This is a genomic window from Paenibacillus sp. GSMTC-2017 (assembly GCF_016019935.1).
In the GTDB taxonomy this organism is placed as follows: domain Bacteria; phylum Bacillota; class Bacilli; order Paenibacillales; family Paenibacillaceae; genus Pristimantibacillus.
Window position 1 is genome coordinate 1 of record NZ_JAECMT010000005.1, and the last position, 115,343, is coordinate 115,343.

At 40.4% G+C, this 115,343-nt stretch carries 118 protein-coding genes, 1 tRNA gene and 1 pseudogene (1 of these 120 running past the window's edge); 87 read left to right on the forward strand and 33 right to left on the reverse strand.

Annotated features, from left to right (window positions below):
• The 4 genes from I6N90_RS24885 to I6N90_RS18890 form a co-directional block, all read left to right on the forward strand.
• Window positions 1–2,056 (forward strand): polymorphic toxin-type HINT domain-containing protein (locus tag I6N90_RS24885; protein ID WP_232243157.1); only part of this gene is annotated, 2,056 nt, incomplete at its 5' end.
• A 19-nt stretch (window positions 2,057–2,075) separates the two neighbouring features.
• Window positions 2,076–2,567, forward strand: coding sequence for a pentapeptide repeat-containing protein (locus I6N90_RS18880; RefSeq protein WP_197937224.1), 492 nt, complete (start codon window positions 2,076–2,078; stop codon window positions 2,565–2,567).
• 105 nt (window positions 2,568–2,672) lie between these two features.
• Window positions 2,673–3,032: a hypothetical protein gene (locus tag I6N90_RS18885; protein WP_197937225.1), complete on the forward strand. Its 360-nt coding sequence runs from the start codon at window positions 2,673–2,675 to the stop codon at window positions 3,030–3,032.
• Between the two features lie 119 nt (window positions 3,033–3,151).
• Complete coding sequence (locus tag I6N90_RS18890) at window positions 3,152–4,027, forward strand: phage/plasmid replication protein (RefSeq protein ID WP_197937226.1); 876 nt, start codon at window positions 3,152–3,154, stop codon at window positions 4,025–4,027.
• A 263-nt stretch (window positions 4,028–4,290) separates the two neighbouring features.
• Here I6N90_RS18890 and I6N90_RS25480 read toward each other — a convergent pair whose 3' ends face one another.
• Complete coding sequence (locus I6N90_RS25480; protein WP_197937227.1) at window positions 4,291–4,404, reverse strand: helix-turn-helix domain-containing protein; 114 nt, start codon at window positions 4,402–4,404, stop codon at window positions 4,291–4,293.
• 129 nt (window positions 4,405–4,533) lie between these two features.
• Between I6N90_RS25480 and I6N90_RS18900 the strand changes: the two genes are divergently transcribed.
• The 10 genes from I6N90_RS18900 (at window position 4,534) to I6N90_RS18945 (ending at window position 12,182) form a co-directional block, all read left to right on the forward strand.
• Complete coding sequence (locus tag I6N90_RS18900; protein WP_197937228.1) at window positions 4,534–4,854, forward strand: hypothetical protein; 321 nt, start codon at window positions 4,534–4,536, stop codon at window positions 4,852–4,854.
• Between the two features lie 139 nt (window positions 4,855–4,993).
• A complete protein-coding gene (locus I6N90_RS18905; RefSeq protein ID WP_232243158.1) occupies window positions 4,994–5,362 on the forward strand; it encodes a hypothetical protein in 369 nt (122 codons plus the stop codon).
• 163 nt (window positions 5,363–5,525) lie between these two features.
• Window positions 5,526–5,891, forward strand: a complete 366-nt coding sequence (locus I6N90_RS18910; protein WP_232243159.1) for a hypothetical protein — start codon at window positions 5,526–5,528, stop codon at window positions 5,889–5,891.
• Between the two features lie 38 nt (window positions 5,892–5,929).
• The gene (locus I6N90_RS18915; protein ID WP_232243160.1) at window positions 5,930–6,298 is read left to right on the forward strand and encodes a hypothetical protein; all 369 of its coding nucleotides are present in this window, start codon (window positions 5,930–5,932) and stop codon (window positions 6,296–6,298) included.
• Between the two features lie 289 nt (window positions 6,299–6,587).
• Window positions 6,588–7,148 (forward strand): hypothetical protein, encoded by a 561-nt coding sequence (locus I6N90_RS18920; protein ID WP_197937232.1) that lies wholly within the window; start codon window positions 6,588–6,590, stop codon window positions 7,146–7,148.
• 381 nt (window positions 7,149–7,529) lie between these two features.
• Window positions 7,530–8,345, forward strand: a complete 816-nt coding sequence (locus tag I6N90_RS18925; RefSeq protein WP_332262476.1) for an ABC transporter permease — start codon at window positions 7,530–7,532, stop codon at window positions 8,343–8,345.
• Complete coding sequence (locus I6N90_RS18930; RefSeq protein ID WP_197937234.1) at window positions 8,342–9,124, forward strand: ABC transporter permease; 783 nt, start codon at window positions 8,342–8,344, stop codon at window positions 9,122–9,124. The genes I6N90_RS18925 and I6N90_RS18930 overlap by 4 nt, the downstream gene beginning before the upstream one ends.
• A gap of 14 nt (window positions 9,125–9,138) precedes the next feature.
• Window positions 9,139–10,131 (forward strand): ABC transporter ATP-binding protein, encoded by a 993-nt coding sequence (locus tag I6N90_RS18935; protein ID WP_197937235.1) that lies wholly within the window; start codon window positions 9,139–9,141, stop codon window positions 10,129–10,131.
• Window positions 10,132–10,156: 25 nt separating this feature from the next.
• A complete protein-coding gene (locus tag I6N90_RS18940; RefSeq protein ID WP_197937236.1) occupies window positions 10,157–11,065 on the forward strand; it encodes a sugar phosphate isomerase/epimerase in 909 nt (302 codons plus the stop codon).
• Window positions 11,066–11,198: 133 nt separating this feature from the next.
• A complete protein-coding gene (locus tag I6N90_RS18945; protein ID WP_197937237.1) occupies window positions 11,199–12,182 on the forward strand; it encodes a quinone oxidoreductase family protein in 984 nt (327 codons plus the stop codon).
• Window positions 12,183–12,226: 44 nt separating this feature from the next.
• On the opposite strand, the gene I6N90_RS18950 is transcribed toward I6N90_RS18945, so the two are convergent.
• Window positions 12,227–13,918, reverse strand: coding sequence for a methyl-accepting chemotaxis protein (locus I6N90_RS18950; RefSeq protein ID WP_197937238.1), 1,692 nt, complete (start codon window positions 13,916–13,918; stop codon window positions 12,227–12,229).
• 226 nt (window positions 13,919–14,144) lie between these two features.
• Between I6N90_RS18950 and I6N90_RS18955 the strand changes: the two genes are divergently transcribed.
• The 9 genes from I6N90_RS18955 to I6N90_RS25140 all read left to right on the forward strand — a co-directional run bounded on the left by I6N90_RS18955 (window position 14,145) and on the right by I6N90_RS25140 (window position 21,564).
• Entirely contained in the window at window positions 14,145–14,885 is a 741-nt protein-coding gene (locus I6N90_RS18955; protein WP_232243161.1) for a response regulator transcription factor, read from the forward strand.
• The gene (locus I6N90_RS18960; RefSeq protein WP_197937239.1) at window positions 14,875–15,954 is read left to right on the forward strand and encodes a sensor histidine kinase; all 1,080 of its coding nucleotides are present in this window, start codon (window positions 14,875–14,877) and stop codon (window positions 15,952–15,954) included. The genes I6N90_RS18955 and I6N90_RS18960 overlap by 11 nt, the downstream gene beginning before the upstream one ends.
• An 87-nt stretch (window positions 15,955–16,041) precedes the next feature.
• Complete coding sequence (locus tag I6N90_RS18965) at window positions 16,042–16,917, forward strand: ABC transporter ATP-binding protein (protein ID WP_197937240.1); 876 nt, start codon at window positions 16,042–16,044, stop codon at window positions 16,915–16,917.
• A 1-nt stretch (window position 16,918) separates the two neighbouring features.
• On the forward strand, window positions 16,919–18,505 hold the full coding sequence (locus I6N90_RS18970; RefSeq protein WP_197937241.1) for an ABC transporter permease: 1,587 nt from the start codon (window positions 16,919–16,921) through the stop codon (window positions 18,503–18,505).
• 527 nt (window positions 18,506–19,032) lie between these two features.
• Window positions 19,033–20,094, forward strand: coding sequence for a glycosyltransferase family 2 protein (locus tag I6N90_RS18975; RefSeq protein ID WP_232243162.1), 1,062 nt, complete (start codon window positions 19,033–19,035; stop codon window positions 20,092–20,094).
• A gap of 30 nt (window positions 20,095–20,124) precedes the next feature.
• Window positions 20,125–20,571 (forward strand): GNAT family N-acetyltransferase, encoded by a 447-nt coding sequence (locus I6N90_RS18980; protein ID WP_197937242.1) that lies wholly within the window; start codon window positions 20,125–20,127, stop codon window positions 20,569–20,571.
• 171 nt (window positions 20,572–20,742) lie between these two features.
• The gene (locus I6N90_RS18985) at window positions 20,743–20,928 is read left to right on the forward strand and encodes a DUF3934 family protein (protein WP_197937243.1); all 186 of its coding nucleotides are present in this window, start codon (window positions 20,743–20,745) and stop codon (window positions 20,926–20,928) included.
• A 39-nt stretch (window positions 20,929–20,967) separates the two neighbouring features.
• Window positions 20,968–21,273 carry a hypothetical protein gene (locus tag I6N90_RS18990; protein WP_442950973.1) on the forward strand — a complete coding sequence of 102 codons (306 nt, stop codon included), beginning with the start codon at window positions 20,968–20,970 and terminating at the stop codon, window positions 21,271–21,273.
• A 156-nt stretch (window positions 21,274–21,429) separates the two neighbouring features.
• The gene (locus tag I6N90_RS25140; protein ID WP_269669532.1) at window positions 21,430–21,564 is read left to right on the forward strand and encodes a hypothetical protein; all 135 of its coding nucleotides are present in this window, start codon (window positions 21,430–21,432) and stop codon (window positions 21,562–21,564) included.
• A gap of 85 nt (window positions 21,565–21,649) precedes the next feature.
• Here I6N90_RS25140 and I6N90_RS18995 read toward each other — a convergent pair whose 3' ends face one another.
• Window positions 21,650–22,183, reverse strand: coding sequence for a hypothetical protein (locus I6N90_RS18995; protein WP_197937244.1), 534 nt, complete (start codon window positions 22,181–22,183; stop codon window positions 21,650–21,652).
• A gap of 208 nt (window positions 22,184–22,391) precedes the next feature.
• Here I6N90_RS18995 and I6N90_RS19000 point away from each other — a divergent pair, with 208 nt between their 5' ends.
• The 5 genes from I6N90_RS19000 (at window position 22,392) to I6N90_RS19020 (ending at window position 26,732) form a co-directional block, all read left to right on the forward strand.
• A complete protein-coding gene (locus tag I6N90_RS19000) occupies window positions 22,392–23,006 on the forward strand; it encodes a DUF2087 domain-containing protein (RefSeq protein ID WP_197937245.1) in 615 nt (204 codons plus the stop codon).
• A complete protein-coding gene (locus tag I6N90_RS19005) occupies window positions 23,000–23,401 on the forward strand; it encodes a secondary thiamine-phosphate synthase enzyme YjbQ (protein ID WP_197937563.1) in 402 nt (133 codons plus the stop codon). The genes I6N90_RS19000 and I6N90_RS19005 overlap by 7 nt, the downstream gene beginning before the upstream one ends.
• 26 nt (window positions 23,402–23,427) lie before the next feature.
• Complete coding sequence (locus I6N90_RS19010; RefSeq protein ID WP_197937246.1) at window positions 23,428–24,111, forward strand: response regulator transcription factor; 684 nt, start codon at window positions 23,428–23,430, stop codon at window positions 24,109–24,111.
• Window positions 24,108–25,892 carry a sensor histidine kinase gene (locus I6N90_RS19015; protein ID WP_197937247.1) on the forward strand — a complete coding sequence of 595 codons (1,785 nt, stop codon included), beginning with the start codon at window positions 24,108–24,110 and terminating at the stop codon, window positions 25,890–25,892. The genes I6N90_RS19010 and I6N90_RS19015 overlap by 4 nt, the downstream gene beginning before the upstream one ends.
• Window positions 25,893–26,054: 162 nt before the next feature.
• Window positions 26,055–26,732 (forward strand): N-acetylmuramoyl-L-alanine amidase family protein, encoded by a 678-nt coding sequence (locus I6N90_RS19020; RefSeq protein ID WP_232243164.1) that lies wholly within the window; start codon window positions 26,055–26,057, stop codon window positions 26,730–26,732.
• 180 nt (window positions 26,733–26,912) lie between these two features.
• Here I6N90_RS19020 and I6N90_RS19025 read toward each other — a convergent pair whose 3' ends face one another.
• The 4 genes from I6N90_RS19025 to I6N90_RS19040 form a co-directional block, all read right to left on the reverse strand.
• Complete coding sequence (locus tag I6N90_RS19025; RefSeq protein ID WP_197937248.1) at window positions 26,913–27,356, reverse strand: hypothetical protein; 444 nt, start codon at window positions 27,354–27,356, stop codon at window positions 26,913–26,915.
• A 56-nt stretch (window positions 27,357–27,412) separates the two neighbouring features.
• A complete protein-coding gene (locus I6N90_RS19030) occupies window positions 27,413–28,582 on the reverse strand; it encodes a hypothetical protein (RefSeq protein WP_197937249.1) in 1,170 nt (389 codons plus the stop codon).
• 1,024 nt (window positions 28,583–29,606) lie between these two features.
• Window positions 29,607–29,683 (reverse strand) — tRNA-Asp (locus I6N90_RS19035).
• Between the two features lie 130 nt (window positions 29,684–29,813).
• Complete coding sequence (locus I6N90_RS19040; protein ID WP_197937250.1) at window positions 29,814–30,131, reverse strand: YnfA family protein; 318 nt, start codon at window positions 30,129–30,131, stop codon at window positions 29,814–29,816.
• Window positions 30,132–30,269: 138 nt separating this feature from the next.
• Here I6N90_RS19040 and I6N90_RS19045 point away from each other — a divergent pair, with 138 nt between their 5' ends.
• From I6N90_RS19045 to I6N90_RS19090, 10 genes are all read left to right on the forward strand, one after another.
• Complete coding sequence (locus I6N90_RS19045; RefSeq protein WP_197937251.1) at window positions 30,270–30,827, forward strand: hypothetical protein; 558 nt, start codon at window positions 30,270–30,272, stop codon at window positions 30,825–30,827.
• 97 nt (window positions 30,828–30,924) lie between these two features.
• On the forward strand, window positions 30,925–31,293 hold the full coding sequence (locus I6N90_RS19050; RefSeq protein WP_197937252.1) for a c-type cytochrome: 369 nt from the start codon (window positions 30,925–30,927) through the stop codon (window positions 31,291–31,293).
• Window positions 31,294–31,516: 223 nt separating this feature from the next.
• Window positions 31,517–33,391 (forward strand): IucA/IucC family protein, encoded by a 1,875-nt coding sequence (locus I6N90_RS19055; RefSeq protein ID WP_197937253.1) that lies wholly within the window; start codon window positions 31,517–31,519, stop codon window positions 33,389–33,391.
• A 39-nt stretch (window positions 33,392–33,430) separates the two neighbouring features.
• A complete protein-coding gene (locus tag I6N90_RS19060; RefSeq protein ID WP_197937254.1) occupies window positions 33,431–35,221 on the forward strand; it encodes an IucA/IucC family protein in 1,791 nt (596 codons plus the stop codon).
• Window positions 35,214–36,467, forward strand: a complete 1,254-nt coding sequence (locus I6N90_RS19065) for an AMP-binding protein (RefSeq protein ID WP_197937255.1) — start codon at window positions 35,214–35,216, stop codon at window positions 36,465–36,467. Before I6N90_RS19060 ends, I6N90_RS19065 begins: the two co-directional genes overlap by 8 nt.
• A gap of 2 nt (window positions 36,468–36,469) precedes the next feature.
• Window positions 36,470–36,796, forward strand: coding sequence for a petrobactin biosynthesis protein AsbD (gene asbD, locus I6N90_RS19070; RefSeq protein WP_197937256.1), 327 nt, complete (start codon window positions 36,470–36,472; stop codon window positions 36,794–36,796).
• A gap of 6 nt (window positions 36,797–36,802) precedes the next feature.
• Window positions 36,803–37,822, forward strand: coding sequence for a DUF6005 family protein (locus I6N90_RS19075; protein ID WP_442950974.1), 1,020 nt, complete (start codon window positions 36,803–36,805; stop codon window positions 37,820–37,822).
• Complete coding sequence (locus I6N90_RS19080; RefSeq protein WP_197937257.1) at window positions 37,819–38,661, forward strand: sugar phosphate isomerase/epimerase family protein; 843 nt, start codon at window positions 37,819–37,821, stop codon at window positions 38,659–38,661. Before I6N90_RS19075 ends, I6N90_RS19080 begins: the two co-directional genes overlap by 4 nt.
• A 365-nt stretch (window positions 38,662–39,026) precedes the next feature.
• Window positions 39,027–40,889, forward strand: coding sequence for an assimilatory sulfite reductase (NADPH) flavoprotein subunit (locus tag I6N90_RS19085; protein WP_197937566.1), 1,863 nt, complete (start codon window positions 39,027–39,029; stop codon window positions 40,887–40,889).
• 50 nt (window positions 40,890–40,939) lie between these two features.
• On the forward strand, window positions 40,940–42,751 hold the full coding sequence (locus I6N90_RS19090; protein WP_197937258.1) for an NADPH-dependent assimilatory sulfite reductase hemoprotein subunit: 1,812 nt from the start codon (window positions 40,940–40,942) through the stop codon (window positions 42,749–42,751).
• Window positions 42,752–43,221: 470 nt separating this feature from the next.
• Here the strand turns inward: I6N90_RS19090 and I6N90_RS19095 are convergent, their stop codons facing one another.
• Window positions 43,222–43,863: a GGDEF domain-containing protein gene (locus I6N90_RS19095; protein WP_197937259.1), complete on the reverse strand. Its 642-nt coding sequence runs from the start codon at window positions 43,861–43,863 to the stop codon at window positions 43,222–43,224.
• A gap of 465 nt (window positions 43,864–44,328) precedes the next feature.
• Here I6N90_RS19095 and I6N90_RS19100 point away from each other — a divergent pair, with 465 nt between their 5' ends.
• From I6N90_RS19100 to I6N90_RS19125, 6 genes are all read left to right on the forward strand, one after another.
• Window positions 44,329–45,018, forward strand: a complete 690-nt coding sequence (locus tag I6N90_RS19100) for a thioredoxin domain-containing protein (RefSeq protein WP_197937260.1) — start codon at window positions 44,329–44,331, stop codon at window positions 45,016–45,018.
• Window positions 45,019–45,034: 16 nt separating this feature from the next.
• The gene (locus I6N90_RS19105; RefSeq protein ID WP_197937261.1) at window positions 45,035–45,442 is read left to right on the forward strand and encodes a disulfide oxidoreductase; all 408 of its coding nucleotides are present in this window, start codon (window positions 45,035–45,037) and stop codon (window positions 45,440–45,442) included.
• 13 nt (window positions 45,443–45,455) lie between these two features.
• The gene (locus I6N90_RS19110; RefSeq protein WP_197937262.1) at window positions 45,456–46,160 is read left to right on the forward strand and encodes a response regulator transcription factor; all 705 of its coding nucleotides are present in this window, start codon (window positions 45,456–45,458) and stop codon (window positions 46,158–46,160) included.
• A gap of 73 nt (window positions 46,161–46,233) precedes the next feature.
• Window positions 46,234–47,157: a sensor histidine kinase gene (locus I6N90_RS19115; protein WP_232243165.1), complete on the forward strand. Its 924-nt coding sequence runs from the start codon at window positions 46,234–46,236 to the stop codon at window positions 47,155–47,157.
• 84 nt (window positions 47,158–47,241) lie between these two features.
• Window positions 47,242–48,174 (forward strand): ABC transporter ATP-binding protein, encoded by a 933-nt coding sequence (locus I6N90_RS19120; protein WP_197937567.1) that lies wholly within the window; start codon window positions 47,242–47,244, stop codon window positions 48,172–48,174.
• Window positions 48,158–48,853 carry an ABC transporter permease gene (locus I6N90_RS19125; RefSeq protein WP_197937264.1) on the forward strand — a complete coding sequence of 232 codons (696 nt, stop codon included), beginning with the start codon at window positions 48,158–48,160 and terminating at the stop codon, window positions 48,851–48,853. Before I6N90_RS19120 ends, I6N90_RS19125 begins: the two co-directional genes overlap by 17 nt.
• Before the next feature lie 77 nt (window positions 48,854–48,930).
• Here the strand turns inward: I6N90_RS19125 and I6N90_RS19130 are convergent, their stop codons facing one another.
• From I6N90_RS19130 to I6N90_RS19145, 4 genes are all read right to left on the reverse strand, one after another.
• The gene (locus I6N90_RS19130) at window positions 48,931–50,877 is read right to left on the reverse strand and encodes an ABC transporter permease (RefSeq protein ID WP_197937265.1); all 1,947 of its coding nucleotides are present in this window, start codon (window positions 50,875–50,877) and stop codon (window positions 48,931–48,933) included.
• Complete coding sequence (locus I6N90_RS19135; protein WP_197937266.1) at window positions 50,867–51,628, reverse strand: ABC transporter ATP-binding protein; 762 nt, start codon at window positions 51,626–51,628, stop codon at window positions 50,867–50,869. Before I6N90_RS19135 ends, I6N90_RS19130 begins: the two co-directional genes overlap by 11 nt.
• Window positions 51,629–51,728: 100 nt before the next feature.
• Window positions 51,729–52,733: a sensor histidine kinase gene (locus I6N90_RS19140; protein WP_197937267.1), complete on the reverse strand. Its 1,005-nt coding sequence runs from the start codon at window positions 52,731–52,733 to the stop codon at window positions 51,729–51,731.
• The gene (locus I6N90_RS19145) at window positions 52,726–53,421 is read right to left on the reverse strand and encodes a response regulator transcription factor (RefSeq protein WP_197937568.1); all 696 of its coding nucleotides are present in this window, start codon (window positions 53,419–53,421) and stop codon (window positions 52,726–52,728) included. Before I6N90_RS19145 ends, I6N90_RS19140 begins: the two co-directional genes overlap by 8 nt.
• Before the next feature lie 146 nt (window positions 53,422–53,567).
• Between I6N90_RS19145 and I6N90_RS19150 the strand changes: the two genes are divergently transcribed.
• From I6N90_RS19150 to I6N90_RS19165, 4 genes are all read left to right on the forward strand, one after another.
• Complete coding sequence (locus I6N90_RS19150) at window positions 53,568–54,347, forward strand: DNA-3-methyladenine glycosylase family protein (protein WP_332262477.1); 780 nt, start codon at window positions 53,568–53,570, stop codon at window positions 54,345–54,347.
• Window positions 54,348–54,398: 51 nt separating this feature from the next.
• Entirely contained in the window at window positions 54,399–55,124 is a 726-nt protein-coding gene (locus I6N90_RS19155; RefSeq protein WP_197937268.1) for a ThuA domain-containing protein, read from the forward strand.
• Window positions 55,125–55,329: 205 nt separating this feature from the next.
• Window positions 55,330–56,196 carry a VOC family protein gene (locus I6N90_RS19160; protein ID WP_197937269.1) on the forward strand — a complete coding sequence of 289 codons (867 nt, stop codon included), beginning with the start codon at window positions 55,330–55,332 and terminating at the stop codon, window positions 56,194–56,196.
• A gap of 140 nt (window positions 56,197–56,336) precedes the next feature.
• Window positions 56,337–56,951, forward strand: a complete 615-nt coding sequence (locus I6N90_RS19165; protein ID WP_197937270.1) for a nitroreductase family protein — start codon at window positions 56,337–56,339, stop codon at window positions 56,949–56,951.
• Between the two features lie 98 nt (window positions 56,952–57,049).
• On the opposite strand, the gene I6N90_RS19170 is transcribed toward I6N90_RS19165, so the two are convergent.
• Window positions 57,050–58,072 (reverse strand): S66 family peptidase, encoded by a 1,023-nt coding sequence (locus tag I6N90_RS19170; protein ID WP_197937271.1) that lies wholly within the window; start codon window positions 58,070–58,072, stop codon window positions 57,050–57,052.
• Between the two features lie 146 nt (window positions 58,073–58,218).
• On the opposite strand from I6N90_RS19170, the gene I6N90_RS19175 reads away from it, so the two are divergent.
• The gene (locus tag I6N90_RS19175) at window positions 58,219–58,845 is read left to right on the forward strand and encodes a hypothetical protein (protein ID WP_197937272.1); all 627 of its coding nucleotides are present in this window, start codon (window positions 58,219–58,221) and stop codon (window positions 58,843–58,845) included.
• Here the strand turns inward: I6N90_RS19175 and I6N90_RS19180 are convergent.
• Complete coding sequence (locus I6N90_RS19180; protein ID WP_197937273.1) at window positions 58,797–59,462, reverse strand: SIMPL domain-containing protein; 666 nt, start codon at window positions 59,460–59,462, stop codon at window positions 58,797–58,799. The two genes, I6N90_RS19175 and I6N90_RS19180, sit on opposite strands and share 49 nt — an antisense overlap.
• A 237-nt stretch (window positions 59,463–59,699) precedes the next feature.
• On the opposite strand from I6N90_RS19180, the gene I6N90_RS19185 reads away from it, so the two are divergent.
• Window positions 59,700–60,626 (forward strand): hypothetical protein, encoded by a 927-nt coding sequence (locus I6N90_RS19185; protein WP_232243166.1) that lies wholly within the window; start codon window positions 59,700–59,702, stop codon window positions 60,624–60,626.
• A gap of 110 nt (window positions 60,627–60,736) precedes the next feature.
• Window positions 60,737–61,999: a chromate transporter gene (locus I6N90_RS19190; protein WP_197937274.1), complete on the forward strand. Its 1,263-nt coding sequence runs from the start codon at window positions 60,737–60,739 to the stop codon at window positions 61,997–61,999.
• Window positions 62,000–62,089: 90 nt separating this feature from the next.
• Here I6N90_RS19190 and I6N90_RS19195 read toward each other — a convergent pair whose 3' ends face one another.
• Complete coding sequence (locus I6N90_RS19195; RefSeq protein WP_197937275.1) at window positions 62,090–63,382, reverse strand: arsenic transporter; 1,293 nt, start codon at window positions 63,380–63,382, stop codon at window positions 62,090–62,092.
• A 139-nt stretch (window positions 63,383–63,521) separates the two neighbouring features.
• On the opposite strand from I6N90_RS19195, the gene I6N90_RS19200 reads away from it, so the two are divergent.
• From I6N90_RS19200 to I6N90_RS19210, 3 genes are all read left to right on the forward strand, one after another.
• Window positions 63,522–63,695: a hypothetical protein gene (locus tag I6N90_RS19200; protein ID WP_197937276.1), complete on the forward strand. Its 174-nt coding sequence runs from the start codon at window positions 63,522–63,524 to the stop codon at window positions 63,693–63,695.
• Window positions 63,696–63,888: 193 nt separating this feature from the next.
• Complete coding sequence (locus I6N90_RS19205; RefSeq protein ID WP_197937277.1) at window positions 63,889–64,287, forward strand: VOC family protein; 399 nt, start codon at window positions 63,889–63,891, stop codon at window positions 64,285–64,287.
• 107 nt (window positions 64,288–64,394) lie between these two features.
• The gene (locus I6N90_RS19210; RefSeq protein WP_197937278.1) at window positions 64,395–65,201 is read left to right on the forward strand and encodes an aminoglycoside N(3)-acetyltransferase; all 807 of its coding nucleotides are present in this window, start codon (window positions 64,395–64,397) and stop codon (window positions 65,199–65,201) included.
• Window positions 65,202–65,294: 93 nt separating this feature from the next.
• On the opposite strand, the gene I6N90_RS19215 is transcribed toward I6N90_RS19210, so the two are convergent.
• Together I6N90_RS19215 and I6N90_RS19220 are read right to left on the reverse strand one after the other, a co-directional pair.
• The gene (locus I6N90_RS19215; RefSeq protein ID WP_197937279.1) at window positions 65,295–65,699 is read right to left on the reverse strand and encodes a bactofilin family protein; all 405 of its coding nucleotides are present in this window, start codon (window positions 65,697–65,699) and stop codon (window positions 65,295–65,297) included.
• Window positions 65,700–65,701: 2 nt separating this feature from the next.
• On the reverse strand, window positions 65,702–66,679 hold the full coding sequence (locus I6N90_RS19220) for a M23 family metallopeptidase (protein ID WP_197937280.1): 978 nt from the start codon (window positions 66,677–66,679) through the stop codon (window positions 65,702–65,704).
• Between the two features lie 233 nt (window positions 66,680–66,912).
• Between I6N90_RS19220 and hisJ the strand changes: the two genes are divergently transcribed.
• From hisJ to I6N90_RS19235, 3 genes are all read left to right on the forward strand, one after another.
• Window positions 66,913–67,740, forward strand: a complete 828-nt coding sequence (hisJ, locus tag I6N90_RS19225) for a histidinol-phosphatase HisJ (RefSeq protein WP_197937281.1) — start codon at window positions 66,913–66,915, stop codon at window positions 67,738–67,740.
• Between the two features lie 49 nt (window positions 67,741–67,789).
• Window positions 67,790–68,290, forward strand: coding sequence for a GNAT family N-acetyltransferase (locus I6N90_RS25305; RefSeq protein WP_332262478.1), 501 nt, complete (start codon window positions 67,790–67,792; stop codon window positions 68,288–68,290).
• Between the two features lie 582 nt (window positions 68,291–68,872).
• Window positions 68,873–69,988, forward strand: coding sequence for a slipin family protein (locus I6N90_RS19235; protein ID WP_197937572.1), 1,116 nt, complete (start codon window positions 68,873–68,875; stop codon window positions 69,986–69,988).
• A gap of 60 nt (window positions 69,989–70,048) precedes the next feature.
• Here the strand turns inward: I6N90_RS19235 and I6N90_RS24890 are convergent.
• The 3 genes and pseudogenes from I6N90_RS24890 to I6N90_RS19245 all read right to left on the reverse strand — a co-directional run.
• Window positions 70,049–70,138, reverse strand: a pseudogene (locus I6N90_RS24890) (GNAT family N-acetyltransferase); the annotation flags it as partial.
• A 16-nt stretch (window positions 70,139–70,154) separates the two neighbouring features.
• Window positions 70,155–70,568 (reverse strand): DUF2500 domain-containing protein, encoded by a 414-nt coding sequence (locus tag I6N90_RS19240; protein ID WP_232243168.1) that lies wholly within the window; start codon window positions 70,566–70,568, stop codon window positions 70,155–70,157.
• 82 nt (window positions 70,569–70,650) lie between these two features.
• Window positions 70,651–72,486 (reverse strand): ABC transporter substrate-binding protein, encoded by a 1,836-nt coding sequence (locus I6N90_RS19245; RefSeq protein ID WP_197937282.1) that lies wholly within the window; start codon window positions 72,484–72,486, stop codon window positions 70,651–70,653.
• A 92-nt stretch (window positions 72,487–72,578) separates the two neighbouring features.
• Here I6N90_RS19245 and I6N90_RS19250 point away from each other — a divergent pair, with 92 nt between their 5' ends.
• The 3 genes from I6N90_RS19250 (at window position 72,579) to I6N90_RS19260 (ending at window position 75,694) form a co-directional block, all read left to right on the forward strand.
• Entirely contained in the window at window positions 72,579–74,096 is a 1,518-nt protein-coding gene (locus I6N90_RS19250) for a DUF4153 domain-containing protein (protein ID WP_197937283.1), read from the forward strand.
• 27 nt (window positions 74,097–74,123) lie between these two features.
• On the forward strand, window positions 74,124–74,984 hold the full coding sequence (locus I6N90_RS19255; protein WP_232243169.1) for a metallophosphoesterase: 861 nt from the start codon (window positions 74,124–74,126) through the stop codon (window positions 74,982–74,984).
• A gap of 311 nt (window positions 74,985–75,295) precedes the next feature.
• Window positions 75,296–75,694, forward strand: coding sequence for a hypothetical protein (locus I6N90_RS19260; RefSeq protein ID WP_197937285.1), 399 nt, complete (start codon window positions 75,296–75,298; stop codon window positions 75,692–75,694).
• On the opposite strand, the gene I6N90_RS19265 is transcribed toward I6N90_RS19260, so the two are convergent.
• On the reverse strand, window positions 75,645–76,700 hold the full coding sequence (locus I6N90_RS19265; protein ID WP_197937286.1) for a ParB/RepB/Spo0J family partition protein: 1,056 nt from the start codon (window positions 76,698–76,700) through the stop codon (window positions 75,645–75,647). The genes I6N90_RS19260 and I6N90_RS19265 overlap by 50 nt on opposite strands.
• 190 nt (window positions 76,701–76,890) lie before the next feature.
• Here I6N90_RS19265 and I6N90_RS19270 point away from each other — a divergent pair, with 190 nt between their 5' ends.
• Window positions 76,891–79,602, forward strand: a complete 2,712-nt coding sequence (locus I6N90_RS19270; protein WP_197937287.1) for a hypothetical protein — start codon at window positions 76,891–76,893, stop codon at window positions 79,600–79,602.
• On the opposite strand, the gene I6N90_RS19275 is transcribed toward I6N90_RS19270, so the two are convergent.
• Window positions 79,592–79,744, reverse strand: a complete 153-nt coding sequence (locus I6N90_RS19275; protein WP_232243170.1) for a hypothetical protein — start codon at window positions 79,742–79,744, stop codon at window positions 79,592–79,594. The two genes, I6N90_RS19270 and I6N90_RS19275, sit on opposite strands and share 11 nt — an antisense overlap.
• Window positions 79,745–79,830: 86 nt before the next feature.
• Here I6N90_RS19275 and I6N90_RS19280 point away from each other — a divergent pair, with 86 nt between their 5' ends.
• The 6 genes from I6N90_RS19280 (at window position 79,831) to I6N90_RS19305 (ending at window position 83,362) form a co-directional block, all read left to right on the forward strand.
• The gene (locus tag I6N90_RS19280; RefSeq protein WP_197937289.1) at window positions 79,831–79,992 is read left to right on the forward strand and encodes a DUF1328 domain-containing protein; all 162 of its coding nucleotides are present in this window, start codon (window positions 79,831–79,833) and stop codon (window positions 79,990–79,992) included.
• A 92-nt stretch (window positions 79,993–80,084) separates the two neighbouring features.
• Window positions 80,085–80,513 (forward strand): general stress protein, encoded by a 429-nt coding sequence (locus I6N90_RS19285; RefSeq protein ID WP_197937290.1) that lies wholly within the window; start codon window positions 80,085–80,087, stop codon window positions 80,511–80,513.
• A 74-nt stretch (window positions 80,514–80,587) separates the two neighbouring features.
• The gene (locus I6N90_RS19290; protein WP_197937291.1) at window positions 80,588–81,727 is read left to right on the forward strand and encodes a SpoIIE family protein phosphatase; all 1,140 of its coding nucleotides are present in this window, start codon (window positions 80,588–80,590) and stop codon (window positions 81,725–81,727) included.
• Between the two features lie 122 nt (window positions 81,728–81,849).
• The gene (locus I6N90_RS19295; protein ID WP_197937292.1) at window positions 81,850–82,524 is read left to right on the forward strand and encodes a hypothetical protein; all 675 of its coding nucleotides are present in this window, start codon (window positions 81,850–81,852) and stop codon (window positions 82,522–82,524) included.
• Between the two features lie 74 nt (window positions 82,525–82,598).
• On the forward strand, window positions 82,599–82,925 hold the full coding sequence (locus tag I6N90_RS19300) for an STAS domain-containing protein (protein ID WP_197937293.1): 327 nt from the start codon (window positions 82,599–82,601) through the stop codon (window positions 82,923–82,925).
• Complete coding sequence (locus tag I6N90_RS19305) at window positions 82,922–83,362, forward strand: ATP-binding protein (RefSeq protein ID WP_197937294.1); 441 nt, start codon at window positions 82,922–82,924, stop codon at window positions 83,360–83,362. The genes I6N90_RS19300 and I6N90_RS19305 overlap by 4 nt, the downstream gene beginning before the upstream one ends.
• A 228-nt stretch (window positions 83,363–83,590) precedes the next feature.
• On the opposite strand, the gene I6N90_RS19310 is transcribed toward I6N90_RS19305, so the two are convergent.
• On the reverse strand, window positions 83,591–84,637 hold the full coding sequence (locus tag I6N90_RS19310) for an amidase domain-containing protein (protein ID WP_197937295.1): 1,047 nt from the start codon (window positions 84,635–84,637) through the stop codon (window positions 83,591–83,593).
• Window positions 84,638–84,936: 299 nt separating this feature from the next.
• Here I6N90_RS19310 and I6N90_RS19315 point away from each other — a divergent pair, with 299 nt between their 5' ends.
• Window positions 84,937–85,320, forward strand: coding sequence for a hypothetical protein (locus I6N90_RS19315; protein WP_197937296.1), 384 nt, complete (start codon window positions 84,937–84,939; stop codon window positions 85,318–85,320).
• Window positions 85,321–85,724: 404 nt separating this feature from the next.
• Here the strand turns inward: I6N90_RS19315 and I6N90_RS19320 are convergent, their stop codons facing one another.
• Together I6N90_RS19320 and I6N90_RS19325 are read right to left on the reverse strand one after the other, a co-directional pair.
• Window positions 85,725–86,564, reverse strand: a complete 840-nt coding sequence (locus tag I6N90_RS19320) for a CheR family methyltransferase (protein ID WP_197937574.1) — start codon at window positions 86,562–86,564, stop codon at window positions 85,725–85,727.
• A 44-nt stretch (window positions 86,565–86,608) separates the two neighbouring features.
• Window positions 86,609–89,386 (reverse strand): ATP-binding protein, encoded by a 2,778-nt coding sequence (locus tag I6N90_RS19325; RefSeq protein WP_197937297.1) that lies wholly within the window; start codon window positions 89,384–89,386, stop codon window positions 86,609–86,611.
• A 159-nt stretch (window positions 89,387–89,545) separates the two neighbouring features.
• On the opposite strand from I6N90_RS19325, the gene I6N90_RS19330 reads away from it, so the two are divergent.
• Genes I6N90_RS19330 through I6N90_RS19340 form a run of 3 tightly spaced genes read left to right on the forward strand, consistent with a single transcriptional unit; the run spans window position 89,546 to window position 91,242 of the window.
• Complete coding sequence (locus I6N90_RS19330) at window positions 89,546–89,986, forward strand: DUF948 domain-containing protein (RefSeq protein ID WP_197937298.1); 441 nt, start codon at window positions 89,546–89,548, stop codon at window positions 89,984–89,986.
• 36 nt (window positions 89,987–90,022) lie between these two features.
• A complete protein-coding gene (locus I6N90_RS19335; RefSeq protein ID WP_197937299.1) occupies window positions 90,023–90,469 on the forward strand; it encodes an ATP-binding protein in 447 nt (148 codons plus the stop codon).
• Window positions 90,466–91,242 (forward strand): sigma-70 family RNA polymerase sigma factor, encoded by a 777-nt coding sequence (locus I6N90_RS19340; protein ID WP_197937300.1) that lies wholly within the window; start codon window positions 90,466–90,468, stop codon window positions 91,240–91,242. Before I6N90_RS19335 ends, I6N90_RS19340 begins: the two co-directional genes overlap by 4 nt.
• Before the next feature lie 108 nt (window positions 91,243–91,350).
• On the opposite strand, the gene I6N90_RS19345 is transcribed toward I6N90_RS19340, so the two are convergent.
• A complete protein-coding gene (locus I6N90_RS19345) occupies window positions 91,351–91,701 on the reverse strand; it encodes a YtxH domain-containing protein (protein ID WP_197937301.1) in 351 nt (116 codons plus the stop codon).
• A 100-nt stretch (window positions 91,702–91,801) separates the two neighbouring features.
• On the opposite strand from I6N90_RS19345, the gene I6N90_RS19350 reads away from it, so the two are divergent.
• Window positions 91,802–93,805: an FAD-dependent oxidoreductase gene (locus I6N90_RS19350; RefSeq protein WP_232243171.1), complete on the forward strand. Its 2,004-nt coding sequence runs from the start codon at window positions 91,802–91,804 to the stop codon at window positions 93,803–93,805.
• Between the two features lie 99 nt (window positions 93,806–93,904).
• Here the strand turns inward: I6N90_RS19350 and I6N90_RS19355 are convergent, their stop codons facing one another.
• Window positions 93,905–95,908: a serine hydrolase gene (locus I6N90_RS19355; protein ID WP_197937302.1), complete on the reverse strand. Its 2,004-nt coding sequence runs from the start codon at window positions 95,906–95,908 to the stop codon at window positions 93,905–93,907.
• 260 nt (window positions 95,909–96,168) lie between these two features.
• On the opposite strand from I6N90_RS19355, the gene I6N90_RS19360 reads away from it, so the two are divergent.
• Window positions 96,169–96,765, forward strand: coding sequence for a sensor domain-containing protein (locus I6N90_RS19360; RefSeq protein WP_197937303.1), 597 nt, complete (start codon window positions 96,169–96,171; stop codon window positions 96,763–96,765).
• Window positions 96,766–96,840: 75 nt separating this feature from the next.
• Complete coding sequence (locus tag I6N90_RS19365; protein ID WP_197937304.1) at window positions 96,841–98,661, forward strand: helix-turn-helix transcriptional regulator; 1,821 nt, start codon at window positions 96,841–96,843, stop codon at window positions 98,659–98,661.
• 88 nt (window positions 98,662–98,749) lie between these two features.
• On the opposite strand, the gene I6N90_RS19370 is transcribed toward I6N90_RS19365, so the two are convergent.
• Window positions 98,750–99,640, reverse strand: a complete 891-nt coding sequence (locus I6N90_RS19370; protein ID WP_197937305.1) for a DUF4358 domain-containing protein — start codon at window positions 99,638–99,640, stop codon at window positions 98,750–98,752.
• A gap of 301 nt (window positions 99,641–99,941) precedes the next feature.
• A complete protein-coding gene (gene thiD / locus I6N90_RS19375) occupies window positions 99,942–100,763 on the reverse strand; it encodes a bifunctional hydroxymethylpyrimidine kinase/phosphomethylpyrimidine kinase (protein ID WP_197937306.1) in 822 nt (273 codons plus the stop codon).
• A 189-nt stretch (window positions 100,764–100,952) separates the two neighbouring features.
• Between thiD and I6N90_RS19380 the strand changes: the two genes are divergently transcribed.
• Together I6N90_RS19380 and I6N90_RS19385 are read left to right on the forward strand one after the other, a co-directional pair.
• On the forward strand, window positions 100,953–101,462 hold the full coding sequence (locus I6N90_RS19380; protein WP_197937307.1) for a CYTH domain-containing protein: 510 nt from the start codon (window positions 100,953–100,955) through the stop codon (window positions 101,460–101,462).
• Window positions 101,463–101,509: 47 nt separating this feature from the next.
• Window positions 101,510–102,283, forward strand: a complete 774-nt coding sequence (locus tag I6N90_RS19385) for an AAA family ATPase (RefSeq protein WP_197937308.1) — start codon at window positions 101,510–101,512, stop codon at window positions 102,281–102,283.
• A 41-nt stretch (window positions 102,284–102,324) separates the two neighbouring features.
• Here the strand turns inward: I6N90_RS19385 and I6N90_RS19390 are convergent, their stop codons facing one another.
• Complete coding sequence (locus I6N90_RS19390; RefSeq protein WP_197937309.1) at window positions 102,325–103,710, reverse strand: hypothetical protein; 1,386 nt, start codon at window positions 103,708–103,710, stop codon at window positions 102,325–102,327.
• A gap of 93 nt (window positions 103,711–103,803) precedes the next feature.
• On the opposite strand from I6N90_RS19390, the gene I6N90_RS19395 reads away from it, so the two are divergent.
• Entirely contained in the window at window positions 103,804–104,796 is a 993-nt protein-coding gene (locus tag I6N90_RS19395; RefSeq protein WP_197937310.1) for a Gfo/Idh/MocA family protein, read from the forward strand.
• Window positions 104,797–104,905: 109 nt separating this feature from the next.
• A complete protein-coding gene (locus tag I6N90_RS19400) occupies window positions 104,906–105,598 on the forward strand; it encodes a DUF4085 family protein (RefSeq protein WP_197937311.1) in 693 nt (230 codons plus the stop codon).
• Here I6N90_RS19400 and I6N90_RS19405 read toward each other — a convergent pair.
• Window positions 105,579–106,553, reverse strand: a complete 975-nt coding sequence (locus tag I6N90_RS19405; RefSeq protein ID WP_197937312.1) for an aldo/keto reductase — start codon at window positions 106,551–106,553, stop codon at window positions 105,579–105,581. The genes I6N90_RS19400 and I6N90_RS19405 overlap by 20 nt on opposite strands.
• A 196-nt stretch (window positions 106,554–106,749) precedes the next feature.
• Here I6N90_RS19405 and I6N90_RS19410 point away from each other — a divergent pair, with 196 nt between their 5' ends.
• The 8 genes from I6N90_RS19410 (at window position 106,750) to I6N90_RS19445 (ending at window position 113,593) form a co-directional block, all read left to right on the forward strand.
• Window positions 106,750–107,739 carry a lipoate--protein ligase gene (locus I6N90_RS19410; protein WP_197937313.1) on the forward strand — a complete coding sequence of 330 codons (990 nt, stop codon included), beginning with the start codon at window positions 106,750–106,752 and terminating at the stop codon, window positions 107,737–107,739.
• Between the two features lie 193 nt (window positions 107,740–107,932).
• Window positions 107,933–109,108, forward strand: coding sequence for an MFS transporter (locus I6N90_RS19415; RefSeq protein ID WP_197937314.1), 1,176 nt, complete (start codon window positions 107,933–107,935; stop codon window positions 109,106–109,108).
• A 254-nt stretch (window positions 109,109–109,362) separates the two neighbouring features.
• A complete protein-coding gene (locus I6N90_RS19420) occupies window positions 109,363–110,226 on the forward strand; it encodes a DUF4871 domain-containing protein (protein ID WP_197937315.1) in 864 nt (287 codons plus the stop codon).
• Window positions 110,227–110,411: 185 nt separating this feature from the next.
• Entirely contained in the window at window positions 110,412–110,624 is a 213-nt protein-coding gene (locus tag I6N90_RS19425; protein ID WP_197937316.1) for a hypothetical protein, read from the forward strand.
• A 28-nt stretch (window positions 110,625–110,652) separates the two neighbouring features.
• Complete coding sequence (locus I6N90_RS19430) at window positions 110,653–111,285, forward strand: hypothetical protein (RefSeq protein WP_197937317.1); 633 nt, start codon at window positions 110,653–110,655, stop codon at window positions 111,283–111,285.
• Window positions 111,282–112,475 carry a glutathionylspermidine synthase family protein gene (locus I6N90_RS19435; RefSeq protein WP_197937318.1) on the forward strand — a complete coding sequence of 398 codons (1,194 nt, stop codon included), beginning with the start codon at window positions 111,282–111,284 and terminating at the stop codon, window positions 112,473–112,475. The genes I6N90_RS19430 and I6N90_RS19435 overlap by 4 nt, the downstream gene beginning before the upstream one ends.
• The gene (locus I6N90_RS19440) at window positions 112,476–113,204 is read left to right on the forward strand and encodes a signal peptide protein (RefSeq protein WP_442950975.1); all 729 of its coding nucleotides are present in this window, start codon (window positions 112,476–112,478) and stop codon (window positions 113,202–113,204) included.
• Window positions 113,201–113,593 (forward strand): DUF350 domain-containing protein, encoded by a 393-nt coding sequence (locus tag I6N90_RS19445; protein WP_197937319.1) that lies wholly within the window; start codon window positions 113,201–113,203, stop codon window positions 113,591–113,593. Before I6N90_RS19440 ends, I6N90_RS19445 begins: the two co-directional genes overlap by 4 nt.
• A gap of 52 nt (window positions 113,594–113,645) precedes the next feature.
• Here the strand turns inward: I6N90_RS19445 and I6N90_RS19450 are convergent, their stop codons facing one another.
• The gene (locus I6N90_RS19450; RefSeq protein WP_197937320.1) at window positions 113,646–114,161 is read right to left on the reverse strand and encodes a DUF4178 domain-containing protein; all 516 of its coding nucleotides are present in this window, start codon (window positions 114,159–114,161) and stop codon (window positions 113,646–113,648) included.
• 6 nt (window positions 114,162–114,167) lie between these two features.
• On the reverse strand, window positions 114,168–114,839 hold the full coding sequence (locus tag I6N90_RS19455; protein ID WP_197937321.1) for a PspA/IM30 family protein: 672 nt from the start codon (window positions 114,837–114,839) through the stop codon (window positions 114,168–114,170).
• Between the two features lie 85 nt (window positions 114,840–114,924).
• Between I6N90_RS19455 and I6N90_RS19460 the strand changes: the two genes are divergently transcribed.
• Window positions 114,925–115,343: the start of a potassium channel protein gene (locus I6N90_RS19460; protein ID WP_197937322.1), read on the forward strand. The gene runs 598 nt beyond the window's last position; the window shows 419 of its 1,017 coding nt (coding positions 1–419); it begins with the start codon at window positions 114,925–114,927; its stop codon lies off the right edge, out of view.

Sequence of the window (115,343 nt, forward strand, 5' to 3'; positions counted from 1 at the left end):
ACTTKCATCACAAGCCAATGTAAAAGTAACAGGCAGCTATGACACAATGAATCGCTTGAAAACACTAGGTGTGTCAAGTGGCAGCGCGGGTGCAAAAACGGTTAGTTACAACTATTTGAGAAACGGTCAATTAGCAACTCAGGGTTATGGAGAATCCTTTACGTCCGATCGTCAGTATTCGGATGTGCGGATGACACAACTTAAATACACAAAAAACAATGCTGCAATGAATACGTTCCAATACAGCTATGACAATACGCACAACATTACAAGTCGAAATGAAAACAACTATGTAACGATCTTTACGTATACGCCGCTGAATCAACTGAAGACGTCCAGTGAGTTCGACGAGAAATTTACGTACGACGAGCGTTACAACCGCAAAACCTTAGACAGCACAAGAGAATTGCCGATGCAAGAAACGTTGTATGAATACGACAAGAAGAATCAATTAACGAAAGTATCAGGTACTCACAATTCAGTAACCTATTCGTACACGGGTGAAGGATTATTGTATGAACGAACGGAAAACCAGGTAAAGAGCCGTTACTATTATGATGCAAATCGACTGCTAATTGGTGAAGCTAATGTGACAGTAGAAGGCCTGTCACAGATGAAGTATGTGTACATTCACGACCTTAACGGGAAGTTGATAGGCAGACATGACGTCGTTGCCAATAAGATGCAATATTACCAGCTAAACGGACATGGCGACGTAGTAGCATTAGTCGATGAACAAGGTCAGAAGCTGAACGAATATCGCTATGACATTTGGGGATTGCCGCTTGAAGAGAGAGAAACGGTACCCAACATCCTCAAGTATTCGGGCGAATACTGGGACAAGACAACGAAGCTTCAATATTTGAGGGCAAGATGGTATGACCCGAGTATGGCGCGGTTTATTAATGAGGATACGTATGAAGGGGAGATCACGAATCCGTTTAGTTTGAATTTGTATACGTATGTTGTAAATAATCCTCTTATATATAGTGACCCGACTGGAAATATGCATATTGACATTGGCGGTGGGAAATCAAGAGAGCCGATTACAATTGAAAGCGGATGGATGGGATCATTAAATGAATATGCTATCTCTGAATTAGCAGGTATTCAGAGTGCGTTGAATGATGCGAATTTCCTTAGAATAAACTATCCCAAAGCCTACGCTAAGCAGAAATATAAGATAGAATACTATGAACAACTCAGGTCGGAAGTACTTAATAATGTCTGTAGTTATGCAAATTGCAGTGAAGGTGCTAGTTGGCTTTCTGATAATAATGGTCTGCCAAGTTTTCAGCAAACTGAAAATGGGGAGAAAAAGAATTATACAATAACAGCAATTGGAATCGTTTCATGTAATTGCTTTACAGCAGGAACAATAGTACTAACTGAAGATGGCGAGAAAGCTATTGAAGACATCACAGTCGGAGATAAAGTTCTAGCAAAAGATGATCAAACCGGCGATGTAGCGTATAAAGAGGTTAGAGGATTATTCCAAAAACAGGCAGACCAGATCTATTACATTACCGTTGAAAAAGAAATCATAGAGGTCACTGAAGAGCATCCATTCTGGATTGACGGAGCAGGCTGGACTAAAGTTCGAGACATGAAGATCGGTGACTTACTTGTTACAAGTGATGGAACTAAAAAAGCAGTTGAACAAATTAGAAAAGCCACTGTAACAAGTACGGTTTATAACTTTGAGGTTCAAGATTATAATTCCTATTTTGTAACTAACCTGGGTATATGGGTGCATAATTGTACTGTAACGGAATCAATGATTCGAGGAGCACTTGCAAATGCTGATTTAAAATCCCAACAAAAAGCAGTGTCACTTCCTATGATTCAAAGGTATGTTAATATGGCGTTAAGTGGTCAAAAAGCACCGCCTATTCATGTTGACGATGGGGTATTGGTTGATGGCTATCATCGATATATTGCTGGATTGATTATTGGTCAAATACCTGCATATAGACCTTACTCTGGTGCTCGTCCTGATCTAGCAGTTCCTTGGAATAGTTTGAAAATTGATCCAGAGGATTGGGATAATAAATGAACCGAAATGAGGTAGACAATTGATAAAAATAATTAGTTATGCAGAAAAGGATCCTATTTGTTTAGATCTTGAAACTTTGGATTATGCAAATTTAGATGGATACAATTTTCATAGGGCAGTTCTAAATAATTTCTCACTTGTTGGTACAAGTTTGATAAATGCAAATTTAAGAAACGCAGAGCTGCAAAGCGCTGATCTTAGTTCGTCTAAGCTGGACGAATCTTCAATTGTTATGGGCTTACTAACTAATGCTGTGTTACTCAATGCTAGTTTGGTTAATGCTAATTGTAAATATGCTGACTTTAGTTTGGCTAATTTAAGTAATGCAGATTTAACAGGTGCAAATGTAGAAAATGCTATTTTTAAAGGAGCTATATTATCGGGGGCCAATATGAATTGTAAGAGTTTAGATAATGCTGATTTAAATGGCGCATTGTATGATAATTCTACTATTTGGCCTCATTTATTTGATCCAGATTTGAGTGGGGCGATCCTAAGACGTAAGTCGTGATTTGTTTAAAATATAGGTAATAAGAATGCCACATGCGAGTGTAACAACTCCATGTGGTTTTTTTATGAAAAAAATGTAAATAAGTATTGACGTGTTAATACGTCGATGATTTATTGTTTTCAAGACGTACTGGCACGTCATATTGGGAGGCGTTTTAATGATCGGATTAGAGTACATTGTAAAATTGTACAACGGAAATTTGAAGAATTAGATCGTAGCAATAGAGCTTTTGAAATAATCGAAAGGACTACAAATGTACTTAATGAGGAGGTTCCTTCACGATTAGATGCTGAGAAGCAAAAGCAATGGGAGAGAAAGCACGATAATCGTGTTGAAGCATTGCGATCCATGATGTATTTCATGGGCATTACAGGGTTTTCTCTATGGGACGAAGAGGAAGAAAGCACTCATAACGAATTGTTTAAGCTTCTGAAAAAACATGATTTGCTGTGGATGAAAAAGTAAAACAAAATAAAAATAATTAAAGGGAGGTGGTTACGATGTAAGTACTTTATCGATTCTTATAACATAGCTAATTTGATCCAGAATATTAATCCATCTAAAAAATAGAAAGAAGGAAATGAATGTTTGATACGGTTGTGTTAAAAGCAAGACCGATTCACCTTGATTCAGAAGTATTGTTAAGCATGAAAAACTGTAAGTCAGTTACATTTTTAAATAAGGAAACGGGTGTACTTCAAACGAGATATGAAATATATGATGAGAAGTTGTCCTATATCAAGTATCTTGATGGCAGTCAGACGTTGTCTATTCAAGTCTCTATTCCAAAGCTGTTGTATGGGAACAACGTAACTCTTACTACTGAGCATGACATTCCTAGCTTTTTCGAGAGTGTTCAGCAACGTATCCATCAACTCTTTTCGATTGTCATTCCCCATTCGGAATGGTCGATAAGCAGAGCAGATATATGTTGGAACTTTCAAGTAGGTAAAAATGTGGGTGAATATGTACGAATGCTAAGTAAGCAAAAGTTAGCTTTTAAGAATACAAGAAGCTACAACCAAGATCAAACAGTTGAGTTTTCCAATAAGAGTAGCAGAATTATCTTCTATGACAAGCAACAACAGGTACAAAAAGAGAAAGCATCTCCTGAGCTTGTTGAGCAGTCCAAGGGAGTCCTACGACTTGAAATAAAGCCAAGTAATAACGATATAAAGAAGTTTTCACCGACTAAAAATGCTGTTGAATTGCTCGATAAAGCATTCTTTGATTATATGATGGCTAAAGTGCTAAATGAAATTGAATATCCATCAACAGTAAGCATAATGGACTTATCTTGGCTAACGCTTCTCGGTTTCCAAGTGATGAACAGCATGTTCGAAGAATCTGTACTAAGACAGATATATACATCGTCAACCTATGCCAATCGAAAGAACTTGGTAAAAAAAATGACAATTCCCAAAGGGAACTGCCTAGAACCACTAGCTATAAACCAGTAGATACATATCCTCATAGACGGACACGTTATTTTGCCGATAACGATAAATAGTCCAGTATATTGGATAAAGTAAAAATAACGTAGTCCTTATTCTACTTCAAAATAAAGAAAAAGCAATCCTTAATGCCGAGAAACAGATGTAAAGACGATAGCTACGTATCGGGGGGTGGTTTACATCAATAGCTTGTTACAAGCTATTGGAAATGGGCATAGCACATCTAGCCTCCGAGACAAGCTGAAATTAGAAGGCGATACGATAGATTATTATTCTTCTTCAACTATGAGTTCATGTAGTTTAACGTTAAGCGTTTCGCAGATTTGTTCGAGAGTGCGTATATAAATTCTGTCCACTTGATTCGAACTTATCTCCAGAGCCATATATCACAGGAGCTACACCTGCAAAACGTGGATATACTCGTGAATTACAAGAGACTGTGGGTCGCCAGGGGTCGATGGTATTTGTGTAAAGCGCTCTTTGTTTTTCTCTTAGACCACCATTTCGACTGGGTGATCAAATCGAAATGTAATACCGTTCTATATCGAAAGATCACTTCGTCTGGAAGACGTGATCGATATTCAGCACGTCAACTGGTTAAAGAAGCGCATACCTCTCCCGTATCTCAGCCAGATTCGGCGCTGGCGGCCATTGGTTTACAGGACATTTATATGAAACTTCCCTATCCTGCTACAGAGAGGAATGGGCAAGCGACAACAGAATATCGACTAGTTCCGATTGCTGCCGTAGTCGCTACTCGATTGAAAGAGGATGAAGAATCTAATGATCTTGTTAAGAATAATGGTAGTATATTTCATATTCCAGAAAAATGAAAGCGAACTTTTCTCTTACCATAAAAGTAACATAATAGAAATTTCCCCCTTTTACTTTCCGAACAACTGACCCTATACTCTTGTGGACAGATATTTCCATACACACGTTCCTAATCTTCTATGTAAGAAAGGAGGTGTAATGATGAAAAAATCGATGATTTCCGTTGGTCTCATAATCGCTGTTGTTCTAAGCTTTTCAACTTCGGTGTTTGCCGCATATAACTTTTCCAGTCAAAGTTATTATATTTCCAGCGGATCAATTGAGTTCGGTCATGGAGTTATAGCTAATACTGGAACGTACAGAGATGATCTAAAAATTGATCTGTATCGCGGAACGACACTCGTTGCGACTAAAACGATAACGCTTAGTCCGGGAGAATGGCTCTATCCAGGAAGTACTACTACTCCCTTAATTACTCTAGCAACAAATCAACCTGCGGGCCAATACAGATATGTACTTTCTGCTTCGGGAAGTTGGAATGTTAAGGCTTATGCTGAGAATTGGTAATATACACACCTAACAGAGATCCCTACGATTATATTCAGAGTAAGAAAGAGTCTTACTATTGTTTTAGCAACTAGTCAATCAGTAAGCTATTACAGATTGACTAGCTGGGAGCATCAGGAATCCGTTAAGTATTTGTTCAAATTTTTAACAAGATAGAGGTGTAATGATGAAAAAATCGATGATTTCAATTACCTTAATTATCGCTATCGTTCTAAGTTTTTCGACTTCAGTGTTTGCGGCTTTCAGCCATACTAGCGGAAATTATAATCTAGCAGGCGGTACGATCAAGTTCGGACAAGGAATCATATCGAACGGCAGTAACTATTCAGATACGCTTACGATTAAGCTGTATCGTGGAAATACGTTAGTCAGTATTAATACAATAAGTCTCAATGCTAAACAATGGATATATGCTGGAGTAGGAACAACTCCAAATATTGTTCTAGCAACTAATCAACCAGCAGGCGTTTACAGATATGAACTGTCAGCATACGGAAGCTGGCAAGTATTAGCTCAAATTCACAATTAGAATACCGCAACGTATATTTCAATTAAAAGGGAGATGTTATGATGAAAAAATCAATGATTTCAATCACGTTAATTATCGCTATTGTTCTAAGCTTTTCAACTTCAGTATTTGCCGCATTTAGCTATACTAGCCCATATCAAACTCTTTCAGCTGGAACAATCAAGTTTGGTAATGGTGTTATAGTTAACACTGGAAAGTATAGAGATGATCTAAAGATTGATCTGTATCGGGGAACGACATATATTACGACTAAAACAATAACGCTTAATCCAGGACAATCGTACTATCCTGATACTCCTAGCTCGCCTGCTCCGTTTATTCTAGCAACAGGTCAACCAGCTGGCCAATACAGATTTGTATTATCTGCTTCGGGTAGCTTTCATGTAATGTCTTCACTTTACAATTAGAAGACTTACAGTTGTAACGTAACAAAAAAAGAGTGCTGCGATAACACGCAGCACTCTTTTTTGCTTCATGATTATTAACTTTTGTCAGTATATTCTTCTGTTACATCTATTGGATTCACAGCTAATCTTGTGCACCATATTATCAGAAATGCTTATATATCTAATTTATAATCTAGGTTATTTTGCACAAATACGATATTAGTGTCGTTCGTTAATGTATCATCGTCACCATCACTTAAGGTTTCCTCGACAAACGTGCCATCGGATAGATCTAATCATTCGACAAAATGTGGTTCAACGGGCTGAAAACAAGTTGAATGAAATTTTGAAAAGTGAAGCTATGCGAGTAATAGACTTCTATGGTGGAAATGAACAAGGTAGTGAACTTGACGTTGATTTTATTTCTTTTTGGAATGGTAATTCGTCAATTAGTATTCAGTATACAGGATCAAGTTATGTAAAAGATGGCGCTTATCCTAATCATATTTTGGTTACAACAATTCTTGATATAAACAATGGCAAGAAGTTATTGTTGAAGGATATAGTGAAAATAGATGATGAATTTATTGATTTGTTAAGAGGGGCAAAGTATGTTCCATATGATTCTGATTTAAATGTTGAGTCGGAAGCAAGGGAGGAACTAAGTAACTATTCTAATGCTGATTTGATTTCTTACTTAAATAAATCTGACGAAGTAAGTGATAGGAATGAGTTAGGCATATTCACTTATCTTACACAAGAATCACTCGTTATAAGTCTTAATGTACCTCATGCACGTGGTGATCATGTGGAATTTGAGATCAAATATAGTGACCTTAAAAATCATATCATATTAAGACTACTGAAGTAACGTATACGGTCATTTATACTCCAGCAAAATAATAATTGATCCCCCTCGACCATTTCAGTAGGGTGGGGATTATTCATACTCGAATTTCAAAAGAAAGTAGTTCAAAGAGGATGGTTATACTCGTCGATATCCATTCAGCTTTTCTGAGCCTGCACATGCTAAGATATTAAGCTAGAAGTTAATTTTAATATAAATGTTTCTCTAAACATTCAAATTGTATTGCTACAGGATTGAAAATAATAGATTCATATTGAACAACATCTATTAAATTGATACATCACTCATATTTTTTATAATAATCCATGGAAAATCATGCATCTTATAGACGATATTATTACATTGATATAAAATATGACCAAAAAGGGTCATGGGGTGCAGAGGGTGGAGTTAAGCAGAATAGTTGGTTCCGTTCATGCAATAGGCTTTGCGACCTACAAGGAATGGCTTGCTTATCGCTCTCATATGGCGGTTTCATTGCTTGTAGGACCAGTTTACTTTTTGACGCAATATTTTATTTGGCAGTCGGTATACGAAGGAACGGGTCAGATTAACGGATTTACATTAGAACAAATGTTAGCGTATTTTGGAGTTGCGACGGTCATTAACTATTTTATTTACGACTCAGCAGACTGGAATTTGCAAATGCTTGTACGTTCAGGAAAATATGTGACGTTTGCACTACGGCCAATGCCACATTATTTGTATGCCTTTTCTCAAAAAGTGGGCCATCGCACGTTAGGGCTCATCATCGAATTTATCCCCATCTTTTTAATCTTTATGTTCGCCTTCGGAATTAAGCTTGTCCCAGCTCAGCCAATGTGGGCTGTCATTTCCATTTTATTAAGCTTTCTAATGAACTTTATCGTTAATTATTGTGTTGGACTGACTGCTTTTTGGCTCGTTCGTGCTGATGGTGTGAGACGAGTCTTTTTGTTACTTAAGGATATAAGCGCAGGTGTATTTATTCCACTTACCTTTTTTCCGGAGTGGACACAGAAGCTGTTGTTTTTCTTGCCGTTTCAATTCATTACCTATGTCCCAACACGTGTATTTATCGGGGAATATGAACTGGCGGGTTATTCGATGTCCATTCCGACTATTGTTGCATACCAAGCAGGGGCGACGTTACTTATGGCAATATTGATGTTATTACTTTATCGTCTAGCGATGAAGCGCTTTACGGGGGTGGGCGTATGAAAGATGTTCTGCTTTGTGTTGGTGCTGTTATGCGAACGAAGATTGCTGAACAAACAGCGTATCGCAGCCACTTTTTCCTAAGCTTATTTCTAATGATTGCTGGTGATTTGCTCGTTCCGATGCTTACGCTACTGGTATATAGTTCTGGTGTGTCATTCCCGGGTTGGTCACTCCATGAAGCGCTTCTTATTCAAGGGATATTTGGACTTGCCAAAGGGATAGCGTTCCCTCTTTTCTTCGGTATGATTGGAAGCACGTTAAGTTTAGTTCGGGAGGGAACTTTCGATCTATTGCTTCTTAAACCAAGGCCAACTCTATTTATGACGATATTGCATGGGCTAGACCCAGAAGATTTCGGTAGGTTGTTTAGCGGAGGCATATTGTTTGGTTATGCCTTGTCGGGACTGGAATCACCTACAGTGGGTGGCTGGCTACAATTTGCAGGACTATTTATGGCTTCCTTAGCAGTATTATGTGCTTTCTCGTTATTTATGTCGGGTATCCTCTTCAAATGGGTAGGAGGAAGCCGAGTTTACGATATGTTCGATTCGATAACCAGCTTCGGATTATATCCAGGAACAATCTATGCGAAATCATTTCAGCAATTAACAACCTATGTCATTCCTGTTGCACTCATCGCATTTATTCCTGCTAAAGCTTTATTGGGACGTGCAGGCTGGGAAACGTTATGGGCAGCTATAGTTGGGATATTGTTTTTGGCTGTTGGTATCGCATTTTGGCAACGGATGCTTAGAAGCTACACGAGTGCAGGCGGATAAAGGGAGGCGAAAGTATGATAGAGATCAAAAATTTAACGAAAACATATATGACTCACGAACGTGGACATACACTGAAAGAAACGATGATTAACCTTATCAAACGCCCTATGAAGCAAGTTGATGCAGTGAAAAATATATCTCTTACTGTAGAAAAAGGAGAAATGATTGCGTTTCTCGGTCCGAACGGGGCGGGGAAGTCGACTACTTTGAAAATGTTATCTGGGGTGCTGCATCCAACTTCTGGTGAGATTAAAGCGCTTGGATTAACGCCATGGAAGCAAAGAAGCGAATATGTGCGCAAGATCGGTGCTGTATTCGGCCAAAAGTCACAGCTTCTATGGGATATTCCTCCTGCAGATTCCTTCTACATGAATAAAGCTATTTACGGAGTGCCAGAGGGGGACTACAAACGGACGCTTGATCACCTCACAACAGTACTTGATGTAAAAGAAATCATGCGTAAACCAACGAGGCAGTTGTCACTTGGCGAACGTATGAAGTGCGAATTTATTATGGCAATGCTGCATGGACCAGAGTTAGTATTCCTTGATGAGCCTACGATTGGCCTCGATGTTATCGCTAAAGAGACAATTCGGGATTTCATAAAAGAGATGAATAGCCAAGGGGTCACTTTTATATTAACAACTCATGATCTAGACGATGTAGAGATGTTAGCGGAGCGAGTTATCGTGATCAATCATGGAGAGATTGTGTTCGATAATACGCTGGGTGAGCTTAGAGGAAGATTAGGCGGTAAGAAGGCAGTTAGACTTACAACAGATACGCCGTTCCCCGATAAGTTCATAGCAGGCGTACAATTGCTTAATAGAATCAATGAATGTGAAGTAGAGCTAGAAATTGATATCGATATTTTACCGATAAAAGGGTTCATCCGCCAGTTTAATGAAACATACGGCATACTCGATATGTCAATTGAGGCGTTGCCGATTGATGCTGTTATGAAGGGACTATATGCTGAGACGAAAAAAGTGATCGCGTTAGTATAAATTCAGCATGGTGGGAGCTGTGTAGATGAATCGATTTATGATAGGCCAATGGGGCTCTTTCGACTATAAAAAATATGAAAGAGACTTCATGCCAGAATTCTACGGTATTGAAGCTTGTTTGTTCGGTGATGAGAGTGATACTGCTCACCTAGTAAAGGAAGCTACAGAGGTTGGTTTCCTGATCGGTGTTCACTTTCCACTTCGAGCTGGAATATCGCCTTTAAGGGACGCTCCTTTTTTATCCAATGATGATGCAGTTCGTGAACATGCTTATGACTTAGTTCAGCAAGAATTGGAATATGTAGCGGCTATTAAACCTGCCTATGTGTTATTTCATTATCCTAAGCTAGTCATTCTTGATAATCGTGTAGATTGGAAGCCGTGGCGATTTGCGGATAGCAGTGAATACGAGTTTGAAAATGACTATGCATTAGAAGAGCTCAAGATGAGGAGTAAGCAATTGCTTACTTGGCTGTCTGGAAAAGCTCGGGAGTATCAATTCACAGCTGTCCTCGAGTTCGATGCACTTAACAGATACGTATATGAAGATGACTTTTTGGATCAATTATTAGAAGAACATAAGGAAATTAAGTTGTGTTTAGATACGGCACGACTACATTTGCAGGACTGGATTGATCCTAACTTTGATTCTGTAGCTATTGTGAAAAGATTTGCTAAATATGCAGAAATCATTCATTTGTCTAATGTTCAAATATCTGCTGACAATGTCATTCTGAAAAGCAGATATCCTGTATTGCCAAGTCAGAGTACAAGCGATGGATGGGCACCGACAGAACAATATTTGTCTACGATTAGACACGAAAATGATCGTGTAAAAGTGATGTTCGAGCATAATTCGACATTAGTTACAGATGAAGAATTGCTGGATTGCTACAAATGGGTGAACCAAATACTTTCAGAAAACAACGATTAGGAAACACGTAGGAAACAATCATAATAAATAGGGATATTCGTTTCGGAATATCTCTTTTTCTTATCTAGAATATGATATATAATAAATTTATTATGAAACACTGTTTCACTAAATGAAACTAGGGAGTGTTTTTATGAAGGCAATTATCGTTGAGGAATTTGGTACAGCGGATAATATGAAAGTTGCAGAAGTTGAGGTGCCGAGCATACAATCACACCAACTATTAATTCGAGTGAAAACGACGAGTGTTAACTTTGCTGATATTAAAGCACGATACGGTAATAAGGGACGAGGGAAGCTCCCATTTATTCCTGGACTTGAAGCAGCCGGAATTGTTGAGGCGGTCGGAGATAACGTTCAGTCCATCTCAGTTGGGGAGCGAGTGATCGCTTTTCCTCATCATGGTTCCTACGCTGAATACGTAGTGGCTGACGAGAATTTAACTTTTGTCATCCCTGATTCTATCGATTTTGATACTGCGGGTGCGAGTGGAATTGTATCGTTTTTGTCCTATAAGCTTCTTGTCGAAGTCGCTCAAATACAATCGAACGAAACGGTCGTTATTCATTCCGCAGCAGGAGGCGTTGGGACTACAGCTATCCAAATTGCGAAGGCGTTAGGTGTCAAAAAAGTAATTGGAACAGTAGGGAGTTCCAGGAAAATCCCAACCGCAGTAAGCGCTGGAGCGGACCATGTCATAAACTACGACGAAGAAACTATCGTCCAGATCGTGAATGAACTAACGGATGGCAAAGGTGCCGACGTTATCTTAGATTCACTTGGAGGAGAGATGACAGAAGAAAGTGTGAAGTATCTTGCAAAATTTGGACGTTTAGTTGTATTTGGTAATTCGAGCGGGCAATATGGACAAGTACATACGCAAGAGTTGCACGCAAGTTGCCGCTCAGTGCTTGGATTCAGTCTCGGAACGGCGAGGAAGGAACGTCCTGAATTGCTACAGGAAACAGCTAAACAAGTGTTTCGTTTAATCGAAACGGGACAACTTAACATTAACATAAGCAAAAAACTACCACTCAGTGATGCATTACTTGCACATCAACTTATCGAAAGTAGAAGCAGTACGGGCAAAGTTTTGTTGTATGTAGATAATGAATAACATTTAAAGAGGGTAGTATCCTCAGGTGATACTACCCTCCGTTTTTACACTTTGAACTTTTCTAGTGTTTGCTGTAAATGTTCGGCCATCTGAGATAACGTTCTCGCAGATGAAGATATCTCTTCCATAGAGGATAGTTGATTTTCCGTTTCGGCAGAAACTTGCTCTGCACCTGTGCCTGTTGCCTCTGATATACCGGTAATAAACTTCATAGCATGTACGATTTGTTCAGCACCAGCAGCCATCTGCTGGATAGATGAGGACACATCATGAATTTGTCTGTTAACTGAGTTTACTGAACCTTGAATATGTTCAAAGGCAGTACCTGCGGAATAGACGGCCTCAATACCAGACGAAACCTCATATGTTGTTGTCTCCATCGTTTGAACTGCTTGTTTTGTTTCTGCTTGGATAGCGGAAACCTGCTCTGCAATTTGTTCAGCTGATTGTGCTGATTCCGCTGCTAACTTACGAATTTCACTAGCGACAACTGCGAAGCCTTTACCATGCTCCCCTGCACGTGCCGCCTCAATCCCTGCATTCAAGGAGAGGATGTTGGTTTGTTTCGCGATATCTGATATAGCGTTTAATATTTTTCCGATTTGGAAGGATCGTTCATTTAAGTTATTGATTAGCTCGGATAGGCCTAATACGGTTTGGTTAATGGAATTCATCTGTTCAGCAGCTGTTTTGATCGTTTGCCCACCTTCTGATGCACGTACATAAGCTTCATTTGCTGTATTAGAAACGTTTTTCGCGTGACTTGCAATATGCTGCACACCGATAGCCATCTCATTCATCGTCGTAGAAGCTTCATCTAGATGATTGGACTGTTGTTTCACATCAGTCGCTACATGTTGCATTGTTGCAGCAATCTGCTTAGAAGCGGAGGAGGCAAGTTCGCTAGTAGCGGTCAATTGCTGAGCTGACGCGGCTACTTGCTCCGTATTAGAGCTAACTTGATGAATAAGTTGTCGTAGATTTTGCGACATTTGATTAAATGATTGAGCCAAATCGCCAACTTCATCCTTATTTTTAACCGATATTTTTTGGGAAGATAGATCGCCTGCAGCGATTTTTTTGGCTGCTTGTGCAATGGCAACGATAGGTCGAGACATTATTCTTCCAATAAACCAGGAGATAATTAAACTAACGATGATAGCTGCTAATGCCAAAATAATAATAAGATTTTTAATAGACTGCACTTTTTGATTTGTTGCTAGTTTTTCTTTATCCAATAAATTTTGCTGGAAGATGGATAGTTCTTCGGCCTTCTGATCAAAGCGGAATATAATATTTTGACCTCTTGTAGCGGCAAGATCAATAGCTTCTTCTGTTTTGTTGTCTTTCTTTAAATCGATTGAGTTTTTTGATATATGGTAATATTCATTTTCGAATTGGTTGAGTTGTTGAAGTAACATTTGTGCTTCGGGGTGTTTGATCGCTTCGCTGAGGTCAGCACTCAATTTCATGTATTCATTATGGGTATCGTTAAAAGCTTTTAAAGTGTCATCGTCCCCAAAAAGTAAATAGCCACGAATTTCGGATTGTTCCTTTTTAACAATTACGTTCAGCTGCTTTATATTGATCAGCTTATTAGACTTATCTTCTACTAAGTCGAGATAATGACGTTCGACCTCTGTTATTTGCGAGAAAATAATGGCGATTGTAGCGATTAATACGAGTAATACAGCCATAAAACCCGCAAATAATTTCTTGCTAATCGTTAATCTCATAGGGACTCCTTTTATTACTGGGATGAGGGATCATTTCTAATATAGTACATGTGGTTAATGATTACAATAGTGTTTGGAAGTGCTTTCATATTATAACCTCGTAAAGTTCTTGTACTATCGATCTATCAATCAACCGATACAATAAATTATAAATATTCCCATATATCCTATTTGCGAGTACCATATAAATGATCATTGAAATGATTCAAACCTATCAACCGCAAGAATGGAAGTGATTGTTTTGCGAGAAGAAACGATTTTGCTAATAGATGATGAAAAGGGTATTTTGGCGATGTTAGAAGCGTTATTGATGAGGGAAGGATTTCAGCGTATCGCAACAGCGACTACAGCTCATGAAGCTTTGCAGCTTGTGGAACGAACCTCATTTGATCTCATCGTGCTCGACGTTATGCTCCCAGATATGGATGGTTTCCAGCTTTGCTCGGAAATTCGTAAACATACATTAGCTCCTATCATATTTGTAACGGCCCGCTCGGGCGATTTGGATAAATTAATGGGGCTCGGCATCGGTGGAGATGATTACATCACTAAACCTTTTAATCCGCTAGAGGTAGTCGCGAGAATCAATGCGCAGCTGCGTAGGAGAAAGTTTGATCAAATAAAAGTACCTGTAAAAGCACAGTCGTTTGATTACGGTTATTTTGTGCTAAACAAAACAGCTGGACAGCTCATTATAAATGGCGAAGATACTCATTGTACGGCAAAGGAGTTTGAACTACTCTTGTTTCTATGCGAGCATCCTAACCAAGTGTTCACAGCGCTTCAATTGTATGAACAAGTCTGGGGTACTGCACTTATTGGTGATGAGAAAACGGTAGTCATCCATATATCCAGACTTCGAAAGAAAATAGAGAGCGATCCTACGAGTCCAAAGTGGATTGTTAATTTGCGGGGTATTGGGTATAAGTTCGTTCCGCTGAAGAAGGTAACGACCTATGAAAAGTAATGTACGACTTTTTCTTCGCCTCGCCTTACATGTCATACTCAGTCATCTTTTACTTGTTGCTGCGATAATTACAGTTATAGCTACAGCTGAGACGATTGTGCCGGAGCCCGGCGATCATCAAGATTCTATCGGTTTATATGGAATGTTAGTTATCATCTTATCTTTTGTCGTTTTATTCGGTTGGTCAATAGGGTGGCCGATTTTCCATATGATGAGTTGGATTAATCGACTAGCAAACGGCATCTACGACGAACCGGATCAACATAAGAAGCTGTATACGAGGAGAAGGGGGAAATTAAAGCTAAGATATCGTCTATTCAAAGAGCTCATTATTCACTTACAAACGTTATCCGAGCAATTGGAGAAAAGTAAGCAGGAAAGACGCCGACTTGATGAAAGGAAGAGAGAATGGATCGCAGGTGTTTCTCATGATTTGAAGACACCGTTAACTTATATTAAAGGATATTCTACGATGCTTCTTACTTCTAATTATGATTGGGACACGGAAGAAAGGACGAAGTTTCTAACGGAGATCCAAAGTAAGGCGGACCATATGGAAGAGTTGATTGGAGACTTGAATGCATCTTTCCAATTAGAAGAAGGCTCCATTCCATTAAAGCTTACGAAAAGTGATCTCGTCGAATGTGTTAGACGAATTGTCGTTGATGTAGCAAATGATCCGCGCGCCTCCCACCACAATTTAACATTAGAGTCGAATGTAACCTATATTCATATGATGCTCGATACGAAGCTGCTTGGACGAGCACTTCTTAATTTACTCATTAATGCAATCGTTCATAATCCCACTGGAACGACGATTAACGTTTCCATTATAGAAAGCAATGGGCTACAAATCGTTATCTCGGATGATGGATCAGGTATGGATGAGGAAATGATTGATGGGTTGTTCGAAAAGTACTACCGAGGTACATCCACAGATGCAAACTCAGAAGGAACTGGTCTTGGCATGGCAATTGCGAAGCAATTTATTATCGCGCTCGGGGGCGATATTGTCGTTACGAGCCAATTAAATATAGGAACGAAAATAACGGTTTCTTTCCCCGCTTAATGTTAGGCTGAATGTAGTGTTCTGTTTACCTGGATTTTACTTTCATCTTCTACACTGTGCAATGTAGATAGATGAGGAGGTAGAAGAATGCTACTTGAAATTAGTGGAGTTAACAAACGATACAATAAAGCCGCATGGGCTTTAAAGGATATTAGCTTGCAATTAAAGCCAGGTATTATTGGTTTGTTAGGACCAAATGGGGCAGGTAAGTCATCTCTTATGCGTATTCTAGCGACAGTTGCTAAACCAACAACGGGTTCGGTTATATGGAATGGAATAAATATAGGGAAGAAGCCTGATGAGCTGCGCCGAGTATTAGGGTATTTACCACAAGATTTTGGTGTATATCCACATTTAAAGCCTCTTGAGTTTTTGGAGTATGCAGCCGCATTAAAGGGAGTTTCTAGTCGTCAAACTAGAACACGCATGCTTGAACTGCTTGAAATGTTGAACTTACAGGATACGCTCAAGCGTCCAATCGGGAGTTTTTCTGGTGGCATGCGTCAGCGAATAGGGATCGCACAAGCACTATTGAATGATCCTAAGTTGCTCATTGTTGATGAACCTACAGTTGGTCTAGATCCTGAAGAGAGAGTAAGGTTCCGCAGTTTGTTAACGGATTTGTCCGGCGAAAGAATTATTTTGTTCTCTACGCATATCGTTTCGGATATTGAAGCGACGGCAGATCAAATTGCCATTATGTCGAAAGGACAACTTCTAGTAAATTCAGACCCTTCTATGCTCCTAAGAAGTGTTCAAGGGAAGGTTTGGTCTGTCATTATACCGGAACAAGATCTACAAGCTGCACGAAGTAAATGGACAATTAGCGGGACGATACGCCGCGAAGAAGGATTGATGCTTCGTATCGTAGCGAACGAACCGCCGCTTCCTGAGGCACTGCAGATATCCCCTAACCTTGAAGATGCCTATCTCTATGTTAGGCATAATGGGGGCGAACAATGAGATGAACATGATTCGGACCATTTATTTTATTGCACAGGCGGATTTTCTTGAACGAACGAGACAATATTCATTTCTGCTTATGATAGGATTTACGATGTTAGCTGCATACTTTTTTGTTCCTCCTGCTGATGCTGGCTATGTTACTTTGTATCTGGAAGAGGTCAGAGGTATTTATAATTCAGCATGGGTTGGCGGGTCTGTCAGCCTTTCTACAACGATGTTTCTTTCCCTGTTTGGCTTTTATTTGGTCAAAAATAGTATCGATCGTGACAAGCAGAGTAAAGTGGGGGAAATTATCGCATCTACTCCGATTAAGAAGTTGTACTACATAATAGGCAAATGGATCAGCAACTTTGCTGTGCTGACGATCATTGTCATGGCTATTATGGTCATCGCACTTATTATGCAATGGGTTCGTGGTGAAGTTATCGAGGTGGAATTATGGCAGTTGTGGTCACCATTCTTATTTATGACGCTTCCAATGATGAGTGTAATTGCATCTCTTGCATTGTTCTTTGAATCCGTTAAAGTGTTGCAAGGCGGGATTGGGAATGTAATCTATTTCGTCTTTTATATTATCTTTAGCACCAGTAAAGTATTTGATTTGCTCGGAACTGGAATTATTACGTCGGATATGATAGCTGACCTTTCAGCGATTAAGACAAGCTACACTGGTACTTATGGCATCGGAATATTAATTCAAGCGGGGCCTTCAGAAACATTTCTATGGAATGGCGTTGATTGGACGGAAGCGCTCATCAAACAACAGTTAGTTCTTCCGTTAGTTGCTGTTTTATTGTTGCCGGTGGCAGCGCTTCTGTTTCGTGGTTTTAAAGGGGATACAGGTAGGGGAATTAAAACGAATAATAACAATATAGTTGAGGAAACCAAACGGGTAACGTTCTTTCCTCGCATTCGAGCAGTAGAGCTAACTCCAGTGGGAGTAAATGAGTCATTTTGGACTCTTGTACGGGCAGAGTGGTATTTGATGATGAAGGGTGCTTCGCTTATCTGGTATATCATCGCTACTATTCTAAGTGTTCTCTGTCTTACACTTCCCGTTGCTTCGTCTTCACAATGGATGATTTGGCCATTGACCTGGATTTGGCCGATACTGTTATGGTCGAATATGGGCTGTAGAGAAATACGGAATAATACACAGTATATAGTCGCTTCAAGCCCTAGATATGTGGCACGACAATTAACTGCCGTTTGGATAGCTGGAGTATTGCTTTCGTTCGTAACTGGCCTGGGCATGGCTATCCGTTTCATATTAGAAGGTGAAGTCGAGCAACTTATTTATTGGCTAACAGCGGCTGTTTTTATACCGAGCTTGGCACTAGCGTCCGGAGTGTTTACGAGAAGTAATCGTACGTTTGAGGTCGTTTATATGCTTATTTGGTATATGGGTCCCTTTAATAAGATGGACTATCTTGATTTTATGGGTACGACTTCAGCAGAAGGAACAACATGGGTTACGAATACCGGGTTTAATCCTTGGGCGGTAGGTTTCGTTTATTTGATTGTTAGCGCCGGATTGTTAGTTGTTGCATACACATCAAGAAGCCGCTTAGCGCAATCTTCTTAGTAATGAAGGTGGGTCATTTGTTTAATGTTAAAAGATCAGCATACTTGTAGACATTAGTGCTAGCGCACGTTCCGAATTTATAGCTAACGAACCCAATAACTCTTATTTGACTAAATTATACGGTTTAAAACGTTTAACGAACTTCAGAATGCTTAATCTGAGCAAAGTGGCTTTATTTCGGCCCCAAAATGCGCGATAGCGACACTGGAGTTCGTTAAACCAAATTACACGTTATTTTCTACAATATAAGCACAATTCGATTCGTTAGCGGATCAGCATTTTAGTATCATAACAGGAATTAAAGGTCGTCCATACAGCGGACGGCCTTTTTCATTGGAGGGGGTGCAATTTTACACCAAATGACATAATTATTAATTTTTACTTGACACATCTCGGAGTGGATACTAAACTTGCTATACTTTTATTGCCAAAAAATGCAAAAGAAAGAGGGTGAGCGGAACTATAAGTATACGATCCACCAACTATTTTAAAATGCTAATGATGTTAACTAAGAAAGGATGAAATTGATGAGTATAAACCCACTAATAAGTATTATTATGCCTGCCTATAATCGCTCCAGTGTTATAACAAACGCTATTGATTCGATAATGAGACAGACTTATACAAATTGGGAGCTTATTGTTGTAGATGATCGAAGTACAGACAATACAAAAGACGTAATAGAAAAACTTACGATAGTAGATTCTAGAATTAAATATGTAGTTAACAATCGGTCTAAAGGTCCTGGAGGAGCGAGAAACTTCGGTATGCTTTATGCAACAGGCGAGTTTCTTTCTTTCCTTGATTCTGACGATCAATGGTTTGAAGATCATTTGCAACATAGTTTGGATACGATCCAGCGGACAAATGCAGATGTTAGCTTCGCCTTATGGGTGGAGCAACATGGTCCAACTAGGCTGCATAATTTCGATAACGAAGTGGAGCAAGAACTTATCGGGAAGATGAGAAAGTTAAACAGGGTAGACGGAGATGCAATCGTGTTTAAGGAGAGATTGTTTGAGCAATTTCTATCGCATACGAGAAACTTCTTTCAATTGAATACGATGCTGTTCAAGCGGGAGCTCATTCAAAAATACGGCCTTATTAATGAGGAGTTTTATCTCGGAGAAGATACTACGTTTATTATTCGCTTTTTCGACCATTGCACCATTGCATTAATTACTAAACCGCAATCTGTTTACTTTCAATCGCCGGACAGTGTGTACTTCTTCTGTGACCGATGGAAGCTCGACCCTGATTTACTTCACAAAAATAACGTTGTGTTAGATAAATTCGAGGCGTTAGGTTTGAAGTCTGTTCAAGTAAGATTGCATATCATGGATAGAGTCATAGAAGACAAGCAACTAACTAATAAAAAAGCTTGTATCCAAAACATAAAAATAGGTATAGCCAAAAAATACTACACGCTCAGTTACATTAATCGTTATGATAGAGAAAAAGCGATTCGTTATTGCCGACAATCTTTGAAATATAAAGTTAGCATTTTTAATCTGACATTACTTCTTCGGTTGTTTTTGTCCATTAAAAGTGGGAGCGGTTTTTTGAAGAAAGCAGTCGATCTGTGGTAATTGCTTCGCATCAACAGGAGAGATAAACGTATGATCATAACAGTAAATAATAAGAATGCTGAAGTCGCAAGTGACATACTGAACGTACAACTGCCCGCTTATCGCGTGGAAGCAGAAATCATTGGATTCGATGGGATTCCGCCGCTTCGAGACACGGTACAGTCGATTATGGAATGCGACGAACAGTTTGTTGGTTATATGACAGATGAGAAATTAGTCGGCTTTGTCTCGTATCATACACATGATGAAGGTATCGATATTTGCAGACTAGTAGTACATCCTAGCCATTTCCGCAAAGGGATCGCAAAACAATTGCTCGCTCACATGATGAGTGGACCAGCCTTAGACAAGAAGGTTCAAGTAAGTACTGGCACTAAAAACGTGCCTGCTAAAACGTTGTATGAGAGCTTTGGGTTCAAAGAGATTGGAAATATTGAGGTTGCACCAGGCGTATTTATTACGAGGCTTGAACGGTAACCATCTGGTAATACTAATCATAAGGTACAATTGAAGATGCTTTAAACATAGCCCTTCAGGATACAATTTCCTGTAGGGCCATTTAAATTAATTGTCCACCATAGAACTATAGACGGATTTAACGTATAATGTAGGTTGCGGCAATATAAGCACCTGTAACGGAGTGATCAATTGAGTGCATCGAAGAACAAAGGTGGTACGGGTAGAGGTACTGGCAAAAAGGGCTGGAATCGGTGGCAAGCTGCCGAGAATAGGGCTAAAAACTCGCCTAAACCTTATAAAAGTAAAGGTACTAAGCGGAAGGAAGGCACTACTGCCACTTCCAATAAGAATAATGGCAACAAGTCAGACGCATAATCAATTTAAGGGATGTAATCCAAAACTAGGAGTGGTAATTTGAGGAAGAATAAACCGATGTCATTTGAAGATTTACTGAAAGAATTGCAAGAGCAAAAGGCGAATAAAGATGATTCAGCTGAAGCTACACTAGAGCGTGTATTCAATGATTCATTTATGAGTAAAAATTCTGTCTGCAAAAGCTTTCAAGAGTTTCTAGAGAAGGGCAACTTCCAAGCTTGGACACATGAGGATATCAACTTGATCCCTGAGGAGCTTTGGAATCGCCACGTAGCTAGAGAAACAAATTTTGCGGATTGGAAGTCTATGCTTGAGACGGCTAATTCGGAGTTTGCAAAAGTATAGTTATTCGCAAAGAGGGTTGGTCATTTGTCTAAGGACATTTGACCAACCCTTTTTTTAGTGGAATGTATTGCTTGAAATATAAGTTTTATGGTTAATTAAGGAAACGGAATGAGATCTTATACCGTATTTGTATTATCCAATGACGGAGGTGATTACATGATAGGAAAAATTGGAAAAATGCTAGTAAAGATTGTTACATATCCAATTGTATTTTTATGGTCGATGATGTTTGATCCACAAGGAAATACGGCGATGTTAGTACGAGATATAGTTGAAGATAGGAAATATTAGTTAAGAACAGTTGACCTAATAGAAAAATGGTTGAGCAGGAGTTCGTCTCCGCTCAACTATTTTTTTGTTAATAATGATCATTATTTTAGTGGCTATTGGTCAATTCGAAAAACTTACTAGGATGCTCACGAATATATCGGCTAATGATTCCGATCGTTACTGGCAATGCGTCAAGCAGCTTTTCGTAAAATATAGAAATCTCTTCTTTTAAGCGGGGGTCTTCGTTAATATCTTCATAAGAAACGTCGAAATGGTCCAAACTTCGTGGATGATTTCGTCCCTTTAATAAAACGTCCATTTCTTCAACTAATGGAAGTGTATGGCGATCCTCGAAAAATTGCAGCCCACGAAACAATCCAGTCCATCTTTCCGGCTGTGCCATATAGAGAGCACTCCAATAATAACAATCAGCCTCAGACACCTTTACATGCGAATAGTAGGTCCAAAAAATGAACAACGCTTTTTGTCCATCACTCAAGTCAGAATAAACAGTCGTTACAAAATCCTCGTTTTCCACCTGAGCCCTTTTGTAGGCTTGAATGATAGGCTTAAAGCAAGCAGCCCCTAACTCAAAGTCATTCATCTCATCAAATTGTTTCCCTTCAAATGTTGCTAGCAAATAGAATTCCCCCTTCACAAAAAAACATACTAAATTATGTCATTTTTAGCAATAGAAAAGTTGGATTCGACATCGGAAACATTTTTGTTGATCGCTCTACTCCAGTGAGGTTTAACCGATTGACAAGATATGTATTATCCTTTATTATCTAATTTAGTTATAATCTAATTAGATGAATATCAAATTAAATAGAGGTGCTCAATTAATCATGCAATTAGATAAGGTAGTTCAATATCACAAGGCACTCGCTGATCCAACACGAATAAAATTACTAATCCTTCTTGCGGACGGTGAGATGAACGGGCAAGCTTTGGCAGAGAAACTTTCCGTTACGCCAGCAACAATCACACATCATGCAGCGAAGCTTAGAGAGGCCAGTTTAATAAATGAAAGAAGAGACAAAAACACGATTTATTTTACGCTCAACCATTATTTTATTAGCAATAGTGCTAAAGGTACGGAAGCTCTGATCTATAGACATATGTCGGGAGGTATGGAAGGTATGGATGAGGTTCAAACAAAAGAGGATCAAATGAAAGTAAAAGCGTCAGTTGTTCGAAACTTCTTCACGGCTGAGGGTAAACTGAAAAATATGCCGAGCCAATTAAAGAAAAAACTGATGGTACTAGAGCATATCGTTTCACAGCTTGAGAGGGGCCGGAAGTATAGTGAAAAAGAGATTAATACATTCATTAAGGGATACTTTGATGATTTTGCGACTATTAGGCGTGAGTTCATTATGCATCAATTTATGTATCGGGAAAATGAGGTTTACGAATTAAACCCTGAGGAACTATGGACGAGATGGGAGCTGTTATCATGAAGACGTTTAACATATCCACTTCTTATCATGACCAGATGGTTGAAGTAAGCGGTTTGGTTCGGGAAGCAGTCAGAGAGAGCGGTGTGCAAGAAGGGCATGCCATCGTTTATTGTCCGCATACAACTGCTGGCATCGCTATTAATGAAAATGCCGATCCTGATGTCGTTCGAGATGTACTCCGTAGACTAGACGAAGTTTACCCATGGAAGCATAGCCTCGATCGTCATGCAGAAGGGAATACAGCCGCTCATATGAAAGCAATTACAACAGGTACAAGCCAAATGGTACTTATAAGTGGAGGTCGACTTGTGCTTGGTACATGGCAAGGTATATACTTTTGTGAATTCGATGGGCCAAGATCTCGGAAACTTCATGTGAAGGTAATCAAAGGTTAATAAAAAACCAACAATGGGGATATACAATGACCAAAACGATATTAGTTGTTGAAGATGAGCCGATATTGCGTGAGATCATTAAAGATTATTTTGTAAATGAAGGATATATGGTACTCGAGGCGAGTGATGGTAAGGAAGGTTTAACACTTTTTCAAGACAACCAAGTGGATTTGATCGTTCTTGATATTATGCTACCAGAGGTGGATGGCTGGTCTGTATGTAGACGTATTCGGAAAACGTCCGATGTTCCGATTATTATGTTGACGGCAAGAGTAGACGAAGACGATACGTTACTTGGCTTTGAGCTTGGTGCTGATGATTATGTGACAAAGCCTTATAGTCCGCCTGTGTTACTGGCAAGAGCGAAGAGATTACTTGACAGCAGAGCAACAAAAACGACCGAATCATCAGAAGAAACGGTAGCTTATAACGGAATACGTATGCATATCCCTTCTCGAACAATTACTGTAGATGGAGAAAACAGTAACCTGACGTATACCGAATTTGAGATATTGCATTACTTGATGCTTAACAAGGGAATTGTCGTTACAAGAGAACAGCTCATTATGAAAATTTGGGGTTACGAGTATGCTGGTGATGAGCGCACTATTAATACGCATATAAGAAATTTGCGGTGTAAGCTTGGCAACAAATCGAAGATGATCTCGACGGTCGTTCGAACCGGTTATAAAATCGATGCCAGCCTATGAGAGTAAAAATTGTATGGAAATTGTTCGCTTTGACGACGACATTATGTCTTCTGCTGTTAGCAACGATTTACATCGGACAGACTATTTTCTTTAAAGAGTATTACGCGCAGCGTAAGCTAAGTGACATTCAAGCAAACATGCAGTCTTTCAAGACGAATTATTTAAATAGCACTGGAAACGACTCGATTCAGAGGCTAGAGCAAGATTTCTATTTAGAAAATAATGCACGGATTACGACATTAGACAGCAATGGGAGCTTAACAAATGCGCCTGATTTTTATGTTGAAGTGAATGGAAGAAGATTTAAATCTGAAGTTGAGGAAACGAATACTATAATGACCATACCGCTCTATAATTTGTTGAATATAGAAGAAGCGGATGAGAAGAGGTCTCTGCTTGAGATTGGAACTACGATTAGAATATTAGGTCTTAATAAAAATAATGGTAATATCCCAGTAAGAATTGCATCCATTGATCCTTCATTCGAATGGAGCTTTGAAGGTATTGAACAAGTATTTAATGATAAGACAATCAAAACAGGCGTTATGAGCAATTCGATTTCGTTTCATGAAGGAGTTATTACAAAAGTCGAAATCCCTGATACCAACGCAGCTACGGGCTTTATCTACTCCAATGAGCTATTTATGAAGAAGATCAAAGAATTTCAAGTGGGATTAATAGTAGACGAAAAAAATAACCGTATCGATTCATTGCAAACGATTGAATTTACAGAGAATAATGTAAAATATAATCTGCTTATCGATCCAATTAAAAACAAAGATGGCTCAACAGTATATGTATTTGCGATGGCATCGCTTCAGCCTGTTGATGAAGCAGTTCAGATGCTTAAAGAATATTATGGATACCTTGTTTTGTTTGCATTGCTGCTTATTCTGCTAGCATCATTCTATTATTCAAAAAAAATCGCGAAGCCATTATTGCAAATTAATAAAACGACGCAAAAAATTGCCGGCTTAGACTTTTCGGAGCGCATATCGATATCTTCGAAGGATGAGATTGGTGACCTGTCGCAAAATATTAATTTGTTATCGAGCACGCTGCATTCCTACATCGTGCAGTTGCGGCAGGATATCGAAAAGGAGAAGCAGCTTGAGAACACGCGGAAAGAATTTATTTCCGGCGTTTCACATGAACTCAAGACACCTCTGAGCATAATGAAGAGCTGCATTTCGATCTTAAAAGATGAGGTCGCTACCCATAAGAGAGAACATTATTTTGAAGCGATGGAGAAGGAAGTCGACAAGATGGATCTACTCATCGTCGATATGTTGGACCTCGCTAAATTCGAGTCGGGTACGTATAAGATGGTGATGGATGACTTTTATATTGATAAAGTAGTCGAAAACATCTGTGATCAGCTTTATCTGAGCATTGCAGAGAAAGAGCTACACATCCAGCAATCCCTTCTCCCTGTTGAAGTTGTGGCGAATCAACATCGTATTGAACAGGTTATTACTAATTTTATGACGAATGCGATTCGGTACACACCTCAGTATAATGCGATTATCGTCTCCACTGTCGATGAGATAAACAAAATTAGAATAAGTGTAGAAAATAAAGGTGCTCACATCCCAGCGGAACAGCTCGATAAAGTGTGGGATCGTTTTTACCGTGGTGACGCCTCTCGCCATCGTTCCCAAGGGGGAACGGGTATAGGTCTAGCCATTTCGAAAAACATTTTGGAACTGCATGGAGCATCTTATGGAGCGTACAATTCAGAAGACGGTGTTGTATTTTACTTTTACCTAAATAAAAAATGAAACGAATTGTAATGGTAAAGCTGTCCCTAAAGTAGTTTATTCTACTTCAGGGACAGCTTTTTTTAATTCTTTATCTTATCTTCACTTTATCTTCATCTATCACTAGTAGACTAGCAATAGGTCAACGCGATAGATTCTCATAGTGAAAGAGGGACAGTTTCGATGAAGAAGTTATTAGTGTTATTTATGTTTATAATTGCAGGCATTTTATTAATTGCTAGTATTAATCAAATGAATACAACTAATGAAAGAATAGAAACGACAAAGTTACAGTCAGATAAAAAATCAGTAAAGGTGTTAGAGGGGAAAACGATCGTCATTGATCCAGGGCATGGGGGAAAAGATGTTGGGGCTATCGGTCAAAATGGAACACAGGAAAAGGATGTTACATTACAAACCGCTAAAGAAATTCAACGTGAATTAATGAAACAGACAGGAGCAAATGTTTTATTGACGAGGGATGGCGATGATTCAAAGTCGCTTCAAGATCGCATTGATTTTACAGAAGAGAACGATGGGGATCTTTTTATTAGCGTTCATTACGATGCTTTCACAACGAGTGACGTAAATGGGATAACAACCTATTACAATAAAAGTGAAGATCAAATATTGGCTGACATTATTCATAGACGATTGTTTAATCAAGATATAGATGCTAAAGACCGCGGAGTGCAACATGGGGACTACTTCGTTATTCGTGAAACGACAGCACCATCCATCTTAATGGAACTTGGATATATTTCTAACATTGTTGAAGAAGCGCGCATGAACACAGAAGAGTTTCAGCAAAAAACGGCAGTTGCAGTAACAGAAGGTATTATAGAGTATTTCTCCAAATAAAAAAGGAAATCCTTAGCTCATAATGAGTTGTATTATCCCCCATATGAGGTTCACTTTATCTGCATTAGGAGATCTTGTAAATCATATGAACGTATAATGAAAAAGCCATGAGTTAAAATTCACCTTATACTTGTTTCACAAGCGATTACAATTAATCATGGCATGTTGATTATCACAAACTTAAAGGGTACTTGGATGAATGAAAACATAAAAGATATCATCTTTTATGATGATATTTTCTAATCTAATCGAGCAAGTTTCTAACGTAGCTATATCAACAAAACGATTTTCCTTAATTAAAATGATATGGAAATACGTTAATAGTAGCTTAAATACGCTTGCAAGTTGATTATTATCTTCTGTTAGATTTATTTCATCGATAATTACTACTCTTGACAAGCTAGTGTAGTTTATATTGTTTTGTAATGACTCATCGTTTTTATCAATTCTTGAAATACTTGATTCTATTACAAGGGTAATTCCTTCCGATTGTATTGAAATTTGCAAATCATTTTTCTTTTCTAGATGAAAATTAGTATCTAAAAATGTTATATCTAATTTGCGATAGTCTCCATTATAGTTAAATTGATCTTTTAGTACCTTTAAAAAAAAATCAAACTCCAAAATAATCTCTCCTTTAAATCAAGGTTCTCCTATATTAGGAGAACCTTGTGTTTATTCTATCTTCGTGGAACAACCGACTTATTTCCTTTATTATCACCTAACAAGAAACCATTTCGGTTATTTAATGCAAGTTGATATCGTTGTTCCCATCTCAATTGTTCCAAATCTGTACGATTATTAAGTTCCAAGTACTCAGAATTTCTTGAGAAATTAGGGTGAATTTGTATGTCGTATTTATATTTGTATCTGTTAAAGGCTAATTCTTTAGCCCTGAAAATAGTTGGAACAAAATGAGCATGAAATACTTTGCTTGTATTATGATTATAAGCTAAAAATACGGTATACCCGTTAAGATCCAAAGTTTCATCAACGATTGTTGGATCAACTTTACTTCCACCCAAATTGTTTGCTAAATGTCTATTTACTTTCCCGGAAGTGCTTGATGTAATATCGTAGACTACCATAACACTTCCTTTAACATTAAGCGAGGATGTAAATATTGCAAGATTATTTGAACTATTATTGTTGTTTTTAATTCTATTAGAAATTGTTTGTGTTAAAGCTGCTTCCATATGTTTTTGGGCATAGGTAGAAATAGTATTAGGGATACCAGAGAATTCAGACCATTTAGGCATTGTTACTGCTGTGTTATCAGCTGGATAAGTAATGGTGCTTGTAGCTTTCTTCTGATTTAATACATCCGATACGGCAGCAGCCGTAGTAACTGCTAGCGTACCAACCATTGCTAATTCAATGGCAGCAATTGCAGAAGCACTTAGTCCATATACTCCAAGTGCAATAAGCGGCAACACTCTAGGCTGTATTTGAGGAGTTTCTTCAAATACAACATTTTCATCGTAATACTTTTTAATAATTTGTTGGTCTGCTTGCTTTACCTTCTCTGCTAACGCTGTCATAGAAAATGATGGAGAAAACTTACTTACTACTAATTCTCTTTTGCTGTAAATTTTGTCAGAAGAACCGATTGTAGTCGTCCAGTTATATTTATTATTTGTATTTTTTGTTGCAGTTATCTTATAGTATGCATTTTCTTCAGGAAAATTGATAATGAGTTCTTTTTGATTTTCATTATCTATAATGCTTGAAATTTCCATTAGTTTGATTTTCTGATCTTCTTGTACTGTACTTGCACTAGAATAATTCGGGTTACCCATAATACTTATAAAAATGGCTAAGACTAGTAAACAACTAATTAGTTTTTTCATTTTTATTACCCCCGTAATTTATAATTTCACTTAATTTCCTTCATTTATTTTTCATGAATCACCTCATTTGGGTCTGATATCATAATGACTACAATAATATACTTTCTTTAGTATTTTTTGTCTATGTTTTACTTTAGCCATTAAAAGCAATAAAATATACATATTTTATAATATATTTATTAAAAATATTTACAGTAATTTTTAATTGTAATAATATATTTCGCATAAATAAATTAACTATAAAAATCATTAGAATTTTAGCTAATGACAGTTCTCTGTTCGCTCTTACGAAGGGTACCTCTTCTAGAAAGATTTATTACAGATTCGTGATTGTCAGTGCTTGATGAAGAATGCAGAAGTAACAGTAGCTTCTTTAAAATACAAGTTTGTTGATCGATTATAGTGAAATTAAAATATAGTGCATAATTTAATATGTATATAGTATAAGTGTAATAAATGTAATTTTTATTAATATTTGTAAACGATAAACAAAAGCATTTTTTCATTTTTTTCATTTTTTTCATTTTTTCTGTAAACGTTTGATATGGGATTTGTTTTCTATTCGTGAACGTCAGAGATACTCGGTTAATGTTGTGGAGAAGGAGAGGAATTGAAGATTATTACTAATTGGTAGAGCTCTGAACTTACTTATGGAGTAGGATTAGAAAAAAATCGTGTCAATAATACAACGACACTTTTTGTGAAGCGCTATATGATGGAGTTTCAAATTTATTGGAACAAAAGAAAATAGAAGGCAATATCAAGACAGGAACTTCAATTTTATTATCAGCACTAGGGGTCACACTACGGAAGTAGAAGAACAAAGAAATAATGAGCGTCCTTCGTGATGTTACTAATAGCACTATTAGTAATTGTAAGGATGCTCTTCAAGTGGTGAGAAAGGTCAAGGAAGGTGTACGTGCTTATTTCAAAATAAAAAGGTGGGGAAACTGTCAATTAGGAAGTTGAACTTACCACGAAAATGGATATCTGAGGATGAAAAAAGGAGTTGCCAGAGGGAAAATGGCGGAGCTGACGGGATTCGAACCCGCGGTCTCCTGCGTGACAGGCAGGCATGTTGGGCCACTACACCACAGCTCCACTTTATAAGTGCGTCTCTAAGACACAAACGTTATGGTATCACGAATGAGATGTGTTTGACAAGCTTTTTTTATAAATAGATCAACTTAACAGATTATAATAGTGAATTCTAGTATATTATTAGCTTCATTTACTGCCTAGGATATAACATCACACATACGCCAACAACACAAATGGCCGCACCGATCCAATCAAAAGCATCCGGCGTTTTGCGGTCAATTAACCATCCCCATAGCAGCGCCATCACAATGAACGCGCCTCCATAAGCGGCATATACTCTACCAAAGGTAGGAAACGTTTGAAAAGTTGCAATAATGCCATATAGGACAAGTGCTATACCTCCGAGTAATCCTAAGTATGGCGACTTCCCTTCTCTAAGCCACAGCCAGATCAAGTAACCCCCGCCAATTTCGGCGAGCCCGGCTAATATGAACAATAAAATTCCCATCTATCGAGTACTCCTCTACTGCTAAATGTAATTGCAATCGTAAACCATCGTAGCGCAACGGAGATACTTTGTAAATTAACTGAGTTTAGAAACCTTTTTTTGGATAATACCGTCTACAAGTTTGAAGGGAGTGATGAGGTGAGCAAGCCATTTAGAGTGATGGGTATTCTCGCAGTCGTTCTTTTACTAGCAGGGATATGGGTTCAAACAGTAGAGATAAGGAAGTCGAAGGAAATGACGGCGGAGTCGAATAAGGTAGGAATCATTGAAGAAGACTTTGTTTATCGTCTTTACACTGAACATGATGAGTATCGAGAGGGAGATAAAGTCACTCTTATTGCGGAATTAGAGTATATAGGAGATCGAAAGTCTGTAACGATAACGCATGCGACAACTCCATTTTACTATGTGATTAGTGAATCGTCTGGGAATTACGTGTTTTACTACGCGATGGATCAACCCAAACTAAGTACAACCCTACTTAAAGGTGAGCCTTTGCGTCATTCGTATACAAGTCCAGGTGCACTCATAGCTGAGAAAGACGATAAATTTCCAGAGAAGCAAGCAGATGTACCGTTCCCTGCCGGCCAATATGATGTGGATGGCTCAGCCAAATTTACAATAGAAGATACGGATGGCAGTATAGAGGGTTCTTTTGAAATAAAACAAGAGTTGCTGTTTGAGGTTAAGAAGTAGTCATTCACTGATGATAATAGCCCATCTTCTCGAATAGTCAGGTGAAAATAGGGAATTGTATAAACAGATTCCTTTATCACTTGAGGGGGCTTTATTTATGCGCAACATCAAATGGGTTTTGCTATTGGCATTAGTTGCTTTGGTCATTTCATTATCGGCTTGCGGTGGTGGAAAAGGGGCAACGAACAACGAAACAGACAAAAGTAATAACACGAACAATGGAGCGGGAGAAACGGTTAATGCTGCCGAAGCTGAAAAACTGTATAAACAAAGTTGTGTCACTTGCCATGCCGTTGATCTAGGTGGAGGAGTGGGCCCAAATCTTCAGAAAGTTGGAGGGAAATTGTCGCTGGCTGAGATTAGAGCAAAGATTGTAAATGGTGGAAACGGAATGCCTCCATACAAAGAGCAACTGACTGGAGAGCAGATCGACACGCTGGCGAATTGGCTAGCAACAAAGAAATAATTGTTAGCACTGAAATCGTATATGAACGAGTTATTCGCATAAGCTTTCACTCCCTCCATGAGGGTCGTGGAAGCTTTTTTAGTTGTGACATCGATTGCTAAGTAGCGAAATAATCCATATCAGATGAAAATTTAGTCTATGTGTTAATAACTTTCTTAACGCTATACTATTGATACTGATTATCATTATTAACCGCATTAACTTTGAAAGGGTGTGTAGACAGTTGACTGATCCTAGAAGGATCGCAGAGAGGGCTACAGTAACGAGCTTCCTGAATTGTTATCTTCGAGAAACAGGCAGGGGAGAGTGGCGTGACGTAAGTACGCTCAATTCCTTTTTAGTATGCAAAGCAGATGCCATATTAGTACTACATCTGCAAACGCAGAAATTGAAAATATTCGCAGCTGCTGAGTACAAGTCACCTACGGGAAGGCATCAATTTCAGTTGCCTGTCTTTAGTCAAGTTGGTGACAGTATTCCGGTACCTATACATTACACAACATTTCTAGCTTTATTAGTTGAAGAGCTAACGGAAGGGCATGGTGAAGCGAATACGTCTGAGCTTCATATTCGTGTTATTCAAAGTTGTTTATTACTTGAAACGTTTATTCGAATGCGCCAGCATGCGCCAAAAGAGCTGTACGATTTGGATCAAACATTTATTCAATCGGAGCAATCGCTCCTGTTCGGCCATACGTTTCATCCAACGCCGAAGAGCAGGCAAGGTTTCCCCGAATGGAGACAAGAGGCCTATTCTCCCGAATCTAAGGGTAGCTTTCAGCTCCATTATTTCGCGGTAAATCGTAGTCTTGTACAGGAGAAATCAGCATGGAGTGAAACCGCTTCTGATCTAGTTAGAGCGGAGCTACTTCAAGGAATAGACCTAACAAATGACTCAGCCAAAGAAATTGCTAAATATGTGATCAATAAGAGTAGTACACATACGTTGATCCCTGTTCACCCTGTCCAAGCCGAAGGACTTCTGCATGAGTCACAAGTTAAAGCATGGCAACAAGAAGGAAGCATGGTCTATTTGGGTGCAATGGGTAGAGAGTATTCGCCTACCTCCTCGATTCGTAGCGTCTATCATTCTGACGCGAGCTATATGTACAAATTTTCACTACGCGTCAAAATTACTAACTCAATGCGTTTAAATAAGCGAGGAGAGCTAGATACCGCGCTTGAGGCCGCTAGGCTAATGGCTGTTATTGAACCTAAATTAAAAGAAAACTATCCCCATTTCACTATCATTCCAGACGGTGCATATCTGACTGTCGGTGAATCAACTCAAGAGGAGTCCGGCTTTGAGCTGCTCATTCGTCAGAACCCATTTGTCGGCGAAGAGGGTAGACGAGTATTCGTTATGGCTGCTTTTACTCAGGAGTCTATTCATGGAGAAGATGGCTTACTTGCTTCTTTAATAAAGGAGATTGAAGTACAAGAGGATAGAGCCATTAAAGGAATTTGTTTAGATTGGTTCAAGCAGTATTTGTCGCTATCTCTTGAGCCGATGATGTGGTTGTACAGAAATTATGGCATTGCACTAGAAGCACATCTGCAAAATTGTATGGTCAAGCTGGATGAAAGAGGGTATCCCGAACGTTTCTATTATCGAGACAGCCAAGGGTATTATTATGCTCGTTCCATGGCAGATACATTGGAGAATATGTTGCCTGGCATTATAACTAGTGAAAATGTATATGATGATGCCATTGTAGAGGAGCGATTTGGTTATTACTTAATCGTCAATCATATGTTAGGACTTATTCAATCATTTGGTATAGCTGGTTTAATTGATGAGAGAGTGTTGCTGCTAGAGCTGCGCGGAGCACTAGAGTCGATGTTGCCTGAGTCCGAAAGAAGGTGTTCATTCTTTCCTAATTGGCTTACTAGAAATACGTTTCGTTGCAAAGCAAATTTGTTAACAAGACTTTATGATATGGACGAATTGGAATGTGAGCTCGAGCAAGCCATATATGTAGAGATGGAAAATCCGTTGTACGGAGGATTGCCAGCTATGGATGTCGTCCGAAGGGCGAGGTTAGTGACGTCAAGATGGAGAAGGGAGCGGGAAGTAGAACGGTCAGTAAAAGCATAATTAAAGTTAATTAAAGTTAATTAAAGGTGGGAATTAACGTTGAATTCCGCTGAAGCGGTCATTGATGCAAGTATAGTTATACGGAGAAAAGTATTTAGAAAACTAATAGAAGCATTACTGTTCGAAGGACTATTAAAACCGAAAAAAACGATCACCCCAGATGGGGAAAGATATGAGATAGAGGGAGTAAGCGGATCAGGAGTACAGGTCATATACGAATGTATAGCTATTAAGAAGTTTACTTTTGACATTATTAGGTTAACGGAACAACCGCTCATTAGATGTTGTTTATCGAATCGACACGAAGCTGAAAGTGTCTCCCAGTTTATCGAGGAAGCATTAAACAGAGTAGAAGGACTATCGCAAGTGCTGCCTACATTTCTTGAGGAAATAGAGGAAACGATTAAGAAAGATGCGATGTTTTTAAATGTACTAAGAAATAGAAAACAGCTCTTACTGGGTTTATCATTCGCAGAACTTGAAGGGTTATCGTCGGAAGGTCATCCTTACCACCCATGTTATAAGTCTCGAATTGGGTTTAATGAAATGGATAATGTAACATATGGCCCAGAGTTTGAGCCAGAGGTGCGCTTATATTGGATTGCTGCCCATCAATCCGATGTGCAATGGAATGTAAGTGGACATGATAATTGGCAAAGCTTCCTCACTAAGGAGCTTCATCATAATGATTTTAGTAGATTTCAAGAGATCATAACCGGGTTAGGATTGGAGACGGAAAAGTACATATTTATTCCGCTTCATCCTTGGCAATGGGAACATTTAAGCGGAACTGCTAGTGAATATAGCAGGCTCATACCTTTAGGTTACGGTACAGAGACTTATTCACCTCAGCAATCGATAAGAACACTTACGAATCGAAGTGCTAAGGGTAAATCGGATGTCAAACTTGCTCTTAATATTGTGAACACTTCGTCGAGACGAAACTTAACGATTCATTCTGTTGCTGCCGCATCAACGGTGTCTAATTGGTTGCAGTCAATTGTCGATTCGGATGACTATCTAACTAATGATGCAAAGCTCATTTTATTGCATGAATACGCAGGTGTATCCTTGATTCCAGCGGAAGGAAAGGTCAGTGCGATTTGGCGCGAAAATGTTGAAAAGTATGTAGTTGAGGGAGAAGAAGCTGTTCCATTCCATATGCTTTCAGCGCGTGAGAGTAATGGTGCTCCGTTTATTGCTCCGTGGGTGAATACGATGGGTGTAGAAGATTGGTTCCGAACACTTATTAGGAACTGCGTTATTCCAGTCGTTCATCTGCTAGTTGCGCATGGTATCGTACTGGAGTCACATGGTCAGAACATGATAATGATTCATCGCAGCGGAATTCCGGAGCGCGTTGCACTAAGAGATTTTCACGAAGGTGTAGAGTTTTATATACCTTATCTAGCAGCGCCGCAATTGTTGCCTGATTTTTCTGGAATCCATCCTGTTTATGCCAATGGGAATGTGGGAGATCACTTCGAGATGAAGTCGCTGAACTGTTTAAATGAAATGATGATTGATGCGTTATGGTTTATGAATATTGGTTATCTTATTATGTTTATCGATGATCATTTTCCTTGTGATGAAAAGGAACTGTGGAGCATTGTGGTTGAAGAGTTGCAGATGTACGTGGAAAAGTTCCCGCAATTAAAAACACGGTTTGAAGATTTGCAATTGTACAGACCAGAATGTGTGATTGAATCGCTTGCACAAAAGAGGATATATGGCTCGATTATATGTCCTCCTCAGCCAGCACTTAATCCGCTATATAAATGCGTAAGTAGCTTGCAAAACCAATTCAAGGAGAGTTTCTATCATGTTTAAAGTAAACAATAGGGCTATACCTTCTTCTGATTTTCAATCAATGATGGATAGTTATGCGCAATTAGTAGCTTTTCAAACAACGGTTCATCGTTGCTACGCTATTTGCTCTTCTGATGCTGTTTTAGTCATATCACTCGTTCATTTTATTAGACAACGCGGAGATTCAGTGCTTCTCCTCTTCGGAGAAACACCAATCGATACAGCCAAAAGGTTGGCTGAAAAGGCTGGCTGCGTTGGACTATTTTATGGAGTAATAGAACAATATGTCCCGTTGGATGAGGTGGAAACCAAAGATGTAAGGCTACCTTCTCTGTATCAATTCAGCTCTGGTACGACTGGTGAGCCTAAACTAATCGGCAGATCTTGGGATGAACTAGCTCGGGAGACGAAACATTACAATGAACTGCTTAGTCGCTATAGTCTCGGGGAAGCTACTCCAATCATTTTGGCGTCGATTACTCATTCTTATGGGTTAATTACAGGGGTATTTTCGGCTATGGAGAGAGGAATTCGTCCTGTTATTATATCTGGTCAAAATCCGAAGTCTATTTTGCAAAGTATTATTAGAATTCCAAACCATATTATTTATGCGGTCCCGTCTTTGCTTGCGGGGTTAGCTCCACTATTCGAATATTCAGCGATCCAACTGAACGCTGTTATTAGCTCGGGTGCTCCGATGTCGTCCGGCTTATTTGAGGAATATCGTGCAAAAACAAAAAGAATGATTCAACAATATGGCTGTACAGAAGCTGGATGTGTAAGTCTAGCGGTCGATATGGAGAGTTATGATGATTTGGGTGAGACGTTAGGTCATATTAGTGTTCTTGCTGATTCCGACCCTGCAGAACTCCGAATCCAGATCATTGGGGGAGTACAACTTGCAACTGGTGATTTAGGCCATAGAGCAGTAAGTGGTAGATTGCGCTTCCTTGGACGAATCGACGATTTGATAAACGTAGCAGGTCTGAAAGTAATGCCGCTTGAGGTAGAAGAAGTTATTTGCAAATTGGCAGGTGTATCTGAGGCGGTTGTTTATCGCGGGAGTCATCCTCTAGCTGGGGATATCGTAAGAGCGCAAGTCCGAGCAGATGCAAATGCGAGTATTACCGCTGAACAAGTTCGTGAATGGTGTATGAGAGAGCTTCCAACATATAAAGTACCTACGGATGTACAAATTGTAACGAGTATTCAAAAGATGCCATCCGGTAAGATCAGTAGAAAGCTGCTTGAACAGGGAGAAGTGTAAAGATGAGTTGGAGCGAAAATGCTGAACAGAATAGGTATCGAGATGAACTTACGAGCAAGTTGTTCGCTTTGATGAAAGGGAAATTTAAGCTTAAACTTGATCGTTTAAATGATGAAATGAGATTGAATGAGGACTTATGTATTGACTCCATCATGATTGTTCAACTCATCGTATTTATCGAGGTGGAGCTTGGACTTCAAGTTCCTGATGACCAAATTGATCCGCGAACGTTTGCAACGGTTGGCTCATTGCTTGATTTTATGGAGCAGCTCAATAGGCTTCCAGCAGTTTACGAAATTGCAGGCGATCAGAGCGCAGAAGGTCGGTGACGAGGAATGGCTATGAAAGAGGAAGTTAGCATTAAGGTACATTGTATCGTCAGTTGCTTATGTGAAATTGTGAGAGAAAGAAGCACAATCGACTATCGCCCCTTTTATTTTGGCCTATGGGATGCGCCGTTCGATGTGACGGATCGGGGAGAGGTTACTTATTATCAACATGATCTAAACCATAGCCATTATTTCGAGTGGTTTCAGATGTTGTTTGGCCCTAAAGTTCATGAATGGTACGATCAGCGGCTATCAGGTCAAGATAATTTGGATACGCTACTTGAGTTATTGAAACATTGCCCGTCGGATCGGTATGTGATTGCGCAAATTGATATGTCGTATATGCCGGAGCGAGAAAACAAGTTTCATCAGAAGCCATTTCCACATTTTTTGATGCTGGCTGAAACAGATAATGAAGATGAGTGGAATATGATAGATCCCGATTTTAGATGGCGTGGTATTGTTTCTAAGAGTGACACCATCAATGCTTTTCTAAACAATACGTTTGGTGGCGGTTTTTATGCGGATGCACAGTTTTTAGAAGAACCAACACCTGAGATGGTCAGAAACTACTATAAGCACGTGTTTACATGGAAAAATGGACTAACTGAAAAACTTGCGAGTCTGCTCACAGAGATGGTGCATGGGGACAACGGATTAGATATAAGTATGATTGCAGGATCGGTGAAGCAATTGCCTGTGCTTGCTATTCGTAAATATAGCTATGAGCATGCACTCATGTACTTTATAGAAGAGTCAGGAGAAAGTGATGAGACGTTCGAAGCCTATACAGATTTAGTGGAGGAGCTCGTTAAAGGATTCCATAATGTACAGTATCAAGGCATGAAGATGGCTATGACAGGAAACAAGGCGATGCTTTCTTCGATACTCCCAAAACTTGCTGATATGGGACGAATAGAGACGGAGATCAAAAAAGAGCTGCATCGACTGTATGAAATATGGGAGGTGCAGAAGTTCGGTCAGTCTGCTCTATCTCACGAATTAAGCAAGGAGGCAGTCCGATGAACTATTCATTATGTACGATATCATTCCGCCATCAATTAATATCTTTGCTAGAACTTGTTAGGTTTATGAAGGCGAAGCGATTCGACGGTATAGAGATGTGGGGCATACATGCAGAAAACATGTATGAATACGATAGAGCTAGTACGGAAGAACAAATAAGAAGTATGAGAGAAGACGGCATGGTTGTCTCCATGCTTAGTGATTACTTAAGTATCGATTCAGAGGAAACGTTCGCTAGTACGGAGCGAAAGTGCGACAAACTTGTTTCTTTAGCTCAGTGGCTTGGCACGAGACGTATTCGAACATTTGCGGGTAATAAAGCTAGTCAAGTCGTATCTCCTCAATTGCGGATGGAGTATACGGATCGTCTTCGAAAACTATGTGAAAGATGTGCGAGTCATGGAATCCAATTAGTTGTCGAGACACATCCAAACACATTAGCCGACAATTTGGAGTCGACACTTACGTTGTTATCGGATATTGGGCAGGACAAATTGCGATTGAATTTTGATGTGCTTCATGTGTGGGAGTTCGGAGGCGATCTACTTCAGAACCTTCATATTTTAGAACCCTGGATTGAACATTTCCATTTCAAAAATATTGCCTCACCAAGCCAAGTTACTTTGTTTGATCCTAGCAACATTTATGCTGCAGCAGGTAACCGAGAAGGTATGGTTCCGCTTCATAAAGGATTTATAGATTACGAGAAGCTACTGGAACAAATGATGCATATGGACTGCTTTGCTTCTATTGAATGGTTCGGACCAACACCGCTTCATATGCTCAGTGAAGAAATTGAATGGCTTCATAAGCAACGTTATAGTATTGTGCAGGGATAGACTTGAAAGTGATGGACATAGATTGATTGAATTAGAATGATAAAGATATGAAAGATTGATTTAATGATGATAAAATGAAAGATTGATACATGAAAGTGAATGTGAAAGTTACTGTAAAATATCGACATGCAGACCCGCCTATGAGGCGGGTCTCTTTGTGCTTATTGTGCCCTTATTCGCCATTTTTCTACTGTATGAACTAACTATAAGAAAAGCTCAACGTTTCCTTCAATTATTTTTATAGACAGAAAATGACTATTTTATTGACCGTGAAAGGGGGACTATGGTAGTTTTAGAGCAGTATAAAAACCATAGTAATACACTTGGAATTATAATGAGCGAGATTTGATGCGAGGTGGATGTTGTTGCAACTTAAAGTGACGAACAGTCCGTTTACAGAAGAGCAGGCTGAGCTGCTTAATAAGCTCTTGCCAACGTTGACGGAAGCACAAATTCATTGGCTAGGCGGTTATTTAACATTTTATCGTTCGGGGGCTGAACCTGTAGCTGTTGCGCAAGTAGGTGCGCCTAATGTGATTGCAGAAGTATCTCCAGTTGTCGTTAGCGAGCCAGCGGTGCCGCGTGAAGCAACGATTTTGTTCGGATCACAGACGGGCAATTCTCAAAGATTATCAGGTCGTTTAGCTGAAAAGTTGAAAGAGCAAGGTTTTGAGGTTACGCTTTCTGCGATGAACGCATATAAAACAAATGGGCTGAAGAAAACGGCTCATTTATTTATCGTTGCGAGTACGCACGGTGAAGGTGACCCGCCAGATAATGCGATTCCTTTCTATGAGTTCCTTTATAGTAAACGGGCTCCGAAGCTTGATGGTCTGAAGTATTCCGTGCTTGCGCTCGGTGATACGTCTTATGAATTTTTCTGTAAGACAGGCAGAGACTTTGATGATCGGCTTGCAGAGCTTGGCGCAGAGCGTTTAGTTGATCGAGTAGAATGCGATCTGGATTTCGAAGGTCCAGCAACAGAATGGTTCGGGGCAGTAATTGGAGCTCTACAAGCTGCAACTTCACCAGGAACTACTGGAGCAGCGGCTTCTGCCGTGACATCAGTAACATCCACTAGCGTATCAGATGGAGATTCCCAATATACAAGATTGAACCCGTTTCGATCAGAAGTTTTGACTACAATTAACTTGAACGGCAGAGGTGCAGATCGCGAAACACGTCATTTGGAGCTTTCACTTGAAGGTTCAGGTTTAAGCTACGAGCCAGGCGATTGTGTTGGCATCTATCCAGAAAATGATCCTGCATTAGTTGATGCAATCATTGCAGAATTGAACTTTTCGGCGAATGAAGTCGTAGTGCAAGGCAAAGATGGCGATGAAGGAGAACTTCGTTCCGCTTTGCTTCGTCACTTTGAGATTACTGTATTATCACGTCCGCTACTTGAAAAAGCGTTGCCTTTTTCGGAGAACGGGAAGTTAGCTGAGCTACTTTCACCAGAGAAAAAGGATGAAGTAAGAGCTTATACAAATGGAAGAGATCTGCTGGATCTATTACAGGATTTTGCACCATGGAAACTAAGCGCAGTGCAATTGATCTCTATTTTACGCAAGTTGCCGCCACGCTTATATTCTATTGCGAGCAGTAATAGGGCAAATCCGGATGAGGTACATCTGACGATTCGTAAAGTTCAGTATGAGGCGCATGGCCGTAAACGGAATGGTGTATGTTCGGTACAGACATCCGAGCGACTGAGCGAAGGCGATACACTACCAATTTTCATCCAGCAAAATCCGAACTTCAAGCTGCCGGCTGATCCGCAAACACCTATCATTATGGTTGGACCTGGAACAGGTGTTGCTCCTTTCCGTGCTTTTATGGAAGAGCGAGAAGAGCTCGGCTCAGAAGGGAAGACATGGCTGTTCTACGGAGATCGGAATTTCGTGACGGACTTCCTCTATCAGACTGACTGGCAGCGTATGTTGAAGGATGGCGTATTAACGAAGCTTGACGTAGCGTTCTCTCGTGATTCGAAGAAGAAGGTATACGTTCAGGATCGGATGCGTGAAAAAGCGTCTGAGCTTTATAAATGGTTGCAAGAAGGCGCACACGTGTATGTGTGCGGTGATGAGAAGCATATGGCGCATGATGTTCATGCTGCATTGCTTACGATTATCGAGCAGCAAGGTGGATTGGATGCTGAAGGAGCAAAAGCATACCTTGCAGATCTGCAAACGCAGCAACGTTATCAACGTGACGTTTACTAATAGAAGGATCGTATGTACGAGGTTAACGCATTGGAAGGGAGCTTGCAGCAATGACTAATAATCGTAAAGTAGAGCCAATTGGCGGACCGCCGAGTGACGTGGAGCAGTTGAAGATTGAAAGTAATTACCTTCGCGGGTCGCTCGTGGAATCACTGGAGAATCGGATTACAGGCGGTCTTTCTGAGCTTGATAATCGATTGTTGAAATTTCACGGCAGCTACATGCAGGATGATCGCGACGTTCGTAATGAGCGTCAGAAGCAGAAGCTTGAGCCAGCTTTTCAATTCATGCTTCGTGTCGTAACACCAGGTGGTGTAACTACACCAAAGCAATGGCTTGTAATGGATGAGCTTGCACATAAGTACGGTAGTGGAACGCTTCGTTTTACGACGAGACAGGCGTTTCAACTGCATGGTGTTCTAAAGTTTAACTTGAAGGAAACGATCAAAGATATTAACGATTCATTGCTGACAACGCTTGCTGCATGTGGTGACGTTAACCGTAACGTAATGTGTCATCCGAACCCGGAGCAATCCGACGTGCATACCGAAATATTCAAATGGTCGCAAGAGATTACAAGACATCTTGCACCACGTACGCCTGCTTATCATGAAATTTGGCTGGATGGCGAGAAGGTTGTAGATAGCCTCGAACTTGCAAAAGCTGAAGTTAGTGCGGCAACAGCTGAAGCTAGCACTGTGGTTAAGGTTAGTTCGGAAGAAGCTAAGGCAGTAACAGCTGGTGTTGATCCTGTTGAGCCTATTTACGGACCTGTTTACTTGCCGCGTAAGTTCAAGATTGGTATTGCAGTACCTCCGTCCAATGACGTTGATGTGTATTCACAAGATCTTGGCTACATTGCTATTGTTGAAAAAGGTAAGCTGATTGGGTTTAATGTTACTGTTGGCGGCGGTATGGGCATGACGCATGGCGACACGAATACGTACCCGCAGCTTGGCAGAGTCATTGGCTTTATTACGCCAGAGCAAGTTGTTGATATAGCAGAGAAAACAGTGACGATTCAACGGGATTATGGCAATCGTTCTGTTCGTAAATATGCGAGATTCAAATATACGATCGACCGTCATGGTTTAGAGTGGTTTGTAGATGAGTTGCAACTACGTTTAGGTTGGAAGCTTGAGCCTGCACGTCCATTCCAATTCGATAGCAATGGTGATCGTTATGGTTGGAAAAAGGACAAAAATGGCCGTTGGAACGTAACGCTTTATATTCAGAGCGGTCGTATTATCGATCAAGAAGGCAATCAACTCATGACGGGTCTTAGAGAGATTGCTAAGATTCTGACAGGTGATTTCCGTCTAACAGCCAATCAGAACTTGATGATTGCTGGCATTACTAGTGCGAAGAAGCCGAAGATTGAAACACTGCTTAAGCAATATGGTATTTCTGTAGGTGAAGAACATTCTGCAATTCGCCGTAGCTCGTTGTCCTGTGTTGCTTTGCCGACATGTGGACTTGCGATGGCTGAAGCGGAACGTTATATGCCTACATTGATCGATAAGCTAGAGCCTATTATGGAAGAAGTGGGCTTACGCGACGAAGAAATCAATATTCGTATGACGGGTTGCCCGAATGGTTGCGCGCGTCCTGCGCTTGGTGAAATTTCATTTATCGGTAAATCGCCGGGCAAATACAATATGTATATGGGTGCTGGCTTCTCAGGCGACCGCCTAAGCAAGCTGTTCCGTGAAAATGTCGATGAGGCAGAAATATTGGATACGCTGAAGCCAATCATTCATCGTTACGCAGAAGAGCGTGAGCAGAACGAACACTTTGGCGATTTCGTTATCCGTACTGGCTATGTGAAAGCTGTAGCATCGGGCTTAGACTTCCATAACTAACTACAACAATTAAAAAAGCGTAGGGCAGATCATAATCTGCCCTACGCTTTTTTTTGTCGCACTGTCCGTAAGGTAACTAAATAAATAGCTATAATTAAATTTTGTGTACAAGTAACTAGATACGTATTTTAGCTCGCAGAAAGCTAGCTAAGAAACTCCACAAATAGTAATACCTGCGGATATCCATCTTTTTCAGTCACTTCTCGCCGAATCAGAGCAAATACCTGCAATTTTCCATGCTTTTTCTCGAGGAATAGGGTCAAGTTCGATTTTTCGTTACAAAGGATGGATATCTGTAGGCTTTAAGCCCAATCCATCCTGTTGTAAAGAAATTGCTGGATATTTGTAGGCTTTCACTATGATAGTCGGGTGGAGATGTTAAATAATTGACGTGTGCTTAGCACTTTATGAGTTAGAGCTAATTTAGTTTTAGAAGTTTCTTGTGCGATTTAGTTTTTGGTTGGAGCTACCTATTCCTCAATCCGATCATGTTTGTGCAGCAAATCACTTAATGCTTCGCGTAATAGAATAGACTCCTTTTTTTTGCGTTTTTCAGCTAATGTTTTTAGTCTGCGAACCATTGAAGAGGGATAGTAGCAAGACTTCATAATCATCTCCTCATTAGGAGGTAACGAGATTTGGTTCCGGCCATTTTCTTTGGCATTCACGAGCGCTGCGTCTGCACTTCTACGAAGGGCAGCAGCATCTTTTGCATCACGTGGATATTGTGCAACACCTATCGTTGCAGTAATTTCTTGTGATAACATGTCCTGTGCACGGAAGAGATGCTGAGATTCGTAGATGTGAAGTCTTAGTTGCTCCATTTGAAGAAATGCTTGTTCTAAGCTGATTCCAGGGAGAGAGATTGCGAACTCATCTCCAGAGATGCGATAGGCTTGTCCAGGGAACTTTTCTTGCAATATTTGCGCGATATTAACTAGAGCACGATCACCAGCCTCGACACCATAGGTATCGTTAAGCTCCATAAAATGATCGATATCAAGAAGAGCAAGCGCTACAGCTTCATCCTCAGCAATATAGCCCTTTATAGTAGTTTCTAGTTGCTCACGAGTCGGCAAGTTAGTCAAGTTGTCGGTTGTTATCTTCTTCACAATGACATCACCTCAACGTATATAATAAGTTATATATAACTATTAACAACATAATAAAATTAGAAACATTTGTCAATTAAACTTATATGAGTAAAAACATATATAATGATTGATTTGTGTAGTTAGGCGAATGGAGGTTATGAGCGAATAGAGTGCGAAATTGAGCAACCGAGCAAACAAACAAACAAACAAAACTATAAATTAACACTTACATGCTCAAACTAAGGAAACTAACCCGAAAAAAACCTGCCGAAGTGAGCGTCCAAACAGCAGTAGCCCGAAAAAGCCGGGTTAGCGTCCCGCACGCGCCTGAGTAAAGCGCTCCAACCCGAAAAAGTCGGGTTACATTGACACGTTTTCAAAATTGTGCGATTTTTATCCAATTTGATATAGTGAAAGTACAAGCCATATGATACAGTTTGTGTAGTGTAAACGCTTATCAAAAACTCGAGGTGAAGAAACGAAATGTCAACGAAATCGCAAAATAAAAAAGGCAGTTCCCGTTCTTTTGTACTGTATACAGCAATCCTTATTGTCGTTGTTGTAGGGCTGTTTGTTCTTAATCAAGCTTCAAAAAATGAAGATAGCAAAAATGAAACATTAGACAGCGCACCATCTCTAGCAGCTCAACCCGTTCTTGGCGATAAAAATGCAAAAGTTTCTATCGTAGAATTTGGCGACTACAAATGCCCTTCTTGCAAACAATGGGGAGAAACGGTATACCCGCAATTAGTAAAGGACTATATCGATACAGGTAAAGCTACATTCTCCTATATCAACGTTTTGTTCCATGGAGATGAGTCACAGCTTGGCGCATTAGCAGGCGAAACGATGTTGAAGCTTCATCCAGATCAATTCTGGGCGTTTAACAAAAAGTTGTTTGATGCTCAGCCTACTGTAGATCACGATAGTTTGTGGCTAACCGAGGCGAAGGTGCTTGAGACAGCAAAAGCTGTTGTGCCGACGCTTGATGAAGCGGTATTCAAACAAACATTAGCTGCTGAAGAGACACTTAAGCTTGTACAGCTTGATGATATTCTCGTTCGCCAATTCGGCGTTAATGCAACACCAACGATTATGATTAATGATATTAAAATTGCAAATCCATTTGATTATGAAGCGATCAAGGCAGCAATTGATTCAAAATTGAAATAGGGGAGGAAAGGGTAGAATGATCGTTAGACATAATGCTCTATCTATTGCTTGGATAGTAGCTGTTGTTGCAACACTCGGCAGTCTCTATTTCAGTGAAGTTCGTGGCTTTATTCCATGTGAATTGTGCTGGTACCAACGTATTCTCATGTATCCACTTAGTTTGATTCTTGGTATTGCTGCTTTTTATGATGAACATACGATTAAAAAATACGCATTACCTCTATCTATGTTAGGTATGATCGTTTCTTCGCTACATTACATGGAACAAAAAATCCCAGGTTTTGCAGCGATCAAACCGTGTACAAAAGGTGTTCCTTGTACGACGAGTTATATTAATTGGTTCGGATTCGTTACAATTCCGTTCCTAGCTTTGATTGGATTTACTCTAATAACGATATTCCTACTCCTAGCGAAGAGAAGATAAGGAGGGCTGTCGTATGTCTGGCAGCTTGCTATTAATTGAAGATGATCTCTCTATTAGTGAAATGATAGAGAACTATTTGGTCAAGGAAGGTTATAGTGTTACAACTGTTAACGACGGTGGAGACGCCATGCGAGTATTCGCAAATCAATCGTATGATCTAGTTCTGTTAGATCTAATGCTTCCTAATGTAAACGGGCTAGATCTACTGCAAAAGTTCCGCGAACGAAGCCGAGTGCCGATTTTAATTGTATCTGCAAAAGATAACGAGGTTGATAAAGCACTTGGTTTGCGGTTTGGTGCGGATGATTATATCGCAAAGCCGTTTTCATTGCTCGAATTAGCAGCTCGCGTGAGTGCATCTATTCGTAGGGCTACTCAATATGCGGAAGTTAAAATGATAGAAGAACCGGAAGCTCGTCTCCTCACTGTAGGCGAGCTTCTTGTTGATCCGAATAACTTCATGGTAACGAAGCACGGTGAGGAAGTTAAGCTTACTGCTAAAGAGTTTCAAATTCTGAAACTTTTTGTAGAACATCCTACGCGGGTATATACGAAGGCACTCCTTTACCAGCTAGTATGGAATGAGCAATATTATGGTGATGAAAATGTCATTAACGTACATATGAGAAGGCTGCGAGAGAAGATTGAGGATGATCCATCCAATCCGCGCTACATACGAACTTTATGGGGAATCGGCTATAGATTGGGGGAGCAATAGGTTGACCGCTCTATGGATTGCTCTTATTGTTGTGCTACTTGGGCTGTATCTCCTCGAACGTAGGAGAAGACACTTGCGTAGCACTGAACTTATTTATATCAAACAAAAGTTAGATGATATCTCCATACAACCATCATCAAGTTCGGAAAGAGTATTGCTCGTGACGGGACAGTCAGATCTGCGTGAGCTGCTTCGTTCTATTAACGACTTGCTTAGTCGTGCGCAACAATCCACTTCTGACTATGTGGATACAGAAAGAGCGATGCGGAAGATGCTATCTAACGTATCGCATGATTTGAAGACACCACTTACCGTCATATTGGGTTATGCTGAGATACTAAACAATAGCAAAGACTTGTCTCAAGCTGAACGTGAGAGGTTATTAGGTCAAGTTCATAGGAAGACGCTTGAAGTATTAGATTTAATCAATGCTTTTTTTGATCTTGCAAAATTGGAAGCCCAGGACACGGAGCTTCCTTTTTCCGTTATAGATATAGGGGAGATTTCTCGTAATCGTATACTTGCCTACTATGACTTATTAGCTTCGCAAGAGTTCGAAGTTGATGTCGACATATCCGAAGGTCCGCTCTGGGCATATGCGAACGAAGAAGCGGTTACCCGCATCCTTGATAACTTGTTATCGAATGCAGTTCGTTATGGTGCGTCCGGCAAGTATTTGAAACTATCGGCAAAAGAGAAGGACTCCTTCGTTCATATCGAAGTAGCAGATCGAGGCCCCGGCATTGCAGAATCTGATCAAGCGCGTGTATTCGAACGGTTGTATACACTCGAAGATTCACGAAATCGGAATATGCAGGGAAGTGGTCTTGGCCTTACGATTACGAAACGACTAGTGGAGCGGCTAGGTGGGCGAATTCATTTGCACAGTATTCCAGGTGTTTGGACTAGCTTTGCAGTTACGCTTCAGAAAGCAAAGGGAGAACATACACAAATCGAATCAAAAAATGTCTCTCATCGATGTGAAAATGAGAAGTAAGAATTAAGTAAGAAATGAGAAATAAAAAAGTGAGAGGCCCGCGTTATGATGAGTACAGAACGAAATAAGCGGGGAGAGAAAATGATGACAGAAATTATTCGAACGAGACTGCTATCGAAGAACTATGGCTTAACAGAAGTCGTCTCGAATGTAAACATGAAGCTTGGTCGTGGTGAAATTTACGGCTTTTTAGGTCCAAATGGTGCGGGTAAATCAACACTAATGAAGATGCTTTTAAATTTGGTAAAACCATCGGGCGGTGAAATTGAACTATTCGGTGAACGTCTCCTTCCAGGCTCTATTGAGCCGCTTAAACGAATTGGACATATGATCGAAACACCCGTATTTTACGAGAAATTGACTGCCGAACAAAATTTAGACCTGCATTGCGAGTACATGGGACATTACGATCCAAAAGCGATCCGTGAAGCATTAGAGAGAGTGCAGCTAATAGGTATTGAAAAAAAGCCGGTTAAACAATTTTCGTTAGGTATGAGACAAAGATTAGGTATTGCAAGAGCGATATGTACAAAGCCAGAGCTGTTAATTTTGGACGAACCCATTAATGGACTAGATCCGTCCGGCATACAGGAAATGCGCCAATTATTCCGCTCTTTACGTGATGAATATGGGATGACGCTGCTCATCTCCAGCCATCTTATTGCTGAAATTGAACAAGTAGCTGATACGATAGGTGTCATTGATCGCGGTAGATTGATTAAAGAAGTTTCAATGGAGAGCATTCGGAACTCCAAAACGGAATACGTTGAAATTGTGACTTCGAATGTTAAGCTGGCTGCATATGTGTTAGAAGATAAGCTCGGTGCGAAAAACTTTAAGCTGATAGGCGACCGTCTAATACGCATTTATGATACAGCGCTCACGCCGGAGCAATTGTCTAAAGGGCTTATTATAAATGATGTTCCTGTTGAATCTATTAATCGTCGTCATCACTCACTTGAGGAATATTTCTTCGAAATTACACGTGGAGGTGAAAGTCATGCTTCATCTTATTAAGCTTGAGTTCAAAAAGTGGTCTAAGAGAAGTTTCGTGGGAGGGGCTTTTATGGCCCACGGTATTATGGCTGCTTTCCTCCTTTTAATTTACTTTACCGAAGGTGGAATGGTTGAAGAACAAATATTTGTTGATCACTCAGACATGCTAAGTGTAATTGATACTATCGTGCGTGCTACCTTTATTATTTATTCCTCCGCGATCCTTTCAAGACTTATTATTAGCGAGTTTCGTGATAAAACAATGGCATTATTGTTCACTTATCCGATCAGCCGCACGAAGCTAATTTCCGCTAAGCTAACTATGGTTTTCGTTTGGACATTACTTAATGTTATTATTGCAAACGTGCTGTTATCAACAATGTTTATCGTTATTGACTCTCAGCTAAATTATATTCCAGGAGATTTAACGAGCAAGGTTCTTTATGAACATGCCATATTAGCTTTAATGAACGCGGTAGCTGCAGCAGGTATGAGCTTATTGCCTCTTATAGTAGGTATGCGTAAAAAATCTGTACCAGCTACTATTATGTCGTCTATCTTTATTGTTGCTATTGTATGCTCGAACAATGGAGGTTTTACGTTAAGCTCTATTATTGCAATTCCACTTTCGTTGGCAGCAGCTGGTTTGATTTTAACTTATTTATCATTCCGAAAAATTGACTATGTAGATGTCTCATAAATTATTTGCTGGTTAAGTGAAATGCAAAGAGCTTCAATCCAACTGGATTGAAGCTCTTTCTTTGCCGCATAAGACCATTAAAGAGAAGCTTTAATTACCTTTTTGTAATAATAGACTGAAAGTATACCGAAAACAGAATACAATGCCGTGTATAGTACCATAACGATAATCATCGGCGCATACAAATCTGTTCCGAATAAAAACCAGCCTGATTGAACGGCAAAGTAACTATGCAGCAAACCAACGATTAACGGAATTCCGAAATTAAACAACTGCTTCATTCCAATACCTTTTAATAAATCTCCTTGTGTGAAGCCTAACTTCCTGAGAACGGTATAGCTGGACTTCTCTTCTTCACTTTCATCTACTTGTTTAAAATATAAAATACAACCGGATGTAATGAGGAAAGTTAATCCGAGGAAAGCAACGATAAACATAATGCCTCCCATATTAAGCTTCTGATAGTCGCGCATCGCCATTTGAGAATCATAGGCTTTGATAGAGCCAAAGCCTATTTCATTAAATATCGCATTTGCTTTCTCCACATTGGCTTTATCCTTCATACTAATGCCAACATAAATAGCAGATTTTTTTTGGATAGCTGGATTCAAATCTTGCTTCAAAGAATGAAACACCGTGTCGTCTACAATCGCAACGGGCAGACCACCGCTTGTGAAAAACCCTGAAATGGGTGATTTTCGATCTGTCTCTTTATAGGATTGTGGGATAACGATACTATTGCCCTTTAGTTCGATTGGGCCAGCATCTTTTAATGACATAAATTTTTGCAACACGCCACTCGACTTTGTAAGCAATGTTTCATCAGCCGATAAATGTAAATCACTAAATGCTGTTTCACTAATGACAGCCGAGGTTACAATATTCGGATCAAATTTTACTTCCTCTAGTTTTGTTTTCATAACGTTTTTAATGTTGATGTCAGCCTGTATAACTTCAATTGTTTTTTCAGTAAAAGCCAAGTTGTTTTCTGTCAATACCGCTTTGAATTTGTTTGCATCTTGAATGTTTGTAATCGAGAAATCATCGGGGACATAACGTTTCGCTGATGCTTCTGCTGAATAGTAAGAAATATAACTTAACGATAACAAACCAAGAGCTAGCGCCGATACCGTTGTAATAATCGTTAATAATACTGCATTTGACTTCATTCGAAACATGATGGAAGATAGCGACATTACATCGTTAATCGATACATGACCATTCTTTTTCTTCCGAATGAGATTGAATATAAAGCTGACAGACCCTTTATAAAACAAATACGTACCGACAATAACAGATGCCAATATCGCTATCATCGCAATGAATAGTTCATTCATCGATACGAAGTCCCCGCCAAACAGCTTAGTGGAAACATAATAGCCGAAAGCGATTAATGTCATACCTAATACGCCGATGACCATTTCGAAGATGGACATTTTCTTTACTCTTTCTTCTGCTACTGAAGTGACTTTGAATAGGGATAATATCGTTTGTCTTTTAATAAACCTATAATTCATTAGCATGATAAAGAGATAGATAATAGAAAATACAATAAGTGTTTGGAATAAAGCGTTCGTTGAAAAGTGAAGTTCGGCAATACTATCGACACCAATTACTTTTAATAACATCATCATCAGTAATTTGGAAGCGGAAAAACCTGCAAATATGCCGATTGCTAATGATCCGAAATAAAGAATAAAGTTCTCTGCGGTTAAAATACGAAATATTTTGTGTTTGGTCATTCCAATGAGCTGGAATAAGCCAATTTCTTTGCTGCGCCGTTTAATAAAGATGGTATTGGCATAGAGCAGAAAGATTGAAACGATAGCAACGAGTATGACAGAGGCTGCCTTGAAGGAAGCTCCCCCTTTAACAGAACCTTTTGCTTCATCCATTGCAGGGTCAAATTGCAGGGTGACAAAAGCAAAATATAGTGCAGCGCTGAAAATTAAAGCAAATATGTAAAGAGAATAGTTTTTCAGATTTTTTCGTAAGTTGCGGAACATGAGTTCATTAATGCTCATTTTGCACCCCGCTAAGCACGCTCTGTGTTTTCATGATGTCGTTAAAAAACGATTGTCTTTTTTCATTTCCTTTATGAAGCTGTGTGAAGATTTGACCGTCTTTTATAAAAATAACTCTACTGCAAAAGCTTGCTGCAACGGGATCATGCGTGACCATAACAATCGTAGACTTTAGCTTTTGATTAAGATCGCTTAGCTTGTTCAATAAGTCCGAAGCAGATTTAGAATCAAGTGCACCTGTTGGCTCATCGGCGAAAATAATGCTCGGCTCATGGATAAAAGCTCGTGCTGCGGAAGTACGTTGTTTTTGCCCGCCGGATATTTCGTTCGGATATTTATCTCTTAGTTCATAGATGCCGAGGTCGTTTGCAAGCGTTTGGAAGCGAAGCTCTGCTTCCTTCTTTGGCGTCTTTGTAATCGATAAGGGAAGAAGAATATTTTCCTTCACCGTCAATGTGTCGAGCAGGTTATAGTCTTGAAAAACAAATCCCAAATGACTTTTCCGAAATTCAGCCAGTTGCTTTTCTTTCAGTCGGGAAATTTCTTTCCCTTCAATCGTAATGGTTCCGCTGCTAATATGATCGATTGATGATAGGACATTAAGCAAGGTCGTTTTCCCTGAACCTGAAGATCCCATAATACTGACGAATTCGCCCTTTTCAATTGAAATGTCCAACCCTTTTAACACTTCATGTTTGTTGAATTTGTTTCCATACGTTTTGTGAATTTTATTGGCTTCAAGAATGACCATATCGACACGCTCCCTTTTTTCGTTAGCTTCATTATAAAAGGGTTTACTTCGCTTATCCTGCGATTGACCGAACAAAATATAAAAGCATGTGACATTATTGTCACACGCTTGTTATTCGAACAAATTCATTTTTCTGTGGAAAGACGAGTGTAACCGCCGTGCCTACACCGAGCGCTGATTCAACATGGATATTGATGGACAGTGACTCCGCTGCTTTTTTGGCTAAATATAATCCCATTCCCGTAGCTGCGGTATCTCGATGCATCGTAGTAGATGTGAAGCCTTTATCGAATATACGCGGCAAATCTCTAGCGTCTATGCCTCGACCGCAATCCTGTACTTTAAGATTGATCCCACCATCTTGTTCATAACTGGTTATCGTAATATCCGACGATTCACTATATTTCACAGCGTTCGTTAGCAGTTGCCTAATAATAAAAGCAACCCACTTGGCATCACTAATAACAGCAGTTGATTCTAACTGAATATCAAAGCCGAGTCCTTTCTGAATACACCACGATTGCAACGTTTTTATTTCACTAAAAATGACTGCTTCCAAATCTGTTTGCTCAATAAACAAATCATTTTCGATATAGGGGATACGCCTTTGGTGAAGCTGTTGATCAAGTAGAAGATGAATACGCAGCCATTCAAAGGTTAGATTAGCTTTTATCGTCTCATTATCCAGACGATCAATCATTAATCGCATCGCTGTTAAAGGTGTTTTCACTTCATGTATCCATGAAAGCAAATCATCCTTTTCCTGCTCCAGTATCATCCTATTTTGTGAAGAAGTCTGCTTTAATAATTGAACTTGTTCCGTAATATAAGTTTCTATCATTTGTTCAAATGGACGATCTGGCATACTCATTCTCGATACATCAAGGTTGTCAGCGTGTTCTTCTAAACTTTTGTAAAACTTCGTCTCTTTATCGTAGCGAATAACTAAAAAAACAACGAACACGATTATCGATAAAAAGAAAACATACAGCATGGAAGCAAGAGGAATCGCCGAATCTACAAAGGAAACAAAAAGAACGAGCAGCTGAATGAATATAAATAAAAGAATCCAGCTCCGTCTTTCGATGATATATTTTTTAATCATGTTTATTTGACTCTTCCATAGCCATGTAACCTTGTCCTACTTTCGTTTCAATGTATACGCCTAAGTCAAGTTCATCGAGCCTTTTTCGCAGACGGTTCACATTGACTGTAAGTGTATTGTCGCTTATAAAACGTTTGTCATCCCATAGGTTGTTAATGATTTCATCACGGCTTACAATTTTGTTTTTTTTATCAATGAGCAGCTTTAATATATAAATTTCATTTCTCGTAAGCTCAATTGACCCAATGGCATTTGTTACGATGTTTCTCTCATAATCGATTGCAGCTCCACACCACGTTTTTAGCTCGCCTTTGTCCGAATTGTAATTGTATACACGGCGAAGAATAGCTTGTACCTTCGCTATTAATACGTCGAAATGAAAAGGCTTCTGAATAAAATCATCAGCACCAAGCTGCATAGACATAACGATGTCTGTTGGATGATCGCGTGAAGATAGAAACAGGATAGGAATATTGGAATGTGCTCGAATGAGTCTACACCAATGAAACCCGTCGAATTTGGGCAATTGAATATCTATAATGACGAGGTCAGGTTTAACCGTATTGAATTCTTGAATGACGTTTGTAAAGTCGTGAATTCCGTAAACATCGTAGGACCAAAGCGATAAACGATCTTTGATCTCATTAAATAAGGTTGTGTCATCTTCTATTAATAACAACTTAAACAGAACTATTCACCACACATCTTTTACACCTATTGTATAGAAAATTAATCTAGTAATCTAGGGAATAGTTGAGTGCTAATATCAATAATAAAAGAGCAAGATACTGTAGTTGTTTCCAATGAAAAGGGGAACGAATTTACAAAGCGATCTTGATCGGTGAAGCTTCCATTATTATTGAAGTTAGTGATGCAAAAGATGCAGGGCTCCGAATCGAAATTATCGGAGGAGACGTTAAAGCACCATATGGGGACGACATTTATGCGGCTGTAGAAGAGTATGTGAAGGATTGGTTCGATTTACATAGAGACTTGTCACCTTTTTATGAGCTAGCTGGTGGTGACCCATTGCTGAATGAACCGGTTAATCAATTTTATGGATTGCGGGTAATGGGCATTTCTGACCTGTTTGAGGCGATGTGTTGGGGAATTATTGGTCAGCAAATCAATCTCGCATTTGCTTATACGCTCAAGCGAAGATTTGTAGAGACATATGGGCGAGCGGTTGAAGCTAATGGTGAAGTATATTGGTTGTTTCCTAAACCGGAAACTATCGCTGCGCTGACTGTAATAGATTTGGAGCCGCTCCGCATGACTGTAAAGAAAAGCGAATATCTTATTGAAACGGCGAAACATATCGTCTCAGGAAAATTGACCAAGGAGATTTTGTTGCAAGGTGACAGCTTGGAAACGGCAGAGAAACAGCTTGTGAGCATACGCGGAATTGGACCATGGACTGCTCATTATGTCATTATGCGTTGCTTACGTTTTCCAACGGCTTTCCCTATCGACGATGTAGGTTTGCATAATGCAATTAAACATGTCCTTGGAATGGATAGAAAGCCGACGAAGAAGGAATTGCTTGAGCTAAGTTATGGCTGGAGCGGCTGGGAGTCATACGCTACCTTTTATTTGTGGAGATTACTGTATTAACAGACTGCCGTACTAATAAACAATAGTAGTAGGACAAGGAGAGATTAATGGATGGCAACGATAAGAGTAACGGTGTGGAATGAGTATCGACATGAACGACATAATGAACATGTAGCAAGCATCTATCCACAGGGGATACATCATGCAATCGGAAGTTACCTCGGGACGCAGGACCGAATTGAAGTAAGGACGGCGACGCTCGATGAGCCGGAACATGGCCTAACGGATGACGTTTTAAATGGAACAGACGTATTGATTTGGTGGGGACACCTAGCTCATAACGAAGTTCGGGATGATATTGCAGAAAAGGTACGTTCTCGTGTTCTTGATGGTATGGGTCTTATCGTGCTCCATTCTGGTCATGCATCAAAATTGTTCGAGCGGTTGCTTGGTACGAAGACTGGTAATCTAAAGTGGCGGGATAATGGCGAGAAGGAACGTATTTGGGTCATTGAGCATGGACATCCTATAGCAAATGGACTTGGCGATTACTTCGAAATTCCGAAGGAAGAAATGTATGGTGAGCGATTTGAGATACCAGCTCCTGATGAGTTAGTGTTCATCTCATGGTTCGAGGGCGGCGAAGTGTTCCGCAGCGGTTGTTGCTATCGGAGGGGGAAAGGGAAGTTGTTTTACTTCCGGCCAGGTCATGAAACGTTCCCAGTATATCATCAACCAGAGGTGCTTAAAGTAATAAGCAACGCAGTTTATTGGGCGGAACCGACGGTTGGAGCAACAACACGTGGTGGAAGAACGGAGCCGCTAGAAAACATTTGATATCAACAATGGATATACCTTTTGAGTTTCTCTGATAAGGGAGCATCTGGTTTATGACTGGGTGCTTTTTCTTTTGTAAGGAGTATTTGAGAAGAACCATTTAATCGTGCTGTTGATAGTTAAAAAAGAATTGACGTAAGTTTATATTGATTATATACTTAATTACAAATAGTAAGTAACTTCATTAACGTAGAGGTGATCATCGATGAGTAACAAGCTGCATCCGTCAACGAGGCTTGGTGAAGTGAAGCTGAAAGTAAGTAATCTAGATCGTTCTTTAACCTTTTATCAAGAAGTAGTTGGCTTACGTGTATTGAGGCAAGACAATGGGATGGCTGAACTTACAGCCGATGGTGAAACCGTATTATTAGTACTTGAGGAAGTTCCGAACGCATTCATGGTGCCGAAACGATCATCCAGCGGTTTGTATCATTTTGCAATATTAGTGCCGACGAGGAAAGATCTTGGATTGTCGCTAAGAAGATTACTCGACAGTGGCATTCACATCGGGCAAGCTGATCATCTCGTTAGTGAAGCGTTATATATTTCTGATCCTGATGGCAATGGGATTGAAATCTACCGTGATCGACCACGTGCAGACTGGGAATATGATTCACAAGGTTTTGTGAAAATGGCTTCTGACCCTATCGATTGGGATGGCTTGCTGGATGAAGCTAAAGGAAGTGTTTGGCAAGGGTTATCTCCTGGTACTACAATTGGACATGTTCACTTCCATGTTGGTGATCTTCATAAGGCGAAACAGTTTTATTGCGATGTGTTAGGTTTCGACGTTGAAGCCGATCTTATGCGACAGATGGGTGCTCTTTTTGTTGGAGCGGGCAGGTATCATCATCATCTAGGTCTAAATCTATGGGCAGGTGTTGGTGCACCGCCAGTACCTTCTAATGGAACGGGAATTACCTATTTCACCATCGTAGTTCCGAACATGGAGGAGCTGGAGAAGACAGTTCAAGGCGTTACTCAGGCAGGGTATGAAGTCGAACAAAGAACGGATGGATGGTTTGTGAAAGATCCGTCAGACATTTGGGTTAGATTAATAACTGAACAATAATAAAGTAATGATTCATATTAGAGTGAAACGATTGGAATTAGATTGATTAGAGCAAACTGTACAATGAACGTTTTGCCGTCATAGCTCGTTGGTGAAGAGAGATATACGACATATAAATTGATAACTGTGGAGGGAATACTATGGGAAACGTGACTACGAACAAAAACTTTTATGAGGCTGTTGAAGGAAGACGTTCAATTTATGCAATCAGCAATGAGGCAGTAGTATCCGAGGAACGTGTTCAAGAGGTTATTAATCATGCGGTTAAACATACACCATCTGCATTCAATTCACAAAGTGCGCGGGTAGTTGTATTATTTGGAGATCAACATAAGAAATTATGGAATTTAACGTCCGATACACTTAAAGCGATCGTTCCGGCTGAGCATTTCGGTGCTACTGCGGACAAAATGAATGCGTTCGGCGCAGGTTACGGTACGGTTCTTTTCTTTGAAGATCAGGCAGTTGTAGAAGGATTGCAGGAAAAGTTTGCTCTATACGCAGACAACTTCCCAATTTGGTCGTCGCATTCAACGGGCATGTTACAATACGTCATTTGGACATCGCTAGAAGTTGAAGGTTTTGGTGCTACATTACAACACTACAATCCGTTGATTGACGATGCGGTAAGAGCAGAGTGGGAACTACCTGCAAGTTGGAAACTGATCGCACAGATGCCATTTGGCAATGTCGTTGCTCCAGCAGGTGAGAAGCAATTCAGTCCGCTTGATGAGCGTGTAAAATTTATTAAGTAATGAGATAAGTTTGTTTGCGAAAGTTGCAGACATTATTGAAGAAGCCCAGCAAGGACAAACCCGGAAGTTTCATCCCGGGAGTCTAGCGGGGCTTCTTTTTATGGTCGGAAATATTGTGTAACCGTGCCTTTGCCATCCTGAGCTTCAACCTCTGCATACGCTCCATTGATGAACGTCATTTGTGGTGGGAGATGTCCACAATCGATATCGAATACGATCGGAACTTTCAGTTCCTCAGCTAACTCTTGATAAACATCATCAATGGTATAGCCATCAACAGGGTAGTTTGCCGAAGTTCTGGCGAATAGGAGTCCAGAACAGTTGTCGAACCAGCCGGCTAGCTTCATTTGCACCAAAAATCTGCGTAAATCAGTAGTCTTCGCATCGCTATTTTCTAAGTACCAAAGGATAGGCTCATTTTGAATGGTATGTTTTTGGAAAGTTCGCACATCTCCGTATGGAGTTCCGATCAAATGTCCGATTGTATCAATACATCCGCCAAGCAGCCGTCCACTTACTGTTACCTTCTTGTCACTATCAGAGAAGATCTTCCAAGAAGTAGGTTCATTAAAATGGAAAACATAAGGGGAAACACTCTCGAAATTCCACTCTTTCTGATAGTTTTGAGAAGAATGCTGAACAATAGATTGGCCTGATCCTGTAGATAGTACTGGTTTCCACATTGCTGTCGTTTCATCAGAGTATTCGCCGCGCAAATCAAACAGATTGGTACCGTGCGCAGTTGCTACTCCGGTTTTTAGCGTTACGGCGAGGAGCAGCGTACTTAAATCTGAATATCCCAAAATCCACTTTTCTTTAATCGCATCAAAGTCTATATGTTCAAGAACTTCAATGAGAAACTCACCACCCCAAGGAGGAAAAATGAGATTGATGTTATCATCAGCAATCATATTATTCAGCTCAGCCGCCCGTATTAATGCTGGGGCTGACTTCGACTTATGCTGCGTCCAAACGGTTTCTCCGCATACGACGTTGAATCCAGACTGTTCCATGCGATTAATGGCTTGCTTCATCAAATCATGTAGATTGGAGTCAACTCCTGATGATGGTGCGGTTACACCAATCGTGTCGCCCTCTTTTAATAATGGATATCGAATCATTGCGTTTCCCCCTGAACAAGTTATTGTGTATTCAAATAAACGAACAGTACTACTCAATGTTAGTACTATTCGCAAAACCTTTCAATTGATATATTCATATCAACAGAAGCGGTACTGATATCCGCTAATCTCAAGAGGTGAACAGTATGAGAAAGAACCTTACACAAAAGACAACACGAGATCGTTACATCTATGTCCTTCTTTCGGATACAGGAACTTTATTTTCTAAACTTATAAAAGGCTTCACAGCCGCTCCATATAATCATGCCTCTCTCGTATTAGACGCAGATATGAACGAAATATATAGCTTCGGTCGTAAGCAGGCAAATAACCCACTCGACGCTGGATTTGTGAGGGAAGATGTTTATGAAGGAACGTATAGCCATTTTCCAAATACAAGATGCCTGTTGTTGCGTTATGAGGTGACACCAGAGGAACGGAAGGCTTTAAAAGCCGTGATCGGGAGATTTGATTGTAATAAAGAGCACTATTCATATAATTTAGTTGGATTGGTCGGAGTACTGCTAAATCGTGATTTGAAAATAAAAAATTCGTATTTCTGCTCACAATTTGTAGCTGAAGCGTTAAGAGAGGGTGGCATTAATGTATGGGATCGCCCATCCTCTCTTGTCACTCCGAATGATTTTTTGAAAAATAATAAGTTTAAAGCGGTGTATGAAGGTTATTTATACGACTATCCAAAATTGGATGCATCACGTATTCATTACGCGAATAGATACCAAACTCGTACTGAAGCTTTAAATGTTAATTGACCCGGTGCAATAGGTGTAGAAGCGCTATCCATCGCCATTGCCGCCTTGAAATGGACGGGCTCTGCACCTTGTGAAAGCTCCTTTACGTCACAAGGAATAGCTGACAGGGCAACACCTAACGCATCAGCAATAGTTGTTGCTTTCTCGCCTGCATGTCGAACCGCTGCCGTTAATGCCTGCTGCTCCGCGATTGCCGAATGTGAGGATGCGAAGGAAATATTCGTAATCGAATTAGCTCCGCTTTCTACTGCCGCATCTATGACAGCACCTGCTCCTTCGACCCCGTTCAAATGAATCTGGAGCAGGTGTGTAACTTTATACCCTCTGAAAACTTGGCGACCAGAATCATAGTCATATTGTGGTTCTATGTCATAAGTTACTGTTTGTATCTGTTCACGGGGGATGCCAAGACCCGTTAAAGCTTCAATTACTCCTGTAATAATGGCACTGTTTTCACTTTGAATTGCTTTAACATCTTTTCCTTCCTTTACAGCACCAAGCGTAATGAGTGTGCGGTCTGGAGCAACGGAAACCACCCCCTCACCAACAACTTCTATTTTCATATCGCATGTAGATTCGCTATTTGTCCCTTGATTTTTAGCTGCAGAATGTAACATATTTATCATTCTCCCTTCATGTCGATTAACGTTTCTATTCTTAAGTATGGAGGAAAAAGAGATCTCATTCAACTTCATATGATGCCTCCGAAAGATATAGCTTGACCATCACGACCTAAGTCTAGTTAAAGATAGGGCTAGAGAAGAGGTGATATTCCATCCCGAAGACTGTCACGTACAAGCACTGTTTTTTCATACAATTAGTGGTAATTAGTGTGTGAAGGAGTCGTGAATGAGATGGCAAAAGTGACGAATGGAGCAGATATAAAGGGGCAAGAAGCGGAAATAGAAAAAGCGGGAGAAAAAGCTACTTGGTTTAGCGGAGAAAAATGGTTAGTAATAACGGGGGTATTAGGATTTGTTCTGGCACTTGTATGTGGAATCGCTGCGCTTATATATGGAACTGATGTGAAACCAGGCTCGGGACTTCTGAGAGCAGCTTCATTTAATGCAGCGCTCGGTATCTTTTTGGTATCGACGGCAGCTATTATCCCATTTTCCGGAATTGGCCGCAAGGGAAGGACATTTTTTCGATGGTCGTATATCTTATCTGCTCTTTATTCTTACTTCGCAGAAACGGTGCAGCATTGGCGTGGTGTTAACCCTAGATTTGTAGAGGATGGCTCAACGTTTGATATAGTCATTGGAAATTTATTTGGTTTTGTTGCAATGCTGCTTGCCGTTTTTTATTTGGTATTAACGATTCAATTTTTTCGTCAGCGTGCTTATCGAGCATATCCTGAGTTTGTTATTGGAATTAGATACGCGATGATTGCTGTATTGCTTTCTTTTGCAGGCGGGTTCGTGATTGTGGCTAATGGCGGAAGGTTTATTGGACTTGAGGGCAACTTGATATGGATGCATGGTTTAGGTTTTCACGCACTTCAAGTGTTGCCGTTTATCGCTTGGCTGACACTTGGATCCGTGCTGACGAAGAGGATCAAACATTCGTTGATCCACATCTCTGGTATTACCTTCATAGGTGGGTTAGTTGCAATTGGCGGGCAGACGCTACTCGGTCAACCTTTAATCGAATGGTCGCTACTCCCTCTTACAGCAATTGCATGTTTTCTCGTTGTAACCGCAGCCGGTGCACGATTGTTGTATGATAAATTATTTGGTTTCAGTGGTACCTATGCTAAAGATAAGAAGACAAACGCGTAATACCATTTTCATAAAACAGTATATAAGTATGTTCTATTGTCCATTAAATCTATGCGCTATAATGTTTGTAATAGTGATGAGTAGGTTTCGGATAATAGGAGTAGTGACATATGAATAGTGAAGGACAGAGAAAAGGTAAGATCATGCGATTGTTAGAGATCTTATTCGTATCGACCAAACTGGGATTGACCGCATTCGGAGGTCCTGTTGCTCATCTTGGTTACTATCATGAGGAATATGTGAAACGACGCAAGTGGCTTGATGAACGAACGTATGCTGATTTAGTAGCATTATGCCACTTCCTTCCTGGTCCTGCTAGCAGTCAGGTAGGAATGGGGATTGGCATTATGAGGGGAGGCCTGCTTGGAGGTCTCTTTTCCTTTATCGGGTTCACGATGCCATCTGCAATTGCTTTGACATTGTTTGCATTTCTTTCGAAAAGTATGGACTTAGGACAGTCTGGTTGGTTGCATGGACTTAAATTAGTAGCTGTCGCTATAGTTGCACAAGCAATATGGGGAATGGGGCAAAAGCTTGCGCCAGATCGAGCAAGAGTGACGATAGTAGCTCTTGCAGCAACATTTGCATTATTATGGCCAACGACACTAAGTCAAGTTGCTATTATCGTAGCTTCGGGGCTTGGTGGCTTGTGGTTGTATAGGCAGCGGGAGTTCCACGCCAATACTGAAATGGTTGTTACAGGGCCAGCAATAGAGAAGCAGGCAGGAACTAATCTAAAAACAGTAGAGAAGAAAGTGACGATAGCTAAATGGACTGCTATATTGTTTTTGGTGACCTTTGTTAGTTTGCTGTTTTTACTTCCGCTTATAAGAGAAGCAGGAATAACAAGTTATACGTTGTCCTTGTTCGATAGTTTTTATCGTGCAGGCTCGCTTGTTTTTGGCGGCGGGCATGTGGTGTTACCACTGCTAGAGCGTGAAGTTATTCCGAATGGATGGGTAAGTGAAGAACAATTTCTTTCGGGGTATGGTGCTACTCAAGCGGTACCTGGCCCACTGTTTACTTTCGCCGTCTATTTAGGAGCAATTTCAGGTGGCTGGTGGGGGGCTGTTATTGCTCTCATTGCTATCTTTCTGCCAGCATTTTTGTTAATTGCAGGCACGTTACCGTTTTGGAATACATTACGAAACATGCCGAGAGTACAGCGAGCGCTTTTAGGTGTGAACGCAGCGATTGTAGGCATTTTGGTGGCAGCTTTCTACGACCCCATTTGGACGAGCGCGGTCTTAACGCCACAAGACTTTGTATGTGCGATGTTTTTGTTCGTAATGTTAGCTTTTTGGAAACTCCCGCCATGGATCGTTGTAGTAGCAGGAGCTGTTATAGGACAATTAATTAGCTGGTTAGTATAGTTTTTAATAGATTAGTACCATGAGTAAGCGCTAATTCACACCCCCAGTTTAGAGAAATTGGGGGCGCTGTCTCATCAATGATAAGTTGAGTTAATGAATAAGCAATAACCAAATATAAAGCCCGAGCAACGTAATAAACAGAACAGGCAACGTTAAAACGATACCAACCTTAAAGTAGTAACCCCATGTAATACGGACACCTTTTTTAGCTAAAATATGTAACCATAGCAAAGTAGCTAAAGATCCGATAGGTGTTATCTTCGGCCCAAGATCTGAGCCTATTACGTTAGCGTATATGAGCGCTTCTTTGAGCGCACCTTGAGCAGAGACACCGTCGATAGCAAGTGCGCCGATCAAAACGGTTGGCAAGTTGTTCATAAAGGATGACAAAATAGCAGCGATAAAGCCCGTACACATCGTAGCAACAAACAGTCCTTGATCGACTGCCCACTGCAATACGAGCCCGAGTTGATCGGTTAATCCAACATTGCGTAAACCATATACGACAACATACATGCCGATAGAGAAAATAACGATAGACCAAGGTGCGTTTACGATAATTTCACGAGGTTTAATGGCTGGACTTCTACGAGACGCGATAAGCATTGTGATCGCTGCAACGCCAATAATAAACGATAATGGAATTGCAATTGTTTCGCTAAATAGATAAGCGATTAGTAGGGCAGCTAATACATACCAAGACAGCTTGAACAACCGCTCATCCTTAATGGCTTCACGCGGTTTTTTAAGCTGCGTTATGTCATAGTTTTGTGGTATGCTTTTGCGAAAAACAATGTAGAGAACAAGTAAGCTTGAGCCAATTGCGAATAAATTAGGTACGAACATACGACTAGCATATTCGGCAAAACCGATATGAAAGAAATCCGCGGAAACGATGTTTACTAGATTGCTTATAATAAAAGGTAGTGAAGCAGTGTCAGATATGAAGCCGCTTGCCATCAAAAAGGGCAATATCATCCTTTCATCGAACTTTAAAGCTCTGACCATTGCTAATACGATTGGTGTCAAAATTAATGCAGCACCATCATTTGCGAAAAAGGCGGACACCGCTGCCCCTAATAGAACGACATAGATGAACATGCGTTTGCCGTCACCTTTTGCAAATCGTGCCATATGTAGTGCTGACCATTCGAAAAATCCGATCTCGTCGAGAACTAATGAAATGATCATAATGGCTACTAGTGCTAGCGTAGCATTCCAGACGATGGCAGTAACATCCCACACATCTTGTAAGGTGACTACTCCTAAAAGCAGTGCTAATACAGCACCGCCAGTTGCAGAATAACCGATATTCAAACCTCTGGGCTGCCAAATTACAAATACGATTGTTACGATAAATAATAAACACGCTAATATTAGCATCGATGATGCCCCCTATATATCTATAGAATTAATTATATTAATAATTATTTAATTAAGGCAATAATGAAATTACGTATATATCAAGCGTTTAAAGAAACAATAATAGTGTGAGAATAGCTTAGGGAAAGGAGCACAATCGATGGACTTTACACTTGGCGCAGAAGAGGTTGTTCGCCGCATTAAACAACTGCAATCGAGTGGAAGCTCGATTAGCAAAAAGCAAGTGAAGCAGAACGATCCAGAGCTAATGCGGAATGCGCTTTTTTATTTTCCTAGCTGGGAGCATGCTATAAAAAACGCGGATCAGATTTAAATCGTCCGATACATAAAAATGTTTGATTAAATTAACCATGTTCAGCAGAGCTTATAAGACATGCTGAGCATGTTTTTTTTCGTTAATTAGTGATGCAAAGTCATAAAGAGCAATCGATAAGAAACGATACATCATTAAAACTGCTAGAATAGAGACAAGCATACCAAATCATTGGATGGAAGGAAGATGGTACATGGCAACACTTAAACCTTTTATATTTTCAGAAAATGCGAGAGAACAAGCGGATTTCTACATTGGAGCACTCGGAGGAAAGATCAATTCCGTCATGACGTATGGTGATTCTCCTGAGGCAAACGATGCCGTCAAAGACAAAGTTATGCATATGTGCTTCGATGCAGGTGAAGTAACCTTCTTTATGGCAGATGCATTTGAACCTATAACACGTGGGGATGGTTTTAGTTTAAATCTTGAATATGTATCTGGATCGGAAGGCCGCAAAGCATTTGATAATCTTGCTATAGGTGGGCAAGTGAAACAGCCGCTTGAACCGGTGTTTTGGGGTGGCATGTATGGGGAAATAGCGGATAAATACGGTGTTTTATGGATGATTACTTGTGGTGAAGAAGGTTAGTCGAAACTAGATCGAATTTTATTATAATCGAATATTACCTACTGAAGAACAAGCGATTGTGATAGCGTATAGTCATTATTTAATAGTTACGAAGGGTATGATTAACAATGACTATGAACCTATCACAATTACCTTTAACAATAACAACGATTAAACAGATATTACAGGATATCGGTGTAGAGAAAGGAATGACATTACTCGTTCATACTTCACTTAAGTCAATGAATCGGTGGATTGTCGGCGGTGATTCTGCCGTTGTATTAGCACTTGAGGAAGCGATAGGCTCTGAAGGAACGTTAGTGATGCCGACGCATACACCAAATTTAACAGATCCAACTACTTGGTCCCGTCCACCTGTGCCGGAAGAGTGGTGGAATATCATTAAATCTGAGATGCCTCCATTCGATAAAGATTTAACACCGTCAACCTCAATGGGAGCGGTAGCGGAATGCTTCCGTAAGCAAGCTGGTACTCTTCGCAGCGATCATCCGCAAGTATCTTTTGTAGCTAGAGGTATAAATGCTGAATGTATTACGCAAGAGCACTCGCTTCATTATGGACTAGGCGAGCAATCTCCGATTGCACGCCTATATGATAAAGATGGTTACGTGCTGCTGCTCGGCGTTAGTTACGAAAATAACACTTCGCTTCACCTTTCGGAGTATAGAGCCAATTATGCATCGAAGGTACAAATGAAACAAGGTGCGCCGTGTTTTGTAGATGGTACTAGAGAATGGGCTGTTTTTGATGATATAGAGTTTGATTCAGATGACTTTGACACAATAGGCCAAGCTTTTGAATTGGAGACTAAGGCAGTACAGATCGGGAAAATTGGAGACGCAACAGTTCGTCTTATGCGCCAAAGAGATTTAGTGGATTTTGGTGTGAAGTGGATGGAGAGTAATCGGAAGTAGCTTTTTCTACCAAAGTTAACAAAGAACCAAACGCAACTAGCGACATTCGCTGCTTGTGTTTGGTTCCTTTCGTTTTTCGTATAAAAAAATGAATTAAGAAGTGGCCTTAAGTTCCTTTTGCGCTTGTGAAGAAGGAGTTGTATTACTTGCTGTCATCTTACTGCTGCCATTAAAGATGCCGCCTGGTTCAATAATGAGAGATTGTGCGGTTAAGTTGCCGTTTAATATGCCAGAAGAACAAATCGTTAATTTACCTGTTACCCGGGCGTCTCCATTTAAGTTTCCAGCTAACACAAGGTCTCTCGCCGTAATATTTGAGTTTGCGCATCCCTTTTCACCAATAACGATATCACCACTCGAAATAATGTCACCGATGACTTTTCCCTCAATGCGAATGCTCGCTTCGGATTTAATTTTCCCCTCAAATACTGTTCCCTCTCCAATCAATGTGTCGGTAGAGTCAGGATTGATTTTGCTGCCGTTTTTATTTTTGAACATGGTCACTTGTCCTCTCTGTCTTCTTTGATATATGGTCTCGGATCAACCTGTGTACCATTAACGATCACCTCATAATGCAAATGAGGACCTGTACTGCGGCCTGTGTTGCCAAGTTCGCCAATGAGCTGTCCCTTTGTTACTTTATCACCGACTTCTACAAGTCGTTTATTGAGATGGAGATAGCGAGTTTCAATGCCACGGCCATGATCGATGATGATGTTGTTACCTTGAGGATAAGTATTCTCCGACAATGTAATGACCCCATTTGCTGAAGCATAAATAGGGTCTCCCCGATCGCCGCCTAGATCAAGTCCTGAATGCAGCGACGAACGTCCAGAGAAAGGGTCCCTGCGCACCCCGAATGTAGATGTAATCTTTCTTGAGTCTGCGGGCCATATCGTTGGTGTTATTTCCAATATGTATTGATACTTCTTAATTCCTTTGATCGTTGCTTCCAAACTAGGCTTCATATCATCCATAGCAAGCGACATAGTAGTGAGGTTTTGCAGCGTATGGTCTGCCTTGGCATTAGTAGTGGAGCTTAGTAAAGGGATTTCTTCACCGCCTGTCCCACCTTTGTCAGTTGGACTGCTAGATGAAATGCGAACTGTTGAATCTTCTATACCTGCTATTTCTTTTAATTGCAACTCAAGTTCAGAAATATCAGTCAATTTACTCCGTACTTGTTCCGCTTGTACAGAGACGGCGAATAAATCTGCTTCTAATGTGCCAATTATCTCATCTCGTTCAGTAAGCAGTAGCTCATAATTTTCCTCAGAAGATGCAAGTTGATTGCTGAGATCTTTGAGATGGGCAACTTTTCCCGAAAATAAATAAATAAAAAGGATGGAACAGATCGTAAGTAATATGATCGTAATCGGAATAAGAGTTAAGATGAGTCCAGTTACGCGATAACGCTGGACTGTTTGATTCGCATCCGGGATAACGACGAATGTGAATCGTTTAGACATCCACTTCATAACACGCCTCCTAAAACCTCAGTTACATTTTCAACCACTTATTATTCGACATCTCTCCCCTAAATTCCTTTTTTTCGAGTAAATGTGAAATTATCACATAAAAATAGATGGTGATTGTCGCTAAAAGTCATATACGCAACAATTGAATTTACCCCGTGGCTTTCAAGTGTTAATCTATTGAAATAAGAAACACATCGTTGTTTAGGTATAGTCGAAACGGAGGAGCTTATGGAATGATCAAATGGGATGGTCACACACACACGCGCTTTTGCTATCATGGAAATGATGCTATACAAGAACTGTATTTAGATCGTGCAATTGAGCTAGGTTTTGAAAGGTATACGATGAGTGAACATCCGCCTGTGCCCCTTCAATGGATTGATGATAAGAAGCTTTGGGACGAGCTTGCTATGCCTGCTGAGGAACTTCCCGACTATATGGCATATGCAAAAGAGATGAAGCGTCGTTATGAGGGGAAGATTGAAGTCACAGTTGGCCTCGAGCTCGATTATTTGCCTGGACAACTCGACTTTACAGAACGAATTGTAGATAAGTGGCATAAAGATTTGGAGGATGTCGTGTATTCGGTACATTATTTACCGGGAGTTGGCGGAAACCGTTGCATGGACTACACGGCTGATGATTTTAAATTAAATATACTACCGTATTATGGCACGATGGAAAATGTCGTTAATGAATATTACGACCGTGTTGAAGCAGCGATCGAATGGACAGCGCAATTGCCAATGCGGAAACGAATTGGTCATATTAATTTGATTGAGAAATTTCAATCGGAGTTGCCGCCTATTGATGAAACATTGATTAAGCGGAGACTTGAAGGAGTATTGCCTCTGTTAGTTAAGTCTAATGTCGGTATTGATGTTAATATAGCTGGACTTCGCGTTCCGACTTGCGGGAAACCGTATGTACCAGAGTGGTTTATTACAGAATGCAGAAAGCTAGAAATTCCATGTGTGTACGGTTCGGATTCGCACAAGCCAGATCAAGTTGGCTTGGGCTGGGATTGGTATAGTGAGCAGATGCGACGTCCTCTTCTATAGAAGGATTGAGTATAGACAAACGAATTTTTTGCAGAAGGAAGGGCCTAAGGTGGAGAAACTAGAGAGACAAGAGCGCAATGTTAACAATGAAAGAGTAATTATAGAAAAAGTAGCGACTGATAATCGAGATCTAGCAAAGTTAGTTGTAGAGTTAGATCAGTATCTGCAAGGATTATACCCTCTGGAAGCTATATTCGGAGTAGACTTTAATGATCCAAAGACAAAGGAGATGACTTTTGTTGTCGCCTATTTAGGTGAGGTACCTGTCGGTTGCGGCGGTATTCGGCGTCTTGACACAGAGACGGTAGAATTGAAGCGTTTTTTTGTAAAACCTGAGATTAGACGGCAAGGTGTTGCCAAAAAGGTGCTGGCGTATTTGGAACAGCAAGCAGCTGAACTTGGTTGCACAGTGATGCGCCTTGAGACAGGTGAGCTGCAAGAGGAGTCGGTTCTATTTTATAAGAAACTAGGCTTTTATGAAATTGATCGATTCGGTGAATACATAGATTGTGAAGAGAGCTACTGTATGGAGAAACGTATTGCGGAGTAATTACATTTTGGTATGTAACGTGGCTCGAAATAAAAAAATATTATGGAATATCATCCTAAGGATCAGTTCATAACTGATTCTTTTTTTGTGTTGTAATACTTTCGCCATGTTCGCATTTGGTATGTTCTGGCATGATGAGAACAGGTTAATCGTTAGTAGCAGCGCTCTAAGGCGCGAATTTCAATGGTTCCGCAGTGCCGAGCGAAGTAGGCATCGGTATTCTGGGCGACTGCACAATATTAATCTACCAATGTAGTTACACTTAATCGAGCAACAAATCAGAACTGGATCTTCGGAGGAACTGTCAGGTATAAAGATACACCGTTTAAGCAAGATGGCGGAAAGTAACTTGGCCACACCTGTCGGACTTTGTAATCGGAGGATACCGAAGAGAGGAACTATGCTGAGCAAAACTATAAGAAGCACAAACTCGCTAATGATAGAAAGAGTATCTAAAGCTAGTTTGATGCCGAATAGTCTGCTAGCTATAACCGCCCTTCTTAATCCGATTCCGTACTAGATGGGTGGACGATTCCTACCGTAAGATCAACCAAATGAAAATGAGGTGCAAGCATGAAAAAAATAATGACAACAGTAACTGTAAAATCGGATGAACGAGGTTTGCTTTTTCATAAAGGTAGCTATAAAAAGGTATTACAACCGGGAACTTATCGGTTTGCCGCATGGTCTGGGCATTCTGTACTTATACAAGATATAGCAAAACCTTTTACGGTACACGGCAAAGATACAAATCTGTTCCTTCATGACAATGAACTACTTCAAGAGCTAACGCTCGTTGATGTGCAAGATCATGAATATGTACTTCACTATGAGGGAGGAAGATTCGTTTCGTTGTTGTTGCCAGGAAGCTATGCTTACTGGAATACGCTCAAGAAACATAGCTTTGTTCGTGTAGATGTGCGTAATCCCGAGCTGCCGAAGGAGTTGACGGCATCCATTCCTTCGAAGCTGGGAAGTTATTGTACTGTAACGGAAATCGCTAATCATGAGCGGGGTATGTTGTTTTTTAACAATACGTTTCAAAGGGAGCTTGGACCGGGTAAATATTATTTTTGGAAAGGTCCTGTAAGTGTTGTAGTAAAGACGGTTGATCTACGCCAGCAACAGTTGGATATGACAGGTCAAGAAATAATGACGGAAGACAAAGTGACTCTTCGCCTTAACTTCGTCTGCCAATATCGGATGAAGGACCCTATGAAATTTTTAGAGATTAGAGGGTTTGAGGATCAGATTTACATCATGCTTCAGCTTATATTACGAGAGTACGTCGGTACGATGAAGCTCGATGATCTGCTAAGGGTGAAACAGGAAATTGGAGCTTATGTACTCTCGAGACTAAATGAACGAAGTGAGAACTTTGGCTTGGAATTTCTGTCTGCTGGCGTAAAGGATATTATTTTGCCTGGAGAAGTTAAAGACATTCTAAATACGGTTTTACTTGCGGAAAAGAAAGCACAAGCTAATCTCATCACTCGTCGGGAAGAAACGGCCTCAACTCGTAGCTTGCTCAACACTGCAAAGTTAATGGAGGAGAACGGAACGTTGTATCGTCTCAAAGAGCTAGAGTTTCTAGAGAAGATTTGTGATAAGGTGGGCCATATTTCTCTCACTGGTGGCGGGAATTTGTTAGAGCAGCTGAATGCTTTGGTAGGTGTTAGAAATGGCGGAACGCAGTAAAAAGGGGGGAGATTAACTACTCGAAAGTGAGAGGTTGATCTCCTTTTTTACTTGCATCACTTATCGCTCAGCGTACCATTCTTCACGAAGAATACCCATTCGAATGGAATCAAAGTACTCACCGTTATATGGCTGACACTTTCTCATTCTTGCTGCCTCAATTGGCCTACCCCGCACTCCGTTCAAATGCAACGATCCATTCACCTTTAGTTGCCGCATAACCTGCGTCGCCTTCAACAACGAGACCGGAGAGGCCTTTAACATCTAAAAACTCTTGCCGTGATCCGTTATCGAACTCTAACGTAATGTAATAATATGTTCGAGATGAGCTGGTCGTATGCCCAAAATTATTGTCGTTATTGCTATGCATCGTACTGCTATGCTGAACGTCCATCCGTTTCGCAACGATTCTAGCATAAGAGCTTTGCTGTGGTGCTCTGGAATTACGGAAATGATTCATCACACTGTATCCAATAGCTCCAACGATGAATACAAACACAATTACGAATAGGATTGGAAATAGAGTTGCCATTAGATTAAAGCTTGTGTCGAATGAATCACTAGGCCCAAATGATCCCATATGAAAAGTCCCCCTCACAACAGTAATTGCCTCATTTTACCATATAGTTAGTTAAACGTCTCTTTGCGAGCAAGTGTTGCACTCATCTGAACCATAAATCACGGAAACGCACCCACCCAAGAGACTCAAGTGAAATCCCCTGCACGGAGGGGTGAAATGCTGTCTTTAGATGTTTCCGATAAAGGAATAGTAGACTAATCCGCTGCACAAGCTGTTGCTCGATCCCAATAAACAGCTTAACTCGGTTTCTAGCGTCCTTTTCCGAAAGGATACGTCCAAGTGTGCTCTCTAATTCGTCACCAAGGTGTTTGGGTAAATGCTGCTGCATGCTCTTATACAAATCAATGAGACGTAATTCTCGATGTTCATCAAGCATGACAGCAAATAAAAGGAGGTCGGACGACATACGAGCACTTCCTTTAAACTGTTCAGCCGCAAGCAAATTGATGTCCAGGTTAATTCCTTGTTCTGCAAGCAATTGTTTAATCATAGATGCGTCACTTGCATATTGAGGAATCGTAGTAAGAGTAAGAGTTAACCCTTCAACGTTGCAGTCTTCACTATTAATTACCTCGCTGCGTTCCTCCGAATGGTCTGCCCCTAACGACTCTACATGTTTATCACCACTTTTGCCGTGCAACCAGAAGCTAGATGCTGCTTCGATTACGTCACCTGAGAGTAGCCGCAGCAACTTAGTCCTACTTATGGCTTTGTCTAGAGCAGCGCGGATGTCTGGATTAGTGAGAGGACCTTCTTTGAGCTCATTGACCGTCAAAAATTTACATGTAGTCCCGGATTGTCGTACTTGTTGCCACGCTCCACCCGCCATATCGGAAATACGGACATTGTGCATGACTTGGAACTTTTGTAGCTCAGATATAGGTTCATCAGCTCGATCAACAGTGATAGGCATCGTCCATATTTCTACACGGTCAAGAAAGGCTCTACCTTGAAAATAGGATGGGAAAGCTTCTAATGTCCAAATCCCTTGTTCACTGGAAATAAGTCGGAAAGGACCCGTTCCGACAGGAGATCCTCCTGCTTCCCCGAATCGCTCTCCTTCACTTACAGCGACGTCTTGTGGCACGATTGATGCGCGGTTGGTGGATAGGAAAGACAGGAAAATCTCGTTCCTCTCCTTCAGCTTAATACGGATAGTCGTATCATCGGGCGTTACCATCGAAACGATGTCATTGTATACCCAGCTATATAGTCCGTTAGGTGCAAGTCTACGCAAACGTTCGAGCGAATACATCACGTCAGAAGCGACCATTTGTCTACCATGATGGAATAGAACACCTTTTCTTAAATAAAATGTCCATTCTGTTCGGTCGTCGTTTACTTCCCATGCATGGGCAAGATGGGGGAGAGTAGTCTCGCCTCTTTCATCCATTCGCACTAAACTGTCAAACATCTGATTCACTAAATGTGATTCGCCAAAATAGTGGATTCGAGCAGGGTCTAAACTATTGATCGTGCCCGGAAGCGGGAACCGAAGCATGTCCATTCTACGGTTGCCCTCTACTTCCGTATGGAATCCGAATTGGCTTGTGAGCCATTCTTGAAACTGTTCTTGCAAGCCATGTCCTGATGGATGTTGCTGAATCATTGTTAAGGCAGGTTGAAGATCGCCTCGGAGTACAAGCTCTTTAGCTTCATCTAGTATTAACTTCTCTACTGGCGCGAGAAAAGTGAGTGTAGAACGGTTTCCTCGACCACGTTTCGGGGACCATTCGATCCAACCCTCTTGCACCATTCGTTTTAAAAGCAACACCATATTGCGATGGGTACAGTCCAGCGTCTCTGCTAGTTCGGATGTGGTCACATCTAGCGATACACCATCTGTTATATGTGGGTAAGATCGTCGTAACATGAAATAATGTCGTCTTATTTTCATAACGAGTCCTTTCGTATTCATAAAATATGAAATTCCAGAAGATCAACTTACACTTTTTGTTCTTATTTTATAGGTTACAATAAAAGGAGAAAAAATCAAAGGAGTGTTAAGCAATGAGAGATCCTGCGCCTTGGCAAAAGAGATACGGAACAATGTGGGTTATAGCTTTGTTTCTTGGTTTTATCGGCCAATATTTATTTGTCGATAGACCAGCTGGCGTGTCGATGCCGCTGTTCGCGTTAGGGTTTTACGCGTTATTTTTTTATTCCATTAAGGGAAGAATCGGCGGTTTTGACAAGTGGAAAGGCCAATCGAGAATGGGCTGGTTATTGCTCATACCGATTGCACTTCTTACGTTGACATATGCCATATATGCAAATGAAGTTTTTCGAGCGCTTAATTGGATTGCCTTACCGATATTGATCGTCGCACAAACGATGCTGCTTACTAGAAGTGGATCTCAGTCATGGCATCGTGTCATGTTTTACTCCGAGTTATTGAAACAATGGTTAATTACACCGCTTAATCATCTGGGTGTACCGATTGGTATGACAGCAGAATGGATGCGATCAGGAGAAGACGTAGTTAAGCCTAAGTCGAACGTCAAAAAGATCGGATTTGGACTTATCCTTGCTACACCACTTTTAATTGTCGTTATTGCTCTACTTGCTTCTGCTGACGGCATATTCCAATCTTGGATTAATTCGATTCCGAATGGTTTGGATGGAGATGCAATTGGAACAGCAATTATGCGAATCATTGTAGGTGCTTGTATTGCACTGTATACCTTTTGCTACATTTGGGGGCTGCTCTTCCGAAAAACGAAGCCGGTTGATATGGGCAATGTCCAGGTCCAATTGCCGGGGCAATCAAATGATGTAAAAAATACTGAACCATCGAAATTAGACCCGATAACAGCGATAACGGTATTAATTTGTGTGAACCTTGTATATGTTGTATTCGCCGTCATTCAATTCAGCTATTTGTTTGGTGCTGCGGAAGGATTGATTCCTGCTGGAACGGCTTATGCGGAATATGCTCGAAGAGGTTTTGCTGAGTTAGTTCTTATCGCGCTTATTAATATAGGCATATTGCTTGGTGGTTTACATTTCATTTCAACTAGTAGTGTTTGGCTGGGGCGTATTCGTAAATTGCTACTCAGTCTTCTAATGGGATGTACGATCGTTATGTTGATATCGGCTTACAGCCGTTTATCGCTTTATGAGGAAGCGTATGGCTACACATCACTTCGCTTACTTGTACATGGATTTATGATATTTTTAGGTGTGTTAATGGTAGTATCATTAATTCGTATTTGGTACGGAAGGTTCTCTTTAGCGAAAGTGTATATCGTATTGGCTATTGTTTCGTACGTTATAATGAACTATGCTAATCTTGATTCTCGAATTGCAACAAACAATATTGATCGTTACGAACGGACGGCTGTTATTGATATCGACTATTTATGGTCGCTTTCCGCTGATGCAGGCCCAGAGCTTATAAAGTTTTATAAGGATCATCCAGAATTAGAGAAGCTTGCTCCTATTATTAACAATTTACGAGTGGAAGCGAGCTCAAGGAATCATTGGCAATCATGGAACTTAGCATTCCAGCGATTGAATTCACAGTAACAAATTGAAATATGAAAGAGGTAAGTCATGATGAGTAAGATGAAACGTTGGTTTTTCATATACATTCCGGCGACGATTATTGCGATCATTGTTTTTCTCCATTATGAAAATAATGCGATTGGGGTAACGAATTTTAAACTGAACACAAGCAAACTACCAGTCGGAGCAGAAAACTACAGAATCGTACAACTCTCTGATCTTCAAAGTAAACTGTTCGGAAAAAATCAGCGACCGCTACTTAAGAAAGTAGAGAAGTTAAACCCAGACATTATCGTAGTGACTGGCGATTTAGTTGATGGCAACCATTACGATGAAGCTGCGAGCTTAATGATGATGGTTGGTGTAGCTGAAATTGCGCCCGTTTACTTTATTGTCGGAAATCATGAGTCTTACATTCCAAATTACCCCGAGCTCGAGAAAAAACTGATCGATGCGGGTGTCATTGTTCTTCGAAATACCCATGAGGAAATTGCTGTAGGAGAAGGTGTCATTCGTTTAGTCGGTGTTGATGATCCAATCTTTAATAAAAAAGAGGATGGCGATGTCGACAAAATAGAAGCTCATTTGGACGAGGCAATTGAAGGAATGAGCCATCCTGAAGCATATACCATATTATTGTCGCATCGCCCGGAGTTGTTTGATGTGTATGCCGATTATAGAATGGACCTTAGTTTAACTGGTCATGCGCATGGCGGGCAAATTAGAATTCCGTTTGTGGGTGGTATGTTTTCACCAGAGCAAGGTTGGTGGCCAGAGTATTCTGAAGGCATTCATAAACAGGGAGACTCATCCATGATCATAAGCCGTGGATTAGGAAATAGTGTATTCTCCCAGCGGCTATTTAATCGTCCAGAAATTGTTGTCGTAGATTTATCTCGTCCCGAGTAGGTGGAGACGAATTAACATCCTAAAATGTTTAGGATCATCGTAATAGTAGCACCTTTAAAAAAAGGCTATTATATGTGTTGGAAAAGCCAATTCGTCCGTCGAACTTGCAACATAAGATACTACTATTAGACTTACTATTTCATTATAGGAAGCGGATGGTAGTATGCCCTACTGCTGTGGTGGGATACGGATTGAAAGAAATGAAGGCACGATAATAATAGGTAACATATGGGAGTTTAGAACGAATAGTAATTCGATTGTAAGAGGAGAAGCCGCAGCAGCTAATAGAGCTGTGGAGGAAGCAGAAGCTGGTGATGCAACTGCTTCCGCTAGTGCTAAACGTGCAGCACGTAGACGAGAACGTCGGCGGCGATGCGAGCGAAAGTGTCGACGACATTGTCAGCGGCAATGCACCAAACGTAAGTGTAGCCATCGAAAATGTCGTTGCTCACATAAATGCCAGTGCTAACAATAGGCTGGCATTTTTTGTGGACAAAAAAGGGACCCGCTGCAACGGGCAGCGGGTCAAAAGTTTATTTTATAAAAAGGGGGTCGAGTTCTATTATATCCCCCTTCCATTAAAGGCTGATGAAAGTTATATTTCAATTTCATTACAAATGATGGGTTTTCCATCCCTAGTACACCTATTTTTGTATAGAATTATATTCCATTATGGAGGGAATGATCGTGAAGGTTCTTCCACGCTATAGTGAGCTTTTCCAGTTGGTTAATAACTTCTTCGATTTCATGAGGGAACAGTGCTTGTCCTCCATGGGCTCCAGTTACAATCATTTGTGTAATCGTATTTGTAATCTCAGCTTGTTTAGGCAATCCGCTCTTCATTAATTGAAGTAAGTCGGTTATGCTCTCTGCGTTTTTACCTACAGTAGAATGACTTCCTTTCTCTTGTGCAGCAGCTTGCGAGAAACTCGCTTGATTCGTACTTTCATTATGTTGAGCTGGCTTAGCCCCTGATTTAGGCTCGGCTGGTGGTTTCGCACGCTCCTTGCGATTTTGTTCATAAACGGACCATGTTTCAATAAGGCCACTACCAGTTTTAAGTAATAGCTTTTCCTTAGTGCTCTCCGATATCGTCTTATCTTTAAATAACTTAGCGATCTTTTTCACATCTGTAACTGGTAGCTCGTCTCTTGCTGCAATGAGTGCTATCGGATCGCGATGTTCAATAGGAAGGTCCTTGAGTGGAATAAGCTGATCTTCGGTAAGCTTATTTTTCCTAATCTCTGTTCCACTTACGATGAGCTTCTTCACCGCATTGCTAAATTTGAGAAGTTCACATTTATTTTTAATGTAGCTCTCAGGTTTGCCAAGTTTTGCAGATAGAAACTTAATAGAGCTTCTAAAACGAGTATCGTTCATCAGCTTATCAAAAGCTTCGGCTTCTTCAATGGGAGAGAAGCCCTCTCTCGTTAAATTTTCTGCGATTTGTTCCAAATAGATTTCCATTTCATCTGTTACGTTTGAAACGATGCAAGGAATAGTTGTACGGCCGAGCATCTGAGAAGCTTTATAACGACGATTACCGTAAATGATCTTGTAACGACCGTCGCTTCCAGTCCTTACTTTTATAGGTGAGAGCAAGCCAAGCTCATCAATACTTTGCATTAGTTCCGTAAGCGCTTCTTCGTCGAACTGATATCTAGGCTGGTCTTTATCTTCATCAATAAGGGCCATTTGAATTTCAATGATGTCCATTCCGATTCTCCTATCATTCCTATAGTCAACGCGCATTAAGCGTTTAGTCCGATGGGACGTCCCTATTATATAATAGGAATGAAATGAAATGTAACATATTTTGCCTCTGCAAAGTAGTTATTGGAAACATTTTCAATCAACTTTCGTCTAAGATGAATGAATTGATCCTTTTCGGGTAGGTGGCTGAGCAATGAATAAATCGCTGATCTATTTAATGATGGTATCTATTTTCATTATTATTGTGCTCGTTATACAAACGATCGAAAAAGAAAATTTTAATGGACAAGTAGATACACCAATCGCATCTATGGAATCTGTTACAGAAGTTGAAGTAACTCCCGCACCAGAAGTTGCAGTCGCTAAACCTGTAGTGGGCAGTATCGAGGAATTAAAAGGCTATCCTAAATTAGAAGTGAAGACTTCTGTCGTTGACGGAGGGTTTAAGCTTGCAATCGATGATGGATCTTTGTCTGCAAGAAGTGTAGCTGAGGAGAGTTCATACGGCACTATCATTCATTTAGTTGAGCGTGACTTACAAGCACTTGATGGTACGGAAGCAATTAAGCGTAGATACGATGTAGTTGTTGTTCGTCCTGATCGTATGGAAATTAAGGTGTACCCGGCATACATAGTAGATGAAATCAATCAACTAGTTAATCACAAGTTGAAGTTGATTAATGATAAGCAAGTTGTCTTTACTCAGAATCGAATCGAAAATGGTTTGCTTATTTACGATTTAGTTGTCATGAATGTAGAGAATGGTGAAGTTAATGGTGTGGTTCAGTCTTTCTGGAAAGTTGCTATGGATAGTGAAGAGTACCAAGAAGACTTTCTTGTGAGCGCTCATTATGCGCAACGAGACAATTCTCAAGTTAACAAAATATTGCTTACTAGTTTTCTAGGAAAAACATGGTTATTCCAATTAGATACGCTTGCAGTTACTCATAGTGGAAGCAGTCTCTATCCTGCTTATGGAGATAAAGGAAGTAAGCCACCGAGAGAGCTATTATTTCCTTCTCCTGACTTAGAGCGATTCGTATACCAATCTGTAGAGGAAAATCAGATTATAACTAAAAATCAATTTACACTCGTGGACACATTAAGTAGGAAGACGTTAAATACGATCCATATAGATGATTCTATGACGCTTACAGATCCCGGAATTGTGTGGAATGAGGAAGGAACTTCATTTTTTCAAGAGTATGCTGATGCTAGTAGAGCGCAGAGTACATATTTTGATAATAGTAGTGTTGTGTTTGCTGAATATATTTCGTTCTATAACCGTGACGGTGAGTTAATTCGAACATTGAAGTCATCCTCTCGAACAGGAGAGCGAATGAGTGTATTTGGCTGGCTTGATGAAAATAGTCTTTTAATCGAAACTTATCGATCAATTCATAATGAAGTTGGAGGTTGGATAAAGGGAACGATTGTTTATAAAGAATACAATCTCAGATCTGGAAAGCTGACGACTTATAAGTCTATAAAGGATGCAACACTTCTCGTGAAGCCTGTGCTTGTTCCTATTCATAATGGTTTTGCATATGATTCCAAGTCTTTTGTCGTTATTGACCGCAATAGCAAGAAGGTGTGGTCTCCAGATGTGAAGGGACGATCATTCATTACAGATGGACAACTATATACAACTGTATGGGGCGGCAATTCAGAATTAGTGTTCCGCTGGAATGATGAACTAAAGCAGTTACAGTTAGTATCCGATGAACAAGAAATAAGGTTACAAATGATTAGCGGGGACTGGCTCATTCGTAAAGAAAGCAGAGGCAACAACTTTGTTTACAAAACAACGACGACCGATATGGTTAGGAATGCAGAAGGTCTTCCTGTGTTGCCTACTGGTGCTTTCGGATGGATATCATCCAGCAGGGAGTGGTGGAAGGATACAGATGATAGCGTAAAGACAAATGAAACAAGCTCATCACGATTGGTAGGGAAAAGCAGATACGGAAAGCTGTTCCTGCGATCAGCTAAAGAGGAGAAGTCATCGAAAATGGACACGGCGTATCAGTACTACGGTGACTATGAGGTTGAGTTTACGAATGCAAAAGGGGTAAAGCGTACTTTACAGACGTTGGAAAAGCTCGAGTTGAAGCTGGAATCTCCTCTAGAGAGTATGCGTGTCATTCCGTATAAAGGGTTCGATCTTCTGCTCTTTCAGCCGGTTGATTTCCCATTTAGTGAAGTGTATGACAGGAACTATAACAAGCTTTACGCATATGCGATTACTTGGGAAGGAGAAGCATTCCCGCTTAACTTTCAATATGCTTCTACTGATGGTATGACAAGATTGGAAACGATCCCTGTCGCAGAACTAGGTACACATGCACTTCGTGAGGGAAATCTCATTGTAGAATCATCACTAAACGAGAAATTACTGGAGATTGAATGGAGGCTAGATATAGAAGAGCGTACATTTACTTTAACGAATCTAAGAGATGTAAGTGCCGAAGCCGAGTCGCTTTATTATGTAACGGATCATTATTTGTCGCTACTTGAGCGTGCATTGGGTTTAGATATGGGTGACCCTAAAGTAGAACATATGAATAAAGAGCAGCTCCGCGCTATGTTTACAGAATTAGCATGGAACAGTCCAGGTTTCCAACGTATGAAGTCAGCTTTTGAAGAAAGCGAAGCAGCAGGGAATCCGTCTCAAGCATTCGCACAGTTTCCAGTCCGTACTAGCTATGACAAGTTTGGCAATATTCGTGTTACATTTGCGTTTAACTTAATGAATGGTATCGGGATGATTGCTTATCTGGATGCAATATTGAAAATTGAAGATAATAAATGGATGTTCCACGATTTTGGTACACTGGAGACAGAGAAATCTGATTACGATATCAGTTTAAACGGTGTACTCATTAAAGATAATCTTAAACATTAAATGTAATTACTGAAATGATATCGGCTTGAATTAGAAGTGCAGGCGCTGTTCCATTAGTAGAGTAATCTACCTTTGGAACAGCGCCTCTTTCATTTGAGCTCATTCGCCAGTTAGTAGTTTTGCCGGACGTCTGTTTCAACATCGTCAAACGTGGTTATATATCTAACAAGCTAGCGGAAATGACATCACAACGAAACAGGCTTAACAAAACGAAAGAAGGTGATTCCAATGTTAGGTTGGGCGTTAATGTTCTTCCTACTCGCTATTGTGGCAGGGATATTCGGATTTATGGGTATCGCATCCACGATGGCAGGGATAGCCAAGATACTATTCGTCATATTCATCATATTGTTCTTGGCATCTCTAATTTTTGGAAGAAGAAGAGTGTAGGTTGCACAAAGTAATTACGGCATATTTCTCACGGAACAAGATGTAACAAAGAGTAAACATTTTTTATCAAACTATATCTGGAGGGATTTATTATGACTACAACAAATACTACAGTAACTAAGGTGCATACGGTGATGACGAGTGATGAAGTACAGAAACAGGTAATGCAATTCCGCAGAGAAGGATATATAGAAGATCGTATATTCGTGCTTACGCATGACAAAACGAGAACGAAACGTATAGCGGAGCGGACAGACGCAGAGCAGATCGGCATATCAGAAGAGGGTCTTGGAACAGCTATCGCTAATTTATTCCGCTCTACTGGTGACGAACTTAGAGCCAAGATGCGTTCCTTAGGAATATCGAAGGAAGAAGCAGATCGATTAGAAGGCGAGATGGACCATGATCGAATTGTAGTTATCGCTTGGGGCGGCAGAGAATATTTAGAGGATGATTATGATCGGGATATCTATTTCCATCCTTACATGATGTTCCATCATGGCCAGCCTCCTATTAAATAACTTGTAATAGCCTACCCAACAGGGTAGGCTATACCTGTCTCTATTCTAGTAAATGGTCATAGGAGGACAAGCAGATGAGTATAATAATCGTAGATGATAACGTAACGAATCAGTTGATCATCAAAACTATTTTAAATAAAGCGGGCTATTCCAATCTTCTTATCGCTTCTTCCGCAAAACAATTGTATGAGTTGCTTCATCTGGATACGCCCTACAGAGCAGAAGAAGGTGTTGATCTCATTCTTATGGATATGATGATGCCAGGGATAGATGGACTCGAAGCTTGCAGACGTATTCAAACCGAGGAGCGTTATCGCGATGTTCCGATTATTTTTGTCACGGCAGTTGGGGATTCCAATAAGTTAGCTGAAGCATTAGACGCTGGAGCAAGTGATTATGTGATGAAACCAATTAATAAGCTTGAGCTGTTGGCACGTATCCGCTCTGCCCTGAGATTGAAATACGAAAAAGATTGGCACAAGGAGCAGGATAAACGTATTAAATACGAGCTGGATTTAGCTAAACAAGTACAACGAAGCGTTCTCAGTGCCCCAATTGAGGATGAGAACATACATATTGCAGCAGTTTATCAGCCCTCATTTGAGCTTGCGGGAGATTATTATGCATGGTTCCGAATCGATAAACATCGTTATGGCGTTATACTGCTAGATATGATGGGACACGGCATTTCATCATCATTAGTATGTATGTTTATTTCATCAGTGCTGAAAGATATGATTACGCGTGTAACAGATCCAGAGAAAGTAATGAGAGAGCTCAATCGTTATATGGGACAACTCTATCGTTCCGATGAACTGCTTAACTATTATTTTACTTCGATTTTCGTCGTTGTAGATACCGAGAGCAAGCAGATTGAATATGTAAATGCCGGGCATCCTCCTGGCCTTGTCATTACGGAATCAGGTGCAGCATTACTTGAACCATCGGCTCCTGCAATTGGTCTGTTTGAAAACATTGATGTTGCAAAAGGAACGATCAGTTACGAAGGAGAAACTTCTATTATTCTGTATACAGACGGTCTGCTAGAAGAAATGGTAGAGAGTGATGATGCAGCACGAAGGGGCAAGATTGTTGACCTGACAAGAACATTCGCCTCCAAAAGCCCGTCAGAGATCGTAGAGGAACTGCTGCAAGGTACGAACGACAGTGCACAACGAGATGATATTTGTATGGTTCGTATTTCGATCAAATAGAATAGTGAAAGATGGTTAATATTTTTCTGATCCTGTATATAAATTGTTGTTTCAAATGTCGCCGATTGGTTTATACAGTAATATAGTGACTTTGATTCGCTAATTGTAGGGAGGGCATTCAGATGAAAATAATCATTTTAATTACCTTGATGATAAGCGGTATATTGGGTGGATATGCGGTGCAGCAACATGCCGGTTCTTCACTGAGTCATGTAGCTAAGTCGGAACTAACAATAGTAGAACCTGAAATAACAGTATTTGAGGAAACACCTGTTTTTGAAGAGACACCACTAGTAGTAGATAACCAAGAAGCAAATACGAATACAAATGAGCCAGTTACAGAAAGTATAAACATTGTGGCACAAGAAGTAGAGCTTGCTACAAATGAAACTGTTTCGGATGGGCGAAAGTTTGAATATACGCTAGAAACGGTAAATAGCTTGACCTTATACGATACTCGAAAATCAACGGTGGAGAAACTAGGTCAGCCCGATGAAATAAAGCAGGATGAGATTTTTAATGAAATAACGATCTTTTATTATCCATCTATGAGAGTAGCATTTTATGAGGATGAGATTAGATATGTTGAATATGACCCTGCTATTGATAAATTGTTTATCGACGATGTTCAAATTGCAGCTACGGTTGAAGCTATTAGCTTGGCGCTAGGTACTCCTGATTATATTGCTGATGATGGCATCGTATTTCAAAGGGAAGAAGCATTGCTGAAGCTATTTATAAACAATGATACTGGAGAACTTGAATCTATTAGTTATTATCATATTGCATCAGTCTAATAGAAGCATTGTCTTCGTAGATATAACTTGTTACGATTATATATATTAGTCAAGAGAGCGGAGTGAAGAGAACGATGAAAGTGGAACCTTTTCAAATAGTTCATGAAGAAACAAATGGTCAGCACGTACTGTATTTAGCAGGTGAACTTGACTTGTCCGTTGTTCCACAGTTGAATAGCGCCTTGGAGCCAATTTTACAACGTGAAGATATTACACTAATACTGAACTTGAGCAAGTTAACTTATATCGATAGTACAGGAATCGGAATTATTGTTTCTATTCTTAAAACGAGAGATCGGCTGAACGCACCTTTTTATGTACGAGAAATTCCTGCACCAATTAAGAGATTGTTTGATCTAACAGGAATATCGAAATATTTGATAGAAGAGGCAGAGGCATGAGCACGGTTAAATTGACGATACCGGCAAGTGCAGACCATATTGACTTGGTCAGAATATGTCTCTACGGAATTGCCGCGAAAATTGGATTCTCTTATGAGGATATCGAGGATATGAAAGTTGCTGTGTCGGAAGCATGCAATAATGCGGTACTCTATGGCAATAGAGATGCTGGCGCGGGTGACATCGAAGTTTCTTTTGAGCCGACGAATGCTTCACTCGTTATAGGCATTCGAAATAATGGACCGCAGTTTGAATACGGGGAAGCACTTCAAGCAGCAGAGCCGCTTCAAGGAGAGACTGCGGAAGAATTGCGTGTAGGCGGACTTGGTATCTACTTGATGGAAGCATTAATGGATGAAGTTAACGTACGATCAAGTGAAGGTGAAACGGAAGTTCGGTTAACGAAATTTTTAATAGCAGAAGGAGGCCAACATTGATGGCCTCCTTCTTTATATGCGCCAAGCATAGGAGCTATCTGTAAGGTTTTGGTTCAGAATATTGTATTTAGTAGTAATCATAGCGTAAGAAAGGGGTGCCTATCGTTAGTTGAACCTGAAGGAACCCAAGGATAAATCTCCGGTTGGAGCTAGAAGGACGTACCGGAGCAAATACCATTTTCATAATTCTATCGAGTTATATTTTGTTTTAATTGATAGAATTAGTTTCTATTGTATTCTAGTAAATTCAGCTGTAACAGTTCCAGGAGTATTAAGAATAAAATAATCCCATGACACATCTTTTCTATTTGTCGTATGGTAAGAAACACGCGGAGTATGTTGTGTAGGTGTATTTACAAAACTTGTAACAACTGCTGTGTGATCCATGTTTAAATCATTACCCTTATCGTAACTAATAATATCTCCCAAATACAATGCTTGAGGAGTACTTGCCTCATATCCATCAATCGTATTAGTCCCGCGAATGGTTAAATAGAATTCATTAGCATTTACCCAAGGCACAGCATATAAAAACTGACCAGCATCGTAGAATTGTATCCACCAGTTAGGTCTACTTTCATGTGGCCCTGTATCTTTTCGCATAGGAATCCCACCAGCAAAAAGAGCTTGTGAGGCGAAGTTGGTGCAATCATTTCCAAATGTATAGTATTGTGAGCTATTGTTATTTATGGCATATTTCGATGCATATTCAGCAGCTTTAGTTCCATTATATGTATATGGAGTCCAAGAGTTAGAAGCCAAAGTTGTAACCTCTGTTTTCTTCGTTGTATTCTCATCAAAATTATAAGTAGCTTTTAGTGAATTTGCTTTATTTACAATTTCAGATGCTTTGACCAATGATTGAGGATAATTCACCTTATTAATTTTCTTTGTTTTATTTATAACAAAACTCACATCATCACCCATTGCTGACTCTGGTGACTCTCCTTCCCAGAAAAAAGTTTGAACCAGATAACCTGTTATAACAATATTACCTTGCACATTTTCAATCTTATGTGTTGTGAAACTATACTCGTAGTTCTTTAATTTTTCACCATGTCCTTCCATAAGAGCGATTAAAGATACTGCCTCATCATATTCCCCCAATGACTTGTCTCTTTTATTAACTTTGTCCGCTCTCACTTTCAATTGTTGCTCAACAATTCCATTTAATGTTTCGATTGATAGAGTCTGATCGATTGCACTGACTGAAATTGCTGGAATGATACCTATCATAAGACAGATGGCGAGAAAAACCTTACTAATTTTCTTCATTTTGTACCCTCCTTTTTAATTTGTTCCCTTTTATGATATGATACAGGAAAAAATACATTTTATACATAAAACCTATATTTTGTAAATATAATAATTTTATGTATTTAATTGTTTTGTTTGACTTGAATCCGAGGAGTATAGACTAATGTCTGTATTCTGCTCACAAATTAAGGTATTGTTTATTTTGTTCAGTGAATCTACTAATTTGTTAGAGGGAGGGGACATAAACTATCATAGTTTAAGTTCGTCCACGTAAGTCCAAGCTTATATCAGAAAAACTATTTAGAGGAGGCATTATAATGAAAAAGAAAATCTATATTTACATTTTTATATTTTTTTTCATACTCTGTTATATTTCAGTGGGACATATGATAAGTGGACAGGCTAAAAAAGTGCTAGAAGCAGGAATGAAACCAAATTTGGAGTACCAAAATTACATGACCGAAGATGTCTATAATACTATAAATCCTTCTAATAGAATTGGTGGTTATGAAGATGAATACAATCCCGCTCACCACTCCTATAAATCGAATCTTATTCCTCTGCATTTCTTTTTCACTGCCAGTGTCACAACTTATAATTATTATAATAACGGTGATATAGGGTTTAATGAAAAGGTTATAATTAAAATGAATTTGAAAAAGGGAAAATGGATAGCTACAAGGGTTACCATCCAGGCTTAACTTATTAATTACTTTGTAATGGGTTCTATTTGTAATACAGTCAATTATGTCAACGATCAAGGACAGTGCTCTAATACTAATTACCTTCAAATTATTGACGTTGTAGATGAAAGCACCGAACTCTTTGTTAATTCATAAAAGGAAAGTATAACAAAGTGACTAGTAAATTTGATAAAAAGAAGATTAATTATGATTCCATAAACAAGAAATACATTTGCCAATAAGTTATGAGTTGTGGTTTAAGCTAAATGGAAAATACGAGGAATGGTATAAGTATTACAATTGTGGAGCTTAAACCTACATTCGAAGTGGACTAAGAAATCAATTGTTAAACAATCTGATATACGTTTGTATGGGAGGAAGGAAGCTTAAAGCTCCCTTCTCCCCAGTTTGGGCCATCTATCTTACCGTTTGCGAAAAATCCGCTCCTCTTGCAAATATTCCTCGAAGCGGGCTTTATGCATCGATAGAAAGGACTCCTTACTGCCTAGAGCTAAGAAGCCGTCTTGTGCAAGGCTATCAGCTAAAACGGCATGAACACGAGTTTGGAGCTCAGGGTTGAAGTAAATTAACACATTACGGCATAAAATAACGTGGAATTCGTTAAAAGAACCATCGGTTGCAAGATTGTGCTGGGCAAAAGTAATCTTCTCCTGTAAGGAAGGAAGTACTTGCGCATGAGAATGATCGGCCCGATAATAAGCGGAAAATTCTTGAACGCCGCCTGCTTGTATATAGTTTTTAGTATAAGCTTGCATCCGCTTAAGAGGGAATTTTCCCTCCTTCGCTAGAGTAATAGCTTCTTTACTCATATCCGTTGCATAGATCGATGTACGCTCTAGAAGTCCCTCTTCTTGTAATAATATCGCCAAGGAGTAAACTTCTTCCCCTGTTGCACAGCCTGCATGCCAAATGCGAAGCTTTTGATGCTCTCTGAGCAATGGTACAACTTCGCTCCTGAAAGCAAGGAAGAAGCTAGGATCACGAAACATCTCCGTTACTTTAATCGAAAAATCTTCAAGAAGTTTCTCCAAATAACCTTCCTCATAAAGTGTTTTTTCGACCATTGCTATAACAGTAGGCAGTTGATCTATCGTCATTCGATTTCGAATTCTTCTTCTAAGTGAAGAACGTAAGTAGTTTCTAAAGTCATACCCGCGTATTCGGTAAATCGCTTCGAGTAGTAAATCAATCTCTAATTCCTCGCGCTCTGTAAGTTCCTCACGACCATCAAGTACAGTCATTTCTTCTGATAATTTGCCAAAAGGATTTGTTTTGTCCGCATGTTTCAATGTTCCACCTGCTTTGTCAGCCATACACGCATAAGCGAAAATAACTGTTCGGTTTGTATAGGTTTGCTAATATAATCAGATGCACCAGCTTCCAAGCAACTTTCTAAATCACTTTTCATCGCTTTTGCAGTAAGTGCAATAATAGGCTTATCTTTCATAAAAGGATGTTGTCTTAGTGCTCTAGTTGTCTCGAAGCCATCCATTATAGGCATCATAATATCCATAAAGATGAGATCGAAGTTAGTATCTTCCGCCACGATATCCATACACACTTTTCCGTTGTCTGCGACGACGACTTGCAGCCCCTTGCTCTCAAGTGTTTGCACCATAGCAAATACGTTACGTGCATCATCCTCTACGAGAAGGACTCTTTTGCCAGAAAATATGGATGCTTCATCTGTGCCAGAAGAAATGTCCAAGGTAGAGGATTCAGCCTTTGAGCGACCTACTTCTGTCTTAGCGTAAGTGATAGACGAAGTTGAGCTAGCTTCATGACTTACAGCAGCCTCTAATTCAGCGTACTCTAGCTCTGCTAGAGCAGCATCATGTTTAAGCGGCAAATAGAGTGTAAACGTACTTCCTTTATGAAGCTCGCTTTCAACCGAAATAATGCCTCCAAGTAACTGCGCAAATTCGTTGCATATGGACAAACCAAGGCCAGTTCCGCCGTATACCCGATTTGTGTTGCCATCTACTTGTTGGAATGCTTCGAATATAAGTTCATGTTTATCTTTAGGTATGCCAATGCCTGTGTCGATGATGGAGAAAGCTAACAGCTCTTGAGTTCCAACATGCGGCATACGCTCAGCAACAGAAGGGTCCGCGGAATGGAGTTTAAGTGTAACAGATCCGCTTTCTGTAAACTTGAATGCATTAGACAACAAGTTTTTCAATATTTGTTGCAATCTTTGACCGTCCGTATACATGACTTTCGGTAGAGTAGACTGCATCTCGATGTGGAAAGTGATATCCTTCTTAGTAGCAACTGGATCAAAGCTTAGTCGCATGTACTCGGGAACTTCTGTTAAGTTAACCTCATCCATCACTAACTCAATTTTGCCTGCTTCGATTTTGGATAGGTCCAAAATATCATCGATAAGAGTGAGTAGATCATTTCCTGATGAATGAATGACGCGTGCGTAGTTTGCTTCTTCATCTAGTAACGATTTATTTTCGTTTTCATAAAGCAATTGAGAAAGAATGAGTATGCTGTTGAGCGGTGTGCGTAGCTCATGAGACATGTTGGCAAGGAAGTTCGTTTTGTACGTTGCACTTTGTTTCAGACGCTCAGCATATTGCTCCAGCTCTTCTTTTGCTTGCTCAAGTTCTTTTGTTTTCTGTTCAGCAAACAGATTTTGTTCCTCCAAATGCTCCGTCGTCATCCGCATTTCCTCTTGCTGCATCTGCAACTCCTCGGATTGCGCCTGTAGCTCTTCTGTTTGTGCTTGCAGTTCTTCTGTCATCGCCTGTGACTCGCTCAGAAGTCTAACGACTTCCATTCGCCCTCCAACATTATCAATCGCAACGCCGAAATGATCCTCAATCTGCTCTAGCAGTTTCAGATGCTGCGAAGTAAACGGCTCTAATGAAGCGAACTCAATAACTGCAATTACTTTTCCTTCAAACTCTACCGGAACGACCAGCACATTTTGCGGAGAAAGCTCAGTTAAACCTGATTTAATGTGTGCTTCATAGTCTTTAGGCTTGTTAAGTAGGAAAGTCCTTTTGTCCATTGCACATTGTCCAACAAGACCTTCGCCGAGCTTAAAGCTAAATTTCCCTCTATCATCTCCCATAGAGGCATATGCGGTTACTTTCTCTAGTCTTTGTCGTTTACCGGAACCTCTATTAGCATAGAAAACGCCATAAGAAGCTCCCACCATCGGAGCAACTTTACTTAAAAAAGAACGAGCTAACTCGGTTAAATCATTCATTCCTTGATTCATCGTAGCCACTTCAGCAACTCGTGTCTGAACCCAAGATTGTGATTCTAGCATTTCTAGCAAGCCATTAGTTGCTTCGGCCAAATCTCGAATTTCATCTTTTGTATTTACGTGAATTCGTTTGGTCAAGTCACCGCGTGAGTCAGAAATCTCTGTAATCGTATTCGATACTTGCCGGATCGTTTTTACGATCGCATTTGAAACAAAAGAAACGATAAAAAAAGCAATGATAGCAACTAGAAACAACATGCCGTAAAGACTTAACGTTAACATTTCATTCCGATTATTTATTTCTGTAATGTAAGCTTTTGTTGCATCTAATTGATCGAATCGCAATGATTCCAGCTGCTCGCGCAAACGATCCATGTCTTGTTTGCCACTATCATTTGTAAAAAAGGTCATAATGCCATTCGTATCATTTTGTTCTCTTAATTGAATCGTATATTCACCAGACGTCTCAATCCAATGCTCGATCGTCAGTTTAATGTTTTCTAAATCTTTTTTGATGCTCGGGTCGCTGGATAGATGTGCAAACAAGCTGTTGTAATTGGATTCCCATTGCGACTTGCCCTCACGATATGGCTCTAGGTAGATTTTATCGCCTGTAATGATATATCCCCGCTGGCTCGTTTCCATATTGATTACGTTATAGCGGATCGTCGTAATGAGATTATGAATTTCGATATCACGACTTGTAATCGTTTCGATTTCGTATTGTAACGTATTAATACGTTCTGTCACTGTGACAATAGCCCCGCCTAAGCAGCAAATAATGAGAATATAGCCGATAGCTATTTTAAACCGAATGCTAGGTTTAATTTTTTTAAACATAATGTCCTCCTTCTACTTAAAGATGAGTAATCCAAATAGGTAATAGTTGACTCTATTATACCATGAAGCTATCGTAACCCAACCATTCTACTAGAAGTATGAAATGTTTCAAAGGCTACGGAAGTGGGTAGTTAACACATATAAGGGGAGATGACGCTTATGGATACGATTATTGGAGTATGTGCTGTAGTTATAACGTTGGCCGTTCTTTTGTTACTTTATGCGGTTTACAACACGTTGAAGTTAGCCGGCAAGACAATGGAAGAGGCAAGTATAACGATGGTCAAATTGCGATCTGAGATTATTGAAATGAGTCTCGAAGCGAAAGAAATCGTTCAACAAACTGGGGCTGTTACACAGGATGTTCGTGATAAATTGAAGGAGCTGGATGGTTTGTTCCAAAGTGTTAGCGATATAGGGGAAGTAACCCAAACGTTAACTGCTACTATGAAAGAAGCGGCTACAGGGGCGATTGCAGGTGTGAAGGCCAGTAATGGTAGCGTCAATGAAGTACATGCAGAAGAAAATAAAATAGTTAGTGCGATTGCAGATGGGGTCGCGTCAACACTCCGTATATGGAACAGGCTAAAGCAAAATTAAGTTATACTAGATTAGAAGTAGAAAGGAATGTGTACGATGAAAAATAGACCCATCCATTTATCGATACCGGCGAAAGCCGATTACCTGGATATCGTTCGGTCTGCTCTATATGGGGTAGCTATCAAATATGGATTCGTATTCGAAGAGATCGAGGATATGAAAGTTGCTGTAACCGAGGCATGTTCCAATGCGATTTTACATGCCTATGAAGGGGATGCCGATGCAGGTTCTGTTGACATCACTTTTCTGTGGAACGGAGAAGCGTTAGTTATTACGGTGCGGGATTATGGAAATAGCAATGAACATCGTGGTACTGAAACGAGAACGTCAATTATACATCAATCTCCTCTTAGTGAAGTGACAGCTGGAGGATTAGGCATATTTATGATGCAAGCTTTAATGGATGAGGTGGAGGTCAGTACAGAATATGGTACGGAGGTTGTACTTACTAAGCGCATGAGCAGAAGTGGGGAACTGGTATGAAGGAGCAATCCTCTAGCTTACACCCGCAACAAGTGAAAGAATTAATGAAGAGTTATCAAATAGATGGCTGTAATGATAGTGCTACGACTCTATTACTGCATTATGAATCAATTGTTAAAATGGCAGCAGGAAAGATGTCACGGAGTAGACCCGATTTATATGAGGATCTATTCCAAGTCGGGCAGATGTCGATGTTGCGTCTTCTGGCACAATTTGAACCTGAGCGTGAAATTCCATTCGAAGGTTATGCGATGAAAAGTATCATCGGCCATTTGAAAAACTATTTGCGCGATAAATCATGGTACATACAAGTTCCGCGTCGAATTAAAGAAAAGGGATTGCTCATTCAGAAAGCAATCGATCATTTGACTGTCTCATTAGGGCGCTCCCCAAAGGTAGAGGAAATAGCGGCTTACTTGGAACTTTCCGTAGAGGAAACAATCGAAGTACTTACATCGAGGGAATCTTATCAATATGTATCGCTTGATACCCCGCTTTCTTCAGAAGGAGAAAGCGCCGCAACGATAGGAGATATGATTCCTTCACAATCGGATGACTTACTTTCATTAGAAGGAAGAATGGATCTAATGGAGGCGCTTTCGGAACTGAAATCGCAAGAGCAGACGGTGTTAACGTTAGTTTATTCAAGCGGACTATCTCAGCGTGAAGTTGCGGACCAGCTAGGTATTTCACAAATGAGTGTGTCACGTATTCAGCGGAGAGCAATTGAGAAGCTTAAGGAGCTATTAGACATAGAGCAAGCGGAGGGATGAAGCCTCCGCTTTTTTTGTATTTAATTGTGGCATAAAGCAGCCTCCAATCTGTTGATTGCATCAGATTGGAGGCTGTTTTGTTTGTATATGTTGCTCAATTGAGCGGGGTTATTGCGCGGGATCAGGCTGTAAGCCCATTTTAACCAATTCGGTGTTGGTTGGCATGGCGTCCATTTCTTTGCCTAGTTTCACCATATCTTTTTCCTTTGGAGCCATTGAGTTAACAACTGTGGATTCACATGCGTCTTCTACAGCTTCTTCGATTGCTTCTTTTGTTTGAGAACATATACTTTCTTTTAGCTCTATCGTTCGTTTGCCGATTGCTTGAATTTGATTGGACAGATCGGCACGTAGCCTCTCTCCCGATTTGGGAGCTAGTAGCAGAGCTGTCGCTGCGCCAACAACACCTCCGACCACTGCGCCGATAAGTATCCCGTTTCCTCCGGATAGTTTGGTCATACACGATCTCTCCTTTTTCCTATTGAATTAAGGCTTAATGCCTTCTACTACTTCTATAAACCGTTTTGCCATTATTCAAACAAATGCCTCATTTATGCAAATGAAACAATTCATGTTTTTACCAACTAAAGCGAAAGATAAAATTAGGAATTTGCAGAATAATAGTGGAAACGTAGGAGGAGTGGATGCACGCTTGGCATCGAAGAGAAGGAACTCACTTTTTATTGGCATCGTTATCGTAATTATTGTCGGCATTTCCGCAATTCTGTTATGGCAAAAGGGAAAAAGTGACTCGGGTGAAACGGGGCATCCAGCCGAAGTTATTCAGCCCTCTATTCAAACAGATTCAAAATTTAACAAAAGATATGACGTAATCGTTGCAGGTACCGACCCTGAAGGAGTAGCGGCAGCGGTATCAGCAGCGAGAAACGGGCTAAAGGTATTACTTGTTGATGGGAAAAATCGGGATCGATTAGGAGGCCTCATTACACTTGGTTGGCTGAATTCACTCGATTTGAACTATTCACCTGTGCGGTCCACAATTCCGGGAAAACATCATTTTTTGAACAGAGGTATTTTCGAGGAATGGTATAACCAGCTTGAAGGAACTTCTATCGATGTTGGGACGGCGGCTGTTGCCTTTCAAAAGATGGTGCAAGCAGAATCGAATATCGATCTACTCATAAAAGTACAATCAATGAAGCCATTTATGGATGGCACACTTGTAACAGGTATGATCATTACAGATGAAGCGGGGAAAAAACATACGGTTAAATCGAATACAGTAATCGATGCAACGCAAGACGGGGATATTGCTGCTTTAGCAGGTGTTCCATTTACCGTTGGTCGTGAAGACTTAGGTAATCCTGAGGCAAGAATGGCCGTAACATTAGTGTTTAAGATGAGTGGGGTTACGGATGGCATTTGGCGATCATTCGGCAAGCGAGCGGATACAGGAATTGATAAGATGAGTGCTTGGGGTTTCCTTGCTGCAAAAGATTACAAGTCAACAGATCCTGAGCGAGTAGGTTTAAGAGGATTGAATATTGGTCGACAAAATGATGATACTATCCTTATAAATGCGATGCATATTTTTGGAATTGATCCGATGGACCCTGTTTCTATTGAAGAAGGCTTTGAAATTGGACGTAAGGAAGCGCCGCGGATTGTCTCATTTTTGAAGTCTAATTTTAAAGAGATGAGGCAATTACAATATGTAGATACTGCGCCTGAACTGTATTTCCGTGAAAGTCGCCATATAAATGGAGAGTATCGTCTAAAGATGGCAGATGTGATGCAAAATCGTAACTTTTGGGATGCTATTGCTTACGGTTCTTATGATGTTGATATACAGCGCCTTAGCCATGATGATACAGGTGCAATTATGATGTCGCCTCAGCAATATGGTGTTCCATTTCGGACACTTGTGCCACTTCGTGCAGAGCAACTGCTAGTGGTGGGTAGATCAGCAAGTTTTGATTCGTTGCCCCATGGCAGTGCACGTGTTATTCCGCTTGGTATGGCAACGGGTGAGGCGGCTGGTGCAGCGGTTAAGCTTGCGATAGAGAAGGGGATTACGCTCCGCGAACTGTCTAATTCGAAGAAATTAGTGGCTGAGTTGCAAAAGCGTTTAGTGAATCAAGGTATGGATTTGACGATGAATCAACTCCAGTTGCCAAAATATGCGAAGCATAAAGATTATAAAGGATTGCTTGCTGCGGTAAGTATGAACATGACAATCGGTGGCTACGACAATATGCGTTGGAATTTGAATGGGGTAGTTGAAGGGACGCAATATCGTAACATGATGTTGCGGTTATCCACTATGCATCCTGCTTACTTCAAAGGAGATCCCGAAACAGCGTTGCCGGTTATGAGGAATGATAAAGAGCCCGTTAGCTTGAAACAAGCAGCGTATACACTTTGTGCAATGGCAGGGGTAGACATATCACCTACGTATGCGGTTGATGAGCTGTTGAAGCGAGGTTGGGTAACACAAGAGACGATCTCAGGTATTGCTGATCCACGAGCGATAACGAATGGCGATTCTTTTATGCTTGTCCGTGATGTTGTTGCGTTTTATGCGGGCGTAGTATATGAATGAGAAATAGAGCAGATGGGCATAAAAAGAGATGATTACTACTCTGTAAGCATCACAGAGGAATCATCTCCTTTTCGTTATTATTATCGTTACATTTGTTTCTTAAGGTGTACGAGGCAGAGCATAATATCCAAATGCAAGATCAAGTAAGGCGCTTGCTTCTTGACGAAGCAGCGGCTGTTGCGAACGGAAGTTGACTGAACCGTCTTCGTTTATTTTTGTATCGGGATCTACAATGCCTTGGGAAATAAGTGCTGTAATTGCATCAGTTGCCCATGGAGCAGTCTCGTCAGTAAGTTTAATGTCTCGCTCAAGCTTAGCTTGTTTTAAATTTTGAATCATAGTTGCAGCTGTTTGTCTTGTAATGACTGCATTTCTATCAACAGCAGGAATACCAGTTATCATTTGCTTCTTGTGACCTTCAATCATATCAGGAAATCCATGCCAGCCATGAGCAATCATAATTGTGTCCATAAACTCGCCTTGTGTCATTGTGCCTTTAGGATCAAAGTTATTGCCCTCTTTGGCAAATAGGACATCACGCGCATGTAGATTGTTAATGTACGACGAATATGCACTATCATTAGGGACATCATTGAATGCTGGCTTACTATGAACCTTACGTGCATCAGAACCAAAATCAAGACCATTGGGATTTGTATAATAAAAATATTCAATCTGACCGTGTTGATTTTTTTTGAAGGCCAATTTATTGCCTGCCTCATCTTCAAACAACAGTGGGTGAACCATTTTTAACGTATGTTTGCCACTTGTTCCTGTCTCCATAATGAGGTTGCCATCCCCGTAAGTGAAGTTGGAATTCAAGAAAAAGAATCTTGTGTTCAAATAAGTGCCAACATATTGATCTGCATCCTTCTCGCTTAGTGGAATGTACTTCGGTTGTTCTACTTCTCGTTCGTCAGGGAAATATTGATCCATAAATGCTTCATATACTTCTAAGCTCATCATCGTATCATTGTTATAGGACATGTAGAAGGAAACGTTTTTCTCCGGCAACAGCACAATCAAGGATTGATGACCAGGCAGGTTCCCGCCTTTTAGTACAACATGGTGGCCATTCATCATATCATTGAGATAACCCTCAAACCCGCCAACTGTAGTCATAGGAATTGATTTGTCTGCAAATACGGAGTAGGTTTGCATCTGTTCCGCAGTTTTTTCATTAATGATCTTCTTGCCGTTAACTGTTCCCTTCTGCTGAAACATAATCAAATATTTCGCCATATCTTCTCCTGTTGATAAAATGCTGCCCTGAGGACCATCTGTAGGAGCATGTCCAGATACTGGATGGGGTTTGCCATCCGGTCCATAAGTTGTGGCCATTCTACTCAACAACTCGGGCGTAAATCGAGAACTTGTAGAATTCATCCCTAATGGCTTAAACACATTGTCTTCCATATACTGCGAGTATGATTTACCGCTAACGTTTTCAATCGCATAGCCAGCCAATAAAAAAGCAAAATTGTCATACGTATAAGCTTCGCCAGGTTTTCGAACAACTGTAGGCATATTTTCTGTTATAACTTCCTTCATCGGAATATGTTGATCGATAAATTTAGGATCTAAAAAGAGGGATTTATCCGGGTAATCAAATCCTGCTGTGTAAGTTAACAAATGGTTTAACGTAAGCGGAGTATTTGTTTTGTTAGGTATTTTCATTCCCCCGAGATAGTCTTGAATATCTCGATCTAGCTCCATTTTCCCACCTTCTACGAGTTGCAGTGCAGCTAAAGCAGTAAATGTTTTTGAAACAGATGCGATTTGAAACACGGTATCTTTATCTACGGCAATTTTTTTTTCTTTGTCTGCAAAGCCATACCCTTTACTCACGAGCACTTCACCATCTTGAACAACGACGAAATTGGATCCATTTACGTTGTGTTTCTTCATCGCTTTTTCAAATACAGGATCTATAAAGCTCTCAATTTCTTGTGGGTTTAACTTAACTTTTGTGCTGACCTCATTCGATATCTGAGATGCGACTGGACTAGTATTTCGATTGGAAACGGGGGCCGTGCAGGCTGTAAATATAGTAGTCAATGAAAGTAAGGCGACGAGACTGATTTTACGAATGTTAGTATTCATGTGTGTTTCTCCTCATGTGTTTGAAATAGGCTGGCGGGGTGCCATTCAGAGTTGCACATTGAATGACTTTCGCTGCTTCACGAGTATCACAAAAGGAGTGTCATACTAACAAGTTACCTTCTGTCACTCCTTTCACTACCTATCATAAAGTGAAGTTTGTTACATGTCATATGACGTTTTGACACTAGGAATAGAGAGGGTTTGACGTTTAAACTGCAGAGGATATAAGGGCTTCACAAAACTCTGGAGGTGCATTTCTTTTGAAAAAGTTATTGTTAAACAACATGCAAAACGTAATCTTTTTGTTCTTTACTTTTATTTCTGGTCTATTTTATTTTTGCTTCTATTTAGTAACGTTAACATTTGGATTGGGTATGTCGTTTACGGTAATTGGGATACCGATATTAACGTATGTCATGCGTTCAGCACGGAAGTTCGTTCGATATGAACGTACACAAACGAAAATTTACACGGATCTAACAATAGAGTTGAAAGATGTGGAACTACAAGTAGAAGGATCGTTGTGGGTTCAAGCTAAGCGAGAGCTTATAGATCAACGCAACTGGCGTGCTATATTTTGGTTAATGCTAAAGCTGTTCGTAGGCTGGATAAGTCTGTTATGCGCTGTCCTATTCTATATTATGCCGCTTGCCTTTATTGCAGCGCCTTTATTTGTTCCATTTGTGAATGTTCAAATTATGACGATGACAATCGATACGTTGGAACATTCTTTAATCGTTATGTTAGCAGGTATTGTACTTGCCTTTATTGGCGGGTGGTTAGGTAAAGGCATCACACAATGGATTGGAAGATATACACGATACATGGTTAAGGCGATATCTGGCGAGTCTGCTTAATCAGGATGCGCCTGGAGAGTGAATACTCTATACTATTACGTATGGTAAGGATGACGCATAGGTGAGGTGCTACACATGTTTGATGTAGTCAAACAATGGTTTTGGTATGATTGGGTATTGCTGTTATTTCGAATTTTAGCTAGTGTTTCTGTCATTTTCGCAATGGTAGATGAGCATGATCAATTAACGATACCGATTTGGGTAATGATAATTTGGCAGATTATCGCCTTTTCTATCCCGTGGCTTTGTTTGCTGTTTAACTATAAATTTTATCTTGTATCTGAAATGGTGCTTTCTGGAGGTTTAAGTTTATATCTAAGTATGATCTTCCCTGAAGCGTATACGACTTTTTTGATTCCTGCCGTTATGATTGCTGCCAATAGCGCAAAACAATCTTATCGATGGTCGGCTCCAATTACTGTTTTAGCCATTCCACTTATTATAAATGCGGCTGCCTCGCACCATGATTTATTACAATTGATTTTAAACATGGGAATAGCCTATACAATTGGGTTTGCTTTTCATCTACTCGTAGTCAATCATCGGCAGAATGGAATTATTCGTCATCAACATGCAGTACTAGAGCAGTATGTATCTCAAATTGAAAAAGTAACCATAAGTGAAGAACGTAACCGTCTTACGAAAGACTTGCACGATACGTTAGGCCATTCTTATGCGTCTATCATTATGGGCTTAGAGACGCTGAGAACTGAACTTATGACGAGTGAGGGTCAAACGAAGCTAGAGGCTTTGCTCGGCTTAGCACGCAAAAGTATGGATGAAGGCAGAGGGTTTGTACATCAACTAGAAACACCGCATGATCGTTTAACACTGGTTGAATCTTTGAAGGACCTTATAGATGGATTTCAATCCAATTCCAACGTCGTCGTCCGTTTTCGAACATTAGGGGAAGAAACAACGATAACTAAACTAGCTCATACGACTTTATATCGTTGCTTACAGGAATCCTTAACGAACGCAGTAAGACATGGTCAAGCTACAGAGCTCGTTGTCCTTCTTCAATTTGAGGAGCAACAAACTAGACTTGAAGTACAAGACAACGGTCTAGGGACAGCGGAGTTACAGGATGGATTTGGACTGAGGGCAATGAAAGAACGTGCAAGCAATCTTCAAGGTCAAGTGTCGATCTATTCTGAAGTTGGTGAGGGCACAGTCGTTACATGTACGTTGCCAAGGCAAACGGCACAGCCAAACGAGATGATACGATTGCTAGTAGTTGATGACCAACCTTTCATAAGAGAAAGTCTAAAAACGTTGTTAGAAGGTCAACGTGATTTGCTTGTCGTTGGAATGGCTGAAGATGGGGTACAGGCTACAGAATATTGCGAGCAGTTACAGCCGCATGTAGTTCTAATGGATTTGGATATGCCGAATAGAGACGGAATCGCAGCAACTAAGTTGATCAAACAGAATTGGCCAGCAGTCCGAGTTCTTGTTCTTACTACTTTTCAGGATAAGGAAAAAGCAAAGGAAGTGCTGAGAAGTGGTGCAGATGGATATTTATTAAAGTCTATGGGGCCACGCGAGTTAGCTGAAACGATACGTCTCGTCTATCGTGGGGGAACAATTATTGCACCATTTATATCTAATCAATTGTTTGGCGAGTCAGAAGTGATGCTTGAGGAAAGGGATAGTTCATTCACCGAGAATGAAAGTAAGGTTGTAATGGATTCATACGATTTAACAGCCAGAGAACTTGAAATATTACAGCTAGTTGCACAAGGACTTCGTTACAAAACGATAGCTTCAAAACTCTATTTATCCGACGGGACAGTACGCAATTATGCTTCTTCCGCATACCTTAAGTTGGATGTACGCAATCGGGAAGAGGCCGTTCAAAAGGTAGTTGCAGCTGGTCTTCTAAAAGTGAATTGAATGGTTTTAGGAATTTTATTACAGAGTATAAGGTTAAAAAAGAGGATGATTCCCGTTCAACACGAGGAATCATCTTCTTTTTTATATACTATTTAAAGAAACTATCAAACGCCGCTTTGATGCTTTCTTGATCATGGGAGATGGATAGAAGTACATAGTTACCATTTCGGATGATTTGATAGTTTTTTGCATCTTCGTGCTGGTCAGGCAAATATGTAGAAAATGTTTTTATAATATCTTCGGCACGTTTTGTTAGCCCATCTTTTACATCTTCATAATTTTTATCCGACTTCAGCTTAACAACAACGAGCTCTGTTGCTTTCGTGTTCATCATGGCTTGATTATACACACCAGAAGTTGTTAATTCATCCGGCTTGAAGTAATAAGAGTCGCTTATTTGCTCACCTGTTACTTCCATTAACACCGGTAGTTGAACATCTTCCATAATTTTATCTACAATATCAGAAACTTTTACCGTATCAGCCGCTTCTGGTTTAGGTGTTGGTTTTGGCTTCGGTTTTTCTGTTGGTTTTGGTTTCTCAGTCGGTTTCGGGCTAGGCTTAGAAGTCGACGGTTTCTCAGTAGGTTTCGTGTTTTGGTTCGACGTTGAAGGTTTCTCCGTTGGTTTAGGCTGTGAAACTGCTGGTTTGTCAGTCGGCTTTGTTGTTGGTTTTTCAGTTGGCTTGTCCGACGGTTTTGCAGAAGGCTTCTCAGTTGCAGTTGGTGGAGTCGTTTCTACTGAGGGTGTTTCAGTAGGTTTCTTGGATGCTTCTGGTTCTGTGGAAGGTTTTCCAGTAGCTTCTGCATCTTTGCCTCCATCACTATTGCCTGCACCTGTTTCAGTCGATTCATTTGCGGCTGGATTGTTTGTAGCGGTGGCATTTCCTGGGTTGTTACCGTTGCCACAACCGGTCACTAATAGCGATAAAACTATCGTTATTGCGGCCATCGTTTTGAACAGTTTCTTGTTGTTAATCATGCTCACTTCTCTCCTTAGGTCTTATGAAGTCGAACAACAGACGACCACACAAGTCCAAAGGTTGCAGTAGCAACTGATTAATACGGGTTGTTCAAAAAAAAGTACGATTTGGCATACATTTTCTACTTTGAGTCCCGTCATATGTAAAAATAACGCGTAATGACTGTATGGGATTCACATGCTGAGGGTCAGATTAGTTGGTTACGTAGGTTTAAAGCTAAGGGTCAAAACGACTCTTGCAGCTTGAGAATGAGCACTAGTGAGTAATAATCAATCATTTGTTTGGAACTACTGCTTACAATTAATCCCTATTTACTCTCTTATAAGCGAAGTGGTTCGTTGGACCATGTCCAGCACCGAATCCTAATTGATGTTCGATTGCCGCATCAATAAAAGCTTTCGCTCTTGTCACTGAATCCAATAGTGAGCCCCCAATAGCAAGACCACTTGTGATTGCAGCAGAAAATGTACACCCCGTACCATGTGTATGACGAGTATTTATACGGGGGCTTTCGAATGTGTAGACTTCATCCCTTTCAAACAACATATCTACTACAACATCCCCTGTAGAGGGATCATGCCCACCTTTCATAACAACTGCATTTGCCCCCATAGCGAAAAGTCGCATTGCAGCTTCCTTACGGTCTTCGAGAGTCACGATCTTTACTCCAGTAAGTACTTCTGCTTCTGGAATATTGGGTGTAACGACCTCAGCCAAAGGAATGAGCTTAGCAATGAGTGTATCCAACGCTTCTTGAGCAAGTAAGGAAGTCCCGCCTTTTGCGATCATGACGGGATCTATGACGAGATTACGCCAACCGTACTTCTTCATATTTTCAGCTACTATTTTAATTACATCTGCATTCGCGAGCATACCTGTCTTAATCGCATATGGTGGAAGATCATCGCCAATCGATTGAAGCTGTGCGGATATAGCATTATTTTCAACGGGATATACACTTTGTACGCCGAGCGTGTTTTGAGCGGTTATTGCTGTTATCGCTGACATACCATAAACACCTAGCTCTTGAAATGTTTTAAGATCGGCTTGAATGCCAGCACCGCCGCCACTATCTGATCCCGCTATCGTCAATGCCTTATGTATATAGGTAGAAGAAATCATCGTTACTTTGCCCCTGACTTATAAATCATTTAGTACTATTGTAACAAGCGCACGCCTTGAATAAAATGGAATTATTTCAAATCGAACCGTTTAAAGTTGCTATGCCCTCTCGATTTTGGTAGGTTGGAATCATATAAGCGGCACATCACGTGCTCTCACAATATAAGTAACAAGGGAGAAGTGTCAGAAATGTCTATGGAGATCGAACGAAAGTTTCTTTTACCGCAATTTCCGAAGGAATTAATAATAAGTGGTGAAATGGTTGTTCACCTTGAACAACGAATCGAACAAACCTATTTAGCAATGGATGATAATGAAGAACTAAGAGTACGCCGCATTGTTGAACAACCCTCTGGTGAGATTAGCTACACACATACGTTCAAAAAGGGAAATGGCTTAGTTCGCGAAGAAGTAGAATATGAAGTTTCGGAAGGAATCTATAATCAAGTTGTAGCAGCATTTGGCTTCAAACCACTGACCAAGGATCGGGTAACTGCGAAATGGAACGATATCACGGTTGAAATCGACAACTATGATCAGATACAGTTAACTGTACTGGAAGTCGAGTTCTCGTCACTTGATGAGGCCAATGCATTCCAAGCACCAGCATGGTTCGGGGAAGATATAAGCTCTCAAAAGCAATATAGCAACAAGACCGTATGGAAGCAGCTCCAAGGTGAGAAGTGGCAGGGAAAGTAGGGTATATCTGACCTGCCGAAGCTTTGCGAAGAAAGGAGGGCTACCCTATGTCCATATATGACAGAGGGAGTTATTTGCGAAACATCCAATTAATGAGGGAGCAGATTCCCTCTTTCAAGCAATATCCATTCAATTTGGATGCGATCCGGGAGTTGAGCGATCTCAAGCTTCACCCCAAAGTAACCTATTTAGTTGGTGAAAACGGCTCAGGCAAGTCTACCTTGATGGAGGCAATAGCAGTGGCGCTTGGATTTAATGCCGAAGGTGGGACGAAAAATTTTACGTTCCAGACGGAAGCAACACATTCCGAGCTTCACAATTATTTAAAAATAGTTCGCGGGACAAGGAAGCCACGAGATGGCTTTTTCTTCAGAGCGGAGTCCTACTATAATTTAGCAACAAATATAGACGAACTAGATCGTGAACCCTATCAGCTAGGACCGCCTATCATCGACTCTTACGGTGGTAAGTCACTCCATCAACAATCTCATGGGGAATCCTTCTTAGCAACCTTTCTTAATCGATTTGGCGGGAACGGACTTTATATTTTGGACGAGCCTGAGTCGGCACTGTCGCCATCTAGACAGTTAACGATGCTCGCTAGAATGCATGATCTTATAAAGGATAACTCTCAATTTATTATTGCGACACATTCTCCAATATTGTTAGCATATCCAGACGCAACAATCTACCAATTAAATGCTAATGGCATTGAAGAGACGACTTGGGAAGAGACGGATCATTACATCATTACTAAACAGTTTCTAAATAATCGAGACCGTATGCTACAGAACCTTCTCGTTGATGATGAGGATGAATAAAACATGGGAGCTACTGACTTGCGATCAGCAGCTCCCATTTTCTATTTTTCAATTTGCTTCTCCAGCTGCTCGAATAATGTTTTTGTTGTTGCCGGGTTTTTATCATTATAGACAACATAAGAGTCCTCTAACTTCATCACGATAAAAGGAGGCGACTTCTTAAACACATACAATTTGGCTGGACCTAATTCACTAAGCTTAAAGTTGCCTCTAGCATAGGCTGAGGTTGCAGTCCCATTCGCTCGAAATCCACTTGGCAGGACATCCGCTATTTTCAACTCTTGAATATGATCTTTATGAAAATGGAAAGGGTAATCAGTGTCTTTAATTGTGATTGAACCTTTATCGTCAATGAGCAGCAGTGGCGCTGTTGATTCTGCTCGGATAAGGATAATCATAACAGGTATAACTGCAGCGGCGAAAACAATAAATTTTCCGTAGTAGATCATTTTTCCAGCGGCAGTTGCTGTATTCAAAGTTGATCCTATTCCGGTACGCTTCTCTACCCTTGTAGATGAATGATCTGGATTATAATAAGTCATTCCATGTCTCCAGTATTCATCACTATCTGCGATATACCTTTTTCCATCCGTGTGTGCCAAGCGGTACTCTAAATCCCGAATAAGACTATGTACAAAATAAATACCGAAAAGTGGAACTAAAGATACCATGGCGATACCACTCGTCCAAAGACTAGGGCTGAGCGCTGTCCCTTCTTTTAAAACATAATAGGCAATAAAAGCATTCACAACTTCAAAGATTGATAGTGTAAGCCAAAATACGGACCAATACCGTCTCGCCGCCTGATTTATCGCTATGTTAGGTAGTGCGTTTCGACTATATGCACGTTGTTTACTATGTGTGAATGAGAGTGATAGAAGAACGATTACACCTGTCATTAGAATAGATGCTATGCCCGTCAGTCGCAATAAATAGTTGTCATTTTGAGCCGATACAATAATGAGGGGCACGGACATAAGGGCTGGCACGAGGAACAGATAGGGTGAAAGTGGCTTCATGCCAGAGTAATGAGCGATTTCCTTATCTAGGACAACCGTTTTTTGTTTGCCCACAAACCAGCCGTTATCTCGTTTCAACATAGCTGCCTTGTGATGGATTTGTTTAAATGGTACTGTTGAAGTGTACGCTACGGCTACGAGCCATAGGCACAAATAAATAAACGCAGTCGCCGTATTGTCGCCTAACCACAGCAAGGGCAAGACGGTAACAACATAAGCAATAACGAATCCAACATAACTTTTTACAAAATGTTTCTGCAAAGCGGTTAACCTTTCATCCTTTAACGCTTCAAAAGGGAATGTAACACCGAACCACACTTGTTTTTTTGGCTTTGTTTGCGAGTAGAAAATACTAAACAATATAGCAACAATAAGTAGAGCGGGTATAATTATTATAGATGTGTGCAATTATTTACCTCCTGTTAAATAGGCTTACAATCGTTAACGCCCACTATAATATAGAACATATGATCTTGTCAAAAAAGAAGGAGATGTTTACAGATGATACGATTCGGAATAATAGGTACGAACTGGATTACAGAACGATTTATTGCAGCGGCAAAGCTACATAAGGAATTTGAGCTTGCGGCAATCTATTCTCGTACCGAAGAAAGAGCTCGTGAATTTGCTGACAAGCATCAAATTGCACATTCCTTTACGGAATTGAATGCGATGTTTATGAGCGGTGTAATCGATGCCGTTTACATAGCAAGTCCGAATAGCTATCATTCAGAGCAATCTATACTTGCAATGAATAATGGTATTCATGTACTTTGCGAGAAGCCTGCTGCATCCAATGTTCGTGAGCTAAATGAAATGATAGAGGCGGCAAAGCGGAATAACGTCTTGCTAATGGAAGCAGTCAAATCAACGTTAATGCCAGGTTTTAAGGCGGTTAAAGAAAATATCGGACGGATCGGTGCAGTGCGCCGTTATTTCGCAAATTTTTGTCAATATTCCTCCCGCTATGATGCTTACAAGGAAGGAACAGTTATGAACTCTTTTAAGCCAGAGCTATCCAATGGATCGCTTGTTGATATCGGTGTCTATTGTATTTATCCAGCTGTTGCATTGTTCGGTAGACCAAAGTCAGTTAAAGCGACAGGTTATTTGCTAGAGTCGGGAGTAGACGGCGAAGGAAGTATATTGCTAGAGTACGAGACAATGGATGCAGTTTTGCTCCACTCCAAAATATCAAATTCTTCGATGATCAATGAAATTCAAGGTGAAGATTGTAATATGATCATTAATAAAATAAGCGAGCCAACTCGCATCGAACTCAACTTCAGAGATGGCATTATAGAGGATATCTCAAGACCAACAATCGAACATACGATGTTTTATGAACTAGAGGAATTTATTTCTCTTATTAAGGCGGGCCGGACAGAATCGACGGTCAATACGTTCGAAGTTTCGCTTATAACGATGGAGATTATGGACGAAGCGAGAAGGCAAATGGGAGTCCGTTTTCCAGCGGATCAAACGATGAACTAACTTAACGATCAGATCAATCGATCAATTGAGACGAGATACTAGTCGTAAGCCATGTTGAACGTAATCGAAAGCTTTGTGGATTAGCAGTTGCAGCATTGGAGGGAATCACTTGAAATACTTTACAACTGAATTGTACGAGAAGATGCAAGTTAGAGGATTTCTAGTATTGCCGGATACCGAAAAAGATTTTGAGTTTATTAAGGAGCGTTACGTCGAGCACGGTCGAGATTTTGAAAAGGTAGCAATGATGCAGTTTGAAACGTATATGCCCTTATTGACGAAATACGCTTCTGACTCTATTCTTGCACTAATTAAAAACGGAGAATTACCTGTCATTCATTATCCTAAACCAGAAACAAGACGGATTGTAAAAGCTTGGAGAGACGAGCAAAATGAAGAATGGAATATGGCAGCCAGACGATATGGGGAAGGTTTCGTCACCTACGAAAAGAAACTGCCTCCAGCTTACAAAAGTATTCATTACTTACATGATTCCAAAGTGCTAGATGTTCAGATTGGTGAAGACGGAAATATCGAGCTGCTACTGGATAGTAGCGGCTCGATGTACGGCGGTGAACGTGTTTTTCTACTGTTTCACAACGTTTCAGACTATGAAATACCGGATGATTTAATCGGTAATTGGTGGCTCTATGAGGAGATGTACTGGAACGAGGAGGACGGTTCATGTTCGGTAAACGTCCTCCTGAGCTCTCCTCGTGGCTACCTAGATATGAATGTTTTGAAGATTAACGCTAAACATTTTACCGTAGACATGGATTGGACTAATTTAATCGATAAATAGCAAAAGGATCACCGCTACGGAATGGTTCGCTTAACTCGTCGAGCTTAGCGAGGGTGGTCCAATCAAGATCTAGTGAGATACTACTCAAATTGACCTTTAATTGTTCCACAGAAATCCCACCGACAATGACAGTCGATACAAGAGGTTGATGCATTAGCCAAGCTAGCGACAATGCACTTGCTGTACTTCCTAGATCACTGGCAATTTGCTCTACCTGTCTACCGAATGTTATTCGATCGTGGCTTAGGAACCGCTTAAAGTTAGGATCAGTAATCGCCCTGGAATCTTCCGGGGCTTTTTGTGCCGAGCTGTACTTGCCAGTAAGAATGCCCCCTGCAAGTGGGAAATACGGAATAATGCCGATACCTTGATCTGAGCACATCGGTATTAGCTCGCGCTCCGGTGTTCGGTCAGCTAAAGAGTAGCTTGTCTGCATAGAGATGAACCGTTCCAGCCCCAGCTTATCGCTTATACCAACTGCTTTCATAAGCTCCCAAGCATAGTAATTGGATGCCCCAATATAGCGGACTTTACCCGATTGAACCATATCCTGAAGCGTACGAAGTGTTTCTTCAAGTGGTGTTTCTGGATCAAATGTATGGATCTGATAAAGATCAACATAGTCTGTCCCAAGCCGCTTTAAGCTTTGCTCAAGCTCTCTTGTTAAATGATTGCGAGACGAGCCACGCTCGTATGGTCCAGAGCCAGTTGGAAGACCAGCCTTCGTTGCGAGAACAGCTTCATGTCGGCGGCCTTTAAGTGCTGCTCCAATAATTCTTTCCGATTCCGTCCCCGCATATATATTGGCTGTATCTAGAAAAGTTACTCCATTGTCTAAAGCGTAATGAATAATCGCCCTCGAAGTTTCCTCATCAGCACGTTTGCCGAATGCATTTGTTCCAAGTCCAAGTGCAGAAACTTTCAAACCACTATTGCCCAGACGTCGATATTGCATAAGATCAACTCCTTTAATGACTTCGATAAGTATCTACGTATGTTCTTTTTTAGTATACCTACTGCATACACCTATGGACAACTTCAAGCAGCTTCTTCAAGTATCTTTTATCAGCCATTTTTCAAAAGTTGAAACCCACTCCTGCGGACAGGTATAATGCCCCTAACAACAACTATCCATTTAGGGGGTATTACAAATGAAATTTGTTAGCAATAAAGGCATCACTGACCCAACACTTAATCTAGCTCTCGAAGAGTATATATTGCGCTCCCTTCCAGACGACGATTACCTTTTATTTTATATAAACGAACCATCCATCATTATCGGGAAAAATCAAAATACGGTGGAAGAAATAAATGCGGAATACGTAGAAGCGAATAACTTGCATGTTGTACGCAGACTTTCTGGTGGCGGTGCAGTTTACCATGATCTTGGCAATTTGAATTTCAGCTTCATTATGAAAGATGACGGAGGTTCATTTCATAACTTCAAGAAGTTTACCGAGCCAGTTGTAGAAGCTCTTCGTACTTTAGGCGTAGAAGCAGAACTTACAGGTCGCAACGATCTACAAGTGGGAGAACGGAAAATTTCCGGTAATGCGCAATTTTTTTCCAAAGGTAAAATGTTCAGCCATGGCACACTCCTTTTTGACTCAGAGATCGAAAATGTCGTGTCTGCACTTAAAGTAAATGCTGAGAAGTATGTATCTAAATCAACGAAGTCGATTCGGAGCCGTGTAGCGAACATTACAGAATTTCTATCCGAACCAATGACAATCGAAGCGTTCAGACTAGCTTTACTGCAATCACTATTCGGGGAATCAAAGGACATACCAGAGTATGTTTTAAGTGAAGAGGACTTGGAACGTGTACAGGATCTTGCAGATGAACGTTATCGCAGCTGGGAATGGAATTACGGTCGTTCGCCTGCTTTTAACGTACAACAGAAGAAACGGATCGAAGGTGTAGGAACGTTTGATATTCGTTTGCAAGTGGAAGACGGCTTAATCGTAGAAGCTGCTATTTTTGGTGATTATTTCGGGCGAGGTGACAGTAGTGAAGTAGCATCTCAGCTTGCAGGGGTTCGATATGACGCTGCTGCATTAGGGGAAGTAACCGACAAGATTGATCTAGCACATTATTTTGGTTCAATTACGAAGGAACAGTGGATAGGGCTGTTGATATAAGGTTTGTTTTGCTATACGGAGAGTGAGCAACTCCTGTATAATGAATAAATATGAAGAAATGACTAAAAAAGGAGAATGAGCGTAATGAACTTAGCGCGTCCTCCCAGTTAAGACTTAGACGAAACATCATCCAGAGCACCTCCATCTATGTGGTTCAATCGAACTTACAGATGATGAGAGGGGCTAGAGATGTATGTATATATCAAACATTTGGAAGCTAAATATGATTCGTTTCTTTTATCACCTTATACCCGCATACGTAATTGAGCGGCTATATTGGGAAGAGAGAGGAATGACCATTCAATTGGTTATTTTGACAGAGATCATATTTGCTGCGACTGTCGTATTATTTGAAGTGCCAACAGGAATTATCGCTGACAAATGGGGAAGGAAACGGATGATCGTTTTAGCCTCGTTTATCGGATGTTTGGAGTTTTTTATTCTCGTTTTTGCAACAGAGTTTTGGCACTTTGCGCTTGTTGTGTTTCTTGCTGCAATTGGCAGCGCAGCTAGCAGCGGAGCAGAAAATGCACTGCTGTACGATTCGCTGCTGCATAATGGTAAGGAGCAACACTTCGAGAAATATGCTGGACGACTAAATGCGATAGATACGGTTTCCATTATGATTGCTGCTTTAAGTGGAAGCCTGCTCGCGAGCCATTACGGGTTTGAATTTAACTATTGGCTCTCTTTAATTAGTATGATTGTAGCGCTAGTGTTATCTTTTCTAATTGTCGAACCAAATGTGAGAAGTCCTGAAGAGAACGAAGAGACGATACCGATTCGGCAATATTTAACCGCATCTTTGTCTTTCTTCCGTAGTCATTCAGATGTTAGCCTTGTTGTACTGGTTGGGATGGTAACAGGTGCTTCAATCAATTATATAGACGAGTTTTGGCAAATTTATTTGGAGCGGCTTCACATTCCCGTCTATTTCTTTGGTATATTTTCAGCAACGATATTTTTTATCCGTATGCCCGGTAACATCTTTGCCTACAAGTTGAAATACCGATTCAGCTATCGTTTTCTATTGGCTTTTTCGTTATTGGTATTCACAGCGGGTTTCTTTTATATTTCTATGGTGAAGGACTATAGCGGATTAGTTGTTATCGTAATGATTTGCTGTTTCGCCGGATTAATTGAACCGCTCGCTTCGGGGTATTTACATCATCGCATCGACTCCACAATGAGAGCGACGATGGATTCCTTCCAGTCGCTTGGACAAAATGTGCTCAAAGCTTTGACGGGATTAGGTTTTGGCTACTATTCTTCAAAGCTGGACATATTTGGAGGGTTCGGTTTTATAGGAATGATATGCGGATTGTATCTTGTTTACTTTTTAGCACAATCCAAAAAAATAACAGAATAGACCATCACAACAGGGATGTCCGACAACCGAGCAGGTTTTATCGGGCATCCTTTTTTTACTTGAAATGAGACAAGCAGCTGCTATCTTCAAATATGAGGTGAACGATGCTATTTCCCCGTGATCGATTCCAAACACCTACGCCGCTTCGAGTAGAAACGATCTTTCCATTATCATCGAAAGCAACCTAAGAGGAGACATTCGTTTTGGTAAATCTGAACAAAGCATAATGCTCTACGAAGGAGATGAGGTAATCTTTGAAACAAGTTTGGATCAGTTGGAGAAGGAGTGGAAATCGAAGTCGAAGTGATCTCATTGCGCCAATCGTATTAGCTGGAGCACTTATTTCTTTTTGGTTATTCTTTTTTTTTAGTGCAGAAATTACGAAGCATTCGCCTTCTCCACATTCAACGGAGCCAAGACTTGATTACTATGCGGATAGCGAATTATTACTAGAAGTGTTTCCCGATCCAATGGCGAAAGCAGGGAGTACGTATAGTTACATTTTTCATTTTGCAGAAGATCATAAACTGTTTGTTGGCAAATCACTGTCCATTGATGTTATTCATATAGTTACAAGAAAGAAGCTAAGTCCGATCAAATCCTATGTGATAACGGAGTACGATCCTCCTGAAATGAACATGGAGCGATTTATCGTTAACTGTGCCCTTCCGCTTAGTGGTATGTGGCGATTTGAAGTTAGATTAGATGGAAAGCGTTATGCTGATGTACTAGTTGAAATCGGTGAGTCATCATGGGAGGTTAGTTCTACTTTTGAAGTTGAAAACAGCCAGCTAAATGGTGTCTATAATAAAGTTGGCCTTCTTAATCATTCTTTCATAGCAAGACAATCGAACAAATATATGTGGCATTTCTGGGGTGAGGAGGAAGCACTTGATGGTGAGTTTCAAGTTCTTGCTGTGAAGCAGGGTAGCCAAGAGTTGATTCCAATTTCTGCTGCTAAATCTTTAGGGGGTAGCTTGCGCGGCGCTACTAGGACTCATTCAAGTAGTATGAAACTCCCGGAACCTGGTAAGTGGATGCTGCTTCCTATTGTAGATGGACGATTAATTGAAAGTATTGTAGTTGTGGTAAATGAGCGAAACCTACCACAGTTTTAGGAACTTTGAATTAGTAGACCTGTGTTCGTAGGGACAATCTGTCAACGCTATTACAGCGCTTATAGATTGTCCTCTTTGTTGACTACATAAAACAAATTATTCCTTTCATATGAAACATCTGCCACATTAACTCGTAATACGATATAATCAAATTCGCATGACAAAGAGGAAGGGTGAGTCCTATTTTGGATCAAGGAATAAAAGTTGTTTTGATGGAGAAAAGCGCAAATGGTGAGCTTCGTCAAATCGAGGAACGTATTTGGACTATGAATATGGTATCTGCATTAGAGCATGCCAATTATATCGTTGTAGGCAATCGCGAGTATGAGACGATTGAAGGCAGATTAAACGTAGATTTGGGAAGATTGGAGTTATTGCTCGTTCCCATTAGCTCATAATTATCGCTTACGGAAGGTGGAATGAAGTGTGTCACAAGAAAATAAAAAGCCAGCGTCTAAGTTATTTACGGCAGAGGGGAAGCCGCTCCGTGTATTGTCCACTTCTCTAGGAGTCGCATTACTTGCTAATGCAATCTTTAGTACTGGTGTAGCAGCATCGGGTGGGACAACAGCAGATCCAAAGTTAGTATCGTGGTCAACGGAAGAGGTCAAAGCGTATTACGATCCAAACGTCGATTGGAGCATCCCGCTTAAATTTCCATTAGAAGATGATGAGGATGAGGAAACAACAAGTAGCGCAGGAGGTACAACGGTCGTCCACCATTATAACTCAGGTTTCGGCTGGGACGATCTGCTTCTGTATCATCTTTTGTTCAATAGAGGATCGAGTTATTCATCGTCTCGTTGGTATAGCAATCGACCTGCTTATTATTCGAATTCCAGCAAGCCATATAAACCAAAATCGTATTCCAGTGAGATGTTTCAAAATAAATATGTAACGGGTACTTCGTTAATGCCGAGGACATCAAAATCAACAGGTTCAGTAACGAAGCGATCAACTTCTTCGAGCCCTGGTGCTATCGGGGGGAATTCGAGCAGTTATAGTTCATCTTCGAGTTCAAGTTCCAGCTCTAGTAAAAGTGGTGGATTTGGCGGATGAATCCGGTATTTGAAGTTTTGTCCGAACCACATCCCGATCGTACTAGTCGTGTAGAAGAGCTTAAACAGCTAGGTTTTACATGGGCTAATATCGGCGAAGAGCCGTATTGGATTGATCAGGTTGTAGCAATGAACAGTGAGACGTATCGAGAGCTTGAATATGCCTCCTCTCAATTATGGAGCATTCTTGATCGTACCGTACGATATATGTATAAAAATCATAGTTTATATGAGCTCATAGGTATTCCGAGGATACTTTGGCCGATGATTGACGATCTTCCACTTCCTGAAGAAGGATTAATTAGCCGATATGCAAGATTTGATTATGCCATTGATCATGATGGTGCAATCAAACTGCTAGAGCTTAACTCGGATACACCAACAGGGTATGTTGAAGCGTCTATTGCAACGCCATGGATATGTGAGCAGACCGGACTTCAATCGCCAAACCTCGCGATGAAAGATCTAATTGCAGAAGCATGGGCTATAGAGAGACCGGATACAGTGGCATGTGTAGCATATGGTGAACATCTTGAAGACTCAGGCACGATTGAAGCATTAGTTCGCCATAGTGGACTTGATGTGAAGTGTCGTGATGTTTTAGAACTTTATGTAGATGAAGGGGTATTAAAGGATAGCGAAGGCAGAGAAATTCGATGTATGTTCGCGTTATATCCAAAAGAGTGGATGGCAGTCGATGAAGGCGGAGATGCACTCGCCTATTCCATAGAGACAGGCAACTTATCGATCTTTAATTCGCCGCATAGCATTCTTTTACAATCAAAAGGACTGCTCGCTGTCGTTTGTGGATTATATGAGCTGGGACAGTTATATAATGAGGAAGAGAGAGTAGCAATAGGGAAATATATTCTCCCAACCTATAATAAACCTGTGTTTGAAGGAAGCTTCGTGTCTAAATCAATGTTTGGACGCGAGGGCGGTTCCGTGCGGCTTTTTGATGCATCAGGATTGTTAGAAATAGAAGATCAAGATGGATTCGACACAAGCGTATTGTTTCCTACTGTCTATCAGAAGCGGGCAGATTTAGCCCGTATCAAGACAGCAGAAGGTGAATTGCATCTGCTAACGGGAATGTTCGTTATAAACGGAAAACCTTGCGGCATGCTCGGCAGAGTAGGTGGCCCCATCACAGGGAACACCAGCCATTTTATCGCGATAGGAGTGAGATAATTGGGACTTAGAAGGGCTCGAAGTAGCGCTGAACACAATAGGAAAAATAGGTTTAATCGGTTAACAGTTGCGTTAACGCTTGCATTATTGCTCGTAGTTACCGGATGTTCATCAAATACGGATTCGGTTTTTTACACGTCTACGTCGAACTCAGGGTATTCAACGACAACCACATCCACGTCATCGGGAACATCGACATCCCTAACAACTCAGTCTGAGGAAAATATTGCACGTGTTCCATGGGATTATAAGATTGTTGAAGGCAGTGTGGGCGACTTGATCAATAGTGATATGACGGTGCTACCAGATTATCAGTTGTTACCGAACGATGATAATTATGCAACTGGGGAACAAATTTGGCTTCTACAGTTCATGGATGCTGAGATGGTGACAGATGATAAGCAACGTAATGAGATTCGACTGTCCGCATGGAGAACGATAAAGTCATACAAAACAAAAGAAAAGGCAGAAGAAGATATGAGCAATTTAAAAATTGCCGTTACGACTGAAGTAGACATGATTGGTGTGTATAAGACAGAATTCAAAGGTGAGACGCGTAACTTTGCCGTTGTAGAGTTACCATCTGGACATCGTATTAAGCAGCCAATTGATGATAAACGTTTTACTGATTTCGAAAAGAAAAAGAAAGTTAATGTTCAGCTTGAGGAGATTCATGATTTTGCGGATTATGATTTAGCTTATGCGAAATTTCGGGGGTGGGCGAAGTGACGGTAGTTATTAATATTGTCGTTAGTGTAGGAGTCATTATTTTGCTTCAATTGTTGGGCATGCTTATTTTCGGTTTGATGACGCCTTACAAAGATATGGACGAATTAAAAAAAGGTAACGTGGCTGTCGGGCTTGCACTCGGCGGTAAGTTTATCTCCACTGCACTTATTTTGGGTGTTGCAGCTTATACGAACTCATCTATTTGGTTTATGGCTTTATGGTTTGCAATAGGTTATGTTTGCCTAATTGCAGCTTACTGGTTATTCGAATTACTAACTCCTACGTTCAAAATATCAGAAGAGCTAGTGAAGGGAAATGTTGCTGTAGGCATTATGTTATTCTCTGTTTATTTAGGTTTCGCATTTGCTATTAGCAGCTTAATCATTTAATAAAAAGAGCAGGTTGTGCTTGAATGCATCAAGCTACAACCTGCTTTTTGGTTTACATATTAGGTTTGCCGCGTAACACTTCTACATCAGCAGGAAGAATATCTTCACCTTCATAAAGCATGAAGCGACCTTCTTGCCATTCAATACGCATTAGCTTTCTATCGTCAGATTGAAATTGCCAAATCGCCTGCTCGCCGCCGTTTGTAAATGGCGTTTTTCCAATTGCTGCAATGTGATCGTTATATTGTTCCTCTAGATGATACGTACGGCCATCCATTTCGAGGGTCATAGGCACTTCAACGATGGAGTCTAGCCGCCCGTCAATGGGAGAGTAGAGAGAGTAGGCAACAGTTTCACGATCTTCAATCTGCAAGTACTTAAGTTCGGAACCGTCCTGTAATGTTAACATGATCGTTCTGCGTCGCGCATTTGATGTACGCCCGATTACTTGATAGGTGATCAAGGACACTTCACAAACGTCGCCGGGCTTAATCGTTAAAATACTTTGTTCCTTAATTGGTAGTTCCGAACGTTTTATTATTCCGCGTAATCGTTGAAAGAGGCTCATAGTGGCTTACTTCTGCTCGAACTGTTTCATCAGAGCGGCAAGCTCATCTTCGACAGCATTGTTTTTGCCCAGATTTGCAAATTCATCGTCTATTGATTTGCCTCTTGAAGCGGCGAGATCGTTGCTTGCTTCCGCCAACGCTTCAGCTTGCAACATCTTCTCTTCCATACGCTTCATACCAGATGCTGCTGAGCTAGTTCCGAAGCTAGACATCGCCTTATTGATTTCCGTTTGCGTCTTAGCAGCTTGATAACGTGCTACAAGTGTATCGCGTTTGTTTTTCAGATCGGTAAGCTCGGTCCGCATTTCATCAAGCTTAGCTCTTAGGTTGTTAGCAAGAAGTTGGTTTGTAACGAATGCTTCCTTGTACTCATTCATTTTGCGTTCTACAGCTTGTTTGTCTTCGATAACTCTGCGAGCCAAATCAATATTTTGCTCTTGGACTGCAATTTGGGCTTGCTCATTGCGCTTTTGTAACAATTGTTCTTGTTCTTCGAACTGCTTTTTGAATTTTTTCTCTAGAGCAATTTGAGCAGCAACTGCTTTTTCTGCATCCTGCAAATCTTCGGTCATATCACGAATGTATTGGTCAGTTAGTTTAATTGGGTCTTCGGCCTTTTCGATCAAAGAATAGACGTTGGATAATGTTAAGTCGCGTAATCGTTTAAACAAGGACATGGTAGAACCTCCTGTTTTTTAGTATGATTTCCAATACGAACGGTACCGTATTTCGTTTCAATTCGCTTATGTGAGGGGAGCAGCTATGCATTTTATTCGTTTATTATCAACTAAGCTGTTGCAAGTCAGTAAATTAACGATAGCGATCAGTATTTTATTTTTTGTATTGTTAAGCGCTACCATAGCTTATCTTTTAGAACCTACAACTTTTAAAACGTGGTTTAATGCATTTTATTGGGTACTGACGACAATGGCGACAGTTGGTTACGGAGATTATTTTGCCAAGACGGTTGAAGGTAAAGTGTTTACCATCTTTCTGTACATATTCGGAATCGGTTTGCTCAGTTTAGTCATCGGCAAAGTCATTGATTCAATCGCTATATTCCAACGCAGGAGAGGGGAAGGTACGTTGAGTTTTCATGGGGAAGATCATATTATCATCATTAATTGGAGCAAAAAAGCGCAAGTCGCTGTAGAGGAAATTTTATCGCATAAGTCTAAGAC

Excerpts from the sequence above, each read along its gene's own strand:
- I6N90_RS19330 (WP_197937298.1), top strand. The coding sequence starts at position 89,546 with ATGGATACGATTATTGGAGTATGTGCTGTAGTTATAACGTTGGCCGTT.
- I6N90_RS19010 (WP_197937246.1), top strand. The coding sequence starts at position 23,428 with ATGACCAAAACGATATTAGTTGTTGAAGATGAGCCGATATTGCGTGAG.
- I6N90_RS19240 (WP_232243168.1), bottom strand. The coding sequence starts at position 70,568 with ATGGGATCATTTGGGCCTAGTGATTCATTCGACACAAGCTTTAATCTA.
- I6N90_RS18965 (WP_197937240.1), top strand. The coding sequence starts at position 16,042 with ATGCTACTTGAAATTAGTGGAGTTAACAAACGATACAATAAAGCCGCA.
- I6N90_RS19190 (WP_197937274.1), top strand. The coding sequence starts at position 60,737 with ATGAATAGTGAAGGACAGAGAAAAGGTAAGATCATGCGATTGTTAGAG.
- I6N90_RS19090 (WP_197937258.1), top strand. The coding sequence starts at position 40,940 with ATGACTAATAATCGTAAAGTAGAGCCAATTGGCGGACCGCCGAGTGAC.
- I6N90_RS19320 (WP_197937574.1), bottom strand. The coding sequence starts at position 86,564 with ATGACTGTACTTGATGGTCGTGAGGAACTTACAGAGCGCGAGGAATTA.
- I6N90_RS19050 (WP_197937252.1), top strand. The coding sequence starts at position 30,925 with ATGCGCAACATCAAATGGGTTTTGCTATTGGCATTAGTTGCTTTGGTC.
- I6N90_RS19255 (WP_232243169.1), top strand. The coding sequence starts at position 74,124 with ATGATGAGTAAGATGAAACGTTGGTTTTTCATATACATTCCGGCGACG.
- I6N90_RS19415 (WP_197937314.1), top strand. The coding sequence starts at position 107,933 with ATGTATATATCAAACATTTGGAAGCTAAATATGATTCGTTTCTTTTAT.
- I6N90_RS18915 (WP_232243160.1), top strand. The coding sequence starts at position 5,930 with ATGATGAAAAAATCAATGATTTCAATCACGTTAATTATCGCTATTGTT.
- I6N90_RS19040 (WP_197937250.1), bottom strand. The coding sequence starts at position 30,131 with ATGGGAATTTTATTGTTCATATTAGCCGGGCTCGCCGAAATTGGCGGG.
- I6N90_RS19345 (WP_197937301.1), bottom strand. The coding sequence starts at position 91,701 with ATGACCAAACTATCCGGAGGAAACGGGATACTTATCGGCGCAGTGGTC.
- I6N90_RS19105 (WP_197937261.1), top strand. The coding sequence starts at position 45,035 with ATGATCGTTAGACATAATGCTCTATCTATTGCTTGGATAGTAGCTGTT.
- hisJ (WP_197937281.1), top strand. The coding sequence starts at position 66,913 with ATGATCAAATGGGATGGTCACACACACACGCGCTTTTGCTATCATGGA.
- I6N90_RS19220 (WP_197937280.1), bottom strand. The coding sequence starts at position 66,679 with ATGAAGTGGATGTCTAAACGATTCACATTCGTCGTTATCCCGGATGCG.
- I6N90_RS19015 (WP_197937247.1), top strand. The coding sequence starts at position 24,108 with ATGAGAGTAAAAATTGTATGGAAATTGTTCGCTTTGACGACGACATTA.
- I6N90_RS19340 (WP_197937300.1), top strand. The coding sequence starts at position 90,466 with ATGAAGGAGCAATCCTCTAGCTTACACCCGCAACAAGTGAAAGAATTA.
- I6N90_RS25480 (WP_197937227.1), bottom strand. The coding sequence starts at position 4,404 with ATGGCTCTGGAGATAAGTTCGAATCAAGTGGACAGAATTTATATACGC.
- I6N90_RS25140 (WP_269669532.1), top strand. The coding sequence starts at position 21,430 with ATGATAGGAAAAATTGGAAAAATGCTAGTAAAGATTGTTACATATCCA.
- I6N90_RS19250 (WP_197937283.1), top strand. The coding sequence starts at position 72,579 with ATGAGAGATCCTGCGCCTTGGCAAAAGAGATACGGAACAATGTGGGTT.
- I6N90_RS18945 (WP_197937237.1), top strand. The coding sequence starts at position 11,199 with ATGAAGGCAATTATCGTTGAGGAATTTGGTACAGCGGATAATATGAAA.
- I6N90_RS19205 (WP_197937277.1), top strand. The coding sequence starts at position 63,889 with ATGGCAACACTTAAACCTTTTATATTTTCAGAAAATGCGAGAGAACAA.
- I6N90_RS19365 (WP_197937304.1), top strand. The coding sequence starts at position 96,841 with ATGTTTGATGTAGTCAAACAATGGTTTTGGTATGATTGGGTATTGCTG.
- asbD (WP_197937256.1), top strand. The coding sequence starts at position 36,470 with ATGAGTTGGAGCGAAAATGCTGAACAGAATAGGTATCGAGATGAACTT.
- I6N90_RS18980 (WP_197937242.1), top strand. The coding sequence starts at position 20,125 with ATGATCATAACAGTAAATAATAAGAATGCTGAAGTCGCAAGTGACATA.
- thiD (WP_197937306.1), bottom strand. The coding sequence starts at position 100,763 with ATGATTTCTTCTACCTATATACATAAGGCATTGACGATAGCGGGATCA.
- I6N90_RS19130 (WP_197937265.1), bottom strand. The coding sequence starts at position 50,877 with ATGAGCATTAATGAACTCATGTTCCGCAACTTACGAAAAAATCTGAAA.
- I6N90_RS19155 (WP_197937268.1), top strand. The coding sequence starts at position 54,399 with ATGGCAACGATAAGAGTAACGGTGTGGAATGAGTATCGACATGAACGA.
- I6N90_RS19270 (WP_197937287.1), top strand. The coding sequence starts at position 76,891 with ATGAATAAATCGCTGATCTATTTAATGATGGTATCTATTTTCATTATT.
- I6N90_RS19335 (WP_197937299.1), top strand. The coding sequence starts at position 90,023 with ATGAAAAATAGACCCATCCATTTATCGATACCGGCGAAAGCCGATTAC.
- I6N90_RS18890 (WP_197937226.1), top strand. The coding sequence starts at position 3,152 with ATGTTTGATACGGTTGTGTTAAAAGCAAGACCGATTCACCTTGATTCA.
- I6N90_RS18960 (WP_197937239.1), top strand. The coding sequence starts at position 14,875 with ATGAAAAGTAATGTACGACTTTTTCTTCGCCTCGCCTTACATGTCATA.
- I6N90_RS18940 (WP_197937236.1), top strand. The coding sequence starts at position 10,157 with ATGAATCGATTTATGATAGGCCAATGGGGCTCTTTCGACTATAAAAAA.
- I6N90_RS19380 (WP_197937307.1), top strand. The coding sequence starts at position 100,953 with ATGTCTATGGAGATCGAACGAAAGTTTCTTTTACCGCAATTTCCGAAG.
- I6N90_RS18930 (WP_197937234.1), top strand. The coding sequence starts at position 8,342 with ATGAAAGATGTTCTGCTTTGTGTTGGTGCTGTTATGCGAACGAAGATT.
- I6N90_RS19195 (WP_197937275.1), bottom strand. The coding sequence starts at position 63,382 with ATGCTAATATTAGCGTGTTTATTATTTATCGTAACAATCGTATTTGTA.
- I6N90_RS18935 (WP_197937235.1), top strand. The coding sequence starts at position 9,139 with ATGATAGAGATCAAAAATTTAACGAAAACATATATGACTCACGAACGT.
- I6N90_RS19175 (WP_197937272.1), top strand. The coding sequence starts at position 58,219 with ATGAGAAAGAACCTTACACAAAAGACAACACGAGATCGTTACATCTAT.
- I6N90_RS19030 (WP_197937249.1), bottom strand. The coding sequence starts at position 28,582 with ATGAAAAAACTAATTAGTTGTTTACTAGTCTTAGCCATTTTTATAAGT.
- I6N90_RS18970 (WP_197937241.1), top strand. The coding sequence starts at position 16,919 with ATGAACATGATTCGGACCATTTATTTTATTGCACAGGCGGATTTTCTT.
- I6N90_RS18905 (WP_232243158.1), top strand. The coding sequence starts at position 4,994 with ATGATGAAAAAATCGATGATTTCCGTTGGTCTCATAATCGCTGTTGTT.
- I6N90_RS19455 (WP_197937321.1), bottom strand. The coding sequence starts at position 114,839 with ATGTCCTTGTTTAAACGATTACGCGACTTAACATTATCCAACGTCTAT.
- I6N90_RS18910 (WP_232243159.1), top strand. The coding sequence starts at position 5,526 with ATGATGAAAAAATCGATGATTTCAATTACCTTAATTATCGCTATCGTT.
- I6N90_RS19160 (WP_197937269.1), top strand. The coding sequence starts at position 55,330 with ATGAGTAACAAGCTGCATCCGTCAACGAGGCTTGGTGAAGTGAAGCTG.
- I6N90_RS19370 (WP_197937305.1), bottom strand. The coding sequence starts at position 99,640 with ATGATTAACAACAAGAAACTGTTCAAAACGATGGCCGCAATAACGATA.
- I6N90_RS19120 (WP_197937567.1), top strand. The coding sequence starts at position 47,242 with ATGACAGAAATTATTCGAACGAGACTGCTATCGAAGAACTATGGCTTA.
- I6N90_RS19355 (WP_197937302.1), bottom strand. The coding sequence starts at position 95,908 with ATGAATACTAACATTCGTAAAATCAGTCTCGTCGCCTTACTTTCATTG.
- I6N90_RS19075 (WP_442950974.1), top strand. The coding sequence starts at position 36,803 with ATGGCTATGAAAGAGGAAGTTAGCATTAAGGTACATTGTATCGTCAGT.
- I6N90_RS19215 (WP_197937279.1), bottom strand. The coding sequence starts at position 65,699 with ATGTTCAAAAATAAAAACGGCAGCAAAATCAATCCTGACTCTACCGAC.
- I6N90_RS19385 (WP_197937308.1), top strand. The coding sequence starts at position 101,510 with ATGTCCATATATGACAGAGGGAGTTATTTGCGAAACATCCAATTAATG.
- I6N90_RS19245 (WP_197937282.1), bottom strand. The coding sequence starts at position 72,486 with ATGAATACGAAAGGACTCGTTATGAAAATAAGACGACATTATTTCATG.
- I6N90_RS19165 (WP_197937270.1), top strand. The coding sequence starts at position 56,337 with ATGGGAAACGTGACTACGAACAAAAACTTTTATGAGGCTGTTGAAGGA.
- I6N90_RS19185 (WP_232243166.1), top strand. The coding sequence starts at position 59,700 with ATGGCAAAAGTGACGAATGGAGCAGATATAAAGGGGCAAGAAGCGGAA.
- I6N90_RS19325 (WP_197937297.1), bottom strand. The coding sequence starts at position 89,386 with ATGTTTAAAAAAATTAAACCTAGCATTCGGTTTAAAATAGCTATCGGC.
- I6N90_RS19000 (WP_197937245.1), top strand. The coding sequence starts at position 22,392 with ATGCAATTAGATAAGGTAGTTCAATATCACAAGGCACTCGCTGATCCA.
- I6N90_RS19210 (WP_197937278.1), top strand. The coding sequence starts at position 64,395 with ATGACTATGAACCTATCACAATTACCTTTAACAATAACAACGATTAAA.
- I6N90_RS19020 (WP_232243164.1), top strand. The coding sequence starts at position 26,055 with ATGAAGAAGTTATTAGTGTTATTTATGTTTATAATTGCAGGCATTTTA.
- I6N90_RS19315 (WP_197937296.1), top strand. The coding sequence starts at position 84,937 with ATGAAAAAGAAAATCTATATTTACATTTTTATATTTTTTTTCATACTC.
- I6N90_RS19280 (WP_197937289.1), top strand. The coding sequence starts at position 79,831 with ATGTTAGGTTGGGCGTTAATGTTCTTCCTACTCGCTATTGTGGCAGGG.
- I6N90_RS19125 (WP_197937264.1), top strand. The coding sequence starts at position 48,158 with ATGCTTCATCTTATTAAGCTTGAGTTCAAAAAGTGGTCTAAGAGAAGT.
- I6N90_RS19135 (WP_197937266.1), bottom strand. The coding sequence starts at position 51,628 with ATGGTCATTCTTGAAGCCAATAAAATTCACAAAACGTATGGAAACAAA.
- I6N90_RS19285 (WP_197937290.1), top strand. The coding sequence starts at position 80,085 with ATGACTACAACAAATACTACAGTAACTAAGGTGCATACGGTGATGACG.
- I6N90_RS19265 (WP_197937286.1), bottom strand. The coding sequence starts at position 76,700 with ATGGACATCATTGAAATTCAAATGGCCCTTATTGATGAAGATAAAGAC.
- I6N90_RS19300 (WP_197937293.1), top strand. The coding sequence starts at position 82,599 with ATGAAAGTGGAACCTTTTCAAATAGTTCATGAAGAAACAAATGGTCAG.
- I6N90_RS19395 (WP_197937310.1), top strand. The coding sequence starts at position 103,804 with ATGATACGATTCGGAATAATAGGTACGAACTGGATTACAGAACGATTT.
- I6N90_RS18950 (WP_197937238.1), bottom strand. The coding sequence starts at position 13,918 with ATGAGATTAACGATTAGCAAGAAATTATTTGCGGGTTTTATGGCTGTA.
- I6N90_RS19170 (WP_197937271.1), bottom strand. The coding sequence starts at position 58,072 with ATGATTCGATATCCATTATTAAAAGAGGGCGACACGATTGGTGTAACC.
- I6N90_RS19435 (WP_197937318.1), top strand. The coding sequence starts at position 111,282 with ATGAATCCGGTATTTGAAGTTTTGTCCGAACCACATCCCGATCGTACT.
- I6N90_RS19180 (WP_197937273.1), bottom strand. The coding sequence starts at position 59,462 with ATGTTACATTCTGCAGCTAAAAATCAAGGGACAAATAGCGAATCTACA.
- I6N90_RS19450 (WP_197937320.1), bottom strand. The coding sequence starts at position 114,161 with ATGAGCCTCTTTCAACGATTACGCGGAATAATAAAACGTTCGGAACTA.
- I6N90_RS19080 (WP_197937257.1), top strand. The coding sequence starts at position 37,819 with ATGAACTATTCATTATGTACGATATCATTCCGCCATCAATTAATATCT.
- I6N90_RS19065 (WP_197937255.1), top strand. The coding sequence starts at position 35,214 with ATGTTTAAAGTAAACAATAGGGCTATACCTTCTTCTGATTTTCAATCA.
- I6N90_RS18955 (WP_232243161.1), top strand. The coding sequence starts at position 14,145 with ATGGAAGTGATTGTTTTGCGAGAAGAAACGATTTTGCTAATAGATGAT.
- I6N90_RS19295 (WP_197937292.1), top strand. The coding sequence starts at position 81,850 with ATGAAAATAATCATTTTAATTACCTTGATGATAAGCGGTATATTGGGT.
- I6N90_RS19275 (WP_232243170.1), bottom strand. The coding sequence starts at position 79,744 with ATGTTGAAACAGACGTCCGGCAAAACTACTAACTGGCGAATGAGCTCA.
- I6N90_RS19290 (WP_197937291.1), top strand. The coding sequence starts at position 80,588 with ATGAGTATAATAATCGTAGATGATAACGTAACGAATCAGTTGATCATC.
- I6N90_RS19140 (WP_197937267.1), bottom strand. The coding sequence starts at position 52,733 with ATGATTAAAAAATATATCATCGAAAGACGGAGCTGGATTCTTTTATTT.
- I6N90_RS19350 (WP_232243171.1), top strand. The coding sequence starts at position 91,802 with ATGAAACAATTCATGTTTTTACCAACTAAAGCGAAAGATAAAATTAGG.
- I6N90_RS19310 (WP_197937295.1), bottom strand. The coding sequence starts at position 84,637 with ATGAAGAAAATTAGTAAGGTTTTTCTCGCCATCTGTCTTATGATAGGT.
- I6N90_RS19100 (WP_197937260.1), top strand. The coding sequence starts at position 44,329 with ATGTCAACGAAATCGCAAAATAAAAAAGGCAGTTCCCGTTCTTTTGTA.
- I6N90_RS19410 (WP_197937313.1), top strand. The coding sequence starts at position 106,750 with ATGAAATTTGTTAGCAATAAAGGCATCACTGACCCAACACTTAATCTA.
- I6N90_RS19110 (WP_197937262.1), top strand. The coding sequence starts at position 45,456 with ATGTCTGGCAGCTTGCTATTAATTGAAGATGATCTCTCTATTAGTGAA.
- I6N90_RS19305 (WP_197937294.1), top strand. The coding sequence starts at position 82,922 with ATGAGCACGGTTAAATTGACGATACCGGCAAGTGCAGACCATATTGAC.
- I6N90_RS18975 (WP_232243162.1), top strand. The coding sequence starts at position 19,033 with ATGAGTATAAACCCACTAATAAGTATTATTATGCCTGCCTATAATCGC.
- I6N90_RS19405 (WP_197937312.1), bottom strand. The coding sequence starts at position 106,553 with ATGCAATATCGACGTCTGGGCAATAGTGGTTTGAAAGTTTCTGCACTT.
- I6N90_RS18885 (WP_197937225.1), top strand. The coding sequence starts at position 2,673 with ATGATTTATTGTTTTCAAGACGTACTGGCACGTCATATTGGGAGGCGT.
- I6N90_RS19200 (WP_197937276.1), top strand. The coding sequence starts at position 63,522 with ATGGACTTTACACTTGGCGCAGAAGAGGTTGTTCGCCGCATTAAACAA.